101 protein-coding genes, 1 tRNA gene and 1 pseudogene (2 of these 103 running past the window's edge) are annotated in these 115343 nt (G+C 71.4%); 38 read left to right on the top strand and 65 right to left on the bottom strand.

Going from position 1 to position 115343, the window contains the following annotated elements:
- Positions 1 to 2251, bottom strand: partial view of an Eco57I restriction-modification methylase domain-containing protein gene (locus ASD19_RS09810; protein WP_162246664.1) — the 5' portion only. It extends 770 nt beyond the left edge of the window; 2251 of the gene's 3021 nt are visible here — the first part of the coding sequence; it begins with the start codon at positions 2249 to 2251; its stop codon lies off the left edge, out of view.
- A gap of 226 nt (positions 2252 to 2477) precedes the next feature.
- On the opposite strand from ASD19_RS09810, the gene ASD19_RS09805 reads away from it, so the two are divergent.
- Positions 2478 to 3137, top strand: a complete 660-nt coding sequence (locus ASD19_RS09805; RefSeq protein WP_055991891.1) for a hypothetical protein — start codon at positions 2478 to 2480, stop codon at positions 3135 to 3137.
- A 261-nt stretch (positions 3138 to 3398) separates the two neighbouring features.
- Here the strand turns inward: ASD19_RS09805 and ASD19_RS09800 are convergent, their stop codons facing one another.
- A complete protein-coding gene (locus tag ASD19_RS09800; protein WP_200941101.1) occupies positions 3399 to 3656 on the bottom strand; it encodes a hypothetical protein in 258 nt (85 codons plus the stop codon).
- A 109-nt stretch (positions 3657 to 3765) separates the two neighbouring features.
- Here ASD19_RS09800 and ASD19_RS09795 point away from each other — a divergent pair.
- Together ASD19_RS09795 and ASD19_RS09790 are read left to right on the top strand one after the other, a co-directional pair.
- A tRNA-Leu gene (locus ASD19_RS09795) sits at positions 3766 to 3847 on the top strand.
- 40 nt (positions 3848 to 3887) lie between these two features.
- Positions 3888 to 4634, top strand: a complete 747-nt coding sequence (locus ASD19_RS09790) for a DedA family protein (protein WP_055991885.1) — start codon at positions 3888 to 3890, stop codon at positions 4632 to 4634.
- A 12-nt stretch (positions 4635 to 4646) separates the two neighbouring features.
- On the opposite strand, the gene ku is transcribed toward ASD19_RS09790, so the two are convergent.
- Entirely contained in the window at positions 4647 to 5531 is an 885-nt protein-coding gene (gene ku, locus ASD19_RS09785) for a non-homologous end joining protein Ku (RefSeq protein ID WP_055991882.1), read from the bottom strand.
- A 78-nt stretch (positions 5532 to 5609) separates the two neighbouring features.
- Between ku and ASD19_RS09780 the strand changes: the two genes are divergently transcribed.
- Positions 5610 to 8003: an ATP-dependent DNA ligase gene (locus ASD19_RS09780; protein ID WP_055991878.1), complete on the top strand. Its 2394-nt coding sequence runs from the start codon at positions 5610 to 5612 to the stop codon at positions 8001 to 8003.
- 29 nt (positions 8004 to 8032) lie between these two features.
- Here ASD19_RS09780 and ASD19_RS09775 read toward each other — a convergent pair whose 3' ends face one another.
- Positions 8033 to 8944 (bottom strand): cation diffusion facilitator family transporter, encoded by a 912-nt coding sequence (locus ASD19_RS09775; RefSeq protein ID WP_055991875.1) that lies wholly within the window; start codon positions 8942 to 8944, stop codon positions 8033 to 8035.
- A 122-nt stretch (positions 8945 to 9066) separates the two neighbouring features.
- On the opposite strand from ASD19_RS09775, the gene ASD19_RS09770 reads away from it, so the two are divergent.
- Positions 9067 to 9696, top strand: coding sequence for a LysE family transporter (locus ASD19_RS09770; protein WP_055991872.1), 630 nt, complete (start codon positions 9067 to 9069; stop codon positions 9694 to 9696).
- 76 nt (positions 9697 to 9772) lie between these two features.
- Positions 9773 to 10810, top strand: coding sequence for an SGNH/GDSL hydrolase family protein (locus ASD19_RS14100; RefSeq protein WP_327040665.1), 1038 nt, complete (start codon positions 9773 to 9775; stop codon positions 10808 to 10810).
- On the opposite strand, the gene rdgB is transcribed toward ASD19_RS14100, so the two are convergent.
- The 3 genes from rdgB to murI are packed head-to-tail and all read right to left on the bottom strand — an operon-like array spanning position 10731 to position 12911.
- Positions 10731 to 11318 (bottom strand): RdgB/HAM1 family non-canonical purine NTP pyrophosphatase, encoded by a 588-nt coding sequence (gene rdgB, locus ASD19_RS09760; protein WP_055991866.1) that lies wholly within the window; start codon positions 11316 to 11318, stop codon positions 10731 to 10733. The two genes, ASD19_RS14100 and rdgB, sit on opposite strands and share 80 nt — an antisense overlap.
- 2 nt (positions 11319 to 11320) lie before the next feature.
- Positions 11321 to 12055, bottom strand: a complete 735-nt coding sequence (gene rph, locus ASD19_RS09755) for a ribonuclease PH (protein ID WP_055991863.1) — start codon at positions 12053 to 12055, stop codon at positions 11321 to 11323.
- Positions 12056 to 12089: 34 nt separating this feature from the next.
- Positions 12090 to 12911, bottom strand: coding sequence for a glutamate racemase (gene murI / locus ASD19_RS09750; protein WP_055991860.1), 822 nt, complete (start codon positions 12909 to 12911; stop codon positions 12090 to 12092).
- 61 nt (positions 12912 to 12972) lie between these two features.
- On the opposite strand from murI, the gene ASD19_RS09745 reads away from it, so the two are divergent.
- Positions 12973 to 14304, top strand: a complete 1332-nt coding sequence (locus ASD19_RS09745) for a nicotinate phosphoribosyltransferase (RefSeq protein WP_055991857.1) — start codon at positions 12973 to 12975, stop codon at positions 14302 to 14304.
- 4 nt (positions 14305 to 14308) lie between these two features.
- Here ASD19_RS09745 and ASD19_RS09740 read toward each other — a convergent pair whose 3' ends face one another.
- The 3 genes from ASD19_RS09740 to ASD19_RS14095 all read right to left on the bottom strand — a co-directional run bounded on the left by ASD19_RS09740 (position 14309) and on the right by ASD19_RS14095 (position 17660).
- Positions 14309 to 14575, bottom strand: a complete 267-nt coding sequence (locus tag ASD19_RS09740) for a DUF3039 domain-containing protein (RefSeq protein WP_055991854.1) — start codon at positions 14573 to 14575, stop codon at positions 14309 to 14311.
- Positions 14576 to 14649: 74 nt separating this feature from the next.
- Positions 14650 to 16185, bottom strand: a complete 1536-nt coding sequence (locus tag ASD19_RS09735) for a hypothetical protein (protein ID WP_235563018.1) — start codon at positions 16183 to 16185, stop codon at positions 14650 to 14652.
- Positions 16186 to 16196: 11 nt separating this feature from the next.
- Entirely contained in the window at positions 16197 to 17660 is a 1464-nt protein-coding gene (locus ASD19_RS14095) for an ATP-binding cassette domain-containing protein (protein ID WP_235563017.1), read from the bottom strand.
- Positions 17661 to 17853: 193 nt separating this feature from the next.
- Here ASD19_RS14095 and ASD19_RS09725 point away from each other — a divergent pair, with 193 nt between their 5' ends.
- The 5 genes from ASD19_RS09725 (at position 17854) to ASD19_RS09705 (ending at position 21935) form a co-directional block, all read left to right on the top strand.
- Positions 17854 to 18546, top strand: coding sequence for a phosphocholine cytidylyltransferase family protein (locus ASD19_RS09725; protein WP_055991848.1), 693 nt, complete (start codon positions 17854 to 17856; stop codon positions 18544 to 18546).
- A 48-nt stretch (positions 18547 to 18594) separates the two neighbouring features.
- Positions 18595 to 19539 (top strand): hypothetical protein, encoded by a 945-nt coding sequence (locus tag ASD19_RS09720; protein ID WP_055991846.1) that lies wholly within the window; start codon positions 18595 to 18597, stop codon positions 19537 to 19539.
- A gap of 39 nt (positions 19540 to 19578) precedes the next feature.
- Complete coding sequence (locus tag ASD19_RS09715; protein WP_055991843.1) at positions 19579 to 19884, top strand: hypothetical protein; 306 nt, start codon at positions 19579 to 19581, stop codon at positions 19882 to 19884.
- Between the two features lie 99 nt (positions 19885 to 19983).
- A complete protein-coding gene (locus tag ASD19_RS09710; RefSeq protein WP_055991840.1) occupies positions 19984 to 20493 on the top strand; it encodes a VanZ family protein in 510 nt (169 codons plus the stop codon).
- Positions 20494 to 20555: 62 nt separating this feature from the next.
- Complete coding sequence (locus ASD19_RS09705; protein WP_055991837.1) at positions 20556 to 21935, top strand: HNH endonuclease signature motif containing protein; 1380 nt, start codon at positions 20556 to 20558, stop codon at positions 21933 to 21935.
- Here ASD19_RS09705 and ASD19_RS09700 read toward each other — a convergent pair.
- Positions 21932 to 22249, bottom strand: a complete 318-nt coding sequence (locus ASD19_RS09700; protein WP_055991834.1) for a helix-turn-helix domain-containing protein — start codon at positions 22247 to 22249, stop codon at positions 21932 to 21934. The two genes, ASD19_RS09705 and ASD19_RS09700, sit on opposite strands and share 4 nt — an antisense overlap.
- Before the next feature lie 94 nt (positions 22250 to 22343).
- Between ASD19_RS09700 and ASD19_RS09695 the strand changes: the two genes are divergently transcribed.
- The 3 genes from ASD19_RS09695 to ASD19_RS09685 all read left to right on the top strand — a co-directional run bounded on the left by ASD19_RS09695 (position 22344) and on the right by ASD19_RS09685 (position 28662).
- Positions 22344 to 24092, top strand: a complete 1749-nt coding sequence (locus ASD19_RS09695; protein ID WP_055992016.1) for a type I restriction-modification system subunit M — start codon at positions 22344 to 22346, stop codon at positions 24090 to 24092.
- 5 nt (positions 24093 to 24097) lie between these two features.
- Complete coding sequence (locus ASD19_RS09690; protein ID WP_235563020.1) at positions 24098 to 25360, top strand: restriction endonuclease subunit S; 1263 nt, start codon at positions 24098 to 24100, stop codon at positions 25358 to 25360.
- 158 nt (positions 25361 to 25518) lie between these two features.
- Positions 25519 to 28662, top strand: coding sequence for a type I restriction endonuclease subunit R (locus tag ASD19_RS09685; RefSeq protein ID WP_055991831.1), 3144 nt, complete (start codon positions 25519 to 25521; stop codon positions 28660 to 28662).
- Positions 28663 to 28666: 4 nt separating this feature from the next.
- On the opposite strand, the gene ASD19_RS09680 is transcribed toward ASD19_RS09685, so the two are convergent.
- A complete protein-coding gene (locus ASD19_RS09680) occupies positions 28667 to 29020 on the bottom strand; it encodes a helix-turn-helix domain-containing protein (protein WP_162246662.1) in 354 nt (117 codons plus the stop codon).
- A 74-nt stretch (positions 29021 to 29094) separates the two neighbouring features.
- Here ASD19_RS09680 and ASD19_RS09675 point away from each other — a divergent pair, with 74 nt between their 5' ends.
- From ASD19_RS09675 to ASD19_RS09655, 5 genes are all read left to right on the top strand, one after another.
- Entirely contained in the window at positions 29095 to 29313 is a 219-nt protein-coding gene (locus tag ASD19_RS09675; RefSeq protein ID WP_055991824.1) for an SCO4848 family membrane protein, read from the top strand.
- 114 nt (positions 29314 to 29427) lie between these two features.
- A complete protein-coding gene (locus ASD19_RS09670) occupies positions 29428 to 30234 on the top strand; it encodes a hypothetical protein (RefSeq protein ID WP_200941100.1) in 807 nt (268 codons plus the stop codon).
- Entirely contained in the window at positions 30234 to 31859 is a 1626-nt protein-coding gene (locus tag ASD19_RS09665; protein WP_055991821.1) for a DNA polymerase Y family protein, read from the top strand. Before ASD19_RS09670 ends, ASD19_RS09665 begins: the two co-directional genes overlap by 1 nt.
- Before the next feature lie 16 nt (positions 31860 to 31875).
- Positions 31876 to 35292, top strand: coding sequence for an error-prone DNA polymerase (locus ASD19_RS09660; RefSeq protein WP_055991818.1), 3417 nt, complete (start codon positions 31876 to 31878; stop codon positions 35290 to 35292).
- Positions 35293 to 35328: 36 nt separating this feature from the next.
- Entirely contained in the window at positions 35329 to 36246 is a 918-nt protein-coding gene (locus ASD19_RS09655; RefSeq protein WP_134746297.1) for a 5'-3' exonuclease, read from the top strand.
- 21 nt (positions 36247 to 36267) lie between these two features.
- On the opposite strand, the gene ASD19_RS09650 is transcribed toward ASD19_RS09655, so the two are convergent.
- From ASD19_RS09650 to trpD, 3 genes are read right to left on the bottom strand one after another with little or no spacing between them, the layout of a single operon-like run.
- Complete coding sequence (locus ASD19_RS09650) at positions 36268 to 37515, bottom strand: MFS transporter (RefSeq protein WP_055991815.1); 1248 nt, start codon at positions 37513 to 37515, stop codon at positions 36268 to 36270.
- Positions 37512 to 38504 carry a PHP domain-containing protein gene (locus ASD19_RS09645; RefSeq protein WP_055991812.1) on the bottom strand — a complete coding sequence of 331 codons (993 nt, stop codon included), beginning with the start codon at positions 38502 to 38504 and terminating at the stop codon, positions 37512 to 37514. The genes ASD19_RS09650 and ASD19_RS09645 overlap by 4 nt, the downstream gene beginning before the upstream one ends.
- 28 nt (positions 38505 to 38532) lie before the next feature.
- Positions 38533 to 39603, bottom strand: a complete 1071-nt coding sequence (gene trpD, locus ASD19_RS09640; protein WP_055991809.1) for an anthranilate phosphoribosyltransferase — start codon at positions 39601 to 39603, stop codon at positions 38533 to 38535.
- 83 nt (positions 39604 to 39686) lie between these two features.
- On the opposite strand from trpD, the gene ctaE reads away from it, so the two are divergent.
- From ctaE to qcrB, 4 genes are read left to right on the top strand one after another with little or no spacing between them, the layout of a single operon-like run.
- Positions 39687 to 40364, top strand: a complete 678-nt coding sequence (gene ctaE / locus ASD19_RS09635) for an aa3-type cytochrome oxidase subunit III (protein WP_082543121.1) — start codon at positions 39687 to 39689, stop codon at positions 40362 to 40364.
- A 21-nt stretch (positions 40365 to 40385) separates the two neighbouring features.
- On the top strand, positions 40386 to 41189 hold the full coding sequence (qcrC, locus tag ASD19_RS09630; RefSeq protein ID WP_055991805.1) for a cytochrome bc1 complex diheme cytochrome c subunit: 804 nt from the start codon (positions 40386 to 40388) through the stop codon (positions 41187 to 41189).
- Positions 41190 to 41224: 35 nt separating this feature from the next.
- On the top strand, positions 41225 to 42298 hold the full coding sequence (qcrA, locus tag ASD19_RS09625) for a cytochrome bc1 complex Rieske iron-sulfur subunit (protein WP_055991803.1): 1074 nt from the start codon (positions 41225 to 41227) through the stop codon (positions 42296 to 42298).
- The gene (gene qcrB, locus ASD19_RS09620) at positions 42298 to 43974 is read left to right on the top strand and encodes a cytochrome bc1 complex cytochrome b subunit (protein WP_082543120.1); all 1677 of its coding nucleotides are present in this window, start codon (positions 42298 to 42300) and stop codon (positions 43972 to 43974) included. The genes qcrA and qcrB overlap by 1 nt, the downstream gene beginning before the upstream one ends.
- Before the next feature lie 139 nt (positions 43975 to 44113).
- On the opposite strand, the gene ASD19_RS09615 is transcribed toward qcrB, so the two are convergent.
- The 6 genes from ASD19_RS09615 to ASD19_RS09590 all read right to left on the bottom strand — a co-directional run bounded on the left by ASD19_RS09615 (position 44114) and on the right by ASD19_RS09590 (position 50370).
- Positions 44114 to 44908, bottom strand: a complete 795-nt coding sequence (locus ASD19_RS09615; RefSeq protein ID WP_156377169.1) for a hypothetical protein — start codon at positions 44906 to 44908, stop codon at positions 44114 to 44116.
- Positions 44909 to 45256: 348 nt separating this feature from the next.
- Positions 45257 to 45694: an aa3-type cytochrome oxidase subunit IV gene (ctaF, locus tag ASD19_RS09610; RefSeq protein ID WP_055991798.1), complete on the bottom strand. Its 438-nt coding sequence runs from the start codon at positions 45692 to 45694 to the stop codon at positions 45257 to 45259.
- Entirely contained in the window at positions 45694 to 47439 is a 1746-nt protein-coding gene (ctaD, locus tag ASD19_RS09605; RefSeq protein ID WP_055991795.1) for an aa3-type cytochrome oxidase subunit I, read from the bottom strand. Before ctaD ends, ctaF begins: the two co-directional genes overlap by 1 nt.
- A gap of 2 nt (positions 47440 to 47441) precedes the next feature.
- A complete protein-coding gene (gene ctaC / locus ASD19_RS09600) occupies positions 47442 to 48353 on the bottom strand; it encodes an aa3-type cytochrome oxidase subunit II (protein ID WP_055991792.1) in 912 nt (303 codons plus the stop codon).
- Positions 48354 to 48513: 160 nt separating this feature from the next.
- Positions 48514 to 48882 (bottom strand): iron-sulfur cluster insertion protein ErpA, encoded by a 369-nt coding sequence (gene erpA, locus ASD19_RS09595; RefSeq protein ID WP_055991789.1) that lies wholly within the window; start codon positions 48880 to 48882, stop codon positions 48514 to 48516.
- A 78-nt stretch (positions 48883 to 48960) separates the two neighbouring features.
- Positions 48961 to 50370, bottom strand: coding sequence for a dipeptidase (locus ASD19_RS09590; RefSeq protein ID WP_055991786.1), 1410 nt, complete (start codon positions 50368 to 50370; stop codon positions 48961 to 48963).
- 50 nt (positions 50371 to 50420) lie between these two features.
- Between ASD19_RS09590 and ASD19_RS09585 the strand changes: the two genes are divergently transcribed.
- On the top strand, positions 50421 to 51014 hold the full coding sequence (locus ASD19_RS09585; protein WP_082543119.1) for a DUF3043 domain-containing protein: 594 nt from the start codon (positions 50421 to 50423) through the stop codon (positions 51012 to 51014).
- Between the two features lie 60 nt (positions 51015 to 51074).
- Here the strand turns inward: ASD19_RS09585 and ASD19_RS09580 are convergent, their stop codons facing one another.
- The 26 genes and pseudogenes from ASD19_RS09580 to ASD19_RS09455 form a co-directional block, all read right to left on the bottom strand.
- On the bottom strand, positions 51075 to 52103 hold the full coding sequence (locus ASD19_RS09580; RefSeq protein WP_055991783.1) for a quinone-dependent dihydroorotate dehydrogenase: 1029 nt from the start codon (positions 52101 to 52103) through the stop codon (positions 51075 to 51077).
- A gap of 28 nt (positions 52104 to 52131) precedes the next feature.
- Entirely contained in the window at positions 52132 to 52629 is a 498-nt protein-coding gene (gene nrdR / locus ASD19_RS09575) for a transcriptional regulator NrdR (RefSeq protein ID WP_055991779.1), read from the bottom strand.
- A gap of 42 nt (positions 52630 to 52671) precedes the next feature.
- Positions 52672 to 53985 carry a histidinol dehydrogenase gene (hisD, locus tag ASD19_RS09570; protein ID WP_055991776.1) on the bottom strand — a complete coding sequence of 438 codons (1314 nt, stop codon included), beginning with the start codon at positions 53983 to 53985 and terminating at the stop codon, positions 52672 to 52674.
- A gap of 45 nt (positions 53986 to 54030) precedes the next feature.
- The gene (locus tag ASD19_RS14840) at positions 54031 to 55416 is read right to left on the bottom strand and encodes a hypothetical protein (RefSeq protein ID WP_235563016.1); all 1386 of its coding nucleotides are present in this window, start codon (positions 55414 to 55416) and stop codon (positions 54031 to 54033) included.
- Between the two features lie 153 nt (positions 55417 to 55569).
- Positions 55570 to 59082 (bottom strand): DNA polymerase III subunit alpha, encoded by a 3513-nt coding sequence (gene dnaE / locus ASD19_RS09560; protein ID WP_055991771.1) that lies wholly within the window; start codon positions 59080 to 59082, stop codon positions 55570 to 55572.
- Positions 59083 to 59171: 89 nt separating this feature from the next.
- A complete protein-coding gene (locus tag ASD19_RS09555) occupies positions 59172 to 59825 on the bottom strand; it encodes a cyclodeaminase/cyclohydrolase family protein (RefSeq protein WP_055991768.1) in 654 nt (217 codons plus the stop codon).
- Positions 59826 to 59911: 86 nt separating this feature from the next.
- Positions 59912 to 60485, bottom strand: a pseudogene (locus ASD19_RS09550) (GNAT family N-acetyltransferase).
- 38 nt (positions 60486 to 60523) lie between these two features.
- Positions 60524 to 61444, bottom strand: coding sequence for an RluA family pseudouridine synthase (locus tag ASD19_RS09545; RefSeq protein WP_055991765.1), 921 nt, complete (start codon positions 61442 to 61444; stop codon positions 60524 to 60526).
- Positions 61444 to 62025 carry a signal peptidase II gene (locus tag ASD19_RS09540; RefSeq protein WP_055991762.1) on the bottom strand — a complete coding sequence of 194 codons (582 nt, stop codon included), beginning with the start codon at positions 62023 to 62025 and terminating at the stop codon, positions 61444 to 61446. The genes ASD19_RS09545 and ASD19_RS09540 overlap by 1 nt, the downstream gene beginning before the upstream one ends.
- A 7-nt stretch (positions 62026 to 62032) precedes the next feature.
- Positions 62033 to 62659 (bottom strand): DivIVA domain-containing protein, encoded by a 627-nt coding sequence (locus tag ASD19_RS09535; RefSeq protein ID WP_055991759.1) that lies wholly within the window; start codon positions 62657 to 62659, stop codon positions 62033 to 62035.
- A 112-nt stretch (positions 62660 to 62771) separates the two neighbouring features.
- Positions 62772 to 63074 (bottom strand): YggT family protein, encoded by a 303-nt coding sequence (locus ASD19_RS09530; RefSeq protein WP_055992005.1) that lies wholly within the window; start codon positions 63072 to 63074, stop codon positions 62772 to 62774.
- A gap of 42 nt (positions 63075 to 63116) precedes the next feature.
- The gene (locus ASD19_RS09525) at positions 63117 to 63581 is read right to left on the bottom strand and encodes a cell division protein SepF (RefSeq protein ID WP_055991756.1); all 465 of its coding nucleotides are present in this window, start codon (positions 63579 to 63581) and stop codon (positions 63117 to 63119) included.
- 34 nt (positions 63582 to 63615) lie between these two features.
- A complete protein-coding gene (locus tag ASD19_RS09520) occupies positions 63616 to 64302 on the bottom strand; it encodes a YggS family pyridoxal phosphate-dependent enzyme (RefSeq protein WP_055991753.1) in 687 nt (228 codons plus the stop codon).
- A gap of 3 nt (positions 64303 to 64305) precedes the next feature.
- Entirely contained in the window at positions 64306 to 65481 is a 1176-nt protein-coding gene (gene ftsZ, locus ASD19_RS09515; protein ID WP_055991750.1) for a cell division protein FtsZ, read from the bottom strand.
- Positions 65482 to 65679: 198 nt separating this feature from the next.
- Positions 65680 to 66639: an FtsQ-type POTRA domain-containing protein gene (locus ASD19_RS09510; protein WP_055991746.1), complete on the bottom strand. Its 960-nt coding sequence runs from the start codon at positions 66637 to 66639 to the stop codon at positions 65680 to 65682.
- Complete coding sequence (gene murC, locus ASD19_RS09505; protein ID WP_055991743.1) at positions 66636 to 68045, bottom strand: UDP-N-acetylmuramate--L-alanine ligase; 1410 nt, start codon at positions 68043 to 68045, stop codon at positions 66636 to 66638. The genes ASD19_RS09510 and murC overlap by 4 nt, the downstream gene beginning before the upstream one ends.
- A 228-nt stretch (positions 68046 to 68273) precedes the next feature.
- Complete coding sequence (locus tag ASD19_RS09500) at positions 68274 to 69341, bottom strand: UDP-N-acetylglucosamine--N-acetylmuramyl-(pentapeptide) pyrophosphoryl-undecaprenol N-acetylglucosamine transferase (RefSeq protein WP_055991740.1); 1068 nt, start codon at positions 69339 to 69341, stop codon at positions 68274 to 68276.
- The gene (gene ftsW, locus ASD19_RS09495) at positions 69338 to 70648 is read right to left on the bottom strand and encodes a putative lipid II flippase FtsW (protein ID WP_082543118.1); all 1311 of its coding nucleotides are present in this window, start codon (positions 70646 to 70648) and stop codon (positions 69338 to 69340) included. The genes ASD19_RS09500 and ftsW overlap by 4 nt, the downstream gene beginning before the upstream one ends.
- Positions 70608 to 72155: a UDP-N-acetylmuramoyl-L-alanine--D-glutamate ligase gene (murD, locus tag ASD19_RS09490; RefSeq protein ID WP_055991737.1), complete on the bottom strand. Its 1548-nt coding sequence runs from the start codon at positions 72153 to 72155 to the stop codon at positions 70608 to 70610. The genes ftsW and murD overlap by 41 nt, the downstream gene beginning before the upstream one ends.
- Entirely contained in the window at positions 72152 to 73264 is a 1113-nt protein-coding gene (mraY, locus tag ASD19_RS09485; protein ID WP_055991734.1) for a phospho-N-acetylmuramoyl-pentapeptide-transferase, read from the bottom strand. The genes murD and mraY overlap by 4 nt, the downstream gene beginning before the upstream one ends.
- Complete coding sequence (locus tag ASD19_RS09480; protein WP_055991731.1) at positions 73261 to 74673, bottom strand: UDP-N-acetylmuramoyl-tripeptide--D-alanyl-D-alanine ligase; 1413 nt, start codon at positions 74671 to 74673, stop codon at positions 73261 to 73263. The genes mraY and ASD19_RS09480 overlap by 4 nt, the downstream gene beginning before the upstream one ends.
- A 55-nt stretch (positions 74674 to 74728) precedes the next feature.
- Positions 74729 to 76522, bottom strand: coding sequence for a peptidoglycan D,D-transpeptidase FtsI family protein (locus tag ASD19_RS09475; protein WP_055991728.1), 1794 nt, complete (start codon positions 76520 to 76522; stop codon positions 74729 to 74731).
- A 47-nt stretch (positions 76523 to 76569) separates the two neighbouring features.
- Positions 76570 to 77226 carry a hypothetical protein gene (locus tag ASD19_RS09470; RefSeq protein WP_055991725.1) on the bottom strand — a complete coding sequence of 219 codons (657 nt, stop codon included), beginning with the start codon at positions 77224 to 77226 and terminating at the stop codon, positions 76570 to 76572.
- Positions 77223 to 78176: a 16S rRNA (cytosine(1402)-N(4))-methyltransferase RsmH gene (gene rsmH / locus ASD19_RS09465; protein WP_055991722.1), complete on the bottom strand. Its 954-nt coding sequence runs from the start codon at positions 78174 to 78176 to the stop codon at positions 77223 to 77225. The genes ASD19_RS09470 and rsmH overlap by 4 nt, the downstream gene beginning before the upstream one ends.
- A 119-nt stretch (positions 78177 to 78295) precedes the next feature.
- Entirely contained in the window at positions 78296 to 78727 is a 432-nt protein-coding gene (mraZ, locus tag ASD19_RS09460) for a division/cell wall cluster transcriptional repressor MraZ (RefSeq protein ID WP_055991719.1), read from the bottom strand.
- 628 nt (positions 78728 to 79355) lie between these two features.
- Positions 79356 to 79745, bottom strand: a complete 390-nt coding sequence (locus ASD19_RS09455) for a DUF3040 domain-containing protein (RefSeq protein WP_055991716.1) — start codon at positions 79743 to 79745, stop codon at positions 79356 to 79358.
- A gap of 68 nt (positions 79746 to 79813) precedes the next feature.
- Here ASD19_RS09455 and ASD19_RS09450 point away from each other — a divergent pair, with 68 nt between their 5' ends.
- Positions 79814 to 80911 carry a polyprenyl synthetase family protein gene (locus ASD19_RS09450; RefSeq protein WP_055991713.1) on the top strand — a complete coding sequence of 366 codons (1098 nt, stop codon included), beginning with the start codon at positions 79814 to 79816 and terminating at the stop codon, positions 80909 to 80911.
- A 14-nt stretch (positions 80912 to 80925) separates the two neighbouring features.
- On the opposite strand, the gene ASD19_RS09445 is transcribed toward ASD19_RS09450, so the two are convergent.
- A complete protein-coding gene (locus ASD19_RS09445; protein WP_055992003.1) occupies positions 80926 to 81237 on the bottom strand; it encodes an Rv2175c family DNA-binding protein in 312 nt (103 codons plus the stop codon).
- Between the two features lie 251 nt (positions 81238 to 81488).
- Between ASD19_RS09445 and ASD19_RS09440 the strand changes: the two genes are divergently transcribed.
- Together ASD19_RS09440 and pknB are read left to right on the top strand one after the other, a co-directional pair.
- A complete protein-coding gene (locus tag ASD19_RS09440) occupies positions 81489 to 83021 on the top strand; it encodes a LysM peptidoglycan-binding domain-containing protein (RefSeq protein ID WP_134745666.1) in 1533 nt (510 codons plus the stop codon).
- Positions 83022 to 83091: 70 nt separating this feature from the next.
- A complete protein-coding gene (gene pknB, locus ASD19_RS09435) occupies positions 83092 to 85071 on the top strand; it encodes a Stk1 family PASTA domain-containing Ser/Thr kinase (protein WP_055991706.1) in 1980 nt (659 codons plus the stop codon).
- A gap of 61 nt (positions 85072 to 85132) precedes the next feature.
- On the opposite strand, the gene ASD19_RS09430 is transcribed toward pknB, so the two are convergent.
- Both ASD19_RS09430 and ASD19_RS09425 read right to left on the bottom strand, forming a co-directional pair.
- Positions 85133 to 86467, bottom strand: a complete 1335-nt coding sequence (locus tag ASD19_RS09430) for a class II 3-deoxy-7-phosphoheptulonate synthase (protein WP_055991703.1) — start codon at positions 86465 to 86467, stop codon at positions 85133 to 85135.
- Positions 86468 to 86510: 43 nt separating this feature from the next.
- The gene (locus tag ASD19_RS09425; protein ID WP_055992000.1) at positions 86511 to 87266 is read right to left on the bottom strand and encodes a lysophospholipid acyltransferase family protein; all 756 of its coding nucleotides are present in this window, start codon (positions 87264 to 87266) and stop codon (positions 86511 to 86513) included.
- A 164-nt stretch (positions 87267 to 87430) separates the two neighbouring features.
- On the opposite strand from ASD19_RS09425, the gene ASD19_RS09420 reads away from it, so the two are divergent.
- The gene (locus ASD19_RS09420) at positions 87431 to 89257 is read left to right on the top strand and encodes an AMP-dependent synthetase/ligase (protein WP_055991700.1); all 1827 of its coding nucleotides are present in this window, start codon (positions 87431 to 87433) and stop codon (positions 89255 to 89257) included.
- 232 nt (positions 89258 to 89489) lie between these two features.
- Here the strand turns inward: ASD19_RS09420 and ASD19_RS09415 are convergent, their stop codons facing one another.
- The 3 genes from ASD19_RS09415 to ASD19_RS09405 form a co-directional block, all read right to left on the bottom strand.
- Complete coding sequence (locus ASD19_RS09415) at positions 89490 to 89981, bottom strand: peptide deformylase (protein WP_055991697.1); 492 nt, start codon at positions 89979 to 89981, stop codon at positions 89490 to 89492.
- Positions 89978 to 92056 carry a nucleotide-binding protein gene (locus tag ASD19_RS14835; RefSeq protein WP_235563015.1) on the bottom strand — a complete coding sequence of 693 codons (2079 nt, stop codon included), beginning with the start codon at positions 92054 to 92056 and terminating at the stop codon, positions 89978 to 89980. The genes ASD19_RS09415 and ASD19_RS14835 overlap by 4 nt, the downstream gene beginning before the upstream one ends.
- A gap of 89 nt (positions 92057 to 92145) precedes the next feature.
- Positions 92146 to 95553: a pyruvate carboxylase gene (locus ASD19_RS09405; protein WP_055991694.1), complete on the bottom strand. Its 3408-nt coding sequence runs from the start codon at positions 95551 to 95553 to the stop codon at positions 92146 to 92148.
- Positions 95554 to 95702: 149 nt separating this feature from the next.
- Between ASD19_RS09405 and ASD19_RS09400 the strand changes: the two genes are divergently transcribed.
- Entirely contained in the window at positions 95703 to 96512 is an 810-nt protein-coding gene (locus ASD19_RS09400) for a ParA family protein (protein WP_055991692.1), read from the top strand.
- Positions 96513 to 96948: 436 nt separating this feature from the next.
- Here ASD19_RS09400 and ASD19_RS09395 read toward each other — a convergent pair whose 3' ends face one another.
- The 3 genes from ASD19_RS09395 to ASD19_RS09385 all read right to left on the bottom strand — a co-directional run bounded on the left by ASD19_RS09395 (position 96949) and on the right by ASD19_RS09385 (position 98811).
- Positions 96949 to 97488, bottom strand: a complete 540-nt coding sequence (locus ASD19_RS09395) for a MerR family transcriptional regulator (RefSeq protein WP_055991689.1) — start codon at positions 97486 to 97488, stop codon at positions 96949 to 96951.
- A gap of 139 nt (positions 97489 to 97627) precedes the next feature.
- Positions 97628 to 98329: a transcriptional regulator FtsR gene (gene ftsR, locus ASD19_RS09390; RefSeq protein ID WP_055991685.1), complete on the bottom strand. Its 702-nt coding sequence runs from the start codon at positions 98327 to 98329 to the stop codon at positions 97628 to 97630.
- On the bottom strand, positions 98329 to 98811 hold the full coding sequence (locus tag ASD19_RS09385; RefSeq protein WP_055991994.1) for an FHA domain-containing protein: 483 nt from the start codon (positions 98809 to 98811) through the stop codon (positions 98329 to 98331). Before ASD19_RS09385 ends, ftsR begins: the two co-directional genes overlap by 1 nt.
- A 154-nt stretch (positions 98812 to 98965) precedes the next feature.
- On the opposite strand from ASD19_RS09385, the gene ASD19_RS09380 reads away from it, so the two are divergent.
- Both ASD19_RS09380 and lpdA read left to right on the top strand, forming a co-directional pair.
- Positions 98966 to 99658 (top strand): copper resistance CopC family protein, encoded by a 693-nt coding sequence (locus tag ASD19_RS09380; RefSeq protein WP_055991682.1) that lies wholly within the window; start codon positions 98966 to 98968, stop codon positions 99656 to 99658.
- Between the two features lie 9 nt (positions 99659 to 99667).
- Entirely contained in the window at positions 99668 to 101065 is a 1398-nt protein-coding gene (gene lpdA / locus ASD19_RS09375; protein ID WP_055991679.1) for a dihydrolipoyl dehydrogenase, read from the top strand.
- Between the two features lie 145 nt (positions 101066 to 101210).
- Here lpdA and ASD19_RS09370 read toward each other — a convergent pair whose 3' ends face one another.
- The 5 genes from ASD19_RS09370 to smpB all read right to left on the bottom strand — a co-directional run bounded on the left by ASD19_RS09370 (position 101211) and on the right by smpB (position 104197).
- A complete protein-coding gene (locus ASD19_RS09370; protein ID WP_055991676.1) occupies positions 101211 to 101849 on the bottom strand; it encodes a CYTH domain-containing protein in 639 nt (212 codons plus the stop codon).
- A complete protein-coding gene (locus ASD19_RS09365; RefSeq protein ID WP_055991673.1) occupies positions 101846 to 102076 on the bottom strand; it encodes a hypothetical protein in 231 nt (76 codons plus the stop codon). The genes ASD19_RS09370 and ASD19_RS09365 overlap by 4 nt, the downstream gene beginning before the upstream one ends.
- 9 nt (positions 102077 to 102085) lie before the next feature.
- A complete protein-coding gene (locus tag ASD19_RS09360) occupies positions 102086 to 103120 on the bottom strand; it encodes a YihY/virulence factor BrkB family protein (RefSeq protein ID WP_055991670.1) in 1035 nt (344 codons plus the stop codon).
- 54 nt (positions 103121 to 103174) lie between these two features.
- The gene (locus ASD19_RS09355; protein ID WP_055991667.1) at positions 103175 to 103654 is read right to left on the bottom strand and encodes a prepilin peptidase; all 480 of its coding nucleotides are present in this window, start codon (positions 103652 to 103654) and stop codon (positions 103175 to 103177) included.
- A 66-nt stretch (positions 103655 to 103720) separates the two neighbouring features.
- Positions 103721 to 104197: an SsrA-binding protein SmpB gene (smpB, locus tag ASD19_RS09350; protein ID WP_055991664.1), complete on the bottom strand. Its 477-nt coding sequence runs from the start codon at positions 104195 to 104197 to the stop codon at positions 103721 to 103723.
- Between the two features lie 93 nt (positions 104198 to 104290).
- Between smpB and ASD19_RS09345 the strand changes: the two genes are divergently transcribed.
- A complete protein-coding gene (locus tag ASD19_RS09345) occupies positions 104291 to 105169 on the top strand; it encodes a PhzF family phenazine biosynthesis protein (protein ID WP_055991661.1) in 879 nt (292 codons plus the stop codon).
- On the opposite strand, the gene ftsX is transcribed toward ASD19_RS09345, so the two are convergent.
- From ftsX to ASD19_RS09325, 4 genes are all read right to left on the bottom strand, one after another.
- The gene (gene ftsX, locus ASD19_RS09340; RefSeq protein WP_055991658.1) at positions 105166 to 106077 is read right to left on the bottom strand and encodes a permease-like cell division protein FtsX; all 912 of its coding nucleotides are present in this window, start codon (positions 106075 to 106077) and stop codon (positions 105166 to 105168) included. The two genes, ASD19_RS09345 and ftsX, sit on opposite strands and share 4 nt — an antisense overlap.
- Entirely contained in the window at positions 106074 to 107171 is a 1098-nt protein-coding gene (ftsE, locus tag ASD19_RS09335; RefSeq protein ID WP_055991655.1) for a cell division ATP-binding protein FtsE, read from the bottom strand. Before ftsE ends, ftsX begins: the two co-directional genes overlap by 4 nt.
- Positions 107172 to 107253: 82 nt before the next feature.
- Positions 107254 to 108660 carry a sugar porter family MFS transporter gene (locus ASD19_RS09330; protein ID WP_055991653.1) on the bottom strand — a complete coding sequence of 469 codons (1407 nt, stop codon included), beginning with the start codon at positions 108658 to 108660 and terminating at the stop codon, positions 107254 to 107256.
- A 47-nt stretch (positions 108661 to 108707) separates the two neighbouring features.
- Complete coding sequence (locus ASD19_RS09325) at positions 108708 to 110828, bottom strand: RecQ family ATP-dependent DNA helicase (RefSeq protein ID WP_055991651.1); 2121 nt, start codon at positions 110826 to 110828, stop codon at positions 108708 to 108710.
- Positions 110829 to 110906: 78 nt separating this feature from the next.
- Here ASD19_RS09325 and ASD19_RS09320 point away from each other — a divergent pair, with 78 nt between their 5' ends.
- The 5 genes from ASD19_RS09320 to ASD19_RS14395 all read left to right on the top strand — a co-directional run.
- Positions 110907 to 112004, top strand: coding sequence for an LOG family protein (locus ASD19_RS09320; RefSeq protein WP_055991648.1), 1098 nt, complete (start codon positions 110907 to 110909; stop codon positions 112002 to 112004).
- Entirely contained in the window at positions 112001 to 113302 is a 1302-nt protein-coding gene (locus tag ASD19_RS09315; protein ID WP_055991645.1) for an MFS transporter, read from the top strand. The genes ASD19_RS09320 and ASD19_RS09315 overlap by 4 nt, the downstream gene beginning before the upstream one ends.
- An 81-nt stretch (positions 113303 to 113383) precedes the next feature.
- On the top strand, positions 113384 to 114118 hold the full coding sequence (locus tag ASD19_RS09310) for a low temperature requirement protein A (protein WP_055991643.1): 735 nt from the start codon (positions 113384 to 113386) through the stop codon (positions 114116 to 114118).
- Positions 114115 to 115305: a M4 family metallopeptidase gene (locus ASD19_RS09305; RefSeq protein ID WP_082543116.1), complete on the top strand. Its 1191-nt coding sequence runs from the start codon at positions 114115 to 114117 to the stop codon at positions 115303 to 115305. Before ASD19_RS09310 ends, ASD19_RS09305 begins: the two co-directional genes overlap by 4 nt.
- A 10-nt stretch (positions 115306 to 115315) precedes the next feature.
- Positions 115316 to 115343, top strand: partial view of a protealysin inhibitor emfourin gene (locus ASD19_RS14395; protein WP_055991640.1) — the start only. The gene runs 278 nt beyond the window's last position; only the first 28 of its 306 coding nucleotides appear in the window; its start codon is at positions 115316 to 115318; its stop codon lies off the right edge, out of view.

Below are 115343 nucleotides of genomic sequence, written 5' to 3'. Positions count from 1 at the left end.
CCGTTTGCATTCCCTGCCCGATATGCAGCACCTCGCCAACCTTCGTCCCGGCAGCGTCCATTTTTGCGAGGATTCTTTGGACCTCTGCGTCGCCAAAGTTCCAGGCCTCCGAGCCGAGCGCTTTAGTAGGCACTTCCACCGTGGAGAAGTTCTTTGCGTCCCGAAGGTATGCGTCCGTGTACCCAGGGCGCAGACCGGTGTGGCGGAATCGCGCGAACCGCGTGTTCTTTACCGCAGCGCTCTTCGTCAACTGAATGATCGCGGTATTAATGCCAACCTTGGGGAATACCAAGGCATGCCTGAAGTCCGTCACTGACCGAACTTTCGAATTCTTGGCGACCCAGCCTCTCAGCTTGCGAGCTTTGTCGCCCTCAAGGAACGATCTTGAGACGATAAAAGCCGACTCGCCGCGGCAAATGTCAGCAGCCTTCTTCAAGAAGTAAAAGAGAAGGTCGGTCTTATCCGTGTATACCTCGGAGTACGCAGTGCGCAAGTATGCGAGCCTCGGGTCGTGGCGCCCCCAGGTCGAATCGACGTTGAGATAGGGCGGGTTGCCGATCACCGCATCGAATCCGCCACGTTTAAACACCGCCGGAAAGCTATCGCGCCATGAGAACGGGTTGTACGCCAGCACCTCCTCGGCGCTCGCCCCGAGAGGCACCGGGAAGTCGTGGTCGACGAGACTATTTCCGCACAGAATGTTGCGGTCGAGGTCCGGGAGGATTCGGCCAATTTCGAACTCCAGTTGCGCTTGCCCCTCAATCACCATTAGTAGCAAGGATAGCTTCGTAACCTCAACCGCCTGCGGGTCAATGTCGACACCGAAGATGTAGTCGAGAAGGATTCGCTTCCGCTCTCGGGAGTTCACCCGAGGCTTACCGTCCAGCCCTACTTCAAGAAACTTCTTGCTGTTAGCGGTCTGCGCGGCCCAGTGGTCGCGGTGCCAGTCGAGGAGGAACCGGTACGCGGCGATCAGGAACGACCCGCTCCCGGACGCGGGATCCACCACGGCGAATCCTGTCTTTCGTAGGCTCGCCGGCGTCTTGCCCTCTAGCAACCGCCCAAGTGTCTCCTTGACTATAAACTCTACGACTGGTGACGGCGTGTAATAGACGCCGGATGATTTTCGATACTCTGGCTTTAGTTCGACTCGGACGGACCGATCATCGCCGACGACGATCCGCTCGCCAAGAAACTGCTCATAGATTCGTCCGAGGATGTCGGCGGGCATGACGGAGAACTCATACGGTTCCGGGAAGTAGAGCCTTCCTATGATCGTGCGCAGAACAGTGTCCGCGACTTCGATACTGAGGCCTATTGCGTCTCGTCGCGGGTCATCCTCGCCGCCGTTCAGGTGAAATAGCCCGGAATTGTAACGGTCGTCAGCGCGCTTGAAGATCGTGAGTAGGCGGCCATACACGTTTGGTTCTTCCAGCGCGCGCTGAAGAGTGCCTTCGACCTCCAAGCCGCGGGCCTCCGCGACTCTGAGGAAAACGATGCGGTCAATGAGCGTTTGCGTCGCGGAGCTAACCTCGAGGTTTGTCAGGGCTGGATTTCGTGTCGCAATGTCAGTCGCGAGCGTTCGGCGCCAGCCTCGAATTTCGTCAAGGAACGCCGAATCGATCGTCCGAGTTCCCTTGGGGGCCGGTGCTTCCGCTGCCAGCAGCTCCAGGACACCATCGCCCACGTTTGTGCGACCAAACATGCCGTGCAGTAGCGGCCAGTTGTCTTCAAGCTCATCGATTGTGAAGTAGGCGATCCGCCCTACCAGTGCACTGTCCGCCGGCTCGGGCGGCCTCCGACAGTCATAGATGGCGTACTCTTCAAAGTCCGTCACGAGCCCATAGGGCAGATCCGCTGTCCAGCAGTACCGGCGGAGCTGGTAGGCGGGGGCGCGGTCAGTCTCGATATTGACGGACGGTCGCTTGGCTTCCATGAAGAACCGCGGACGACCATCGGTGTAGAACCCGTAGTCGGGTGCCTTCGTTCGGCCGTCGACGGTGACGCTTGCCTCCTGAATCACCTCGCGATCGATAAACGATGATCTGAGACTGTTGACGGGGTCCCAACCAAGCTCCTCCAGTAGGGGATTGAGGAACTCGGAACGAAGGGCCATCTCCTTGTAGTCGGCCGACCGATAGCTCCGCGCGCTCTCGCGAAAGCTGTCTACGAGTGCCCGCAGGCGGTCAGGGAACGGCGGGGTGTCTACCAGCCCTGCAACGAGTTCGCGTACATCTGCCGCTCTTGCCAAGTCCATCTCCCAGGAGTCATCGAAAGTCGATCCGCGGCCTTGTGGCGCCGCCCCACAGGGCTGGTCGGAACGACCCTTCAAGTGAGCGTAGTGAACCCTCGCAGGCTAACGGTGCGACACGGACCTGCAGCGGTGATCGATCTCGCCGCGGTCCAGTCGCGCTGCGGTCGCGATCTACATTCGCAAACGACACGTCGCGACCGAGGAGCGGACTAGTTTGGGAGACATGTCCTATTCCCGGAGCAGCTTCCACGACGACGAGTTTCATGATGTCGTCGAGGGACTCGCCGAGGCAGACGCATTGGCTGTGCTCCTTCGCGGCCACCTCTGGATCGAAGTGCTTCTGGAGCAGGTGGCACGCACAAGGCTGGCTCGCCCAGACGCGATCGATTGGTCGCGGGCTCGCTTCGAGCACAAGTTGTCGATTGCAGAAGCTGTCGACGGGATCACTCCCGATCTCAGCGCCGCAGTTCGGGACCTGAACCGCCTACGGAACCGGCTGGCGCACGATCTTCGCTATAGCGTGAGCGAAGATGACCTCAAGATGTTGATCGGACGGGTAAAGGATGACCGCATCCGGTCCGCGATTGACCAGCTCGCAGAACCGCAGCTGGAGATCGCTCGCACGCTTGCGGCAGCGCGGCTGCGCGGCGACGAGATCGAGTTCTCACACGGCGCCGAGTGGATGGACCGGGCACTGACTCCGGCACGGGCCTATCTGTTCTCTTTCGTCGTGGCGACAGTTCGAGAGCTTGGTATCACCTACGCCCTGGACTCCCTTCCCGGCCGTGCGCCCGACGACGCAACCTTCGTCGACCTCCTGGATCAAACCCTTCGACGAGTCACAGGTGGACTGTTCGGTCTCAACGTACCGTTCTCGCGTTGAGCGCGACAGGCGTATCACGGCTGCGCGGATGCCCCGAAGACGACCCGCGCCACCGCACGCCGATACACCACTGCGTGTGCCTCACGCAGGCGGTGCCCCACTCGACTCCTCGGGCCGACCATCCCAGCACGCCATAACCGCGGTCCGCTCAGAGGGCGATAGCGCTTGCGGCTCGAACGTCCCACCACACGCGCCCTGAGGCGGTCCGGTGCTAGTAAACCGACCCACTCGGATCAGCAGATTGGGAGCTTGGCGTATCGTTCACAGATTCTCCACGCCCGGGTCGTCGAGGTACGGCTGCAGCGGCCCGTAGCCGGTGACGGCGGCCAGCACCTCTCGCACCCGCGCGGCCTCGTCGTCGATCGGCGCGGTGCCGCGCGCGAGCGCGACGTCGTTGTGCCGACGCACCTCGGCCTGCGCGATCCGCGCCACCAGCTCAGGGGAGCGCGCCGGATCCGCCTGCTCGGCCCGGAGCCGGTCGCGCACCCTCTCCACGAGGGCTGACGTGCTGGGGGTCACACGGCCATGATGGCCGCGTGACGCGGATCGGCCGGGAAGTTATCCACAGCGAACCCGAGGGCTGTCCCCCACCGGACCGGACGGGGCCGTCAGTAGACTGGACGGGCTCGCGGGAGTGGTGAAACTGGCAGACACGCAGGATTTAGGTTCCTGTGCCTCCGGGCGTGTGGGTTCAAGTCCCACCTTCCGCACGAACGTCGTTCACAGCACGCTCTTCGAGACAGGACAACGGTGCATCCTCTCGCTCTCATCCCCTGGCTGGATCCGCAGACGATCATCGACGCGGCCGGCCCCTGGGCCCTGCTGGTCGTGTGCCTCATCGTGTTCTCCGAGACGGGCCTGCTCGTGGGCTTCCTGCTGCCCGGAGACACGCTCCTGATCATCTCGGGCCTGCTTACGCACACGGTCGACGTGTTCGGCGTGAACATCTGGATCACGAGCGGCCTGATCGCTCTCGCCGCCTTCGCGGGCGGAGAGGTCGGCTACCTCATCGGCCACAAGGGCGGCCCGGCGGTGTTCGAGCGCAAGCAGTCGGGCCTGTTCAGCGTCAAGAACGTCGAGCGCACGAACGCGTTCTTCGAGCGGTTCGGCGGCATCACGATCATCCTCGCCCGCTTCGTCCCCATCGTGCGCACGTTCGCGCCGGTGGCCGCCGGCGTCGGGCACATGCCGTGGAAGCGGTACTCGCTCTACAACCTGATCGGCGCGGTGCTGTGGGGCTTCGGCCTCACGATGCTCGGCTACCTGATCGCGTTCATCCCGTTCGTGGGCGAGTTCGTGACCGAGTACATCGACCTGATCCTGATCGTCGCCGTGCTCGGCACCGTGATCGTCACGGCCTGGCACTACTTCGCCGAGCGCCGCAAGGCCCGTCTGGTCGAGTCGGCGCCGCCGGTCGAGGAGCTCGTGCTCGAGCCCGAGGTGTTCCAGCGCGGCGCCGACATCGACGGCGACGGCACGCCGGACATCAAGCTGTAGGCGGCCCGCCCGCTACGACGCCTTCTTCGCGCGCTTGCGCTTGGGCTTCTCCTCGGCGGGCTCGTCGGCCTCGTCCTTCGCCGCGGGCTTCTTCTCGTCGCCCTTTCCTCCGCGCGACGCCCGGGAGCGCTCGACGCTCGCGCGCAGAGCCTCCATCAGGTCGATGACCTCGCCGCCCTCCTCCTCGGACTCGCCGAAGGTCGCGTCGGTGTCGATCGCGTCGCCCTTCTCGAGCTTGGCCTGGATGAGGGTGCGCAGCTCCTTCTGGTACTCGTCGACGTACTCGTCCGGATCGAAGTCGCTCGAGAAGCTCTCGACGAGGCTCGACGACAGCTCGAGCTCCTTGTCGGAGATCCGCACCGACTCCTCGAGCGACGGGAACGACACCTCGCGCACCTCGTCGGACCACAGCAGCGTCTGCAGCATGAGCACGTCTCCGCGCACCCGCAGCGCCGCGAGGCGCGTCTTCTGGCGCAGCGAGAACCGCACGATCGCGGTGCGGTCGGTCTGCTCGAGCGTGCGCCGCAGCAGCACGTACGCCTTGGGCGACGCGGAGTCGGGCTCGAGGTAGTACGACTTGTCGTACGTGATCGGGTCGACCTGCTCGCTCGGCACGAACTCCACCACGTCGATCTCGCGGCTGCGCTCGGCCGGCAGCGACTTGAGGTCCTCCTCGGTCAGCACCACGGTGCGGTCGCCGTCGTCGTACGCCCGGTCGATGTCGGCGTACGCCACCACCTGGCCGCACACCTCGCACTTGCGCTGATACCGGATGCGCCCGCCGTCGGCGTTGTGCACCTGGTGCAGGCTCACGTCATGGTCCTCGGTCGCGGCGTACACCTTGACCGGCACGTTGACGAGCCCGAACGTGAGCGCGCCCTTCCAGATCGATCGCATGACACCAGTGAACACCCGTCACACGCGTCACGGCCAGGGGCTTGATATCCGCCCGGATCGCGCACCTACGCTGAGTCCATGGCAGGCGAGCAGACGGTCCGGATCGGCGGCCGCCGCCTGCGCGTCACCAACCTGGACAAGGTGCTGTACCCCGAGACCGGCACCACGAAGGGCGAGGTGATCGAGTACGTCACGCGCATCGCGCCCGTGCTCCTCCCCCACGTCGCGGGGCGTCCCGTCACGCGCAAGCGCTGGGTGGAGGGCGTGGGCACGGCAGAGGACCCGCTGCCGTCGTTCTTCGCGAAGGACCTCGAGCGCGGCGCGCCGGACTGGGTCCCACGTCAGGCGATCGAGCACTCCACGGGCGCGAAGCACTACCCGCTGATCGATGAGGTCGCCACGCTCGTGTACCTCGCGCAGGTCGCGAGCCTGGAGCTGCACGTGCCGCAGTGGCGCTTCGCGGCCGACGGCTCGCCCGGCCTGCCCGACCGGCTCGTGCTCGACCTGGACCCCGGGCCCGGCGTCGGGCTGGCCGAGTGCGCCGAGGTCGCGCGGCTCGCGCGCGCCATCCTGACCGGCATGGGCCTGGATCCGCTGCCCGTCACGAGCGGCAGCAAGGGCATCCACCTGTACGCGCGACTTCCGGGGACGCAGACGAGCGCCCAGGTCTCGGCGGTCGCGAAGTCGCTCGCGCAGGCGCTGGAGGCGGATCATCCGGATCTCGTCGTCAGCTCGATGAGCAAGGCGGTGCGCCCCGGACGCGTGCTGGTCGACTGGAGCCAGAACAACGGCAAGAAGACGACGATCGCCCCGTACTCGCTGCGCGGGCGCGCCCGCCCCTGGGTGGCGGCACCCCGCACGTGGGAGGAGCTCGACGACCCGGGCCTGCGCCATCTGCTCTTCGACGAGGTCCTCGAGCGGGTCGAGCGGATGGGCGACCCGCTCGCGCCGCTCGATGCGCCGGATCCGCAGGGTGCGCTCGCGCGCTACGTCGCCAAGCGAGACGCGTCGCGCACTCCCGAGCCCATGCCGGATGACGTCGCGCCGACGACGGCGGGCCTGCCGCGGTTCGTGATCCAGCGGCACGAGGCGCGCCGCCTCCACTTCGACCTGCGGCTCGAGCGCGACGGCGTGCTGGCGAGCTGGGCCGTGCCGAAGGGCGTCCCCGAGAGCACCCAGGGCAACCACCTCGCGGTGCAGACCGAGGACCACCCGCTCGCGTACGCGACCTTCGAGGGCGACATCCCGAAGGGCGAGTACGGCGCCGGGCACATGGACATCTGGGACACCGGGACGTACGAGCTCGAGAAGTGGCGCGACGACGAGGTGATCTTCACGCTCCACGGCCGCCGCGAGTCCGTGCGCCTGGCGCTGATCCGCACGAGCGGCCAGGGCGAGAAGTCCCAGTGGCTGCTGCACCGGATGAAGGACCAGCATCACCCCGTGCTGGTTGAGCGAGCCGAAGGCGAGTCGAAACCCTCCAAGCCTCCCGTGGCGCCACCCCCCACGACCTCTCCCCCCAAGCCGATGCTCGCCGTCAACGGCACGGCGGCGCTCGCGCACGACATGGGCGCGGGCGGATGGGCCGAGATGAAGTGGGACGGCGTCCGCGCGCTGGGCGTGTGGGACGGCGGCCGGCTGCGCCTGTTCGCGCGCAGCGGCGCCGACATCACCGACCGCTACCCCGAGCTGACCGCACCGGGCGCCGCCTCCCTCCACGCGGCGAGCGCCGTGGTCGACGGCGAGATCGTGGCCCTGGACGCGGGTGGCCGCCCGAGCTTCTCCCTGCTGCAGAACCGGATGCATCTCACGAAGGCCGCGGACATCCAGGCCGAGATGCGGCGGACGCCCGCGCGCCTCTACCTGTTCGACGTGCTCGCCGCCGACGGCGAGGACGTCACGCCGCGCCCGCTGCGCGAGCGCCGTCCGGTGCTCGAGCGCATCGCGGCCGGATCGGGCGCGGCGATCGACGTGCCGCCCGTCTTCGACGACCTCGACGAGGCCCTCGCGATCGCCCGCGAGCACGACCTCGAGGGCGTCGTCGCGAAGGACCCGCGCTCGCCGTACCGGCCCGGCCGGTCCGAGCGCTGGGTCAAGCTCAAGCTGACCCGCACCCAGGAGGTCGTGATCGCCGGCATCCGCCCCGGGAAGGGCGGCCGCGCGGGCGGGATCGGCTCGCTGCTGCTGGGCGTGCCGGATGGCGACGGCCTGCGCTACGTCGGGAAGGTCGGCACGGGCTTCAGCGAGCGCGCCCTCCGCCAGCTCGGCGCCGCGCTCGAGCCGCTGCGCACCGACGAGAACCCGCTGCACGGCGTCCCCGCCCCCGACGCCCGGGACGCGCTGTGGGTGCGGCCGGAGCTGGTCGGCGAGGTCGAGTTCGGCGAGTGGACCCCCGGCGGCAGCATGCGCCACCCGCGCTGGCGCGGCCTGCGCGCCGACAAGGCCCCGTCGGACGTCGTCCTCGAGTCCTGAGACCGCATCCCCGCGGCGGCCCGGCGGGCTCAGTGGTGGGCGCCGTCGCGGTCCTCGTGGCCGACGGCCTCGAGCTGGAAGGTCGAGTGCGCGACGTCGAAGTGGTCCGCGAGGCACCCCTGCAGCGAGGTCAGCAGCGCCGCGGATCCGCCGCGCTCGAGCACCTCCTGCTCGACGACGACATGAGCCGTGAACACGGGAGCGCCGCGCGTGAGCTGCCACACGTGGACGTCGTGCACGTCGCGGACTCCCGGCGCGCGCAGCAGGTGCGCGCGGATCTCGGCGACCTTCGTGCCCTTGGGCGCCGATTCCGCCAGCACCGAGAACACCTCGCGCAGCAGCCCGATCGCGCGCGGCACGATGAACGCCGCGATCAGCAGAGACGCGATCGCGTCGGCGCGCGTCCATCCGGTGAGGAGGACGACCAGGGCCGCCGCGATCACCGCGACCGAGCCCGCCATGTCCCCCAGCACCTCGAGGTACGCGCCGCGCACGTTGATGCTGCGCCGCTGCGCGCGGTGCAGCAGCCACGCGGCCGCCGCGTTGGCCGCGAGGCCCACGAGGGCGACCGCGAGCATCCATCCGCCGGCCACGACGGGCTCCTCGGGCGCGAGCAGCCGCTGCACCGCCTCCACGGCGATCCACACGCACAGGGCGATCAGCACGACTCCGTTGAGCAGCGCGCCGAGCACCTCGGCGCGCTGGTAGCCGTAGGTGCGCCGATCGTCCGCGGGGCGCGCGGCGACGACGCTCGCGAGCAGCGCGATCAGCAGCGCGCCCGCGTCGGCGAGCATGTGCGCGGCGTCCGCGAACAGCGCGAGCGACCCGCTGATCCACGCGCCGGCCACCTGCACGACGAAGACGCTCGCGGTGATCCCCAGCGACACGGCGAGCAGCCGCCGGCTGTCGCCGCCGCGGATGCCGTGGTCGTGGTCGTGCACGACTCCAGGCTACGGCGGCGGGTCCGCGTCACGGCGGCGCGGGCCCTACTCGGGAATGATGCCGATTCTCATGCTCGACGGCCTGCGCACGGCGGGCCTGTGGCGTCCTAGGATCGGGAGTCGTGTCGCTCTCGCTCTGGTTCACGCTGCTCGGCGCGGGCGTGATCATCTCGCTCACCCCCGGCGCGGGCGCGGTGAACACCATGGCCAATGCGATCGCGTCGGGATGGCGCCGGGCCATCTGGGGCATCCTCGGGCAGCAGGCGGCACTGGTCATCCACGTCGCGATCGTCGCCGCGGGCCTGGGGGCGATCGTCGCCGCGTCCCCGGTGGTGTTCGAGGTGATCCGCTACACGGGAGCGGCCTATCTCATCTACCTCGGCGTGCGGCAGATCCTCGCGCGGCCCACGGTGGTCGAGGTGGACGGCGTGGTCGCGGTGCCGATGCGCGAGGGCGCGTGGTCCATGTTCCGCCGCGGGCTGCTGGTGAACCTCACGAACCCGAAGGCGATCGTGTTCTTCGTGGCGTTCGTGCCCTCGTTCATCCGTCCCGAGCAGCCGCTGCTGCCGCAGTACGCGGTGCTCACCGCCACGGTGGTCGCCATCGACATCGTCGTGATGTGGGGCTTCTTCGCGACCGCCGCGCGCGGTCTCGCCCGTCTCACGGCGCGCCCCTCGGGGCAGCGCCTGCTGAACCGCATCTTCGGCGTGCTGTTCATCGGCGTGGGGGTGCTGCTCGCCGTCGTGCACTGACCGGGCACGGACGACTCCGGCTCCCTTCACGCGCGCGACAGCGGATGTTCACCCGCATGCGGTCGGATGCGGTCCTGTGACACGTGTGAGGGCGGCGATCATCGGCGCGACGGCCGTCGGCGCCGGCGCCGTGTTCGGCACCGGGGCGCTGCTGCGCCGCCAGGCGGCGATCGCGCGCCGGCGGATCGGCAAGCCGCTCGGCGAGATCGCGCCCGACGCCGACCGGGTCTGGCGCCGGCGATTCGACGCGCCGCCGCTGGACCTGCTGATGCTCGGCGACTCGATCGCCGCGGGGCTCGGCGCCCACCGGCGCAAGGACACGCTCGGCGCGCGCGTCGCGAAGGGGCTCGCGTCCCGCCTGGAGCGCCCCGTGCGGCTGCGCACGGCGGCGGTCGTCGGATCGGAGTCGTCGGCGCTCGCGCGGCAGCTCGACGGGCTGGATCCGGACTACCGCGCCGACGTCGCCGTGATCGTCGTCGGCGGCAACGACGTGACGCACCGCGTGCCGCATCAGGTCGCGGTCGCGCACCTCACCGACGCGATCCGCCGCCTGCGGGCCCGCGGGACGGCGGTCGTCGTGGGGACGTGCCCCGACCTCGGCGCGCTGCGCCCCGTCCCGCAGCCGCTGCGGAGCCTGAGCTCGCGGATCTCGCGCCGGCTCGCGCGCGCACAGGCCGCGGCCGCCGCGGCGGCGGGCGCGCGCCCGGTGTCGCTGCGGCGCGCGGTCGGCGCCGAGTTCCTCGCGGACCCGCAGGGCTGTTCAGCCTCGACCGGTTCCACCCGAGCGCGCTGGGCTACCGGCGCACGGCCGCGGCGCTCGTCCCGGCGATCCTCGCCCAGCTCGAGGCCGACGCCGCCGCAGTGGAACCGGAGACGACCGACCCCGGACACGAGTAGGTCCGACCCCGTGCGAGCGCGGCGAGCGTGGAGCGAAGCGACTCATCCAGCGCGAAGCGCTGCCGATGGGAGCGTCAGCGACCATCCTCGCTCGCCGAGGGCCCCCGAAGGGGCGCCCGAGAGCGTGCGAGACGCTTCTAGAGAGAACTCAGCAGCGGCTGCAGCGCAACGAAGGCGCGCGCGCGGTGGGAGGCTGCGTTCTTCTCCTCGGCCGTGAGCTCGGCGGCGGTGCGCCCGTCCTGGTCGTCCGGGAGGAACACGGGGTCGTAGCCGAAGCCGCCCTGTCCGCGCGGGACGTCCGCGAGGCGGCCGGGCCAGATCCCCTCGACCGTGTGCTCCTCGCCCGCCGGCGTCACCAGCGCGATCGTGGAGTTGTAGTGCGCGCCGCGGTGCGGATCCCGGATGTCGGAGAGCTGATCGAGCAGCAGGCGCAGGTTCGCCCCGTCGTCCTTCGCGTGCCCGGCCCAGTACGCGGAGAACACGCCCGGCGATCCCCCCAGCACGTCGACGCAGATGCCGGAGTCGTCGGCGAGCGCGGGCAGCCCCGTGTGCGCGGCCGCGGTGCGGGCCTTGATCAGCGCGTTCTCGGCGAACGTCGTGCCGTCCTCGACGGGCTCGGGGCCGTCGTACGCGATGACCTCGAGATCGGGTCGCACGCGCGCCACGATCGACTGGAATTCCGCGACCTTGTGCGCGTTGTGGGTGGCCAGCACGATCTGCGGCACGTTCAGGACTCCCGGCCCAGCGCGGCGAGCTGGTGGGTGCGCAGCTCGGCGCAGCCGTTCACGCCCAGCTCGAGCAGGAGGTCGAGCTCGGCCTTGTCGAACGGCGCGCCCTCGGCCGTGCCCTGCACCTCGACGAACAGGCCCCTGCCCGTGACCACGACGTTCATGTCGGTCTCGGCGCGCACGTCCTCGACGTAGGCGAGGTCCAGCATGGGCTCGCCGTCGATGATCCCGACCGAGACGGCCGCGACCGAGTCGCTCAGCACCTGCGCCTTCTGCGCGATGAACTTGCGCTCGCGGCCCCACTCGATCGCGTCGGCGAGCGCGACGTACGCGCCCGTGATCGCGGCCGTGCGCGTGCCGCCGTCGGCCTGCAGCACGTCGCAGTCGATCACGATCGTGTTCTCGCCGAGCGCCTTGGTGTCGACCACCGCGCGCAGCGCGCGGCCGATCAGGCGCGAGATCTCGTGCGTGCGCCCGCCGATGCGGCCCTTGACGCTCTCGCGGTCGCTGCGGTCGTGCGTGGCGCGGGGCAGCATGGCGTACTCCGCCGTGACCCAGCCCTTGCCCTTGCCGGTCAGCCAGCGCGGCACGCCGTTGGTGAAGGACGCCGTGCACAGCACCTTCGTGCCGCCGAAGCTGATGAGGGCCGAGCCCTCGGCGTGGCCGCTCCAGCCGCGCTCGATCGTGATGGGTCGCAGCTGGTCGGGGGTGCGACCGTCGGCACGCGTGGTCATGGGGCTCCTCGTTCGGTGTCGGATGTCGCGCGGATCAGAGCGCGGAGAGATCGATCGCGCCCGTGCGGACGAGGCGCACATCGCGCACCTCGCGCCCGAGCAGGCGGTTGGCGAGCGCGATGAAGTCCTGGGTCGCGGCTCCCGTCGCCTCGTACTCGTGGCGGGGCGTCGCGTCGGGGCCGGCGAGCAGGTCGCGGCTGACGAGCTGCCGGTACACGTCCTTCGCGGTCTCGGTGTCGCTCGAGACGAGCGAGACGTCCGCGCCCATGACGTAGCTGATCGCGCCCTTCAGGAAGGGGTAGTGCGTGCAGCCGAGCACGACCGTGTCGACCCCGGCCTCGCGCAGCGGCGCCAGGTACTCCTCGGCGGCCGCGAGCACCTCGGGCGAGTCGGTGTCGCCCGCCTCCACGAACTCCACGAACCGGGGGCACGCGGCGGTCGACACCTGGACGCCGGGATTGACCTCGAGCATGTCCTGGTACGCGCCCGACCCGATCGTGCCCACGGTGCCGATCACGCCGATCCGGCCGTTGCGCGTGGTGGACAGCGCGGTCCGCACGGCGGGCCCGATCACCTCGACGACCGGCACCGCGTAGCGCTCTCGCGCATCGCGCAGCATGGCGGCCGACGCGGTGTTGCACGCGATCACGAGCATCTTCACGCCCTGATCGACCAGCGTGTCCAGCACCTCGAGCGCGTACCGGCGCACGTCCGCGATGGGCTTCGGACCGTACGGCGAGTGCGCCGTGTCGCCGATGTAGAGCATGGACTCGCGCGGCAGCTGGTCGCCGATCGCCCGCGCCACCGTGAGCCCGCCGACGCCGGAGTCGAAGATGCCGATGGGCGCGTCGTTCATGATGTCCCAGCGTACCCGGGGCACCCGGACGGCCGGATCGGGCGCCGCTAAGGTTGCTGACATGAGCGCCTCCACGGCCCTGATGACCGACCGCTACGAGCTCACGATGCTCGACGCCGCCCTGCGGGACGGCACCGCACAGCGACGCTGCGTGTTCGAGCTGTTCGCCCGCCGCCTCTCGGGCGGCCGCCGCTTCGGCGTCGTGGGCGGCACCGGGCGCCTGCTCGCGCTGCTGCGCGACTTCCGCTTCGGCGACGACGAGCTGCGCTTCCTGCGCGACGAGCACGTGGTCAGCCCGGAGGCCGTCGCCTACCTCGAGAGCTACCGGTTCTCGGGATCCATCACGGGCTACCGCGAGGGCGAGCTGTACTTCCCCGGCTCCCCCATCCTGACGGTCGAGGGCAGCTTCGCCGACGCCGTGATCCTCGAGACGATCGCGCTCAGCGTCCTGAACCACGACTCGGCCGTCGCGACCGCCGCCTCCCGCATGAGCGTCGCCGCGGGCGACCGTCCCCTCGCCGAGATGGGATCCCGTCGCGCCGGCGAGGCGTCCGCGATCGCCGCCGCGCGCGCCGCGTACATCGCCGGCTTCGGCTCGACGAGCAATCTGGAGGCCGGGCGGCGCTGGGGCATCCCCACCATGGGCACGGCCGCGCACTCCTGGACGCTGCTGCACGACAGCGAGGAGGACGCCTTCCGCGCCCAGGTCGAGGCGCTCGGCACCGGGACGACGCTGCTCGTCGACACGTACGACATCGAGAAGGGCGTCGAGACCGCCATCCGCGTCGCGGGCACCGGGCTGGGCGGCGTGCGCCTCGACTCGGGCGACCTGCCCACCGTCGCGGCCACGGTGCGCGCGCAGCTCGACGCGCTCGGCGCGACCGGCACGCGGATCACCGTCACGAGCGACCTCGACGAGTACGCGATCGCCGCGCTGGCCGCCTCGCCCGTCGACGCGTACGGCGTGGGCACGTCGGTCGTGACGGGTTCCGGCCACCCGACCGCGGGCATGGTCTACAAGCTGGTCGCGCGACAGGCGACGGACGGCAGCTGGGTGTCGGTGGCCAAGACCGCCGAGGGCAAGGGCTCGCAGGGCGGCCGCAAGACCGCGTTCCGGGTGCTGGAGAACGGCGTGGCGACGCAGGAGCTGGTCGAGGTCGCCGACGGATTCGAGCGCCTGGCCGAGGCGTCGGAGCACCCGGATGCGCGTCCGCTGCAGGTCGACCTCGTGATCGACGGCGAGCCCGTCGCGGAGTTCGAGGGTCCCGCCGGCGTGGAGGCCGCGCGCGAGCACCACCTCCGGGTGCGCGAGGAGCTGCCGATCCGCGCGCTCGCGCTCAGCCGCTCGGATCCGGCGATCCCGACCGTCTACCTCGACGCGGGCGACGCCTGAGCGGTCACGAGTTCAGCGACTCGTAGATCTCCTTGCAGGTGGGGCACACCGGGAACTTCTCGGGGTCGCGGCCCGGGGTCCACTTCTTGCCGCACAGCGCGCGCACGGGCTTGCCCGTGAGCGCCGACTCGAGGATCTTCTCCTTCTTGACGTAGTGCGAGAAGCGCTCGTGGTCGCCCGGCTCGATGTTCTCCTCTTCGAGGAGCTTCTCGAGCTCGCGATCGAGGAGGGCCGTGCCGCCGTCGCCCGGCGTATCGAGGGGGGTGCTCATAGCGGCCCAGTGTAGTCGCGGGCGTGCCGGAGCGCTCCGGTCCGGGCGCCCCGACGGGCCGTCCGAGGGGCGCCTCAGGTCGTGCCCGCGAACTCCATGATCCGCGCCCCGCGGCGCTCGAAGAGCCACGAGCCGAGGCCGAGCCCGAGCACCAGCACCGCGAACCCGATGCCCAGCCCGGTCCACATGGCGGGCACGGCGTTCTCGACGTCCTGGGTGATCGTGAGCCAGCCGAGCCAGAGGGTGGGAGCGCTGAGGACGATCGCCCCCATCATCACGACGGCCTGCGCCGTGACGCCGCTCGAGTCGGAGCGCTGCGGCTGCTGGAACGGGCTGTCGCCGGGCCGGGACACCGCATACGGGCCGACCACCGACGAGATGCTCGACAGGCCGAGCCCGGTCAGTAGCAGGCTCGCGGCGACGCCGGTGATCGCGGGCAGGACGGCCCACCGCCCGTAGGTCGCCGTCGCGATCGGGATGGCGATCGCGAGCACCGGCACGGCGATGAGCAGCACCGGGACGAGCCGGCCGACGCGGTCCGAGATGCCGCGCACCGCGCTCGTGATGTGCATCCAGACCGCGCTGGAGTCGTACGCGACGTCGTTGTGCGGAAGCCAGCCGAAGAAGAGCGCCATGATCGGGACGGGCACGAGGGCGACGATCTCGGGGGGCACGCCGGCGATCAGGAGCGGCACGCACGGCAGCAGGCCGGCGACCGGGATGATCACGACGTTCACCAGGTAGCGGCTGTCGCGCAGCCAGTACACGAGCCCGCGCGCGGCGATGACTCCGGCCGGGGTGCCGGGCACCAGCGCGAACCAGCCCAGTCCCCCGCGGCCGCGCGCCTCGACCGGGTTGTCGATCGTGGTCAGGATGCGCTCGACCGCGAACAGCCAGGCCGCCGCCGTGAGCGCGAGCGTCGCCACGGCGACGGCGGCCGCGAGCCACGCGCCGCGGCCGTCGTCGAGCGCGAGGGCTCCCGGCAGCGCCGAGGCCGCGCCGATCGGGGTGGCGCCGAGGATCTCGGCCGCGGTCGCGAGGGCGCTGGGCACCCGGCCGCGCCATTCCAGCGACGAGAGGAACACGATCACAGGCACCAGCACCACGACGATCCCGAGCACGAACAGGCCCGAGAGCTCGCGCGTGCGCCGCGGACGCAGCACGGCCGATCCGAAGGCCATGCTCAGCCGCGCCAGGAGGACGCAGGTCGCGACATGCAGGATCGCGGTGAGCGCGCTGACGAGACCGGGCACGCCCTGCGCGGTCCAGACGATCGCGGCGCAGACGTCGAACGCGAGCACAGCGAGGATCGGCACGCTCACGAAGCCGACGGCGGCGAGCACGCCGGCGAGCGGACGCGGCGCGAGGCCGAGCACCGCGAACCGGCGGGGGTCGAGCGGGTCGACCGCGCCGGCCACGATCGGCCCGACGGCGAACGACAGCGCGATGGCGGACCCGGCCAGCACGAGCAGCGCGAACGCGACCGGCGCCGGCGCGTCGACGAGCGACAGCGTGCCCTGGCAGACGAGGACGACGACCACCGCGAGGATCGCGAGTCCGATCAGGCGCCACACCGTGCGCGTCGCGGGCCCGCGCAGCGCGCCGGCCATCAGGGCGAGCCTCAGTCGGAGAACGTGTGCAGCCACTCCAGGCCCTCCATGCTGCTGACCTCGCCGGAGAGCTCCACGAAGCGCTGCTCGAGCGTGAGCTCGCCCTTGACCTCGTCGACCGTGCCCTCGGCGAGCAGCTGGCCGGCGACGATCACCGCGACCCGCGTGCACACGCGCTCGATGAGGTCCATGCCGTGGCTCGACAGCAGGACGGTGCCGCCGTGCGACACGTACGTCGTGAGGATGTCGAGGATGCTCGCCGACGACACCGGGTCGACCGCCTCGAACGGCTCGTCCAGGACGAGCAGGCGCGGCGAGTGGATCATCGCACCCGCGAGCATCACCTTCTTGGTCATGCCCGCCGAGTAGTCCGACACGACGCGTCCGAGCGCGTCGGTGAGGTCGAACGCGCGTGCCAGGTCGGCCGTGCGCTTGGCGACGACGTCGGGCTTGAGGCCCCGCAGCACGCCGAAGTAGTAGAGCAGCTGACGCCCCGTGAGCCGATCGAACGTGCGCAGGCGGTCCGGCAGCACGCCCATGAGCGCCTTGGCGGCGCGGGGGTTCTTCGCCAGGTCGATGCCCGCGACCTCGATGTGGCCCCGGTCCGGGCGCAGCAGGCCCGCGATCATCGACAGGGTCGTGGTCTTGCCGGCGCCGTTCGGGCCGACGAGCCCGTAGAACGACCCCGCGGGGACCGTCAGGTCGATGCCCGCGACGGCGGTCGTGCCGCCATACGAGCGCGACACCCCGCGCAGCTTCAGCGCCGCCGGCGGGGCGGGGCGCGGCGGGATCACGAGGTTCGGAGGCATGACCGGCTCGGGCAGCGGCGGCCTGCCGTCTCGGGGCTCCGCGGCGGCCAGGACCTCGGTCGCCTCGTCCGCGGCGGGCTCGGCGGCGGGCTCGGTGTCGGGCTCCGCAGGCTCCGCGACCTGGGACTCTACCGCGGCCTCGGGCTCGGCGGGCGCGGGCTCGACCGGGGCCTCGGGCTCGTCCGCCGGCTCGGATTCGGCGGGCCCAGACTCAACCGACACAGGATCGACGGGCGCCGGCTCGAGGGCCGCCTCGGGCTCGGCGACCGGTACCGGCTCCACGACCTCGACCGGCGCCGACTCGGCTGTCACCGGCTCGGGAACCGCCGTGCGCCCGGCCGCGTTCCGCGCGGCGGAGGTCTTGGTGCCCGCGCGCGGCGCCCCCTGCGCGGGTCGCTTCGCCGCGGGCTTGCGCGGAGCGGCGGGCTTGCGCGGGGCCGCGGGCTTCCGCGGCGCCGGGCGCGCGGGGCCCGCGTCATCCTGCGACGCGCCGGCGTCGATCGCGTCGGCGGAGCTCGTCGCACGGGGCGCCGGACGCTTCGCGGCGGGCCGCTTGGCCGCCGGACGCTTCGCCGCGGGACGCTTCGGGCTTTCGGCCCCCTGGGCCGCCGGGCTCCCCTGCGAGGCGGGGGTCCCGGGGTCTTCTTCCAGAGGCGAGGAGGTCACCGCTTCACCGTAGCAACCGCTTCCGACGTGAGCCTGGGTCCGTCGCGCCTTGTTCCGGATCCGTGACTCTCCCGCACAGAAATGCCGGTCAGGTGGCATCTCTGCCGGTTCCCAGGGGCGCCCCGGTAACATGGGGGTGCACATCCTGTGTCCGTTCCGTGAACGGCGCGGGAACAAGGCTCAAGGGGGCAACATGTCTTTCCGGATCGTCATCCTCGCCGCGGGCATGGGCTCGCGTCTCGGCCGCGCGCTGCCCAAGCCGCTCACCGAGCTCAACGACGGCCGCTCGATCATGCAGCAGCAGCGTGACAACATCCACGCCGCGTTCGGCCCCGACGCACGCATCACGACGGTGGTCGGCTACCGCGCCGAGACCATCGTCGACGCGTTCCCCGACTCGAAGTACGTCTACAACGAGCGCTACGACCAGACCAACACGTCCAAGAGCCTGCTGCGCGCCCTCCAGGCGACCGGCAAGAAGGGCGTGCTCTGGATGAACGGCGACGTCGTCTTCGACCCGCGCGTGCTCGGCCGCGCCATCTCGCTGATCGAGGCCGATCAGTCGTTCGTCACGGTCAACACCGCCAAGGTCAGCGACGAGGAGGTCAAGTACACCCTCGACGCGAACGGGCACATCGCCGAGCTGTCGAAGACCGTCGTGGGCGGCATCGGCGAGGCCGTGGGCATCAACTACATCTCGCGCGCCGACAAGCCCGCGTTCATGCGCCACCTCGCGCGCGTGGACGACCAGGACTACTTCGAGCGCGGTCTCGAGCTGGCCATCCAGCACGACGGGGTGAAGCTCGTGCCGATGGACATCTCCGACCTGTACGCGGTCGAGATCGACACGGCGTCGGACCTCGAGCACGCGAACGAGTACGTCTGACCGGGAGCCCTCAGGCTCTCGTCGCGTCGACGACCTAGGATCACGCGCGTGTCCGCCAAGGTCCACCGCATCCACTCGCTGCCGCCCGACGCGCCGTGGCAGGGCGGCCTCCCGCCCGCCGGCCACGAGGAGCATCCGTTCCTCGTGCGCGTGCTCGACCGGGTCATCCGCGTGCAGCGCCCCGTCGTGGTCGCGCACCTCCGTTCTATCCGGCTGCGCCATCCCGACGCGACTCCCGAGGAGCTCGTGCGGATCCTCGAGAACCGCTACCTCGCGGCCGTCACGACCGGCGGCGCGGCCGTCGGCGCCACCGCCGTGGTGCCCGGGTTCGGCACCGCGGTCACGCTCGGCCTCTCGGGCGCCGAGACGGTCGGCTTCCTGGAGGCGACCGCGCTGTTCGCGCAGTCGCTCGCCGAGGTGCACGGCATCGCGATCGAGTCGCCGGACCGCGCCCGCGCGCTCGTCCTGACGCTCATGCTCGGCGACGAGGGCATCAACCTCGTGCGCCAGCTCGCCGCCCAGGCCGCGGGCAAGAGCACCCGTTCGGGGTACTGGGGCGAGGTCGTCACCAAGACGCTCCCCCGCGCCGCCGTGGGTCCGCTGCTCGACCGGCTCAAGACGTCGTTCATCCACCACTTCGCCACTCGCGGCGGCGCATCGCTGCTCGGCAAGGCCCTGCCGTTCGGCGTCGGCGCGGCGATCGGCGGCGCGGGCAACCACATCCTCGGGCGCAAGGTCGTCAAGGCGTCCCGCAAGGCGTTCGGAATCGCGCCCGCGGTGCTTCCCGCCGAGCTCGAGCCCCAGCCGGGCGCCGAGCGCCTCGAGCGCAGCGCGATGCGCGGGGTCAAGCGCCTCGGCTCGGCCGTGGCGTCGGGAGCGGGCGCCGTGGGACGCAGGGCCGGCGAGATCGCGGGGCGTGCGGTGCCGCGGCGGTCGTCCACAGGGGCCGGATCGATCGAGTCGTCCACAGAGACGGATCACGGGGCCTCCTGAGACCCTCGCGGGTCGCCGCCCGCTCGTAGCGTCACGGGCATGCTGCGAGCCCTCGATCCCGCCGAGTCCCCCGCCTCCGACGCCTATCGCGTGCCCTGGCACGTCGACCGCGACGATCCCGCGCACCCGCTGATCGTCAACGAGAGCCCGGATGCCCTCACGTACGTGCGCATCCACGTCGCCGACGGCGACCACGCCCCGGATCGCGAGAGCTGGGGGCGGATGGGGCCCGGCGAGTCCCGCGAGCTGTGCCTGTGCGGATGCGACCTCGACGACACCACGGTCACGATCACCTGGTTCCGCGCGGACGGGGAACTGGAGTGGGCGTGGGCGTTCGTGCTGTGACGCCCCGGTGCGATGGGCTCAGCCGACTCTGGGAGACGCCTCGGCCCAGCCATAGCACGCCGTCAGCCCGAGCGCGGCTCGGGTCTGCAGGATGCGCCCATGCGCACCCCCGCCCTGCTCCTTCTCGCCATGATCGCCGGAGCGCTGCTCGTCGTGCTCATCGTCCTCGCCCTCGTCGACTCGGCCGCGGCGAGGCGCGCGACGCGCGTGACCCTCGCGGCGACCATCGGCGTCGTGCTGCTCCTGACGCTGATGAGCGGCTCCCCGGGATCGGGCGTGCCGCAGCTGATTCCGGGATTCACGATCCTGGATCAGCTCACGGATCCCTACGAGCCCCTCGGCCTCGTGAACGTCGTGGGCAACATCGCGGTCTTCCTGCCGATCGGGTGGCTCGTGGCGCTGCTCGCCGACCGCCATCCGGTGGCGACCGCGACCCTCGCGGGCGTCGGGCTGTCGATCGCGATCGAGGTGGCGCAGTACTTCATCGGCCGCGTCGTCGACATCGACGACGTGATCCTCAACGGCGTCGGCGCGACGCTCGGAGCGTGCGCCGCGGTGGCCGTCATGGCCGCGCGCGCCACGCCGCACCGGGTGCCGGCGGCCGGCTGAAGACCTCTCCACATCGCGACCTGATTCGAACGAATGTCCGAAGGTCGCAGTAGAATGGGGGCATGGTCAGGCAGTCGTTCGGCACCCGGTGGGATCTGGATCCCGCACGCCGTGACGCGGTGGCGACCCTCATCGAGGCGGTCGCGACCGCGGACCGGATGATCGCGGAGATCGAGGCGGTGAAGGCGGGGCTGCTGGCGGCGGCCCAGGGCATCGCGGTGGAGGTGATGGCGGAGCTCGACGCGCCGTCGACCTACCAGCTGCCGGTGCGGGCGATCGCGGCCGACATCGCCGCGGCGACGAACGTCGCGGACGGCACGATCCGGGCGCGGATGGATGACGCGGTCCGGCTGATCGAGAAGTTCCCCGCGACGTACGCGGCGCTGTGCGAGGGGCGGCTGTCACGCGCACACGCGTCGGTGATCGCGGCGGAGGGCGCGCGCCTGGAGGACGAGGAGACCCGGTCCCGGTACGAGCGGGTGGTGCTGAAGCGGGCGATGGAGACGACCGCGGGCCGGCTGCGGCCGATCGCGCAGGCGGTCGCGGAGCGGCTCGAGCCGACGACGTTCGCGGAGCGGCATGCGACGGCGCGCGAGGCGCGGCGCACCTGGGTGGATGACCTGGGCGACGGGATGAGCGCGTTCCACGCCGTGGTCGAGACCGTGGTGGCGCACGCGGCGCAGGATCGGCTCACGCAGATGGCGATGTCGGTGCGGGATTCGGCCCGCCGGGAGGGTCGCGCCGTGTTCGGCGCGATGATCGACGAGCTCGACCCGACCGATCCGCTGCCCACCGACGAGCGCACGATGGCGCAGGTCCGGGCGGACGTATTCGCCGACCTGGTCCTCACCGGCCACCCCACAGTGCTGACGGCGAACGCCGACGGCGACACCGCAGCGGCGATCCGGGCGCGCGTGCAGATCACGATCCCCGCCGAGACCCTGGCGGGCCTGGGCGATGAGCCGGCGTTCCTCGCCGGGCACGGCCCGGTCGACCCGGACACCGCACGCCGCCTCGCGGGCGGGGTGCACACCTGGACGCGGCTGTTCGTCGACCCGGGAACCGGATGCCTGCGCACGGTCGACGCGTACACGCCCACGGCGGATCAGAAGCGGTTCCTCGCCGCGCGCGACGAGCACTGCCGGTTCCCCGGCTGCCGCCAGCCCGTCCACCGCTGCGACCTCGACCACACGGTCGCGCACAGCGAGGGCGGCCAGACCGCGGTCTGCAACCTCGCGGCGCTCTGTCGGACGCACCACGTCCTCAAACACAACTCCCCCTGGGGCGTGGAGCACGGGCCGGACGGCACGATGACCTGGATCAGCCCCACCGGCCGCCGCATCACCGACACTCCCGCCCCGACGGTCCGGTTCGTCGCGGCGCTCGAGGCCGCCGACCTCGATCCCCCACCGTCCGATCCGGACGACCCGGCGCCGTTCTAGTCGGCGTCGCCGGTGCCGCGCCGCGGCTGGCGTCGGCGATAGAGATGGTGCTGCGAATACGGGTACGGCCGGCGCGTGTCCGGCAGGCTCTCAGGCCCGAGTCCCTTGATGAGCTCGCCCGGGTCGACCTCGAACGCGATCGCGAGCTGGATCAGCATCTGGGCCGTGGGATTGCCCGTGCCGTTCTCGATGCGCGAGTAGTGCGAGATGTCCATGTCGGCGGCTTCGGCCATCGCCTTCTTGGACTGCCCGGTCTTGTGCCGCAGCGCCGAGATCCGGCGCCCGATCTCCTCGGCGGCCGGGTTCGAAGTCATTCCCCAAGGCTTCAATGCCGACGCGTTCGTGAGGTATGCATTCGTGCATTAGCATTCATGCCATGCTCAATTGCGCCTCCACTTCGTCGCGCGCATGAGCAGCCTCGGAACATTCGTCTGGGGCATCGCGGATCAGCTCCGCGGCGTCTACAAGCCGCATCAGTACGGCGACGTCATCCTGCCGATGACGATCCTGCGGCGGCTCGACTGCCTGCTCGACGAGACCCGCGACGTCGTGCGCGAGATCGTCGAGAGCACCGACAGCGACGAGCTGCGCGAGGCGCTGATCCGCAAGCGCGCGGGGCTGAGCTTCTACAACGCCAGCCCCTGGACCTTCGCGCGCCTGGTCGGAGACCCCGAAGGGCTCGAGTCCAACCTGATCGACTTCATCGCGGGCTTCTCCAAGAACATCGACGTGTTCGACCGGTTCCGGTTCGAGAACGAGATCCACGCGATGGCCGAGAAGAACAGACTGCTGCTCGTCGTGCAGCAGTTCGCGGCGATCGACCTGCACCCCGACACGCTCGACAACGCGGCGATGGGCGACCTGTTCGAGGAACTCATCCGCAAGTTCGCGGAGGCCTCCAACGAGACCGCCGGTGAGCACTTCACGCCGCGCGATGCCATCCGCCTCATGGTCGATCTGCTGTTCGCGACCGACGGCGAGGCGCTCAGCGAGCCCGGCGTCGTGCGCACGGTCTACGACCCCACGGCGGGCACCGGCGGCATGCTCTCGGTCGCCGAGGAGCATCTGAAGACCCGCAACCCCGACGCCCGCCTGGTGCTGTTCGGTCAGGAGATCAACGATCAGTCCTACGCGATCTGCAAGTCCGACATGATCGCCAAGGCGCAGGACGCCACCAACATCCAGCTCGGAGACACCCTCGCCGACGACCGCTTCGCGGGGCGCACGTTCGACTACGTGCTGTCGAACCCGCCGTACGGCGTCGACTGGAAGGCGTCGCAGGAGGCGATCAAGCGCCACGTCCAGGACGCCGGCGAGCGCAGCCGGTTCCCCGGCGGCCTGCCGCCGATCAGCGACGGCCAGATGCTGTTCCTGCAGCACGTGGCGACGAAGATGCGTTCCGAAGGCAAGGATGCGACGGGCGGCCGCGCCGCGATCGTCCTCAACGGCTCGCCCCTGTTCACCGGCGCCGCCGAGTCGGGGCCGTCGAACATCCGCCGCTGGCTGCTCGAGAAAGATCTCGTCGACGCGATCGTCGCGCTGCCGACGAACATGTTCTACAACACGGGCATCGCGACCTATGTGTGGCTGCTCGACAACGCCAAGCCCGCCGACCGGATCGGCACCGTGCAGCTGATCGACGGGTCGGGCTTCTTCACGAAGATGCGCAAGAACCTCGGGCAGAAGAGCCGGGAGCTCTCGGCCGCCGATCGCGACCGGATCCTCGAGCTCTACGGCGCGCATGAGACCAATGCGCACTCGAAGGTGCTCCCGACGGCCGAGTTCGGCTACTGGACCGTCACGGTCGAGCGCCCGCTGCGCGATGAGAACGGCGAGATCGTCACCGACCGCAAGGGCCACCCGAAGCCCGACAGCAAGCTGCGCGACACCGAGAACGTACCCTTCACGTACGGCGGCAACGACCGCGGCGCCGAGGCCCGCGACGCGGTGATCGAGGCCTACTTCGAGGCCGAGGTCAAGCCGCACGTCCCGGATGCCTGGGTCGACAAGGCGAAGACGAAGGTCGGCTACGAGATCCCCTTCACGCGCCACTTCTACGTCTACGAGCCACCCCGCCCGCTCGAGGAGATCGACCGCGACCTCGAGCAGCTGGTGGCCGAGATCATGGACCTGCTCCGCGAGGTGGAGCGGTCGTGACGCGGATGGGCTCCGTCTTGGAACGAACCGACGTGCGGATTCCCGGGATCGATATACCGCTGATGTCCGTCTCCCAGACCCGCGGCGTGGTGCGGCGCTCGGAGCTCACTGATAAGCCGCCGCGTGCGGAGTCCTTGGACGCATACAAGGTGTGTCGTCATGGCGACATCGTCTTCAACAAGATGAGTGTGCGTGCCGGCGCCCTCGGCCTCGCACCTGAAGACGGACTGGTGACGTACCACTACGAAGTGATGCGGATACGCGATCCGAGGCAAGCCGACGGCCGCTTCCTCGTTTACCTCATGAAATCGGATTGGTTCATCGGCGAGTTGATCGCTCGGGAGCGGGGAATTGGGGCTGGCGACAGCACCGCTTCAGTCCGTACCACCGAGGTCCCCTTCAAGGTGCTCCGCACCATCGACGCGTACTTGCCGGATGCTCAAAACCAGCGCCTGATCGCCGACTACCTCGACCGCGAAACCGCGCAGATCGACACGCTCATCGCGAAGCAGACGCATTTGGTCAGTGCACTGCGCGATCGGCGTCGTGAGGGAATCCGGAGCCTGGTCACGCGGGGTCTCGATCCCTCAGCCGAGTTCCGGGCGAACCCCCTCCCCTGGGCCGACGCGATCCCCGCGCACTGGCATGCGCTCAACATCCGCCGTGTGGCCGCGATGAAGACCGGGCACACACCGAGCAGGTCGAACCCCGAGTACTGGGAGAACACGATCATCCCGTGGTTCACCCTGGCGGACGTCTGGCAGCTCCGCGATGAGTCTCAGACCTATCTCGGCGACACAGCGAACACGATCAGCGAACTCGGGCTCGCGAACTCCGCGGCCGAGCTGCTGCCGGCCGGCACGGTCGTCCTGTCTCGCACAGCTTCTGTCGGCTTCACAGGAGTGATGCCGCAGCCGATGGCCACGAGCCAGGACTTTTGGAACTGGGTCTGCGGCCCTCGCCTGTTGCCGGAGTACCTGATGTATGTCTTCCGTGCGATGCGGCCGCACCTGCTGTCGCTGATGATCGGGTCGACTCACAAGACGATCTATCAGCCGATCGCCGCGGCAATACGCATCCCGCTCCCGCCGGTTGACGAGCAGAAGACGATCGTCGCGGAGATCGAGCGGCAGACCGCGAAGATCGACGCTCTGATCGCCAAGGCACAGCAGTTCATCGCGCTCGCGAAGGAGCGGCGGGCGGCGCTCATCACCGCCGCTGTGACGGGTCGGATCGACGTGACCACGGGCAAGACTCGCGCTGCATAACCCTCCCCTCTCGAAAGGACACACCAAATGGGCAAGACGAAGAAGTACGGGCTCGGAAGCTTCATCCTCGATGTCGTACTGACCTGCCTCACCGCAGGCTTCTGGCTGATCTGGATCTTCGTGCGCGAGATGCGCAAGCGCTAGAACGTCCCGGGATCATGGGCATCGAGCACGAGCGGGCTTTCGAGGACGAGATCTGCGCGCACCTCGAGGCGAACGGGTGGCGGTACGACGAGAAGAATGGCCCGCACTACGACCGCGACCGAGCGCTCATCCCAGATGACGTGTTCGCGTGGCTCGAGCTGACCCAGCCTGACGAGTGGGCGAAGGTCGTCAAGCCGTCGATGACCGAGGCCGAGCAGGCCAAGGCGAAGCAGCAGCTGCTCGATCGCCTCGTGAAGGCGCTCGACCTCCCTCTCGACGCGGGCGGCGGCACGCTCAACGTGCTCCGCAAGGGGTTCAAGAAGACCCCGGCCTCGTTCAAGATGTGCGAATTCAAGCCCGCCACCTCGCTCAACGCCGCGGCGAGCGCGCGCTACGAGGCCGTGCGCCTGCGGGTGATGCGTCAGGTGTACTACTCGTCGAAGAACACGCAGTCGATCGACCTCGTGCTGTTCGTGAACGGACTGCCGGTCGCGACGATCGAACTCAAGACCGACAACACCCAGTCGATCGAGGACGCGAAGCAGCAGTATCGCGCCCACCGCGATCCGAAGGGCGAGCCGCTGCTCGGGTTCGCCAATCGCTGCCTCGTCCACTTCGCCGTGTCGAACGACGAGGTCGCCATGACGACCCGCCTCGCCGGGCCGAAGACGCACTTCCTGCCGTTCAACCTGGGCGACGCCGGAGCGGCCGGCAACCCGGTGAACCCGGAGGGAGCGGCGTCCTCGTACCTGTGGGAGCAGGTCCTGCAGCGTGACGCGTGGCTGCACATCCTGGGTCGCCTGCTGCACCTCGAGAAGCGCACGTCCACCGATCCGATCACCGGCGAGGTCACCACGTCGACCACCCTGCTCTTCCCGCGCCTCCACCAGTGGCAGCTCGTCACGTCCCTGCTCGACACGGTCCGCACCGAGGGCACCGGCAAGCGCTACCTGGTGCAGCACTCCGCCGGATCGGGTAAGACCAACTCGATCGCGTGGCTCGCACACGGGCTCTCCAACCTGCACGACACCGAGGACCGCAAGATCTTCGACACGGTCATCGTCGTCACCGACCGCACGGTGCTCGACGACCAGCTGCAGAAGGCCATCAAGCAGATCGAGGGCGTCGACGGCACGGTCGCGATGATCAACGCCGACGAGGTGCGCAGGTCCGGATCCGACGACGTCACGTCGAAGTCGAGCCTGCTCGCGAAGGAGCTGCTCGCGGGCCGCCTGATCGTGATCGTGACCATGCAGACGTTCCCGTTCGCCCTGCAGGCGATCCGCGAGAACAAGGGCCTGGCCGAGCGCCGCTTCGCGATCATCGCCGACGAGGCCCACTCGTCGCAGACCGGGCGCGTGTCGCAGAAGCTGCGCGAGGTGCTCACGGCCGAGGAGCAGAGCGAACTCGAGGACGGGGGCGAGATCGACACCGAGGCCATCCTCGCGGCCGAGATGGCTGCCCGCGCGGACTCCCCGAACCTGTCGTTCTTCGCGTTCACGGCGACGCCCAAGGCGAAGACGCTCGAGCTGTTCGGCCGCACGGACGGCGACGGCAAGCCGCGGCCGTTCCACGTGTACACGATGCAGCAGGCGATCGAGGAGGGCTACATCCTCGACGTCCTGAAGAACTACACGACGTACAAGACCGCGTTCCAGATCGCCAAGAAGTCGCAACGGCACCTCAAGGCGGTCGAGCAGGTGGACGAGGCCGAGGCCACCAAAGGCCTGATGCGCTGGGTGTCGCTGCACCCGACGAACATCGCCCAGAAGGTGCAGATCATCGTCGAGCATTACCGCACCAACGTGCGGCATCTGCTCGACGGACACGCGAAGGCCATGGTCGTTACCGCGTCGCGCGAGCACGCCGTGCGGTACAAGGAGGCCATCGACGCGTACATCGCGAAGAAGGGCTACGGCCTCGCCACACTCGTCGCGTTCTCGGGAACCCTCACGGATGAGCAGGTGCCCGGCGTCGGATTCGCCGGCGTCGAACCTCCCTACAGCGAGGCGAACCTCAACAAGGGGCTGCGCGGGCGCACGCTGCCGAACGCGTTCGCGACCGACGACTTCCAGGTCCTGATCGTCGCCAACAAGTACCAGACGGGCTTCGACCAGCCGCTGCTGTGCGCGATGTACGTCGACAAGCGGCTGTCCGGCGTCACCGCCGTGCAGACGCTGTCGCGCCTCAACCGCACCTACCCGTCGGCGGGCAAGGACGTCACCTACGTGCTCGACTTCGTGAACGACCCGGAGGAGATCCTCGACTCTTTCAAGCCGTACTACCGCGACGCGCAGCTGACTGACACGACGGATCCCGATGTCGTGCACGACCTGCAGTCCAAGCTCGACGCCGCCGGCATCTACACCGACGCCGAGGTCGAGGCGTTCACCTCTGCGTACCTGGCGGGCTCGCTCGGCACGGGCGCCAAGCACAGTGCACACACGGCGCCCCTGAAGTCGGCCGCCGACCGGTTCAACGGCCGGTACACCGCGGCGCTGTCGGGCGACGACCGCACTGAGATCGAGGAGCTCGATCTGTTCCGCAAGGACGTGGGCACCTTCATCCGGCTCTACGACTTCCTGTCGCAGATCATCGACTACGGCGACACCGACCTCGAGAAGCGCTCGCTCTATCTGCGCCTGCTGCTGCCCCGGCTCACCGGACGCGCGACCACCGAGACGATCGACTTCTCCGCCGTCGAGCTCACGCACATCAAACACGCGCGCTCGGGTGATCATCACCTCGTCCTCGGCGAGCGGGCCGAGCTGAGGCCGCTCGGTGCGGGAGGAAGCGGCGCCGCGCGGGACCCTCGCATGGTGCTGCTGACCGAGGTGCTGCAGCGCATCAACGAGATGTTCGAGGGCGAGGACTTCACCGTGCCCGAGGAGCAGTCCTGGGTCGAGGGGTTGGTGACGGTGATGGTCGCCGACCAGAAGCTGCGCACGCAGGCCATCGCGAACTCGCGCTCCCAGTTCGTCGAATCCCCCGATCTGGACGCCGCGCTCGTCGACGCGATGCTGGGCATGCAGTCGAGCCACAACCGGATGGTCGAGGTGTTCTTCTCACGCGCGGATCAGCGCCCCAAGCTGCTCAAGGCCATCGGCGAGCTCGTGCACGAGACCGTGCGGTCCGAGCTCGCGGATCCGGCGACCTGACGCGTCAGTACTCCAGCGCGCCGTTGCCGGCGTAGTAGCGGCGGCGGGTCTGGGTGTCGCGTGTGCTGTGCCCGTAGGGACGGCGGGTCTCGGGGAGGTCCTCCGGCTCCACGCCCTCGACGAGATGCGACAGCGGCACCTCGAGCGCGACCGCGATCTGCATGAGGCTCAGCAGCGTGGGATTGCCGTGTCCGCGCTCGATGCGCTGCAGGTGCCGCACATCGAGGTCGGCGCAGTCGGCCAGCGTGGGGCGGCTCAGCTGTGCGCGGCGCCGGAGTTCGCCGATGCGCTCTCCCACCTTCGCGGCGACGGCGGAATGGGGATCGACGAGACGCGCCGCGGGGATCGGTTCGTCCATGCGCTTCATGGTGCGCGATATCCCAGATGACGGCGTGGGGAGATCTGCCCACTGACCGGGATTAGGCTCGACGGATGACCGTGCTCCTGGCGACCCTGCTGCTCGCGAACGCCGTCTTCAACGTGCTGGTCTGGCCCACGTTCCTGCGCCGCGTCGCACGCGATCCGCGCGCTCGCGACACCGCGGGCCGCCCGACGCGCTTCCTCAAGGTGCACGTCGTGCTGATCGGGATCGCGCTGCTGCTGGCGGCGGCCTCGGCGGTCGCGGGGATCGTCGCGCTCGTCCAGAGCTGACCGCGCGCCGCCCTTCTCCCACCCTCCGGCGCTCCCGACGGTGATGTCGGAGGTGCGAACTAGTGTTCGATGACGAAGCTCGACTTCTTCGAACATCGGTTCTAGTCTTGAGGGATGGGGATGGCACGCTACGAGACCGCCTCCCGCTGGGAGGCGACGACTCCCGGGCCGACGAGCCCGGTCGGCGCCGCGGCACCGCAGACCGCGGCCGAGATCCAGCGCCTGCGCGCGCAGATCACCCGGATGCAGCGCCGCAGCGCCCAGGTCGACGCCATCCCGGTGCATCCCGAGCTCGCCCCGCTCTTCCCCGAGGGCGGCCTGCGCCCCGGCGCGGTCTACAGCCTCGACGCGGCCACGAGCCTGCTGCTCGCCCTGATGTCGGCGCCCTCGCGCGCCGGATCCTGGTGCGCCGCCATCGGCATGCCGGAACTCGCCGCCGAGGCGGCCGAGGGATACGGCGTGGACCTCGAGCGGTTCGCCCTCGTCCCCGACCCCGGTGACCGCTGGCTCGCCGTCACATCGGCCGTCGCCGAGGTCTTCCCCGTGGTCACGGTGCGTCCGCCGCGTGCCGCGCGCGACGGCGACACCGCCCGCATCGGGGCGAAGCTGCGCGACCGCGGCGGCGTGCTGCTCGTGCAGGGCCCCTGGCCGCAGGCGGAGGCGGCGCTCCGGCTGCACGACCCCGAATGGACGGGGCTCGGGCAGGGACACGGCCTCCTCGCCGCGCGCGAGGTCACGATCAGCGCGACGGGCCGTCGCTTCCCCGTGCCGCGCTCGGTGCGCGTGCAGCTGCCCGGCCCGCTCGGGGCGCCGGCGGCCGCGGCGGGCACCGCGCGGCGCCCGTCCTGGCGCACGGTCCACCGGATCGAGGCGGGCCACGGGAGCGACGCCGGGTCCGCCCGCCTCGAGGCGGTGGGGTGATGGGCTCCGCCGGTCCGGCTCCGACCCGCGCGCCCGCGCCGACCCGGGTCATCGTCCTGTGGCTGCCCGACTGGCCGGTCACGGCCCTGCTGCGCAGCGAGGCGCGGGCGGCCGCCCGTGCGGGCGGCGACACGGCGCCCCCGACCGAGGACGAGCCGATCGCGATCATGCACGCCAACCGGGTCGTGGCGTGCTCGGCCGCCGCTCGCCGCCACGGCGTGCGACGGGGTCAGCGCCGTCGCGACGCGCAGGGCGCGTGCCCGCGGCTGCGCCTCGTGCCCGCCGATCCCGCGCGCGACGAGCGGGCGTTCCTGCCCGTCCTGTCGCGCATCGAGGAGCTGACCCCCGGTGTGCAGCCCCTGCGCCCCGGGCTGTGCGCCGTGCGGGCCCGCGGGCCCGCCCGGTTCTACGGCGGCGAGGAGCAGGCGGCGAGCGCGCTGCTCGACGAGCTCGCGGCGTGCGGCATCCCCGACGCCCGCGCGGGCGTCGCCGACGGCCTGTTCACGGCGGAGCAGGCCGCGCGCCTGATGAGCCCGGCCTCCATCCACGTCGTGCCGCGCGGGGCGTCCGCCGCGTTCCTCTCCCCGCTCACGATCGCCGCCCTCTCCCCCGCGGGCGGCGAGGACGAGCTCGTGGCGCTGCTCGCCCGCCTGGGCGTGCAGACCCTCGGCGACTTCGCCGCACTCGACATCTCGCCCGTGCGCGACCGGCTCGGCGAGCACGGCGCCCGCCTGCACGCCCTGGCCGGCGGGTCCGACTCGCGCCCCGTCGCGCCGCGCGTCCCCCCGCCCGAGCTGGCGCGCGAGGTCGAGTTCGAGCCGCCGCTCGCGCTGGCCGACCAGGTCGCGTTCGCCGTGCGCACCACGGCCGACGCGGTCGTCACCGGGCTCGACGAGGCGAACCTGGTCTGCACCGAGGTGCGCATCACGCTGCTCGACGACCGGGGAGGGCGCAGCGAGCGCGTGTGGCTGCACCCCACGTGCTTCGATGCCCCCGCCCTCGTGGACCGGGTGCGCTGGCAGCTGCAGACGAGCCTCGGCGGCGAGAACGGGGCGCCGACCCTGGGCGGCGAGAACGGCGGCGTCACGCTCGTGCGCATCGAGCCCGAGGCGGTCGACGACGCCTCGCACCACCAGCCGGCGCTGCTCGGCCAGGGTCCCGACGAGCGCCTGCACCATGCGATGTCGCGCGTGCAGGCCCTGCTCGGCCACCGCGGCGTCGTCACGCCGATGCTGGCGGGCGGGCGCTGGCTCAGCGAGCGGGAGCGGCGCGTGCCATGGGGCGACGCCGAGCGCCCCGCGCATCCGCGCGACCTGCCGTGGCCGGGAAGCCTTCCCGCGCCGCTGCCCAGCGAAGTGTACCGCAGCCGGCGCCCGGTCGCGGTCGCCGCGGCCGACGGCGCCCCCGTCGCGGTCGACGAGCGGGGCGCGGTGTCGGCTCCTCCGGCGCTGCTCGACGGGCGCCGCATCGCGGCGTGGGCGGGGCCGTGGCCGGTGATCGAACGGCAGTGGGATGCCGACCGCGCCCGGCGGGCCCACCGCTTCCAGGTGGTCGACGCGGATCAGATCGCATGGCTCCTGGTGCTCGAGGACGGCCGCTGGTGGGCCGAGGGGCGGTACACATGAGCGCCGGGGGCCGCTGATGGGCTGGCAGAACCCGCCGATCTCGTGGTCGGAGCTGGAGCGGGCCCTGAGCGGCCGCCGCCCCGACGCGCGCCCGGCCGGCGCCGACGGCGGCGACAGCCCCGCGTGGAGCCGCAAGCGCGGCGCATACGAGGCGCCGCCCATCCGGCGCCCCGAGGACACCGTGCCGTACGCCGAGCTGCACGCGCACTCCTCCTTCTCGTTCCTCGACGGCGCGTCCTCGCCCGAGGAGATGGTCGAGGAGGCCGAGCGGCTCGGCCTGCACGCCCTCGCCCTCACCGACCACGACGGCTTCTACGGCCTGGTGCGCTTCGCCGAGGCGGCCGAGGAGACCGCGGTGAAGACCGTGTTCGGCGCCGAGCTGTCGCTGGGCCTGCCCACCCCGCAGAACGGCGTCCCCGACCCCGCGGGCGACCACCTGCTCGTGCTGGCCCGCGGCGAGGAGGGCTACCACCGCCTCGCCGGCGCGATCACGCACGGCCAACTGCGCGGCGCCGAGAAGGGCCGCCCCTTCTACGTGCTCGACGAGCTGGCCCAGCAGGCCGACGGGCACTGGGTGATCCTGACCGGGTGCCGCAAGGGGCTCGTGCGCCGCGCCCTGGCCGAGGCCGCAGGGGCGGAGGCGGCGAGCGCGCCCGTGGCCGCCGCCGCGGCCCTCGACCGGCTCGTCGACCTGTTCGGGCCCGGCAGCGTGCAGGTCGAGCTGACCGATCACGGCGATCCGCTCGACACGCGCCGCAACGACGTCCTGGCGGCGCTGGCCGCCGAGCGCGGCCTGCCTGTGGTCGCCACCAACAACGCGCACTACGCGTCGCCCGAGAACGCGCGCCTGGCCGCCGCGGTCGCCGCCGTGCGCGCCAACCGCAGCATGGCCGACCTCGACGGCTGGCTCCCGTCGCACGCCGCCGCCCACCTGCGCTCGGGCGCCGAGATGGCCGCGCGCTTCGCGCGCTACCCGGGCGCCGTCGCCCGCACCGTGACGCTGGCCGACGAACTGGCCTTCCCGCTGCGGCGGATGCGCCCCGCGCTGCCGAAGCAGGAGGTGCCCGAGGGCCACACCCCCATGTCGTACCTGCGGCAGCTGGTGTGGGACGCCGTGCCCCGCCTCTACCCCGACCTGTCTTCCAAGGACCGCGACCGCATCGAGCGCGAGCTCGCGGTCATCGAGCAGAAGGACTTCCCGGGCTACTTCCTGATCGTGCACGACATCGTGGCCGAGGCGCGGCGCCGGGGCATCCTGTGCCAGGGGCGAGGATCCGCGGCCAACAGCGCGGTCTGCTACCTGCTCGGGATCACGGCGGTCGACGCGATCGCCTACGACCTGCCGTTCGAGCGATTCCTTTCCACCCTGCGCGACGAGGAGCCCGACATCGACGTCGACTTCGACTCCGATCGCCGCGAGGAGATCATCCAGTGGGTCTACGAGCGCTACGGCCGAGAGCGCGCGGCCCAGGTGGCGAACGTCATCCAGTACCGCCCCAAGAACGCCGTGCGCGACATGGCCCGCGCCCTGGGCTTCTCGCCCGGCCAGCAGGACGCCTGGTCGAAGCAGGTCGAGGGCTGGGGCGCGGGGCTCGAGACCGGGCCCGATCACGACATCCCGGATCAGGTGATCGAGTACGCGACCGAGCTGCTGAAGGCGCCGCGCCACCTGGGCATCCACTCGGGCGGCATGGTGCTCACCGAGCGCCCCGTGGGCGAGGTCGTGCCGATCGAGCACGCCCGCATGCCCGGGCGCACCGTGATCCAGTGGGACAAGGACGACGCCGCTTGGATGGGCCTGGTCAAGTTCGACCTGCTGGGCCTGGGCATGCTCGCCGCGCTGCAGCACTGCTTCGACCTGATCCGCGAGTCCACGGGCGAGGAGTGGACGCTCGCGACGCTGCCGAAGGAGGAGGCCGCGGTCTACGACATGCTGTGCCGGGCCGACTCCATCGGGGTGTTCCAGGTCGAGTCGCGCGTGCAGATGGGGCTGCTGCCGCGCCTGCAGCCGCGCCGCTTCTACGACCTGGTGATCCAGATCGCGCTCATCCGCCCCGGCCCCATCCAGGGCGGCGCCGTGCATCCGTTCGTGCGCCGCAAGATGGGCATCGAGAAGGTGACGTACGACCATCCGAAGCTCGAGCTGGTGCTGAAGCGCACGCTGGGCATCCCGGTGTTCCAGGAGCAGCTCATGCAGATGGCGATGGCCGTCGGCGAGTGCTCGGGCGAGGACGCGGACCTGCTGCGGCGGGCGATGGGATCCAAGCGCGGCAAGGAGAAGATCGAGAAGCTGCGCGACAAGCTGTACGCCGGGATGGCGTCGAACGGGATCACCGGGGAACTGGCCGACGGCATCTACGCGCGCATCCAGGCCTTCGCGAACTTCGGCTTCGCGGAGTCGCACTCGCTGTCGTTCGCCCTGCTGGTCTACGCGTCGTCGTGGATCAAGCTCCACTACCCCGCCGCGTTCCTCGCGGGGCTGCTGCGGTCGCAGCCCATGGGCTTCTACTCCCCCGCATCGCTCACGGGCGACGCCCGCCGCCACGGCGTCGAGGTGCGCCGCCCCGACCTGAACCGCTCGGGGGCGACCGAGGTGCTCGAGCCGCTGCGCGAGGGATCCGGCGGGACGACCGGCCTCGAGTCGTGCCTGACCCGCGTGCATCCCGCGCCGGGCGCCTTCGACCGGGACGCGCCGGACGAGTCGGCAGCCCATCGCCGGGACGGCGCGTTCGCGGTGCGGCTCGGGCTCGCGGGCGTGACCGGCATCGGGCTCGACACCGCGAAGCGGATCGTCGCGGAGCGCGAGCGCGGCGGCCCGTACCGCGAGCTGCCCGAGCTGGTGCGCCGCACCGGCATCACGCAGACCCACCTCGAGGCCCTCGCCACCGCCGGCGCGTTCGAGTGCCTGGGCCTGTCGCGCCGCGAGGCGATCTGGCTCGCGGGCTCCGCCGCGCAGGATCGCCCCGAGTACCTGCCGCACACCGTGACGGCCGTTCAGCCGCCGCTGTTCGCCGATCCGACCAGCTACGAGCAGCTCGCGGCCGACCTGTGGGCGACCGGCGTCTCGACGACGGATCATCCGCTCGCCCACTACCGCGAGGCGCTGGACGCGCGCGGCGTGGTGCCGTCCGCCCGCCTGCGCACGCACGAGACGGGCCGCCGCATCGAGGTCGCTGGCCTGGTCACCCACCGCCAGCGCCCGGCCACCGCGTCGGGCGTGACGTTCCTCAACCTCGAGGACGAGCACGGCCTGGTCAACGTGATCTGCTCGGTCGGAGTCTGGAACCGCTATCGCCGCATCGTGCGCGACAGTCCGGCGCTCATCGCGCGCGGCATCCTGGAGCGCTCACCTGAGGGCGTCACGAACCTGCTCGCCGACGCGTTCGAGGATCTGCGCGTCGGCGTCCGCCACGCCTCCCGGGACTTCCACTGAGCCGCCCGCGTCGCCGTCGTCTGGAACACTGAACCCGTGACCTCGCGCCTGATGCTGCTCGACACCGCCTCGCTCTACTTCCGCGCCTTCTACGGCGTGCCCGACACGGTGCGCTCGCCCGACGGCACGCCGGTCAACGCCGTGCGCGGGCTGCTCGACATGATCGCGAAGCTCGTCACGACCTACCGCCCCACCCACCTCGTCGCATGCTGGGACGACGACTGGCGCCCGCAGTGGCGGGTCGACCTGATCCCGTCGTACAAGGCTCACCGCGTGGTCGAGGTGGTGGCGTCCGGTCCGGATGTCGAGGAGGTGCCGGATCCGCTCGAGGTGCAGGTCCCGGTGATCCGCGAGGCGCTCGCGACGCTCGGCATCACGGTCGTCGGCGCCGCGCAGCACGAGGCCGACGACGTGATCGGCACGCTCGCCACGCGGTCGGCGGTGCCGGTCGACATCGTGACCGGCGACCGCGACCTGTTCCAGCTGGTGGACGACGCCCGCGACGTGCGCGTGATCTACACGGCGCGCGGCATGAGCAACCTCGAGATCGTGACCGACGCGGTCGTGGTCGCCAAGTACGGGGTGCACGCCGCCCAGTACGCGGACTACGCGACCATGCGCGGCGACGCGTCGGACGGCCTGCCCGGCGTCAAGGGCGTCGGCGAGAAGACCGCCGCGACCCTCCTGGCCGCCCACGGCGACCTCGCGGGCATCCGCGCCGCGGCCGCCGCGGGCGAGGGGATGTCGGCCGGAATGCGCGCCAAGTTCGCCGCCGCGGCCGACTACCTCGACGTCGCGCCTCGCGTGGTGGCGGTCGCGACCGACCTCGACCTCGGCGACGTGCCGGCGATCCTCCCCGTGCCGGATGAGGCCGCGGCACAGCGGGCGCGCGAGTTCGCGGGCCGCTGGAACCTCGGCTCCTCGATGGACCGGGTGCTCACGGCCCTGGCCTGACCAGTGCGGGGCCGGTGAGCCTCAGGAGCGCCGCACGCGGGCGACCGCGGTCAGGATGCAGACCGAGAAGCCGCTCACGAGCGCCAGCGTGAGAAGAAGCGGCAGCGTCCAGCCGCTCGTCAGGTCGTGCACACCGCCGAGGAGGGGTCCGCCCGCCGCGCCTGCCACGTACGCGAGCCCCTGCACGAGCGCCGACATCGCCGCCGCCTCGCGGCTGCTGCGGGCGATGCCGACGAGCACCGTGAACACCACCACGAAGCCGCCCGCGTGCGCGACCCCGCCGAGGGACACCCAGAGCGGGTAGAGCTCAGGGACGACCAGCAGCCCTCCCACCATGGCGACCCAGCACGCCGCGACGAGGGCGGCCGGCACCGCGAGCGGCAGGTAGCGCGCGAGCGTCGGCACGACGAACGCCCCCGCGATCGCGACGCCCTGGAACAGGGACGCGAGCGCCCCCGCGACGGCGGCTCCCGTGCCCGTCATGTCGGAGAGCATCGCCGGCAGCCAGGTCGACAGGCCGTAGTAGGCGGAGGACTGGCAGCCGAGAGCTGCGACCAGCAGCCAGACGACCGGGTTCCGCAGGACGTCGCCGCGCCCGGGCACCGGGACCGGTCCGGTCATCGACACCGCGTCCGCCGGCGTCCCTCCTCCTCCGGAGCGCTCGTCCCACGGCACGCCCGGCATCCGGTCACGCCACAGGTGCAGGCCCCACAGCACGAGCCCCAGGGCGGTGAGCACGATCCACAGCAGCAGCGCGAGCGGCCATCCGGTGAGCTCCGCGATCGACGCGGTGGTGAGCGTCGTCAGCAGCGACCCCGCGTTCAGAGCGGCCGTGTAGGCGGCGGTCACCGTCGCGACTCGCTCGGGCGGCACCTCGCGGCGGATGATCACCGGGATCACGATGTTGCCCACCGTGATCCCCGCACCGATCACGACCATGCCGACGAGCATCCATCCGAATCCGGGGAGGGTCCGGATGAGCGTGCCCACCGCGACCGCGGCCAGGCAGGCGAGCAGCGCCAGGTCGGCTCCCGCGCGCCGGATCACGACCGCGGCGACGGGCGTCAGCGCGGCGAACATCAGCACCGGGAACGTGGTCAGCAGAGACGCCGTCGCGGCATCGAGCGCGTAGTCGTGCTCGATGTCCCGCAGCACGGGCGTGACCGACAGGATGGGCCCGCGCAGGCTGAACGCGGCGACGAGCACCCCCGCGATCACGAGCCACGGGAACGCCCGCCGCGCGGCCTGCGCCCCGCCCGCCCGGCTCACGCGCCCCAGGCCCAGGCCCGCAGCCTGCCGAGCGGCCAGGTCGTGATGATGCGCTCCGCCGGCACGCCGAGTCGCTCGGCGCGCTCCGCGCCGTGGTCGAGCAGCGACAGCTGCCCCGGGGCGTGCGCGTCGGAGTCGATCGAGAACAGGCAGCCGATCTCGAGCGCGAGGGAGATCAGGTCGTCCGGCGGGTCCTCCCGCTCGGGCCGCGAGTTGATCTCGACGGCCACGCCGTGCTCGGCGCACGCCTCGAACACCGCTCGCGGATCGAACGTGGACGGCGGGCGCGTTCCGCGCGATCCGGTCACGAGCCGGCCGGTGACGTGGCCGAGGACCGTGACGCGCGGGTTGGACACGGCCGCGACCAGCCGTCGGGTCATGGCCGTGGACTCCTTGCGCAGCTCGGAATGCGCCGACGCGACGACGACGTCCAGCTCGTCGAGCAGCTCGGGCTCCTGGTCCAGCGCGCCGTCGCTCAGGATGTCCACCTCGATGCCGCTCAGCAGCGTGAAGTCGTCGTACTGGAACCCGGCGACCACCTCGAGCTGGCGTCGCAGCCGCTCGGGCGACAGTCCGCGCGCGACCTTGAGCCGCGGCGAGTGGTCGGTGAGCGCGAGGTACTCATGCCCCAGCCCGCGCGCGGCGGCGACCATGTCCTCGATCGGCGTCGTGCCGTCCGACCAGTCGCTGTGCGAGTGCAGGTCGCCGCGGAGCAGACCCCGCAGCTCGGACGGCTTCACGTCCCCCAGCCGCTCGCGCAGGTCGGTCAGGTAGTCCGGCACACGTCCGACGAGCGCCTGCTCGATCACCGCGAAGGTCGACGCGCCGATGCCCTTGGTCCGGCGCAGCCGCTCGGGGTCCCGGCGCGCCGCCTCGTCCAGGCCGGCGACCGCCGCGGCGGCCGTACGGAACGCCTTCGCCTTGAACTTCGACGCGCGCTCGCGCTCCAGGAGGTACGCGATCTCGTTCAGCGCCTCGATCGGATCCATCCGTCGCCTCCCTCGGCCTGCGGCGGGCTCACGCCGGCGCCGACCCGCCCAGCTCCTGCGAGGCCGAGATCCACTGCTCGAGCTTCGCCGTGGCGCGACCGTCGTCGATCGCCGCGGCCGCCTCCTCGAGCGCCTCGACGAGACGCTCGACCATGCCCCGCTGCATCTGGGCGGGGTCCTGGGAGAGCCGGAACGCCACGATGCCCGCCGCCGCGTTGAGCAGCACGATGTCGCGCACCGCGCCCTTCTCGCCCGCGAGCGTGCGCCGCAGCACCTCGGCGTTGTGCTCGGGGCTGCCGCCGAGGAGGTCGTCGATGGTCGCGGTCGCCAGGCCCACGTCGCGCGGGTGGATGTCGAACTCGTGCACGTCGCCGCGCGAGACCTCCCAGATGCGGGAGTACCCCGTGGTCGTCAGCTCGTCGAGGCCGTCCTCGCCCCGGAAGACGAGCGCGGTGGCGCCGCGCGTGCGGAACACGCCGGTGATCAGCGGGACCACGTCGAGGTTGGCCACGCCGACGGCGTTCGCCTCCGCGCGGGCGGGGTTCACGAGCGGGCCGAGGAAGTTGAACACGGTCGGCACGCCGAGCTCCGCGCGCACCTGACCCGCGTGGCGGAAGCCCGGGTGGAACGCCGCCGCCCACGCGAACGTGATGCCGGCGCGGTCGAGGACCCCGGCCACGGCCTCCGGGGGCAGGCGCAGGTCGATGCCGAGCGCGCTGAGCACATCCGAGGAGCCCGACTTCGAGCTCGCCGCCTTGTTCCCGTGCTTGACCACCGGGACGCCCGTCGCGGCGATCACGATCGAGGCCGTCGACGAGATGTTGACGGTGCCGAAGCGGTCACCGCCCGTGCCGACGATGTCGAGCACGTTGGGGTCGACATCCAGCGGGACGGCGGCCTCGAGGATCGCGTCGCGGAAGCCGATGATCTCCTCGACCGTCTCGCCCTTCGCCCGCAGCGCGAGCAGGAATCCGGCGAGCTGGGCGGGCGTCGCCGCGCCCTGCATCACCTGCCGCATGGCCCAAGTGGCCTCCGACACGCTGAGGTCGGTGCGCGAGAGCACGGTGGTCAGGACGTCGGGCCAGGTGGGTTCCGCCATGCTCCGATCCTAGCCAGGGCGTATAGACAGGGATCTCGCGCCGGACTCCCAGACGGCATTCGGGTCCCACATACTTCGACGCGATGTCGAAGTTGCCCAAACCAGGCCGGAGGATCGGCAATAATGGTTCCGTGACGACCTCAGCGACGTATGCCCCGGCACCGAGAACCGTGAAGCGACCCGATCCCGTCGCCGTCGGCACGATTGTCTGGCTCGGCAGCGAAGTCATGTTCTTCGCCGGCCTCTTTGCGATCTACTTCACCCTCCGCAGCACCTCGCCGGAGCTGTGGGCTGAGCGCACCGAGCTTCTCAACGTGCCGTTCGCGCTCGTGAACACGATCATCCTGGTGCTCTCCAGTGTGACCTGCCAGCTCGGCGTGTTCTCGGCCGAGGGCCTGACGTTCAAGAACCCGCTCCTGCAGCGGCTCGTGGGCTGGGGCGTCGTCCCGTGGTTCTGGGTGTCGTTCGCGCTGGGCGCGGTCTTCGTCTCGGGCCAGGTGTGGGAGTACGCCACGCTCGTGCTCGAGGGCATGCCGATCAGCGCCGACTCCTACGCGTCGGCCTTCTACCTCACGACGGGCTTCCACGCCCTGCACGTGACCGGCGGCCTCGTCGCGTTCCTGCTCACCATCGGCCGCTTCTACGCGGTCAAGCGCCCCCGTCACAAGGAGGCCGTCACCGCGATCGTCGTGTCCTACTACTGGCACTTCGTCGACGTCGTGTGGATCGCGCTCTTCCTGGTCATCTACTTCCTCAAGTAAGAGCGGAGCTACATCAGACTTATGGCACGAGAGAAGAAGCGCCGCTCGAACGGCCGTCGCAGCCCGCTGGCCGCCGCCGCCCTCATCGGCATCGGCCTGCTCATCACGGGAGGCGCCTACGCCGGCGCGTCCGCCGCGGTCGCCGCATCGACCGAGACCACCGCCGCCAGCACGACGCTCACGGTCGAGGACGGCGAGAAGCTGTTCCAGGCCAACTGCGCCACCTGCCACGGCCTCGACCTGCAGGGCACCGACAACGGCCCGTCGCTGTACGGCGTCGGCGCGCTCGCCGTCGAGTTCCAGGTGTCCACCGGCCGCATGCCGATGCAGCGCCAGGACGTCCAGGCCCCGCAGAAGGAGGCCCAGTTCACCGAGGAGCAGATCCTCGCGATGGCCGAGTTCGTGCAGTCGGTCGCCCCGGGCCCCGACTTCCCGGACGAGCACTACCTCGACGGCGAGGGCGACGTCGCGCGCGGCGCCGAGCTGTTCCGCATCAACTGCGCGATGTGCCACAACGTGGCCGCCGCCGGCGGTGCGCTGACGGAGGGCAAGTACGCCCCGGACATCATGGACACCAGCGCGCAGCACATCTACGCCGCGATGGTGACCGGCCCCCAGAACATGCCCGTGTTCAACGACATGAACCTCACGCCGGAGGACAAGCGCGACATCATCTCCGCGCTCCTCTACCAGCAGGAGCAGCCCGCTCCCGGCGGCTTCACGATCGGCTCGCTCGGCCCCGTGTCCGAGGGTCTGTTCGTGTGGATCTTCGGCATCGGTGGGCTCATCGCGATCACCGTGTGGATCACCGCGAAGTCCAACTGAGCATGGCGAACGAAGAAGACGTGACGAGGAGCACCATGGCGCACGACAGCGAACCGCAGGCGGTGGAGGTCTACCGGCCCTCCCCCGGCCTCGCCGTTTCGATTGCCGACCCCGTGCAGAACCCCGGCCTGCCGCCGCACCGTGCGCGCATGACCGACAAGGACCCGAAGGCGGAGCGCGCGGCTGACCGCACGGTCTACACGCTGTTCTACGTGTCGGTCGCGGCCAGCATCTGGGCGGTCGCCGCCTACATGCTGTTCCCGATCGAGGACGGGTCGATGCTCTCGATCCGCAACAACAACCTCTGGATCGGCCTGGGCATCGCGTTCGCGCTGCTCGCGATCGGCGTGGGCGCCATCCACTGGTCCAAGGCGCTCATGAGCGACAAGGAATACGTCGAGGAGCGCCACTCGACCCGCGGCAGCGAGGCCACCCGCGCCGCGGCCGTCGAGGCGTTCGCGATCGCCAACGAGGAGTCGGGCTTCGGTCGTCGCAAGATGATCCGCAACTCGCTGATCGCCGCCGTCGCCGCCTCGATCCTCCCGGGTCTCGCGCTGTTCCGCGGCCTGGCCCCGCACTCGACGGCCGAGAACCCCACCGCGGGCGACCCGGTCGCGCTGCTCAACCACACCATGTGGAAGGAGGGCGAGCGCCTGGCGCTCGACCCCGAGGGCACCCCGATCAAGGCGTCGTCGGTCACGCTCGGCTCGGCGTTCCACGTCATCCCCGAGTCGCTCAAGAGCCTCAGCCACCACGACGGCTACCTCGAGGAGAAGGCGAAGGCCATCGTCCTGCTCATGCGTCTGCTCCCCGAGCAGCTCAAGGAGGACGAGGACCGCAAGTCCTGGTCGTACGACGGCATCGTGGCCTACTCGAAGGTCTGCACCCACGTCGGCTGCCCCGTGGCGCTGTACGAGCAGCAGACCCACCACCTGCTGTGCCCCTGCCACCAGTCGCAGTTCGACGTCACCGAGCACGCCAAGGTCATCTTCGGCCCGGCCGCGCGCCCGCTGCCGCAGCTGCCCATCGCCGTCGACGATGAGGGCTACCTCATCGCGCAGAGCGACTTCACCGAGCCCGTCGGCCCGAGCTTCTGGGAGCGTCACTGATGAGCACCACCACCGCACCTGAGAAGCCCCAGGCGCCGCTCGGCGGCAGGTTCGTCGGCGCGGCCGCGAACTACATCGACGAGCGCACCAGCATGTCGGGCCTCGTCAAGGCCCTCGGCCGCAAGGTCTTCCCCGACCACTGGTCGTTCATGCTCGGCGAGATCGCGCTGTGGTCGTTCGTCGTCGTGCTGCTGTCGGGCACGTTCCTGACGTTCTTCTTCCAGGCCTCCATGGTCGAGACGCACTACACCGGCGCGTACGAGCCCATGCGCGGCATCGCGATGTCGTCGGCGCTCGAGTCGACCCTGCGGATCTCGTTCGACCTGCGCGGCGGCCTGCTGGTCCGCCAGATCCACCACTGGGCCGCGCTGGTCTTCGTGGCCGGCATCGGCGTGCACATGCTGCGCGTGTTCTTCACGGGCGCGTTCCGCAAGCCGCGCGAGCTGAACTGGGTGATCGGCTTCGTGCTGTTCATCCTGGTGATGGCCGAGGGCTTCACCGGCTACTCGCTCCCCGACGACCTGCTCTCGGGCAACGGTCTCCGCATCATCGACGGCATGATCAAGGGTCTGCCGATCATCGGCACCTGGACGTCGTTCCTGCTGTTCGGCGGCGAGTTCCCCGGCACCGACATCGTCGGCCGCCTCTACACGCTGCACATCCTGATCCTGCCGCTGCTGGTGATCGCGCTCGTCGCGCTCCACCTGCTGCTCATGATCGTGAACAAGCACACGCAGTTCGCGGCCCCGGGTCGCACGAACGGCAACGTCGTCGGCTACCCGATGATGCCGGTCTACATGGCCAAGATGGGCGGGTTCTTCTTCATCGTCTTCGGCGCCATCGTGCTGATCGCGTCACTGGTGCAGATCAACCCCATCTGGAACTACGGCCCGTACGACCCGTCCCCCGTGTCGGCCGGCACGCAGCCCGACTGGTACATCGGCTTCGCGGACGGCGCCCTGCGTCTCGCCCCGTCGAACTGGGACATCGTCATCGGCAACTTCACGCTGTCGCTCGGCATCCTGGTGCCCGTCGCGGTGCTCGGCATCTTCATCGTGCTCGTCGCGATCTACCCCTTCCTCGAGGCGTGGATCACGGGCGACAAGCGCGAGCACCACATCGCGCAGCGTCCGCGCAACGCCGCGACGCGCACCGCGATCGGCGCCGCCGGCGTGGTCTTCTACGCGATCCTCTGGGCCGCCGCGTCGTCGGACATCATCGCGACGCACTTCTGGCTCACCATGGAGGGCGTGATCCGCTTCCTGCAGATCTCGCTGATCCTGGCCCCGATCGTCGTGTACTTCATCACCAAGCGCGTCTGCCTGGCGCTGCAGAAGAAGGACCGCGAGATCGCGCTGCACGGCTACGAGTCGGGCCGCATCGTCCGGATGCCCGGCGGCGAGTACCGCGAGGTGCACCGCCCGGTCGACGAGTACGAGCGCTGGAAGCTCGTGGACGTCGAGACGTACGCTCCCCTCGTGCTGCGCCCGAACGACCAGGGCCGGATCCCCTTCAGCGAGAAGCTGCGCGCCGGTCTGTCGCGCTGGTTCTTCGAGGACCGTCTCGCCCCGCTCACGCAGAGCGAGCTTGATGCCGCGGTCGCGCACCAGAAACACGCGCTGCACGAGTACGGCCCCAGCCCGCGCGAGCTCGAGGCCGGTCACGACCAGCACTGAGCCCCGCTCCACCGAAGCCCCCGGTCCTTCTGGACCGGGGGCTTCGTCGTGTCGGCGCCGGGCCGCCGGCCGTTGCCGCTCCTCTGCCGTTCCGAAAACCGGATCGATGGGACGTGCGTGACCGGAGTGATCGCATCCGTCACGCGCGCACCATCCGTCCGGTCTTCGGCACGCGCGGCGTAAGCTCGCGCAGGCCGCGCAGCGCATCTTCGACCGTCTCGGGATGGAACAGGATGTCCTCCGCGATCGGTCGGTAGCGCACGTAACCCCGCGCGGCCGCGACCTGGTCCCGGCGGTGGTCGCGGCGCTGCGCCTCCCAGTCCTCATGGAACGCCTTGCTGTCGCACTCCACGATGATCCAGCCGTCGAGCAGCAGATCCACCCGCCCTACCCCGGGGATGAGGACCTGCGACTCGACGCAGAACCCGAGTGCCACTGCCATCAGCCGCACGAGTGTCTCCGGCCCCGCCTCCGCCCTCGCGTCGACCAGGCGCCGTGCACGCTTGAGTCGGGCCGGCAGCACGCGGAACAACTCGTCGACGTCCGTGTGGCTCACGAGGCGCCCCTGCAGCGCCGAATCCAGCGAGGCGACCGCATCGGGCAGGTCCTGGCACAGCATCGCGTGGTGCAGCGCATCGAGGATGCTGACCTCGCTCGCCCGCGGGTGGACCGGCCGAAGCAGCCGCTGGCGATGCACGGCGTCCTCCGGATCGACGGCGGGCTGCGTCGCGGTCCGCGCGAGATGGGTGTGCAGTCCGCCCGCACGGGCGACGAAGACGCCCTTCAGCCGCAGCAGCGAGACGCAGGTCAGGCGTCCCCCGCGCGCGACCGCTCGCACGTTCTCATCCGGCGCACCGCGCGCCAGATAAGCACCCTGGCAGGCCTTCTGGATCAGGCCCCCGTCGACCGCGGACCTGATCTCCCGCGTCGACATCCCCGATGCGCGCAGATCCCGCGTCCGCCACACGCGATGATCCCCACCCTCATCGTCCCGGACATGCACGTCTCCCATCCGGCCAGCGTGGGCCCCCGCACCGGGTCTCCGGCGGCCCGATCCACCCAGATGGGGGCGGCCAGCGGCTCCCGTTCGCTGTGGACGAGCCTCCGCGGGCCAGCCGGTTCCGGAAACCGGACCGATGTGGCGAGTGGGATGGATGGGGTCACGCTCGCCTCAGAAACACCGTCCGTCCGGTTTTCGGCACCGCCGGCGGCCCCACGCCCCGACCCAACGCGAAACGGCCCCGGTCGGACCGAAGTCCGCCGGGGCCGCCTCAGAGCTGGATCAGCGGGCGAAGTAGCCGCGGTAGTACTCGTACACCCAGCCGACGATCGCGACCGCGAAGAGGCCGAGGGCCAGCGGCAGCAGGAACTGCGCCACCGCGAGCGAGATGATCGCGATCGCCGCGGAGCCCGCGAGCACGAGCGGCCACCAGGACCACGGGCTGAACTCGCCGAGCTCGGCGTCGCCGTCGTCGATGTCCGCGTCGTCACGGTCCTCGGGGAGCGCCACGCCGTGCTGGCCCTTGTGCACCAGCTGGATGTAGAACGCCACCATCGCCGACATGAAGACGGCGAACGCGAAGGCCGTCGAGCCCGCCCACTCGACCGCCTGGTACCAGGGCAGGTCGGGCTGGGCGATGATGCTCCACGCGGTGTAGACGACCGCCATGAGGCCGAAGAAGCCGGCGAGCAGCCACCAGAGGCCGATGTTGGACCGCATTACTTGACCTTTCCGTCCGCCGCGTCGATCACCGGCGCGTCAGGGGCGTCCTTGGCCGGACCGATGCCGACGGGGATGCCGGCCTCGGGGTGGTTCAGGTCGAACGCCGGACGCTCGCTGCGGATGCGCGGGATCGACGTGAAGTTGTGGCGCGGCGGCGGGCACGACGTCGCCCACTCGAGCGAGCCGCCGTAGCCCCACGGGTCGTTGACCGTGATCTTCGGCGCGGTGCGCGCGGTCACCCACACGTTCAGGAAGAAGGGCAGCAGCGAGGCGCCGAGGATGATGGCGCCCACCGTCGAGAGCTGGTTCTCCCACGTCCAGCCGTCCGCCGCCGAGTAGTCGGCGTAGCGGCGCACCATGCCGTCCACGCCCAGCCAGTGCTGGATGAGGAAGGTCATGTGGAAGCCGATGAACAGCATCCAGAAGTGCACGTAGCCGAGGCGCTCGTTGAGCATGCGGCCCGTCCACTTCGGCCACCAGAAGTAGAAGCCGGCGAACATGGCGAACACGACCGTTCCGAACACCACGTAGTGGAAGTGCGCGACGACGAAGTACGAGTCCGACAGGTGGAAGTCGAGCGGGGGCGACGACAGGATGACGCCCGTCAGACCGCCGAACACGAACGACACGAGGAAGCCGAGGGCGAACACCATCGGGGTCTCGTACGTGATCGAGCCGCGCCACATGGTGCCGATCCAGTTGAAGATCTTCACGCCGGTGGGAACCGCGATGAGCATCGTCATCAGGGCGAAGAACGGCAGCAGCACGGCGCCCGTGACGTACATGTGGTGGGCCCACACGGCCACCGACAGGGCGGCGATCGCGATGGTCGCGTACACGAGCGTCTTGTAGCCGAAGATCGGCTTGCGGCTGAAGACCGGGAAGATCTCCGACACGATGCCGAAGAACGGCAGCGCGATGATGTACACCTCGGGGTGGCCGAAGAACCAGAACAGGTGCTGCCACAGCAGGACGCCGCCGTTGGCAGGGTCGTAGATGTGCGCGCCGAGCACGCGGTCGGCACCGGCGGCGAAGATCGCGGCGGCGAGCACCGGGAAGGCGATCAGCACGAGGAGGCTCGTGATGAGCGTGTTCCAGGTGAAGATCGGCATGCGCCACATGGTCAGGCCGGGGGCGCGCATCGTGATGATCGTGGTGATGAAGTTCACCGCGCCGAGGATGGTGCCGAAGCCCGAGAGGCCGAGGCCCAGCATCCAGAGGTTTCCGCCGACGCCCGGCGAGAACGTCGCGTTGGCGAGCGGCTGATACGCGAACCAGCCGAACGACGCCGCACCCGACGGGGTCAGGAAGCCGGCGACCGCGATGGTCGAGCCGAACAAAAACAGCCAGAAGGCGAATGCGTTCAGACGCGGGAAGGCCACATCCGGCGCGCCCAGCTGCAGCGGCAGGATCGCGTTCGCGAAGCCCGCGAACAGCGGCGTCGCGAACATCAGCAGCATGATCGTGCCGTGCATCGTGAACAGCTGGTTGTACTGCTCCTTGGTGGGCAGGATCTGCATGCCGGGAGCGAACAGCTCGGCGCGGATGATCAGCGCCATGACGCCGCCGATCGCGAAGAACATGACCGAGGCGATCAGGTACATGTAGCCGATGGTCTTGTGGTCGGTGGAGGTCATCCACTTGACCACGATGTTGCCCTTCTGCTCCGTGCGCGATGCGCTGAGCAGGGCTGCCTGGCGGGGCGGGAGCGTGGTGCGGTGCTCCTGCAGGGTCGTCGCCATGATCAGTGCCCCTCTTCCTCGGTGGCTTCGGCGTTGCCGGTCGTGCCGGGGAAGTTCCCCAGACGGTCGTACGCGTCGTTGATGTCGCCGGTGTTGCCCTGGGCCTCGAGCTCGGCGAGGTAGTCCTCGTACTCGGCCTGGCTCACGACCTCGACGTTGAAGAGCATCATCGAGTGGTACTCGCCGCACAGCTCGGCGCACTTGCCGGCGTACGTGCCCTCACGCGTCGGGATGAACGACCACGAGTTGTCGCGGCCGATGTACATGTCCTTCTTGTAGAGGAAGTCGATGATCCAGAACGAGTGGATCACGTCGCGCGACTCAAGGTGGATGGTCACCTTCTGGTCGACCGGCAGCACCAGCGTCGGCAGCTGCGACTGGTCGATGTTCCCCTCGGCGTCCGGCTGCGCCTGGATGCCCATGGTCCACACGGCGTCCGAGTTGTCCTCGGCCTCGCCGTCGTACTGGAAGTCCCACGCCCACTGCTTGGCGATCGCGGTGATCTCGACGTCGACCTCGTCCTCGGTCCACTGCGTCTCGATCGCCGACTGGTCGCGCGCCGTGAAGGCGAACAGGCCCAGCACCAGGATGAGCGGCACCGTCGTGAAGAAGATCTCGATCGGCATGTTGTAGCGCAGCTGGACCGGAAGGCCGGTCTGGCCCTTGCGGCGGCGGTACACGACCATCGCCCAGAGCATGAGGCCCCACGTGATCACGCCGACGGCCAGCAGCACGATCCACGAGCTGGTCCACAGCGTGGCGACGCGCTCGGCCTGGTTGGTCGTCGCCGTGCCGTCCTCCTGGAAACCGGGGAGGTATCCGTGCAGCTCCGTGGGAGTGCATCCGGCAAGGGCCACGGCTGCGGCAGCTGCGACGGGAATCGCGGCCCAGCGGAGACGGCGTTTCGATGGCACGAATTCACCTTTCGAACGTGGATGGGGCTCCTGTCAGTCTAGGGCAACCTCTCACCCGGTTCAGGACAACCGCCCAGCCTGGGGCGTGTCCATCCGGCCCGTCCGGACACGCCGAAGAGCCCCGCACCGACGGGGTGCGAGGCTCTTCGGACGAGGCGGATCAGTGGAAGCTGTCGCCGCAGGCGCAGCTGCCCGAGGCGTTGGGGTTGTCGATCGTGAACCCCTGCTCCGAGATGGTGTCCTTGAAGTCGATCGTCGCGCCGTCCAGGTACGGGACGGACATGTTGTCGACGATGACCTCGACGCCGTCGAAGTCGACGGTCTCGTCGCCCTCGAGGTAGCGCTCGTCGAAGTAGAGCTGGTAGATCAGGCCCGAGCAGCCGCCGGGCTGGACGGCCACGCGCAGACGCAGGTCGTCGCGGCCCTCCTGCTCGAGGAGGCTCTTCACCTTGGCGGCGGCGGCGTCCGTGAGGCTCACGCCGTGCGCGCGCGTGTCGGCGGGGGTGCCGGCGAGGGTCGTGTCGGTCATGACGCTCCTTACGGGGTGGGCCGCATGCGCGGCGACTCGTTCGATTCTACCGCCGCGCGCGGCGTGCGGATCCGGGGCTCACAGGGAGCGGGAGTTCATCCGCCCCAGGAGCAGCGTCTCGGCCCGCACGGCGTTGCGGAACGTCTGCAGGTGCAGCGACTCGTTGGGGCTGTGCGCGCGCGAGTGCGGGTCCTCCACGCCGGTGACGAGGATCTGCGCGCCCGGGAACTCGCGCACCAGGTCGGCGATGAACGGGATGGAGCCGCCGACGCCGAGGTCTACGGGGTCCTTGCCGTAGCCGTCGCGCATCGCGTCGCGCGCCTCGGCCACCGCCCATCCGGTCGTGTCGACGAGGAACCCGTCGCCGAGGTCGACGTCGCTGAACGTCAGCTCCGCGCCGAACGGCGCGTGCGCGCGCAGATGGGCCTCGATCGCCGCGTACGCCTCGCGGGCGTCCTGGCCCGGCGCCACGCGGGCGCTGACCACGACAGTGACCTCGGGCGAGAGCGTGTTCGACGCGGCGGCGACGCTCGTGAAGTCGATGCCCGTGACGGTGATCGACGGCTTGTTCCAGATGCGCGACAGGATGGTGCCGTCGCCGATCGGCTGCACGCTGTCGGGCAGTCCGGCCTCGTCGCGCAGCGTCTCCTCGCTGTAGTCGGGCGTCTCGGCGTCCCGCGCGCGGAGCCCCTCGACCGCGACCGACCCGCGGTCGTCCCACAGGGTCGACAGCAGCTTGATGGTGGCGAGCATCGCGTCGGGCACCGCTCCCCCGAACATGCCGGAGTGCGAGGCGTGCTCGAGCGTGCGCACGGTGAGGTGGAACTTCGCGTTGCCGCGCAGGGAGACCGTGACGGCGGGCGTCTCGGAATCCCAGTTACCCGAGTCCGCGACCACGATCACATCGCTGCGCATCGCGTCGGCGTTGTCCGACAGGAACCGCGCGAACGAGCGGGAGCCGTACTCCTCCTCGCCCTCGATGAACAGCACGATGCCGAGATCGAGGTCGTCGCCCACCACCTCGCGCAGCGCGCGCAGCGAGGCGATGTGCGCCATCACGCCGGCCTTGTCGTCGGCGGCTCCGCGGCCGTACAGGCGGCCGTCGCGGACCGTCGGCTCGAACGGCGGCGTCTCCCACAGGGCCTCGTCGCCCGGCGGCTGCACGTCGTGGTGCGCGTAGAGCATGACCGTGGGGCGGCCGTTCCGCGCGGCCCGGGTGGCGAGCACCGCGGGCTGACCGTGCTCGGACATGCCGGGGATCTCGGCGGTGAGCACGCGCACCTCGTCGAAGACCCCGGTGTCGCGCGCGAGCTCGGCGATGGTCGCGGCGCTGCGCTGCAGCTGCTCCTGATCGAACGCAGGCCACGCGATGCCCGGGATGCGCACCAGCCGGCCCAGATCGCCCAGAGCGGCGGAGATCCCTCCCTCTGCGGTCTCGAGCAGCGCTGCGTCGATCGTTCCAGCTTCCACAGAAGGCTCCGAAGTCATGCGGGTAATCTTAGGTCGATCCCCTCTCCACCGATCCGAGGTGCACACCCGTGAGCAAGACCCCCGCCGTGAACGACGGCGCTTCGAACGGCACGACCCTGAACGGCCAGCCGGTCGGCGACGACGCCGCGGCCGGCAAGGGCCGCCCCACCCCCACGCGCGCCGAGCGCGAGGCCGCCCGCAAGCGCCCGCTCGTCGCGAACACCAAGGAGGCCAAGGCCCGCGCCCGCGCCGAGCTGCGCGAGCGCCAGGACCGGGCGCGGATCGGCATGGCGAACGGCGAGGAGCGCTACCTCCCGCTGCGCGACAAGGGCCCGCAGAAGCGCTTCGCCCGCGACTACACCGACGCCGGCTGGCACCTGGGCGAGCTGCTGATGCCCGCCATGATCGTCGTGATCATCGCGACGTTCATCCCGCTCGACTTCTTCCAGTACTGGTCCTTCGTGGCGCTGTGGATCTTCATCTTCTTCGTGATCGGCGACATGATCATCCTGTCCGCCACGGTCAAGAAGAAGGCGGCCGCGAAGTTCGGCAAGGAGAAGCTCGAGAAGGGCCTCGGCTGGTACTCGGCCATGCGCTCGGTCCAGATGCGCTTCATGCGTCTGCCGAAGCCGCAGGTCAAGCGCGGCGAGTTCCCCGTCTGATCCCCACGCGACACGACGACGCCCCCGGCCGTCACGGCCGGGGGCGTCGTTCTCGGTCGGTCAGCGTGCCGCGCGGATCGCGGACAGGCCCGCGTTGATCTCGCAGGCCCACAGCGGGCCGCGGTAGAGGAACGCCGTGTAGCCCTGCACGAGGGTCGCGCCGGCGTCCAGGCGCTCCTGGACCTCCTCGGCGGTCTCGACCCCGCCCACGGAGACGACGCAGAAGTCGTCGGGCACGGCGGCACGCACCGTGCGCAGAACCTCGAGCGAACGGGCCTTGAGGGGCGCGCCCGACAGGCCGCCCGCTCCGGCCGCCTCGACCGTCGCGGCGTCGGTGGCGAGGCCCTCGCGGGAGATCGTGGTGTTGGTGGCGATGATGCCGGCGAGGCCCTCGTCGACGGCGAGGCGCGCGATCGCCTGGATCTCGTCGTCCGGCAGATCCGGCGCGATCTTCACCAGCAGCGGCGTGGCGCCCGCCGCCTCGCGCACCGCGCGCAGCAGCGGGGCGAGGGTCTCGACCGCCTGCAGGCCGCGCAGTCCCGGGGTGTTCGGCGACGACACGTTGACCGCGAGGTAGTCGGCGAGCGGGGCGAGCATCCGGGCGCTCTTGACGTAGTCGGCCGTCGCGTCGGCGACGTCGACCACGCGGCTCTTGCCGATGTTCGCCCCCACGACCGCACCGGTGCGGCGCAGCCGCGCGAGCCGCCGGGCGGCGGCCTCGGCGCCGCGGTTGTTGAACCCCATGCGGTTGACGACCGCGCGGTCCTGGATCAGGCGGAACAGGCGCGGCTTGGGGTTGCCGTCCTGCGGGACGGCCGTGACCGTGCCGATCTCGACGTGCCCGAAGCCGAGCGCCTCGAGCCCGCGGACGCCGACCGCGTTCTTGTCGAAGCCGGCCGCGACGCCGAACGGCGACGGGAAGACCTGGCCGAGCGCCTCGACGGCGAGCTCAGGCGCCGGACGCGTGAAGCGGTGGACCAGCGGCCGGACCGGCCAGGTGCCCGCCACGCGGATCACGGCCATGCCGAGGTGGTGCGCGAACTCGGGGTCGAAGCGCGCGAGGACATGGCGGAAGACGAGGGGATACATCCCTGTCAGGCTATCGCGCGGCCGTGCGTCAGTCGGACTCGTCGTCCACGTCGGCCGGGGCGTCGGCCCGCGAGGCGCGCGCGTGGTCGGCGCGGAGCTCCGCGATCGACGCCTCGAAGTCCTCGAGCGACTCGAACGCCTGGTAGACGCTCGCGAAGCGCAGGTACGCGACCTCGTCGAGCTCGCGCAGCGGGCCCAGGATGGCCAGCCCGATCTCGTTCGCGTCGATCTGGCTGAGGCCGGTCTGGCGCACGGCCTCCTCGACCCGCTGGGCGAGGATCGCGAGGTCCGCGTCCGTCACCGGGCGCCCCTGGCACGCCTTGCGCACGCCCGAGATCACCTTGTCGCGGCTGAACGGCTCGACCGCGCCGGAGCGCTTGATGACGTTGAGGCTCGCGGTCTCGATCGTCGAGAAGCGGCCGCCGCACTTGGGGCACTGCCGGCGCCGCCGGATGGACAGCCCGTCGTCGCTCGTGCGGGAGTCGATCACTCGGGAGTCGCCGTGGCGGCAGAAGGGGCAGTGCATGACCCGAAAGCCTACGCGTGACGCCTGGGAGTCGGGCGCCGCTCAGCCGCGCACGTCGCCGAAGCGCGCCGCGACCGCCTCGCCGTGCGCGGGCAGCGCCTCGGCCTCGGCGAGCGCCAGGATCGCGTCGCGGACGTCGGCCAGCGCGTCGCGGTCGTACTCGATCACCTGCTGCGGACGCAGGAACGTGTGCGATCCCAGACCCGCCGCGTAGCGCGCCTGGCCGCCCGTGGGCAGCACGTGGTTCGATCCGGCGAGGTAGTCCCCGAGGCTCACGGGCGTGTACGACCCGACGAACACGGCCCCCGCGCTGGTATAGCGCGGCGCGGCGCCCGCCGCATCCGCGATGTGCAGCTCGAGGTGCTCGGGCGCGTAGGCGTTGCTGAACGCCTCGGCCGCGGCGGCGTCGTCGACGAGCACGATGGCGGACTGCTCCCCCGCCAGTGCCGTCGCCACGCGCTCGCTGTGGCGCGTGGCGGCCGCGACGCTCTCGACCTCGGCGGCGACGGCCTCCGCCAGCGCGGCGGACGGCGTGACGAGCACGGCCGACGCCTGCTCGTCGTGCTCGGCCTGGCTCACGAGGTCGTAGGCGATCAGGCGCGCGTCGGCCGTGTCGTCCGCGACGATCAGGATCTCCGTGGCGCCCGCCTCCGAGTCCGTCCCCACCACGCCGGCGACCGCGCGCTTCGCGGCCGCGACGAAGTTGTTGCCGGGGCCGGTGACGACGTCGACGGGCTCCAGCCCGATGGCGTCCACGCCGTGGGCGAGCGCTCCGATCGCGCCCGCGCCGCCCATCGCGTAGACCTCGTCGACGCCGAGCAGGCCGGCGGCGGCGAGGATCGTGGGGTGCACGCGGCCGTCCTGGTCGCGCTGCGCGGGCGAGGCGAGCGCGACGCTCTGCACGCCGGCGACCTGCGCGGGCACGACGTTCATGACGACGCTCGACGGGTACACGGCCTTGCCGCCCGGCACGTAGACGCCGACGCGCGAGACCGGCTGCCAGCGCTGCGTGACGCGCGCGCCGGCGCCGAGATCGGTCGTGCGCGGTGCGGGGACCTGAGCGGCCGACGCCTCGCGGACACGCCGGATGGCCTCCTCGAGCGCGGCGCGCACCTGCGGGTCGAGGGCGTCGACGGCCTCCGCGATGTGCTGTGCGGGAACGCGCACCGAGTGCCCGGTCACGCCGTCGAACCGCTCGGCCTGCTCGCGGAGCGCGACCTCGCCGCGCACGCGGACGTCCTCGACGATCTCGGCCGCGACATGCAGCGCGGTCGCCCTGGCCTCTGCGGCCCGAGGGACGATCGCGAGCAGTTCCGCGGTGGTCAGCGTGCGGCCGCGGAGATCGATGGTGCGCATCCCCCTATTCTGTCAGCCGCCGAGAGGGGGGGGGATCCGCCGTCGTCAGCCGCGCGTGATGCCCGAGGTGTCGTGCAGGTAGCCGATCCGGCCGTCGTCGTGGCGCACGACGTACGTGTCGCCGCGGTCCTCGACCACGAGCGCCCATGCGGTGGGCCCGATGCGGAACAGCGGAGCACCGTAGGCGTCCACGACGTCGCGCTCCTCCGGCACGAGCGCCCAGAACGCCTGCTGCACGGGCGCCTGCTGCGCCGCCGCGGGCTCGGGCTCCGGCTCGGGCGCGGACTCCGGCTCGGGGGCGGGCTCGGCGGCCGGGTAGGCCTCGGTCGGGCCGGTGGGCTCGTCCTGGGCAGGAAGCACCGACGTCGCGTCGTCATCCGTCGCGGGCGCGCCCACCGGCTCCGGCTGAGCCTGAGGCGCCTCGGCGGGCTCCGGCGAGGCGGGACGCTGGTGCGTCGCGTCGGCGTCTGCCGCGGCGGCCGGGGCGGGCGCCTGCAGCGGATACTGCTGGCCGTACGCGGGCGCGCCGACCGGGAACCGGCCCGCCGACGGAGCGTAGGCCGGCTGCCCGTACGGCTGGCTGGGCTGACCGTAGGGCTGCTGGCCGTAGGGCTGACCGTACGGAGCCTGGCCGTACGGCTGCGGGGCATACGGGGGCTGACCGGGCTGCGGCGCACCGTAGGCCGGCTGTCCGTAGCCGGGCGCACCGTACGGCTGGCCCTGCTGGGGCGCGCCGTACGGCGGCGCGGGCTGCGCCCACTGCTGCGGGGCGACCGGCTGGGGCTTGGGTCGCACGACCACGCCGCGGGGGTCGCGGGCGGTCGGATGCGCCGGCGTCTCGGCACGGCGCTCGAAGTCCTCCTTGAACGGAGCGACGTGCGGCGCGACGACCGTGAGGAACACGCCGCCGAGCGTCGCGAGCAGCTGGAGCCACACGACCCACGTGGTGATCACTCCGGGGCCGTCCACCGCGAGGCCGTACCCGAGGGTGCTGAGCCACATCACGGCGGCGACGGAGAAGGACACCGACGCGAACTGGTCCACGGACAGGGAGCCGACGCGCGCGATCCGGCCGGGCTGGGTGCGACGCAGCACCAGGAGCACGCCCGCGGCCACCGGGAGGCCCACGGCGAGCACCCAGTCGAGCGACGCGCCCCAGATGGGCGTGTAGCCGAAGTCGTAGATCGAGAAGAACGACAGCAGCAGGACGAGGCCCGACAGGCCGACCAGGATCGCCTCACGGCGCGTGAACGGACCGACGCCCGGTAGCGCGTCGGGGTCCTGCGGCGCGGCCGGCTCGGACGCCGCCGGCTCCGGCTGCGGCGCGGCCGGCTCCGGGGCTCCGGACGGCGGCTGCGCCGCCTGCGGTGCCGCGGCGGCCTGGCCGTCGGGCTGCTCGGGGGCGGGAGAACCGGGGTTCTGGTCGGTCACGCTGATCCTCTCCGGTGCCGTCGTCGTCACGGCCCTCGATCCACCCGGTCACCCGGGCGCGGTTGCGGTCGATCCTACCGGCGGGACCTGCGGCCTCTCGCGGGGCACCTCTCCCCCCGCGGCCGTCACGCCGGGCGCGTCATCGCGGGCCGGTCACCCCAGGCACTGGGGCCCGAGCAGCGACTTGAGGTCGCCGAACAGGTCGGCGGTGATCCGGACCGGCATCGGCACCTCGAACACCTTCGCGGTGCGGCCGCGGTGCATCCGGAGGCGCACCTCGGTGTCGCCCGCGTGGCGTCGCAGCACGTCAGCGAGGTCCTGCACCACCTGCTCGGTGGCGCGCTGCTCCGGCAGCACCAGGGTGAGCGGGCCCGCCTCGTCGAACGAGCCGACATCCGGGGTGAACGCCGACTGGGCGTGGAGGTTCATCCCGTCGTCGCGGCGCGAGACGCGGCCGCGCACGACCAGGATGGCGTCCTGCTGCAGGATCGGCTGGAACTCGGTGTAGGTCTTGCCCATGAACATGACCGTGACCTCGCCCTCGAAGTCCTCGACCGTGATCATGCCGTAGGGGTTTCCGCTCGACTTGGCCACGCGGTGCTGGGCGCTCGTCACCAGCCCCGCCACCGTGACCTGGTCGCCGTCCTGCAGATCCTCCGACGCCAGCAGCGCGCTGATCGTGATCGTGCGGTGCTTCGCGAGCGGCACCTCCAGGCCCGCCAGCGGATGATCCGACACGTAGAGGCCGAGCATCTCGCGCTCGAAGCCGAGCTTGTCCTTCTTGGTCCACTCGGGGCGGTCCGGCACCTTCTGCACCGACTGGGGCTCGTCCCACAGGCTGTCGAAGTCGAAGCCGATCGCGCCGCCGGCGGCGTTGCGCTTGTCGGTCACGGCGACCTCGACCGCGCTCTCGTGGATCTCCACGAGGGCGCGTCGCGTCGCCCCCATGGAGTCGAACGCGCCCGCCTTGATCAGCGACTCGACCGTGCGCTTGTTGGCCACGTGGAGCGGCACGCGGGCCAGGAAGTCGTGGAACGACGTGTACGGCCCGTCCTCGCGCGCGGCGATGATGCCGTCGACGACGTTCGAGCCGACGTTGCGGATCGCGCCGAGGCCGAAGCGGATGTCCTCGCCGACGGCAGCGAAGAAGCCGATCGACTCCGAGACGTCCGGCGGGAGCACCCGGATGCCCATCCGGCGGCACTCGTTGAGGTACAGCGCCAGCTTGTCCTTCGCGTCGCCGACGCTGGTCAGCAGCGCGGCCATGTACTCGGCCGGATAGTGCGCCTTCAGGTACGCGGTCCAGTACGACACGAGGCCGTAGGCGGCCGAGTGGGCCTTGTTGAACGCGTAGTCCGAGAAGGGCAGCAGGATGTCCCACAGCGCCTTGATGGCGCCGTCGCCGAAGCCGCGCTCCTTCATGCCGGCCTCGAAGCCCTCGTACTGCTTGTCCAGCTCGGACTTCTTCTTCTTGCCCATCGCGCGGCGCAGGATGTCGGCCTGGCCGAGGCTGAAGCCGGCCACCTTCTGCGCGATCGCCATGACCTGCTCCTGATAGATGATCAGGCCGTAGGTCGTGTCGAGGATGTCGCGCAGCGGCTCCTCGAGCTCCGGATGGATCGGGGTGATGGGCTGCAGCCCGTTCTTGCGCAGCGCGTAGTTGGTGTGCGAGTTCGCGCCCATGGGACCCGGGCGGTACAGCGCGATGACGGCCGAGATGTCCTCGAAGTTGTCGGGCTTCATCAGTCGCAGCAGCGACCGCATGGGCCCGCCGTCGAGCTGGAACACGCCCAGCGTGTCGCCGCGGGACAGCAGGTCGTACGCCGCGCGGTCGTCGAGCTGGAGGTGCTCGAGGTCGAGCTCCTCGCCCCGGTTCATCCGGATGTTGTCCAGCGCGTCCGAGATGATCGTGAGGTTGCGCAGGCCCAGGAAGTCCATCTTGATGAGGCCGAGGGACTCGCACGCCGGATAGTCGAACTGCGTGACGATCTGGCCGTCCTGCTCGCGGCGCATGATCGGGATGATGTCGAGCAGCGGCTCGCTCGACATGATGACGCCGGCCGCGTGCACGCCCCACTGGCGCTTCAGGCCCTCGAGGCCCACCGCGCGGTCGTAGACGGTCTTGGCCTCGGGGTCGGTGTCGATCAGCGAGCGGAACTCGCCGGCCTCCTTGTAACGCGGGTGCTCGGGGTCGAACATGCCGTCGAGCGGCATGTCCTTGCCCATGACCGCGGGCGGCATGGCCTTGGTGAGCTTCTCGCCCATGCTGAACGGGAAGCCGAGCACGCGGCCGGCGTCCTTGAGCGCCTGCTTCGACTTGATGGTGCCGTACGTGACGATCTGCGCGACGCGCTCCGAGCCGTACTTCTGCGTGACGTACTCGATGACCTCGCCGCGACGGCGGTCGTCGAAGTCGACGTCGAAGTCGGGCATCGAGACGCGGTCGGGGTTGAGGAAGCGCTCGAAGATGAGGCCGTGCTCGAGCGGGTCGAGGTCGGTGATGCGCATGGCGTAGGCGACCATGGAGCCTGCTCCCGAGCCGCGGCCGGGGCCCACGCGGATCCCGTTGTCCTTGGCCCAGTTGATGAAGTCGGCGACGACCAGGAAGTAACCCGGGAAGCCCATCTGCAGGATGATCCCGGTCTCGTACTCGGCCTGCTTGCGGACCTTGTCGGGGATGCCCTCGGGGTACCGGTAGTGGAGGCCCTTCTCGACCTCCTTGATGAGCCAGCTGTCCTCGGTCTCGCCGTCCGGCACCGGGAAGCGGGGCATGTAGTTGGCCGAGGTGTTGAACTCGACCTCGCAGCGCTCGGCGATCAGCAGCGTGTTGTCGCACGCCTCCGGGTGGTCGCGGAACAGGTGGCGCATCTCCTGCGCGGTCTTGACGTAGTACCCGTCGCCGTCGAACTTGAAGCGGTTCGGGTCGTCCAGCGTCGATCCGGACTGCACGCACAGGAGGGCCGCGTGCGCATCGGCCTCGTGCTGGTGCGTGTAGTGCGAGTCGTTGGTGGCGACCAGCGGGATCCCGAGGTCCTTCGAGATCCGGAGCAGGTCGGTCATGACGCGGCGCTCGATCGAGAGGCCGTGGTCCATGATCTCGGCGAAGTAGTTCTCCTTGCCGAAGATGTCCTGGAACTCCGCGGCTGCCGCGCGCGCGGCCTCGTACTGCCCGAGGCGCAGCCTGGTCTGGATCTCGCCCGACGGGCATCCCGTCGTGGCGATGAGGCCCTTGCTGTAGGTCTGCAGCAGCTCGCGGTCCATGCGCGGTTTGAAGTAATACCCCTCCATGCTCGACAGGGAGCTCAGCCGGAAGAGATTGTGCATGCCCTCCGTGGTCTGGCTCCACATCGTCATGTGGGTGTACGCGCCGCCCCCGGACACGTCGTCGCTCTTCTGGTCCGGTGACCCCCACGCGACGCGCGACTTGTCGCTGCGATGCGTGCCGGGCGTGACATAGGCCTCGAGACCGATGATCGGCTTGACGCCGGAGGCCTGCGCGGCCTTGTAGAACTCGAACGCCGCGAACGTGTTGCCGTGGTCCGTGACCGCGATCGCCGGCATGCCGTACTCGGCCGCGGCCTGGGTCATCGCCCCGATCTTGGCTGCCCCGTCCAGCATCGAGTACTCGCTGTGCACATGCAGGTGGACGAAGGAGTCGGAGGCCATGGATCGAGTCTAGGTCGGACCCCCGACACGACCGCCCGACGGCCCCGGGTGTCAGGACGCCGGGCGGGGCGGACCCGGCCGACGACCCCTCAGTCCGCGCCGGAGGCGCGCGTGTCGATGCGGCGGGTGAGGTCGTCGAGGCGGGCGATCACGTCGTCGCACGCGCTCGCGGCCGTCGAGAGATCCGGGTGCGTCCGCCGCAGCGCGCCGGACCCGCCGTGGCGCGACAGCGCGCCGAGGTCGCTGCGGAGGTTCGCCCGCGCGCAGGACAGTGCCGCGCGCAGGGCCGCGGCGGCCGACACGACGTCGGCGAGCAGGGTCGGCTCGACGCGGCGGGCGATGCGCTCCAGGTCGCCGATCGCGTCGCGCGCGAGCGCGGCCAGGGCCGCGGACGAGCGCGCGGCGGCCAGCGCCGCCTCGTCCCGTGCCCGGTCGTCGCCCGCCCGGAGCGCCGCTCCGAACGCCGCCGCGTCGGCGTCCGCGCGGTCCAGCGCGGCCTGCGCGAGCGCGCGGGCCCGCCGCTCCACGCCGGACTCCTCCGCGTACGAGGCCACCATCGCGACGAGCGCGGCGGCCGACGCCAGCATCACGCCCGCGGCGGCGCCTCCCCCGGGGTCCCCGCCGCGCTGCGACAGCCGGTCGATCCACTCGCCGATCGTGGTCTCGCGCGCCGGACGCCGGCCGCTCGGGGCGTACGTCCGATCCGTCGCGGTGCCGGGCTTCGCACGGAGATCCATCGTCATCACGCCATCGTCCTCGCCCGGCCGGATCCTCGCCACGGGCTTGCCGAACGATGCTGAGGCCGCTAAGGAGCACGGATCCTCGGGCCTCAGCCCCGGAGGTCGAGGCGCATCAGCACCCGCGGAAAGCCGCCCGAGACCGAGTCGGTGTCCGCGACCTTCGTGAACCCCTCGCGCTCGAACAGTGAGCGGAAGCCGACGAACGCCATCGTCTGGTCGACCTTCTCGCCCCGGTTGTCCACCGGATATCCCTCGACGGCGGGCGCGCCGCGCTCTCGCGCGAACTCGACCGCGCCGTGGAGCAGCCGCGGCAGGACGCCCCTGCCCCTGTGCCCGGGCCGCACCCGCAGGCACCACACGCTCCACACCGGCAGGTCGTCGCGTGCGGGATCTTGGTGCTGCGCGCGAACTGGGTCTCGGAGCGCGGCGCGACGCCCGCCCATCCGACCGGTTCGCCGTCGTCGTACGCGAGCACGCCCGGCGGCAGGTCGGACTCGCACATCCGGCGCACGTACTCGGCCCGCTCGGGCCCGCGCAGCGACGAGTTGAGCTTCGACGGGATCCGATGGCTCAGGCACCAGCACACGTTCGCATCGGGGTTCTTGGGCCCCACGAGCGCGCGCACGCCCTCGAAGCGGTCGCCGGACGCACCTCGATCGCCATGCGGCCAGCGTGGCACCGGCCTGCGACATCCGCGAGACCTACTCCCCGCGCAGCACCGCCAGCGCGTGCGCCAGGTCGGCGGGATAGTCCGACGTGAACGTCACCCAGTCGCCCGTGGCCGGATGCGCGAACGACAGCTCGTGCGCGTGCAGCCACTGGCGCGTCAGGCCGAGGCGCGCCGACAGCGTCGGGTCGGCGCCGTAGAGCGGATCGCCGACGCACGGGTGGCGGTGGGCGGCCATGTGCACGCGGATCTGGTGCGTGCGCCCGGTCTCGAGGTGGATCTCGAGCAGCGACGCGCCGGGGAACGCCTCGATCGTCTCGTAGTGCGTGATCGAGTCCTTGCCGTCGGGCGTGACGGCGAACTTCCACGAGTGGCTGGGGTGCCTCCCGATGGGCGCGTCGATCGTGCCGACCAGCGGATCCGGATGCCCCTGCACCACCGCGTGGTAGATCTTGTCGACCGTGCGCTCCTTGAACGCGCGCTTCAGCACGGTGTAGGCGTGCTCGGTCTTGGCCACGACCATGAGGCCGCTCGTGCCGACGTCGAGGCGGTGCACCACGCCCTGCCGCTCGGACGCGCCGCTCGTCGCGACGCGCACGCCTGCCGCAGCGAGGGCCCCGAGCACGGTCGGCCCCTCCCACCCGATCGAGGGGTGGGCGGCGACGCCGGCCGGCTTGTCGACCACGACCATGTGGTCGTCCTGGTACGCGATGCCGAGGTCCGGCACCGCCACGGGCACGACGCGGGGCTCCTCCTTGGGGCGCCACTCGACGTCGAGCCAGGCCCCGCCGTGCACGCGGTCGGACTTGCCGACCGCGACGCCGTCCAGCTGCACGCCGCCGGCCTCGGCCACCTCGGCCGCGAACGTGCGCGAGAAGCCGAGCATCTTGGCCAGGGCCGCGTCGACGCGCGAGCCGTCGAGCCCGTCGGGGACGGGAAGGCGACGCGACTCCATCAGTCCTCCCGGGGCGCGTCGGCGGCCGCGGCGCCGGGCGACGGATCGGCCGCCGCGGCGTCGGCCTTGGGTGCGCGGCGACCGTCGAGCCCGACGCCGAACAGGGTGAGCGCGGCCACCGCGATCATGCTGCCCACGATGAACACGTCGGCCACGTTGTAGATCGCGGGCATCATCCACGGCGTCGAGATGAAGTCGACCACGTGACCCACGGCGAACCCGGGATCGCGGAACAGGCGGTCGGTGAGGTTGCCGAGCACGCCGCCGAGCAGCAGGCCCAGGACGACGGCCCAGACGCGCGAGTGCACGCGCGTGAACGCGAGCCACACGATGCCGCACGCGACGACCGCGAGCGCGATCGTGAAGATCCACGTGACGCCCTCCCCGATGGAGAAGGCGGCTCCGGGATTGAGCACGAGGTACCACTGGAGCACCTCGCCCAGGACGGGCACGGGCGTCTGCCACTCGAGCGACGTCAGGGCGAGATGCTTGGCGAACTGGTCGGCGGCCAGCACCAGGACCGCGAGGATCGCGATCGTGATGCTGGCCGCCGCCGTACGCAGGGGTGCGCGGTCCGTCAAGACCGGCTCAGAGGCCGATCGCCGAGACCGGCGTCTCGCCCGAGGCCGAGCCCGAGGCGTCGAGGTCCTTCAGCTTCGCCTCGAAGTAGCTGCGCAGCTGCTGGCGGTAGTCGCGCTCGAACTGACGCAGCTCGCTGATGCGGCCCTCGAGGGTCGTGCGGTCCTTCTCGTACTTCTCGTTGAGCTCGCGCTGGCGGCTCTCGGCCTCGCTGACGAGGCGCTCGGCCTCCGCCTTGGCGTCGGCGATGAGCTGCTCGGCGGTCTGCTTGCCCTCCGCGACGTGCTCGTCGTGGAGGCGCTGCGCGCGCTCGATGATGCTCGCGGCGCTCGACGCCGTGGTCGACACGGGCTCGGCGGAGGGAGCGGCCTCGGCGGCCGGCTCCTCGGCGGCGGGCTCCTCGGCCGGCTGCTCCTCGATGGGAGCGGCGGCGGCGACCGGAGCGGCGGAGGGAGCGAGCTCGCCCGACTCGTACTTGGCGAGCTTGGCCTTCAGCTCGTTGTTCTCCTCGATCGTCTTGCGCCACTCGACGACGATCTCGTCCAGGAAGTCGTCGACCTCGTCCGGGTCGAAGCCCTCCTTGAACCGGACGTGCTGGAACTGCTTGGTGACGACGTCATCCGGCGTCAATGCCATGGGTGGCTCCTCTTCCGTGGGGTGTCTGTGGCCGTGGGCCGAGCCCGGGCACTTCTCCGTGAGCAAGCATAGCCGCCGCACCGGATGCCGCCGAGGGACGATCGTGCGCGGCTCAGAGCATGGTGAGCGACCGCGTGACCGACAGCAGCACGAAGCAGAGCAGCATGGTCAGCGCGAACGCGAAGTCGATCGCGATGCCGCCGATCCGCAGGGGCGGGATGAACCGCCGGAAGAAGCGGATGGGCGGATCCGTGAGGGTGTACACCACCTCGGCGACCACGAGCAGCGCCCCCTTGGGGCGCCACTCGCGATTGAACATCGGGATGTACTCGAAGATCAGTCTCGCGAACAGCACGAGGATGTAGATGAGCAGCAGGAAGTTGACGATCGAGGCGATCAGCCCGATGACGGTCACCATCGCAGACGAGACGACGAGCAGACGCGGCGGGGCCGCGGATCAGGCCTGCGCGAAGGGCGCGGACTCGGGGTCAGCGTGCGCGATGCCGCCGTCGCCCGAGACCGCGATGTTCTCGGGCGAGAGCAGGAACACCTTGCTGGTGACGCGCTCGATGCGGCCGTACAGGCCGAGCGACAGGCCGCTCGCGAAGTCGATGAGTCGGCGCGCGTCGGCGTCGCTCATCTGCGAGAGGTTGATGATGACCGGGATGCCGTCGCGGAAGTGCTCGGCGATCATCTGCGCGTCGCGGTACTGCTTGGGGTGCACCGTCACGATCTCGTTCACGGCAGCCGCCGCGGGCTGACGGACGACAGCGGGGCGGCGCAGCGGCGTGACAGGGGCCGGCTTGGCCTCGTCGTGCTGCGGCTGCTCGTGCGTGCGCTGGGGCTGCTCGGCAACGTCCTCGTATCCTTCCTCGTCGGCAAGTCCGAGGTAGACCATCGTCTTCTTGAGCGGGTTCGCCATGGCGTCCTCCGTAGTCTGCTCTGCTTTTTCGAGGCTACGCCCGGGCGGGGCGAGGGCCGGTGATTGCGGACCCGATCCGCAGGTGTGTCGCGCCGCAGGCGATCGCCTCGGCGAAGTCGGCGGTCATGCCCGCCGAGATCCAGGTGGCCTCGGGGACCACCGCGCGCACGCGCTCGGCGTATCCCGCGAGGCGCTCGAAGGCGGCCGCGGGGGCTTCGTCCAGCGGAGCCACGGCCATGACGCCCCGCAGTCGCAGCGTCTCGGCGGCGGCGACCCGCTCGGCGAGCGCCTCGAGGTCGTCGGGCGCGACGCCGCCGCGCCCCGGATCGTCCGTGAGGTTGATCTGGACGAGCACGTCGAGCGCACCCTCCCCCGGCTCGGCCGCCGCATCGAGCGCCGTGACGAGGCGCTCGCGATCCACGGAGTGCACGACGCGGGCGGCGCGGCGGATCTGCCGCGCCTTGTTGGTCTGCGCCTGGCCGATGAAGTGCCAGGTCAGCCCGGCGAGGTCCGCCGTCTCCGCGGACTTGGAGCTGAGCTCCTGCTGCCGGTTCTCGCCGACGTCCCGCGCGCCGAGGGCGTGGAGCTCGCGCACCAGCGACGCCGGATGGAACTTCGTCACCACGATCCGGGTCAGCTCGCCCGGGTCGCGGCCCGCCGCGCGCGCGGCCTCGCCGATGCGGAGATCCACATCGGCGAGGCGCGACGCGACGTCGGTCATGAGTTACTTCAGGAAGTCCGGGATGTCGAGGTCGTCGTCGCCGAACGCCGAGTCGAAGCCCGCGTCGGGCAGCACGGGAGCCGCGGCGGCGACCGAGACGGTCTCGCGCGCCGGCTCCTCCTTCTTCTCGACCGGAGCCGGCGCGGGCGCCGACGAGCCGAACGTGGCGCCCGGCAGGGTCGGCATGGGGGCGCGCCCCGCCATCGAAGGCACCTCGAGCCGCGCCTGCGGCTCSCCGCCGTCGAAGCCCGCCGCGATCACCGTGACGCGCACCTCATCGCCGAGCGTGTCGTCGATCACGGTGCCGAAGATGATGTTGGCCTCAGGGTGCGCGGCCTCCTTGACGAGCTGCGCCGCGTCGTTGATCTCGAAGATGCCGAGGTTCGAGCCGCCCTGGATCGACAGCAGCACGCCGTGCGCGCCCTCGATCGACGCCTCGAGCAGCGGCGATTCGACCGCGAGCTCGGCCGCCTTGATGGCGCGGTCGGCGCCCCGCGCCGATCCGATGCCCATGAGGGCCGATCCGGCGCCCTGCATGACGGACTTGACGTCGGCGAAGTCGAGGTTGATGAGGCCCGGCGTGGTGATCAGGTCGGTGATGCCCTGCACACCGGCGAGGAGAACCTGGTCGGCGGTCGCGAACGCCTCGACCATCGAGATGCCGCGGTCGCTGATCTCGAGCAGGCGGTCGTTCGGCACGACGATGAGCGTGTCGACCTCTTCCTTCAGCGTGGCGACGCCCGCCTCCGCCTGGCTCTGGCGGCGGCGGCCCTCGAACGAGAAGGGCTTGGTCACGACGCCGATGGTCAGGGCGCCGATCGACTTCGCGATGCGCGCGACCACCGGCGCGCCGCCGGTGCCGGTGCCGCCGCCCTCGCCCGCCGTGACGAAGACCATGTCGGCGCCCGCGAGCGCCTGCTCGATCTCCTCGGCGTGGTCCTCGGCCGCGCGGCGACCCACCTCGGGGTCGGCGCCGGCACCGAGGCCGCGCGTGAGCTCGCGGCCCACGTCGAGCTTGACGTCGGCGTCGCTCATCAGCAGCGCCTGCGCGTCGGTGTTGACCGCGATGAACTCGACTCCACGGAGACCGAGCTCGATCATGCGGTTGACGGCGTTGACGCCACCGCCGCCGACGCCGACGACCTTGATCACGGCGAGGTAGTTCTGGTTCTGGCTCATGCCGGCCTCCGATTGCTGTCGAACCCTGGTCTCATCCCGGAACCTTCACCCTCTACATGAGAGTTAAAGTATTGCCCGGTATGCAATTCCTTCCATGAAGGTATGCGCGCCGCGCGCTCGAATCCGGATTGGCCGTGGGCGTGTCGCGAGTCGTGTCGCGAAATGGCGTGACGAGCCGTCTGCGCGGTTCGCGAGAGGTCAGCCGACGCTGATCGAGCCGGGCGACGAGACGTCGTAGTAGGAGTAGCCGTCGGGCGCGGCGAGGAGCGCGATGGCCTTCTTGACGGAGTCGTCCGCGCTCCCCCACAGCACCTCGGTGCCGTCGTGAAGCACGAGCGTGACGTCGTCGGGCGTCGTGGCGCGGGCTTCGGCGACGAGCCCGTGCACGTCGTCGGGGAGCGTGCGCAGCACCTGGCCGATCGCCTCGAACGCGGGCGACGCGAGCCCGTCGCGGGCGTCGATCAGCGGCTGATCCTCGGGCCGCGCGCCGCCCGAGGCGAGCACCACCCCGGCCGCGTCGACGGTCGTGAAGCCGGCGTCCGAGCGCACTACGCCGATCGGCGTGCGCTCCCGGATCCGCACGATCAGATCGTGCGGCGGTCGGGCCTCGAGCGTGTAGGTCTCGATCAGGGGGAACGTCACGAGCGCCGCCTTGACCTCGGCGTGGTCCACGAGCGGGAGCGGCCGGCCGACCTGATCGGCCAGCGCCTCCTGCAGAGCGGCCTGGTCGATCGCGACGGTACCCTCGATCGTGATCCGCTGCACCGCGAACAGTGGGCTGTAGGCGGCGCCGACGCTCCCGATCACGAGCAGCAGCAGCGCCGACAGCGACGCGATCCAGATCATCCGGCGGCGGCGCGAGCGCGCCGTGAAGCGCCGGATCTCGGAGCGCAGCGCACGGCGGCGCGCGCGGGTCGCGCGCCAGACGTCGCGCCATCCGGTCGGCTGCGCCCCGGCGTCCTCGTGCGACGCCCCGGTCTCGGACGGCTCGCCGCCGCCCGGCGCGGCGTCGGTCGTGTCGGCGCGACCGCGGCGGAACGGCAGCACGGGCGCGCGACGACGCGGCTCGTCGTCGAGGGCGACGAGGCCCTCGGGATCGGCGTGCGGATCCCGCGCGTCCCGCCGCTCGGGCGGGGGCAGCGGGCCGGGGCGCCTCATGCTCCCGCGTTCTCGCTTCCGCGCAGCGACTCCAGCACCTGCGGGATGATCTGGTAGACGTTGCCGCAGCCGAGCGTGATCACGTAGTCGCCCTCGCGCGCGACCGACGCGGTGTAGTCGGCGGCCTCCTGCCAGTCGGCGATGAAGTGCACGCGCTCGGGGTCCTCGAACTTCGAGCTGACGAGCTCGCCGGTGACGCCCGGGATGGGATCCTCGCGCGCGCCGTACACGTCGAGCACGACCGTGTGGTCGGCCAGCTCCTCGAGCACATGCGCGAACTCACCCGCCATGAGCTGGGTGCGCGAGTAGGTGTGCGGCTGGTGCACCGCGATGATGCGCCCGTCGCCGACCACGGTCCGCGCGGCGCTCAGGGCGGCGGCGACCTCGGTCGGATGGTGCGCGTAGTCGTCGTAGACGCGCACGCCGCGCTCGGCGCCGTGCAGCTCGAAGCGGCGGACCGTGCCGGCGAACCCGGCGGTGACCGCCTCGAGGGCGGCGTCGAGCTCGTGGCCGAGCGCGATCAGCACGGCGACGGCTCCGGCGGCGTTGATCGCGTTGTGTGCGCCGGGCACCGCGAGGCGCCCCGTGGCGCTGCGTCCGCCGTGCGTGAGGGTGAACGCGACGGGCCCCTCGGTGACGATGTCGGTGATCCGGACGTCGGCGTCCTGGGCCTGCCCGAACGTGATGACGTTGCGGTGGCTCAGCCCCGAGCGCACGCGCTGGGCGCCCGCGTCGTCCGACGAGATCACGACGGCCTCGCGCGCCGCGTCGGCGAAGCGCACGAACGCCGCATCGAACGCGTCGTGCGAGCCGTAGTGGTCGAGGTGGTCGGCGTCGACGTTCGTGATCAGCACGATCGACGTGTCGTACAGCAGGAACGAGCCGTCGGACTCGTCGGCCTCGATCACGAACAGCTCATCCGATCCGGAGTCGCTCGAGACGCCGAGCCCCGCGATCACGCCGCCGTTGACGAAGCTCGGATCGGCGCCGAGGCCGCGCAGGCCCGTCACGATCATGCCGGTCGACGTGGTCTTGCCGTGAGCGCCCGCGACGGCGACCAGGCGGCGCCCGCCGATCAGCCAGTGCAGGGCCTGCGAGCGGTGGATGATCGGCAGCCCGCGCTCCTTGGCGAGCAGGTACTCGGGGTTCTCGGGCCAGATCGCGCCCGTGAAGATCACCGTGTCGGCGTCGCCGAGGTTCGCCGCGTCGTGGCCGACGTGCACGGTGGCGCCCAGCGCCTCGAGGTCGCGCAGGTTCTGGCTGTCGGAGCGGTCGGAGCCGGAGACCTTCACGCCGCGCGCGAGGAACATGCGGGCCAGGCCCGACATGCCGGAACCGCCGATCCCGATGAAGTGGGCGGCGCCGACGTGCTCGGGGATCGGGGTGCTGAGGTCGGGTCTGATCATGGCCCCTCGAGTCTAAGTCGGCGCGGCCCTGCCCCGGTCCCGGCGCGCGGCGCTCCGTCTCTCCAAGGGTGCAGCTTGCAGCCTGGGCGCGGGATCGGATCAACCGATGTGCGAGCGAAGCGAGCGTGCCCCGGATGGGGCCACCAGGCGCGAAGCGCCGGACCGCTGGAGCGAAGCGGAAGCGGTGTCGCCCGCGGAGTGGCCCGCCAGGGCCCGACGCGTGCGACGCTAAAGAACTCTGTCGATCATCGCGATGACGTTCTCGGTGCCGTGACGCGTGCCGGCGGTCTCGGCCGCGGCGGCCATGGCGGCCAGCCGCTCCTCGTCGCCGAGGAGCGGCACGATCTCGGAGCGCACCCGGTCGGCGGTGAACTGGGCGTCCTCGATCAGGATGGCGGCCCCGGCCGCGAGCGATGCGCTCGCGTTGAGCCGCTGCTCGCCGTTGCCGACCGCGTACGGCACGTACACCGCGGGGATGCCGAGCGCGGCGATCTCGCTCACGGTCGACGCGCCGGAGCGCGACACAACGAGGTCCGCCAGGGCGAACGCCAGGTCCATCCGGTCCACGTAGCGGCGCAGCGCGTAGCCCTCGGCCTGCGGGTCGGGCAGGTCCGACCGCTCCCCCGTGATGTGCAGCAGCTGCCATCCGGTGTTGAGGATGTCGCGCCACGACTCGGCGAGGGCCGTGTTGATCCGCAGCGCCCCGAGTGAGCCGCCGAACGCCAGGAGGGTCTTCTTGTCGGGGTCGAGCCCGAAGTGCTCCGCGGCCTCCGCGCGGAGCGCCGCGCGGTCGAGCCCGACGATCTCCGGGCGCAGCGGCATCCCGACGACCTCGGCGCGGCGCAGGGGCGTGCCGGCGAACGCCACGCCCACGCCGGCGGCGCGGCGCGCGCCGAGCACGTTGGCCAGGCCGGGGCGGGCGTTCGCCTCATGCACCACGAAGGGCACGCGCTCGCGGCGCGCGGCGACGTAGGCGGGTGCCGCCGCGTAGCCTCCGAAGCCGACAACCACGTCGACGCCCCGATCCCGGATGTACCCGCGCACCCGACCGACGGCCCGCTGGAAGCGCACCGGGAAGGCCGCCGCGTCCGAGTTCGGGCGGCGCGGGAACGGCACCTTCTCGACGATCAGCAGCTCGTATCCGCGCTCGGGCACCAGGCGCGCCTCGAGCCCCTCGCGCGTGCCGAGCACGAGCACCTCCGCCTCGGGATCGCGGCGGCGCAGACCGTCCGCGACGGCGAGCAGGGGGTTCACGTGGCCGGCGGTGCCGCCGCCGGCGAGCAGGTAGGTCGTCACCTCTTCAGTCTTGCAGGCCGCGCGGAGCGCCCCGTTCCGGCCACCCGCTCGGAGCCCGCTCCCCGGCCCGTGCCCGCGCCCCGCGCCGCGGCGCGCGCGGCGCCGCCCGGCGCGGCGACGTGCGGCGCCGGAAGGGTGCGCGCGAACGCGAGGAGCACGCCGCACGCCGCGAGCACCGCGACGAGCGAGCTGCCGCCCGCCGACATGAACGGCAGCGGGACGCCGAGCACCGGGAACACGCGCAGCACGACGCCGATGTTGATGAGCGCCTGCCCCAGGATCCACACCGTGATGCCGCCCGCCGCGATCTTGACGAACGGGTCGTCGCTGTTGCGGATGATCCGGAAGGCGCCGACCGCGAAGGTCGCGAACAGGGCCAGCACCACCACGCAGCCGATCAGGCCGAGCTCCTCGCCCACGATCGCGAAGATGTAGTCGTCGCCGATCGCCGGCAGCCAGCTGTACTTCTCGACCGAGTTGCCGAGGCCGACGCCGAAGACGCCGCCGCTCGCGAGGCCCCAGATGCCGTGCAGCGGCTGGTAGCAGTCGTCGAGGTAGTCGCAGTTCGGGTCGAGGAAGCTCATGATCCGGGCCATGCGGTTGGGGCTCGTCACGGCGAGCGCCGTCACCGCGACCACGCCGAGCAGCACGGGGAGCGCGAAGATGCGCAGCCGCACGCCGGAGAAGAACAGGCACGCCAGCACGATCAGGACGAGCACCATCGACGTGCCGAGGTCGCGCCCCGCGAGCACCGTCCCGATCGCCAGCAGTGCGACCGGCACGAGCGGGATGAAGACGTGCTGCCACTTCGTGAGCAGCGTCCGCTTGCGGTAGAGGATCATGGCGGCCCACAGCGCCAGCGCGAGCTTGAGGAGCTCGGACGGCTGGACCGAGAACCCCGCGATGTCGAGCCAGTTGCGGTTGCCGTAGACCTCGACGCCGAGCGGCGTGAAGACCAGCAGCTGCACCGCGATCGCCACGCCGAGCGCGATCCACGCGATCCGGCGGAAGAACAGCACGGGCAGCCGGCTGACCACGAACATCGCCGCGATCCCGAGCATCGCGAATGCCCCCTGCTGCAGGCCGTCGTTGTAGGGGCTCTGGCCCGCACTCAGGGACGTTGCCGTCGTGGCCGACGTGACCATCACGACTCCGAAGCCGGTCAGCAGCAGCGCGGTCGACACCACCAGCAGGAACTCCAGCGGCACCGGCGCGAAGACGCGGCCCAGCGTGACGCGCGCGGTCAGCGCGCCCGAGCGGTCGGGGTCAGGCGTCGCCGGGGGTCGCGTCGTCGTCGTGCTGCTCACGCTGCGCTCCCCCTTCGATCCAATCCCTCACCGCGGCCGCGAAACGGGCCCCGCGGTCGTCGTAGCCGGTGAACTGGTCGAACGACGCGGCGGCCGGTGCCAGCAGCACCACGTCGCCCTCGCCCGCCACCCGCGCCGCCAGCTCGACGGCCCGCGCCATGACGTTCTCAGTCTCGGTGTGGTCGACCTCGAACACGGGCACCGCGGGCGCGTGTCGCGCGAACGCCGCGAGCACCTCCGAGCGCTCGACGCCGATCACGATCGCGGCCCGGGCTCCGGCTCCCCGCTGGGCCACGAGCTCGCCGATGTCGACGCCCTTGAGCTGCCCGCCGACGATCCACACGGCGCCGGGATACGCGGCGAGCGACGAGGCGGCCGCGTGCGGGTTGGTGGCCTTGGAGTCGTCGACCCAGGTCACGCCGCCGTCGCGTCCGACCACCTCGATGCGGTGCGGATCCAGGCGGAAGCCCTCGAGCGCCGACCGGATGGCCGCGGGCTCGACGTCGAGCGAGCGCGCGAGCGCCGACGCGGCCAGGATGTTCGCCACGATGTGCGGCGCCGACAGGCCCCGCTCGGCGAGCGCCTCGACCGTGGTGAGCTCGAGGGCCGACGTGCGCCGCTCCTCGAGGAACGCGCGGTCGACCAGGATGCCCTCGATCACGCCGAGCTCGCTCGGGCCGGGCACGCCGAGGTCGAAGCCGATCGCTCGAGCGCCCTCGACGACGTCGGCGTCCTCCACCATCCGCAGCGTGGCGTCGTCGGCCTTGTTGTACACGGCCGCGATCTGCGCGTGCCGGTAGACGACGGCCTTGGCGTCGCGGTAGGCGTCGAACGAGCCGTGCCAGAGCAGGTGGTCGTCGGCCAGGTTCAGGCACACGGCCGCGTGCGGCGACGGCGAACCGGCGTCGTCGTTCAGCCCGAGGTACCAGAGCTGGTGGCTGGAGAGCTCGACGACGAGCACGTCGAAACCGGCCGGGTCGCGCACGGCGTCGAGGATCGGGACGCCGATGTTGCCGCAGGGCGCGGCGCGCAGCCCGCCCTCGACCAGCATCGTGGCGGTCAGACGCGTCGTGGTGGTCTTGCCGTTCGTTCCGGTGATGAACACCCAGTCGGCGGGCGTGCCGTCGGCGCGCACGACCTTGTCGCGCACGCGCCACGCGAGCTCGATGTCGCCCCAGAGCGGCACCCCGGTCTCGCGCGCCCACGCCACGACCGGGTGCGACGGCGGGAAGCCGGGCGAGGCGACGACGACCTCGGGGGCGAAGTCGACCAGCTCCGCGGGCACCTCGGACAGGTCCCCCTGCCACAGCCGCGCGCCGACCACGGGGACCAGTCGCGCGTACTCCTCCGCGGCGGTCTCCGTCACGACGAGCACGTCCGCGCCGAGCTCGGTGAGCGTGTCCGCGACCGAGAAGCCCGTCGACGCGAGGCCGAGCACGGCGACGCGCAGGCCCTTCCAGTCCGCGTTCCAGCTGGTGAGCGACGCGAGGCGATCCGAGGAGGTCATGTGCGAGAGAGCCATTCGACGTAGAACAGGCCGATGCCGCTCACGGCGAGCAGGCCCGCGATGATCCAGAACCGGGCGACGATCGTGACCTCTGGCCAGCCGCGCATCTCGAAGTGGTGGTGGATCGGGCTCATCAGGAACAGGCGCTTGCCGCGCGTGGCCTTGAAGTACAGGCGCTGCAGGATGACCGAGCCCGACGAGATCACGAACAGGCCGGCGATCAGCAGGCCCAGCAGCTCGGTGCGGGTCAGGACCGCCATCGCGGTCACGACGCCGCCGATCGCCATCGAGCCCACGTCGCCCATGAACACCTGCGCCTTGGGCGCGTTCCACCACAGGAAGCCGACCAGGCCGCCCACGAGCGCGGCGGACACGATCGCGAGGTCCAGCGGATCGCGCGTGCTGTAGCAGGCGGGCATCAGGTCCGGCTCGAGGATCAGGCGCGTGCAGGCCTGGTTGAACTGCCAGAAGGCGATGAGGCTGTACGCGCCGACCACGAAGACGCCGGCGCCCGCCGCGAGGCCGTCCAGGCCGTCGGTCAGGTTGACGCTGTTGGAGAAGCCCGTGCCGAGCAGCGACAGCCACGCCAGGTACAGCAGCCAGCCCAGGATGGGTCCGAGCGCCATGAACGACAGGACGGGGATATCGCGGAAGAAGGAGATGAACCCGGAGCCGGGCGTCTGGCCGAACGAGTTCGGGAAGTTGAGCGCGGCGATCGCGAACGGGACGATCGCGAGGACCTGGCCGGCGATCTTGCGCCAGCCACTGAGCCCGTCGTAGTGGTTCTGCTTGACCTTCAGGTAGTCGTCGATGAACCCGACGGCGCCGAACGACACCATGAGCCAGATCACGAGCCAGCCGGAGGGCGTCGGCGGGTTGCCGCCCGCGAAGCATCCGATCAGATAGCCGAGCACGGTGCCGACGATGAAGATCGTGCCGCCCATGGTGGGCGTGCCGCGCTTGACCTCGTGGTCGGGGGCGAGCATCTTCGCGCTCGCGACGCGGATCGGCTGGGCCCAGCCCCACTGGCGGAACAGCCGCAGGAAGACCGGGGTGAGGAAGAGCGAGAACGCCAGGGAGATCGCCGCCGCCGTCAGGAGTGATCTCACGAGAACGATTCTCCCAGACGATCGCCGAGGAGCCGGAGCCCCGCGGAGTTGGACGACTTCACGAGCACGCGGTCGCCGTCGCGCAGCTCGCCGCGGAGGTATTCGTAGGCGGCGTCCGCGTCCTCGAAGAACACCGCCTCGTCGTTCCAGGAGCCCTCGGCGACGGCCGCGAGGTAGAGGCTGCGCGCCTCCTGCCCGACCACGACGATCCGGGGGATGCGCAGGCGCACGGCGAGCAGGCCGATCTTGGCGTGCTCCTCGTGGGCGTACTCGCCGAGCTCGCTCATGGCGCCCAGGACGGCGACCATCCGCTCGTCCGGGCCGGTGATCTGCGCGAGCGTGCGCAGGGCCGCGGCCATGGAGTCCGGGCTGGCGTTGTAGGCGTCGTTGATGATGCGCACGCGGTCGCCGCCCATGACCTGCATGCGCCAGCGCTCCGCGAGCTCGACCGTGCCGATCCGCTCGACGGCCGCCTCGGGCGCCACGCCCATCGCGACGGCCGCCGTGATGGCAGCGAGCGCGTTCTTGACGTGGTGCGCGCCGAGCACGCGGAGGTGGAGCGGGAACGAGCGGCCGTCGACCGTGATCGTCGCGTGCGTGCCGTCGGCCGTCACCTTCAGGTCGGACGCGCGCACGTCGGCGGTCTCGGCCTCGCCGAACCACCGGATCCCGAGCCCGCGCTCCTCGGCGATGGAGGACATGCCGGCCACGCGGGGGTCGTCGGCGTTCAGGACGGCGGTGCCGCCGTCGCGGACGGCCGAGACGAGCTCGGACTTCGCGCGCACGGTCGCCTCGATGCCGCCGAAGCCGCCGGCATGCGCCATGCCGACCATGAGCACGACGCCCACGTCGGGCGTGACGAGGCCCGCGAGCCGCGCGATCTGGCCCTTGTCGTCCGCGCCGAACTCGCACACCAGGTAGCGGGTGTCCTCGGTGACGCGGAGCATCGTGAGCGGCGCGCCCACCGCGTTGTTGTACGACCCGACCGGCGCGACGGTCTCGCCCTCGGGGCGCAGCACGGTCGCGAGCATGTTCTTGGTGGTCGTCTTGCCGTTGGATCCGGTGATGCCGACGATCCGCAGGTCCCCGCGGGCGCGCACGCGCCCGACGACCTCGCGCGCGAGCGCGGCGATGGCCGCGACCACGTCGGGCACGACGATCTGGGTCACGGGCTCGTCGACGACGCGCTCCACGAGCGCCAGCACGGCGCCCTTCTCGACGGCCGCGCCGACGAACAGGTGGCCGTCGGTCGTCTCGCCGGGCTTGGCGACGAAGACGCCCCCGGGCGCCATGGCGCGCGAGTCGGTGTCGACCGCGCCGGAGACGACCGTCTCGGCGGTGTCGGCGCCGTGCAGGCGCAGCTCTCCGTCGACCGCGGCGGCGATCTCCGACAGGGACAGGGCGATCATGCGGTCACTACCTCCGTGAGGCGCTCATGCCCTGCGGCGGGGAGCGGGGCGCGCATCACTTGAACTTGGGGAGCTTGGTCTCGGGCTCGGAGGCCCCCGGCAGGACGCGCTGGTCCTTCAGGACGTACTCCATGGCCTTCTGCAGGGCGGGCGCCGTGGCCGCAGAAGAGGTTACCCGCTTCGGTTCGTCGAGCGTAATCATGACCACGTACTGGGGGTCGTCGGCGGGCGCGAAGCCCACGATGCTCGTGAAGTAGATGCCCGACTTGTAGCGCCCGTTGCCGTCGGTCTTCTGGGCCGTTCCGGTCTTGGCGGCGATGCTGTAGCCCGGCACCTTGATCTGCTCGGCCACGGGGCCCTGGAAGCCGACGTTCTCGAGCATCAGGCGCACGTCCTCGGCCGTGTCCTCGCTCAGGATGCGCTCCGGCTCGCCGGGGTCCATCGTGGTCAACTCGCCGTCGGGCGAGGTGCACGACTCGATGAGGCTGAGCGGCACGCGGACGCCGCCGTTCGCGATGGTCTGGTACGCGCTGACGACCTGCGGGATGGTCGCCGTGAAGGCCTGTCCGAACGTCGTGGCGTAGTGCGTCTGGTTGTCCCACTCGGACGCCGGGCGGATCCAGCCGTTCTCCTCGCCGGGGAAGCCCACGACAGCGCCCCCGCCGATGCCGAACCGCTTGAGCCACTCGTAGCGCTTCTCGTCGGGAAGCAGCTCGCCGAACTTCGACAGGGCGACGTTCGACGAGTCGATCAGCGCGCCGGCGAGCGTGTAGGTGTAGGTCGGGTGCTGGAACGAGTCCCCGACGCGCGCGCCGTTGGGGAACTGCTCCCAGCCGGCGGCCGTGGTGGTGCTCAGGGGCGTCGCGACGCCCTCCTCGAGCAGCATCGCGGCAGTGATCGGCTTGAAGGTCGATCCCGGCTCGAAGACGGTGCCGAAGATCAGCGAGCCGCGGTACGTGGGGTCGGACGCCAGCACATCGTTGGGGTCCATGGAGGGGTACTGCGCGGCCGCGCGGATCTGGCCGGTCTGCACGTCGACGACCGTCACGGTGCCCGCGACGGCGCGCTGGTTCTGCGTCTCCTCGGCGATCATCTGCTCCATGTACCACTGCAGATCCGAGTCGAGCGTGAGCTGCACCTGCCCGCCGTCGACCGCGGGCGTCACCTGCTCGGAGCCCGGGATGCGGATGCCGTCGGCCCCGCCCTTCGCGAACGTGACCTCGCCGTCCTTGGCCTCGAGGCACGAGTCCTGCGCGAGCTCGATGCCGGCGAGCGGGTCGCCGTCGTTGGACTCGAAGCCGATGAGGTTCCCCGCCACTGCGCCGTTGGGGTAGGTCCGCGATGGCTTGGGGTCGTACACCAGGTACGGCAGCTCGAGCTCGCGGAGCGCCTGGTACTGCGCGGTCGACAGGTTCTTCGCGAGCTGCGCCCAGCGTGCGTCCGGATCTGCCTCGAGCGTGTCGGCGACGATCCGCTTGATCTCGTCGGCCGACGTGCCGGAGACCTGCGCGATGAGGTCCGCCTGCTCGTCCCACGTCTGCGTGTACTCCGTGCCGTCCTCGCGCGTGCGCTCGATGTCGCCCACGAGGGCGGGGTCGATCGCGAGGTCGTACCGCATGGTGCTGCTGGCCAGCACGACGCCGTCCGCGTCGACGATCGTGCCGCGGGTGCCCCACAGCTTCTCGCTGCCGGTCATGTTGCCGGTGCGCTGCGAGTCCGCGATGTGGTCGTCGGCGTGCACGACCTGGATGTCGATCAGCCGCACGACGAAGCCCGCCAGCACGATCAGGACCAGAGCCGCGGCGACCATCGTGCGACGGCGGGCCGAGCGCTTGGCGATCGGATTCATCGGGCTCCCCTGCTGTGCGGCGCGGTGGGTCTGGGTGGATCGTATGGTCAGCGGGTGGTCGGGCTCGGGAGACCCTCCGTGAGGGGAGGCGGAAGCTCCGCTGCGGCCTTCTCGGCTGCGGCCTTCTCGGCTGCGGCCTTCTCGGTCTCGGCCTTCTGAGCGCCCTGGTCGGCGGCCGCCGCCTTCTTCCCGGCCTCCGCCGAACCCCCGGCGACGGGCGTCGCGACCGGCTTGCGCTCGAGCAGGGCGTTGCCGACCGCGGCGCGCTTGCCGGCATCCACGGTCGAGACGGTGCCCGCGGCCTCGCCCTCGCCCACGATCGCGCCGTCGCTCAGCCGCAGGTAGCTGGGCGAGGCGTCGATCACCATGCCGAGCGACGCGGCCTTGGACGCGAGGTGCTGCGGCGAGCTCAGGCCCGCGACCTCGTCGCGCAGCTCCTGGGCCTGCAGCGTCGCCGTGCGGCGCTCCTGGTTCAGCGCCGCGAGCTCGTACGTCGACTGGGTCGTGAGCACGGACAGTCCCATCTGGGCGACCGCGATCGCCACGGCGCCGCCGAACGCGACGACCGCGTACCCCAGCTTGGGGCGGCGGCGCGGCGCGGGCGCCGGAACGGCGTGGAGCCGGCGGCCGGGCGCGCGCTCGGGGGCCGGACGGGGCTGCGGTGCCGCCGCGCGCAGCACGGCGGCCGTGTTCGCGGCGCTCATGCCGCCTCCCTCACTCGTTCGATGGCGCGCAGCCGCACGGGCTTGGCGCGGGGGTTGCGGGCCGCCTCCTCGTCGCCGGCGAGCTCGGCGCCCTTGACGATCAGCCGGAACTGCGGCGCGTGCTCCGGCAGCTCCATGGGCAGGCCCTTCGGCGCGGTCGACGCGGTCGCCTCCGCGAACAGCCGCTTCACGAAGCGGTCCTCGAGCGACTGGTACGACAGCACCACGAGACGCCCGCCGACCGACAGCGTCCGCAGCGCCGCCGGGATGGCGCGCTCGAGCGCGGCGAGCTCGCCGTTCACCTCGATGCGCAGCGCCTGGAACACGCGCTTGGCCGGGTGCCCGGCGTTCTTCAGAGCCGCCGGAGTGGCGGCCTGCAGGATGTCCACCAGCCGGCCCGAGCGCACGATGGGCGCCTCCTGCCGCGCGGAGATGATCGCGCGCGCGTAGCGCCCGGCGAGCTTCTCCTCGCCGTAGCGCTCGAAGATCCGCCGCAGGTCGCCCTCGCCGTACGTCGCGAGCACATCGGCGGCGGTGATGCCCTGGGTCGGGTCCATCCGCATGTCGAGCGGGGCGTCCTGCGCGTACGCGAAGCCGCGGTCCGCCTCGTCCAGCTGCAGGGAGGACACGCCCAGGTCGTACAGGATGCCGTCGGCGTGGTCGTACCCGGCCGACGCGAGAGCATCGGCGATGCCGTCGTAGACGGTGTGGACGAGCGTGATCCGGTCGGCGAAGGGCGCGAGCCGCTCGCCCGCGATGCGCAGCGCGGCCGGGTCGCGGTCGAGGCCGACCTGCCGGATGTGCGGGAAGCGCTCCAGGAACGCCTCGGAGTGCCCGCCCATGCCGAGCGTGCCGTCGACGTAGACCGCGCCGTCGCGCTGGAGCGCGGGGCCGAGCAGCTCGACGCAGCGCTCGAGCATGACGGGGATGTGGATGTCGCGGAGGTTCATGATGCGTCGGGGCTGGTGTCGATCCGAGGGGCTCCCCCGGCTCTGATCCCCATCCGCTCGACCTGGCGCCGGGGAAGTGCGTCAGGGCTGCGGGTGGGAGTCACAACCGGGGGTGCGTCTCAGAACAGTCCCGGGATCACCTCCTGCTCCATCTCCGAATAGCTCTCTTCGTTGCTCTCGAGGTACGCGTTCCACGCGGCCGCGTCCCAGATCTCCGCGTGCGCGCCGACGCCCGTCACGACGAGCTCCTTCTCGAGCCCGGCGTACGTGCGCAGGTGCTGCGGGATCGTGATCCGGTTCTGGCCGTCGGGGGTCTCGGCGCTCGCTCCGGACAGGAACATGCGCAGGAAGTCGCGCGCCTGCTTGTTGCTCAGGGGGGCCTGACGCACGCGCTCGTGGACCTGCTCGAACTCGGCCGTGCTGAACACGTACAGGCAGCGTTCCTGTCCGCGCGTCACGACGACGCCTCCGGCCAGCTCCTCGCGGAACTTCGCGGGGAGGATGACGCGGCCTTTGTCGTCGAGCTTGGGGGTGTGGGTACCCAACAGCATCGGCCTTCACCCCCCTTCGTCCGGCCGGTCCCGAGGATGCCCCCACTTTACTCCACTTCCCCCCACTGTCTAGAGAGGACGGCGATATTCTTCCCGGCGCGCCGCCGCGGCTTCCTTGGAATTCCGCAGTGGAGCGCCGGTGGAGCGCGGTGGAGGGATTTCGGCGGGTCCAGTCGCTCGACCAGCGTGGGCGGATGCCGGCTTCGACTCGCTTCGCTCGCTCAGCCCGTTTCGACTCCGGCGCTGGCGCGCCTCCGCTCAACGACCGAGGGGATGCCCGTTTCGTCTCCGGCGCCGGCGCGCCTCCGCTCAACGACCGGGGGGATGCCCGTCTCGTCTCCGGCGCCGGCGCGCCTCCGCTCAACGACCGGGGGGGAATGCCCGTTTCGACTGCGGCGCCGGCGCGCCTCAACAACGACCGAACCTGAAGTCCGAGATCTACCGTCGTGCGAGCGAAGCGAGCGTGCCGCGGATGCGGCCCCCGCAGCGCGAAGCGCTGCCGAACGGAGCGTCAGCGACGTTCTCGCTCGCGAAGGGCCCCCGAAGGGGCGCCCGCACGCGTGCGACCGCTTCTCAAAAAGAAAGCGCCGACCCGGAGGTCGGCGCTCAGGTGGAGCGAGAGGGAGGGTCAGCCGTCGCCGTTGTGACGGCGGTCCCACCGCTCGTTCATGCGGTCCATGAACGATCCGCCGCGGTTGCCGCGCGCGGCGGTGGTGCGGCCGGCGCGCGTGGTCGGGGTGCTGCCGCGGACCGGGGTGACGCCGAAGATCACGCCGCCGAGCATGGCGGCGAATCCCGCGACGCCGAGCACGAGTCCCGCGGCGAGGCTCGTGCCCCACAGGGCGATACCGGCGACGATCGCGCCGAGGCCGACGAGCACGAGGATCGCGCCGACGACCAGGTTGCGGTAGCTCAGGACCGGCGCGCCCACGGGCGCGCTGACGACATCTGCATCGTTCTGCATGAGATGGCGCTCCATCTCATCCAGCAGACGCTGCTCCTGCTCGGAGAGTGGCATCGGGTCCCCCTCGGGTGGGTGTGGCTGACCATCATTCTAGTCGCCGGGCGGAGAACTAGGCTAGACCCGTGGCCGCCCCTCTCCCCCTTGTCGAAGCGATCTCCCAGCGGCTCGATAGCTTCGCGTCCGGACGCCGCGACGAGGCCCGCGAACTGGGCCCGGAAGCGGTCGATTTCACCGAGCACGCGATCGCCGCGCTGGACGGCGGGAAGCGCCTTCGCGGGCGGTTCTGCTGGTGGGGCTGGCGCGGCGTGGCGGGTTCGGACGCGGGGTCCGGCGTCGACGGCGACGCCGTCGTGGGCGTGTGCGCGGCGCTCGAGGTGTTCCAGGCGGCCGCACTCGTGCACGACGACCTGATCGACAACTCCGACACCCGCCGAGGCCGCCCGTCGGCGCACCGCGCGCTGGAGTCGGGTCATCGCGACGCGGGCTGGAGCGGCGACGCGGCCGCGTACGGTCGCGCGGGTTCGGTGCTGCTGGGGGACCTGCTGGTCGCGTGGAGCGACGACCTGCTCGAGGAGTCTCTCGCGCGGCTGTCGGATCCGGCCGCGGCGGCAGTGGCGCGCGGCGAGTACGCGCGCATGCGGCGGGATGTCACCGTCGGGCAGTTCCTCGACATCGCGGAGGAGTCCGCGTGGAGCACGGCCCCGGATGACGCGCACGCGGAGCGCGCGCTGCGCGTGGCGTCCTACAAGTCGGCGCGCTACAGCGTGCAGCAGCCGCTCGTGATCGGCGCCGCCCTGGCGGGTGCCGATGCCGTGCAGCGCGAGGCGCTGCGCGCGTTCGGCCATCCCCTGGGCATGGCGTTCCAGCTGCGGGACGACGTGCTGGGCGTCTTCGGCGAGCCGGCCGAGACCGGCAAGCCCGCCGGCGACGACCTCCGCGAGGGGAAGCGCACGGCGCTCGTCGCCTTCGCGCGCGCCGCCGCTTCGGCGGCGGACCGGGCCCGGATCGACGCGCTCCTGGGGGACCCGGCGCTGTCTGACGACGACGTCGCGGCCCTGCGCGGCGCGATCCAGAGCTCGGGCGCGCTGGACCGGGTCGAGCAGCTGATCGTCGACTTCGCCGCCGAGGCCGACGCGGCCCTCGCGGCGGCGCCGCTGGATCCCGAGGCGGCCGGTGAGCTCCGCCGACTGGCCCGCGCGGCGACGCACCGCCGCGCCTGACGCGCGGCGCTCGCTCAGGCCAGGGTCTGGGCGACGCGGCGCACCTCGGCCTTGCGGCCGGCGCGCAGCGCCTCGATCGGCGCGACGCCGATGGAGTCCTCGGGGGTCAGCAGCCAGTCGATCGACTCGTCGTCGCTGAAGCCCACGTCGTGCAGCACGATCAGCGTGCCGCGCAGGGACGACAGGAGCGCGCCGTCGAGGAAGAACACGGCCGGGACCTTGAGCGGGCCCTCGCGTCGGGAGCCGACGATGGCCTTCTCGTCGAGCAGGCGGCGCACGCGCCCCGGCGTCTCGCCCAGGAGCTCGGCGACGTCGGGCAGCGTCAGCCACTCGGTGGCGACCCGCCCGTCCGGGTCGGGCGTGGGGCCGTTCTGATCGTGGGAGGTGTTGTCCGCGGTCACGGAGCAACTATCTCACCCCTCCGCACCAGCGGGCGCGGGTCGCCGACGAGCTAGTCACATCAGTCACATCCGTCACTCGGACCCCGTACATAACACAGACCACGGCAGTTATCACAGGTTGACACGCCATCACTTCCGTGTCACGGTGTTCGGAGTCGATCCGAGGGGGACCCATCGTGCACCGTCGTCTGCCCGCGCGCGCCAGCCACGCTCGCGCCAGCCAGCCCATGCGCTCGCTCTTCACCACCGTCCCGGTGGCCATTGCGGGCTCCATCGCGCTCTCGCTGGGCGCAACGCCCGCATCCGCGGTCGAGATCAAGATGCGCGACGGCGTGCGCGAGGGCCAGTCCCCGACGGGCGCCTTCGGCCAGATCTCCGGCGCGAATGCGATCGCCGCGGCCCCGGCTCCCCGCATCGAGACGTCCGTGCGCACGGCGGCCCGCCCGGCCACCCACGTCGTGCAGCCCGGGGACACGGTCACGCGCATCGCCATCCGCGCCGGCCTCCGCACGATCGACGTGCTCACCTGGAACGGCCTGAGCTGGTCCAGCACGATCTACCCCGGCCAGGTCCTGCGCCTCACGCCGGGCGGCTCCGCCGCTCCGGCCGCCAAGCCCGCCGCGGCGAAGCCCGCCGCCGCCCCCGCCTCGTCCGGCGCGACGTACACGGTGAAGGCCGGCGACACCGTCTGGGGCATCGCGTACAACCACAAGACCACGGTCGCGGCGATCCTGCGGGCGAACGGCCTGAGCGAGTCGGCCGTGATCTACCCGGGCCAGAAGCTGAAGGTTTCGGGTTCCGCGCCCGCCGCGGCGAAGCCCGCCGCCCCCGCCTCCGCCTCGCGCGGGGTGGCGACCTCGAAGCCGGTGGCCGCCTCGGGCGCCACCTACACGGTCAAGGCCGGCGACACGGTGTGGGGCATCGCCCACAACCACGGCACCACGGTCGCCGCCCTCATCAAGCTGAACGGCCTGGGCTCCTCGGCGACGATCTTCCCCGGCCAGAAGCTCAAGGTCTCGGGCTCGTCCGCGGCCCCCGCGGCCGTCCCCGCGGCCGCGACCTCCCCCGCCCCCGCCGCCGCGCCCGCGGGCGCCAAGACGCACGAGGTCAAGGCCGGCGACACGCTCTGGGCGATCGCCGCCAAGCACGGCGCGAGCGTCGCGACGATCCTCAAGGCCAACGGCCTGTCCGAGGGCGCGATCATCTACCCCGGCCAGAAGCTCAAGCTCTCGGCGCCCACGCCGAAGCCCGCCGCGGCGACCGCGGCGGCGCAGGAGGACCCGCGCATCCAGCGCTCGGCCGTCCTCGACGCCGAGCAGGCCGAGAACGCCCGCCTCATCATCGCGGTCGGCCGTCAGCTCGGCGTGCCGGACCGCGGCATCGCGATCGCCCTGGCGACCGCGATGGTCGAGTCGAACATCCGCAACCTCGACTACGGCGACCGCGACTCGCTGGGCCTGTTCCAGCAGCGCCCGAGCGCCGGATGGGGCACGCCCGCGCAGATCCTCGACCGCGAGCGCTCGACGCGCGTCTTCTACGGCGGCCCGAGCAACCCGAACAAGGGGAACACGCGCGGTCTGCTCGACATCCGCGGCTGGCAGAGCATGGAGTTCACGGACGCGGCGCAGGCCGTGCAGATCTCGGCGTTCCCGAACCGCTACGGCCAGTGGGAGACCGCCGCGTACGGCTGGCTCGCCCAGCTCGGCTGATCCGCTCTCGAGAGGCCCGTGGGGTGCGCCGTTCCCGGCTCCCCACGGGCCTCGAACGTAGAATCCAACCGTGAGCACGAGTCAGCAGGTCGATCCCCTCATCGGGCGACTTGTCGACGGCCGGTACCGGGTCCGGGCGCGCATCGCGCGCGGCGGGATGGCCACCGTGTACGTCGCGACCGACCTGCGCCTCGAGCGTCGTGTCGCGCTCAAGGTGATGCACGGGCACCTGAGCGACGACAGCGTCTTCCAGAGCCGCTTCATCCAGGAGGCGCGCTCGGCCGCGAGGCTGTCGGACCCGCACGTCGTGAACGTGTACGACCAGGGCCAGGACGGCGAGCTCGCCTACCTGGTCATGGAGTACCTCCCGGGCATCACGCTGCGCGAGCTGCTCAAGGAGCAGCGCCGGCTCACCGTGACGCAGACCATCACGATCATGGACGCCGTGCTGTCGGGCCTGGCGGCCGCGCACCACGCGGGTCTGATCCACCGCGACGTGAAGCCCGAGAACGTGCTGCTGGCCGAGGACGGCCGCATCAAGATCGGCGACTTCGGCCTCGCGCGCGCGACATCCGCCAACACCGCGACAGGCCAGCAGCTGCTCGGCACGATCGCGTACCTGGCTCCGGAGCTCGTCACGCGCGGCACGGCCGACGCCCGCAGCGACATCTACGCGCTCGGCATCCTGCTCTACGAGATGCTCGCGGGCGAGCAGCCGTACAAGGGCGAGCAGCCCATGCAGATCGCCTTCCAGCACGCGACCGACTCCGTTCCGCGCCCCAGCGTCAAGAACCCCGGCGTGCCGGAGCAGCTCGACGAGCTGGTGCTGTGGGCGACCGAGAAGGACCCGGATGAGCGCCCGTCCGACGCGCAGGAGATGCTCGAGCGGCTCCGCGAGATCGAGCGCGAGCTCGGCATCGCCCCGCTGACGACCCGCAGCTCCTCCCCCGCCGCGTTCGAGACGCGTGTGCTCCCCGCCGAGGGCCTGACCTCCGGGGCCACCCGGATTCTGCCCGGCGGCCTGTCCGGCACGGGCGAGGTCACGGGAGAGCTGCCCGGCACGGGCGCGGTCGACGACCGCGACAACGCCGCACGCCTGCGCCACCGCATGGAGAAGCGCCGCCGCCGCGGGGGTCTGCTGGTCGCGCTCGTGCTGCTGCTCGCGGCCGCCGCGGGCGGCGCCGGCTGGTGGTTCGGCTCGGGCCCCGGTTCCCAGGTCGCGGTGCCATCGGTCGCCGGTCTCTCGTTCGCCGAGGCGGTCGCCGCCCTCGAGGAGCTCGAGCTGGAGGGCGTCGAGCGGGCCGAGCCCGCACTCGACGTGCCGGTCGGCGAGGCGATGTACACCGAGCCCGGTGCGGGCGAGCGGGTGGACAAGGGCGAGACGATCACGGTCGTGACCTCCTCCGGCCCCGCGCCCGTCGAGCTCGGCTCGTTCGAGGGCCTGTCGCTGGCGGACGCGCAGCGGGTGCTCGGCGAGCAGCACATCTCGTACGACGACGCCGAGAACCTCGAGCTCTACTCCGACGCCCCGGACGACCAGGTCATCGGCCTGGAGATCATCCCGGCCGGCACGGAGGAGCGCGTGCCGTGCTTCGAGGGCTGCGCGGCGCACCAGGGCGACGCCGCCGACTTCGTCGTGTCGCTCGGGCCGCTGCCCGACGTGACCGGACGCCCGATCGGCGAGGCGCAGAAGACCCTCGAGGACGCCGGGCTCACCGTGACCGTGGCCGAGGAGTACAGCGAGACCGTCGCCGCCGACACCGTCATCCGCGTCGAGCCGCGCGCGGAGGAGGGCAACTGGCGCCCCGGGGATGCGATCACGATCGTCAACTCGCTCGGGCCGCAGCTGTTCGAGGTGCCCAACGTCGTGGGCCTGACCCGTGACGAGGCCGTGAACGCGCTCTCCGCGAACTTCGAAGTCGCCGGTGTGGTCTTCCCCTGGAACATCGCGATGAACGAACACACCGAGGTCAAGTCCCAGTCGGTGGAGGCGGGCAGCTGGCACCGCGCGGGCACGACCGTCGAGATCTCGATCGACCTGCGCGACTGACGACCGGAAAGCCGAACGCCCCGGATCTCGCGAGGAGATCCGGGGCGTTCCGCGTACGCGCTCAGCGCTTCTCGAGCTCCTCCGCCACGAGGAAGGCCAGCTCGAGCGACTGCATGTGGTTCAGGCGCGGGTCGCACAGCGACTCGTAGCGGGTCGCGAGCGTTGCCTCGTCGATCTGCTCGGATCCGCCCAGGCACTCCGTGACGTCGTCGCCCGTGAGCTCGACGTGGATGCCGCCCGGGTACGTCCCGACGGCGCGGTGCGCCTCGAAGAAGCCGCGGACCTCGTCCACGACGTCGTCGAAGCGGCGCGTCTTGTAGCCGGTCGGCGTCGTGATGCCGTTGCCGTGCATGGGGTCGGTGACCCACAGCGGCAGGGCGCCCGAGTCCTTGACGGCCTCGAGCAGCGGCGGCAGCGCGTCGCGGATCTTCCCGGCGCCCATGCGCGTGATGAACGTCAGGCGCCCCGGCTCGCGCTCGGGGTCGAGCTTGTCGATCAGCGCCAGCGCCGTCTCCGGCGTGGTGGTCGGGCCGAGCTTGACTCCGATGGGGTTGCGGATGCGCGAGAAGTAGTCGACGTGCGCGCCGTCGAGGTCGCGCGTGCGCTCGCCGATCCACAGGAAGTGCGCCGACGTGTTGTACGGCGTGCCGGTGCGCGAGTCGATACGCGTCAGCGGGCGCTCGTAGTCCATCAGCAGGCCCTCGTGGCCCGTGTAGAACTCGACGCGGCGCAGCTCGTCGAAGTCCGCCCCGGCGGCCTCCATGAACTTGACGGCGCGGTCGATCTCGCGCGCCAGGCCCTCGTAACGCTGGTTCGCCGGGTTCTCGGCGAAGCCCTTGTTCCACGAGTGCACCTCGCGCAGGTCGGCGAAGCCGCCCTGCGTGAACGCACGGATGAGGTTCAGCGTCGAGGCCGAGGTGTGGTACGCCTTCAGCAGCCGCTGGGGGTCAGGCGTGCGCGAGACGGCCGTGAAGTCATACCCGTTCGCGATGTCGCCGCGGTAGGCCGGCAGGGTCACGTCGCCGCGCGTCTCGAGGTCGCTCGAGCGCGGCTTGGCGAACTGGCCCGCCATGCGGCCCATCTTGATGACCGGCATGGATGCGCCGTACGTCAGCACCACGGCCATCTGCAGCAGCGTCTTGACGCGGTTGCGGATCTTGTCGGCCGTCGCGCCCGCGAAGGTCTCGGCGCAGTCGCCGCCCTGCAGCAGGAACGACCGGCCCGCCGCGGCCTCGCCGAGGCGGTGCTTCAGGCTGTCGACCTCGCCCGCGAAGACGAGCGGCGGCTGCTGGGCGAGCTCGGCCGAGACGCGCTCGACCTCCGAATAGTCCGGCCACTCCGGCTGCTGCTTGATCGGAAGGGATCGCCAGATGTCCAGAGGGTCGGTGTTTCGCACCCCACGATGCTACCGGCGTCTCGGGGCCTCCGAGCACCGCGTGTCAGTCGGCGGGCGACGCGGCTCCGGCTGTCGGCGCCTCGGCCAGCGCCTCGTCTGCAGGCGCGGCCGACCGGGCCTGCGCGGCGAGCTGGTTCTTGACCGACGACGCGTAGACGTCGCGGTACCTCTGCTGCCCCAGCCGCTGGATCGCCACCATGATCTCGTCGGTCACCGAGCGGAGGATGTAGCGGTCGTTCTCCATGCCCTCGTAGCGGCTGAAGTCGAGCGGCTCGCCGATCACGACGCCCACCCGCACGACGCGCGGAATGGTCGTGCCGATCGGCATCATCGTGTCGGTGTCGACCATGACGACGGGGATGACCGGCACCTTCGCCTCCAGGGCCATGCGGGCGATGCCCGTCCGGCCGCGGTACAGGATGCCGTCGGGGCTGCGGGTGCCCTCCGGGTAGATGCCGAGCAGGTCACCGCGGCCGAGCACCTGCAGCGCCGTGTTGAGCGCGGCCTCCGACGCGGATCCGCCCGAGCGGTCGATCGGGATCTGGCCCGTTCCCTTCATGAACCACTTCGTCGCCCAGCCCTTGAGGCCGCGGCCCGTGAAGTACTCGGCCTTCGCGAGGAACGTCATGGGCCGCTCGATCATGAGCGGCAGGAAGATCGAGTCCGACACCGACAGGTGGTTGCTGGCGAGGATCGCCGCGCCGGTCGGCGGGATGTGCTCGGCGCCGACGATCCACGGCCGGAAGATCGCCTTCACGATCGGCCCGACGACGATGTACTTCATCAGCCAGTAGAACACCGCGAGCACATCCCTTCGAGCCGCCGCGGCCGCCCTCGCGGCGGCGCGCACTGAAGTCTAGCGGGCGGGCGCGCGGCCCCTTCGGATCGCGTCGCGCATGGGCGCGATGCTCCCGCGTGACTAGACTCGAGCCAGCCTGCCCATCCGGTACCGAAGGAGCTGCCGTGAGCGAGTTCTCGACCCCCGCGATCGTCCCCGCCGACCCCGAGGCGAACGTCGCCGACCTGCTCGTCGAGCGAGCCCGCACCACGCCCGACAAGGTGATCTTCGGGATCCCCGAGGGCGACGGCTGGCGCGACGTCACCGCGGCCGAGTTCGAGCGGCAGGTCATCGCTCTCGCGAAGGGCTTCGTCGCGGCCGGCGTGCAGCCGGGAGACAAGATCGGCTTCCTCGCCAAGACCACGTACGACTGGACGCTCGTCGACTTCGCGCTGTTCTACGCGGGCGCCGTCATGGTCCCGGTCTACGAGACCAGCTCGCCCGCGCAGGTGCAGTGGATCCTGTCCGACTCGGGCGCGGTGGGCCTGATCGTCGAGACGGCCGCGCACCACGACACGTTCCAGCAGGTCAAGGCGGAGCTGCCGCTCGTCGGGTCGGTATGGCGCATGGACGAGGGCATGATCGCCGACCTGAGCGCGCGCGGTGCCGACGTGCCCGACGCGGAGATCGAGCGCCGCCGCAGCCTGGCGAAGGGCTCCGACATCGCGACGCTGATCTACACGTCCGGTTCGACCGGCCGCCCGAAGGGGTGCGTGCTCACGCACAGCAACTTCGTCGAGACGGCCCGCAACGCGGCCGAGGCGCTGAGCGAGGTCGTCCACCAGCCGGGCGCCTCCACCGTCCTGTTCATCACGACCGCGCACGTGTTCGCCCGGTTCATGTCGGTCCTCTACATCCACGCCGGCGTCAAGACCGGCCACGAGCCCAACACCAAGAACCTCGTCAAGACGCTCGGATCCTTCCAGCCGACGCTCCTGCTCGCGGTCCCCCGCGTGTTCGAGAAGGTCTACAACTCGGCCGAGCAGAAGTCCGAGGCCGGCGGCAAGGGGAAGATCTTCCGTGCGGCTGCCGCGACCGCCGTGGAGCACTCGCGTCGCCTGCAGGACGGCGAGCGGATCGGCCTGGGCCTGAAGGTCAAGTTCGCGCTGTTCGACAAGCTCGTCTACTCCAAGCTGCGCGCGCTCATGGGCGGCCGGGTCACGTACGCCGTCTCGGGCTCCGCTCCCCTGGGCCCGCGCCTGGGCCACTTCTACCACAGCCTCGGGATCACGATCCTGGAGGGCTACGGCCTCACCGAGACCACGGCTCCCGCGACGGTCAACCTGCCGGGCCTCAGCAAGGTCGGCACGGTCGGCCCCGCGCTTCCCGGCGTGGCGGTGCGCGCGGCCGAGGACGGCGAGATCCAGGTCAAGGGCGTCAACGTGTTCAAGGAGTACTGGAAGAACCCCGAGGCCACCGCCGAGGCGTTCGACGGCGAGTGGTTCCGCACGGGCGACATCGGGTCGTTCGACGCCGACGGGTACCTCACGATCACGGGCCGCAAGAAGGAGATCATCGTCACGGCCGGCGGCAAGAACGTCGCCCCCGCCGCGCTCGAGGACCCCATCCGCGCGAACCCGATCGTCGCCCAGGTGGTCGTGGTCGGCGACCAGAAGCCCTTCATCTCGGCGCTCGTGACGCTCGACCCCGAGATGCTTCCGGCCTGGCTGGCCACGCACGGCGAGAGCTCCGACCTGACGCTGGAGCAGGCCGCGCAGAACCCGACCGTCCGGGCCGAGGTGCAGCGGGCGATCGACGAGGCCAACACGAAGGTGTCGCGCGCCGAGTCGATCCGCAAGTTCGCCATCCTCGGGACCGAGTGGACCGAGGCCACCGGCCACCTGACGCCCAAGATGTCGATCAAGCGCGCCGAGATCGTCAAGGACTTCGCGCGCGAGATCGATGAGCTCTACTCCACGCCGACCTCGACCAGCAACGTCTCGCTCGGCTGAGATTCTTTATTTCCCGCTTCGCGGGGTAGTGCATGGTGCGTGCGCGATCGCTCGCCCGGCGCTGGCGCGCCGGGACTCTCGATCGCGGGCTGTCGCTGGCGCTCCATCCCGGGCGGGAAGATCGCGTTCTCGAGGTGGTCGGCAGTCACTTCGCTCCACGCTCGCTTCGCTCGCACAGGGGAACAGGTGATCCCCCTCCCGAACTGAGCGGGGGATCACCGAGCAGAGAAAATCAAAACCAGTCGGACTCGCGGACGGCTTTCATGGCCTTGGCGCGCTCCTCCTTGGTGAGGCGCTGCAGGTAGACGACGCCGTCGAGGTGGTCGGTCTCGTGCTGGAGCATCTGGGCCATCAGCCCCTCGCCCTCGAGCACGACGGGGCGGCCGTCCAGGTCGATGCCCTCGGCGCGCGCGTAGGGATGGCGCAGCGCGTCGTGCCACAGGCCGGGCACCGACAGGCACCCCTCCCCCGTGGGCTCCGGCTCGCCGCGGACCTCGACCAGGCGCGGGTTGAGGATGTATCCGATGTCGCCGTCGATGTTGTAGCTGAAGGCGCGCAGGGCGACGCCGATCTGGGGTGCCGCGACGCCGGCGCGGCCGGGCAGCGCCACCGAGTCCAGCAGGTCCTGCACGAGCGCGCGCACGCCCTCGTCGATCGTCTCGATCTCGGCGCACGGCGTGCGCAGCACGGGGTCGCCGTACAGGCGGATCTCGCGCGCGGTCACGCCGTGCGGCCCTCGGCGCGCAGGCCGTCGATCACGCGGGCGGCGAGCTCGCGCGCGGCCTGACGGGTCTGCGGCTGCAGCTCGCGGTACACGATCGCGCTGCCCGTGGCGAGGGCCGGGTCGTAGGGCAGGTGGACGACCGTGCGCACCCGGCTGCCGAAGTGCACCTCGAGCTCGCTCAGGCGCACCATCGGCGCACCGGCGGACTGCTGGTTGAGCACCACGATGCTGTTGCGCGCGAGGTCCTCGTAGCCGTTCGACTCGAGCCACGTCAGGGTCTCGGACGCCAGGCGCACCTCGTCGAGGCTCAGGCCGGTCACGATCACCAGCTGGTCGGCGTGCTTCAGCGTCGCGCTCATCACCGAGTGGATGATGCCGGTCCCGGTGTCGGTCAGCACGAGCGAGTAGAAGTGCTCGGCCACGTCCGCGACCGTGCGGTAGTCCTCCTCGCCGAAGGCCTGCGAGATGCGCGGGTCGGTGTCCGACGCGAGCACGTCCAGGCGCGTCTCGTCGCGCGCGACGAACCGGGACATGTCGCTGAAGCCGCGGATGTCGCCGGCCGTGTGGACCAGGTCGCGCACGGTCTTGTCGACGCGCTTGCCGATGCGGTCGGCGAGCGTGCCGCGGTCGGGGTTCGCGTCGATCGCGATCACGCGGTCATCGCGGCCGTCGGCGAGCGCCATCCCGAGCAGCGTCGTGACGGTGGTCTTGCCGACTCCGCCCTTGCGGCTGAGCACCGGCACGAACCGCGTCTCCCCGGCCAGCGGGGCCGCGACACGCGCCTCCAGCGCCTTGCGCGCACGCGCCTTGCGGCTGTCGCCGAGGTTCACGCGGCCGCCGGTGAGGCCGTACACGAGCTCGCTCCACACGCCCTCCGGCGCCGCCTTCGGCGCGCGCTGCGGGTTGAGCACGCGGTCGGGCGTGAGCAGATCGCTGGACTCGCGATCCGCGTTCCTGCCGAGATCCTCCAGGCGTCGCGCGGTCATCTCGAGTGCTCCTGTCGTCTGCGTCTTCGTGAGGGGCGCCGGCTCGAGGCTCGTGGACGCGGCGCGCGCTGCGGCCGTCTCCTCCGCCCACAGCCGGGCGAACGTCTGGGGGCGCTGCGCGGGCGTCGCCGGCGCGGGATCCTCGGCGAGCGGCGCCTCGGGGGTCACGTCGTCCGCGTCCTCCGCGCCGTGCGCGTCCTCCGCGTGGTCCGAGTCCTCCGCCTCGTCCGCGTCGTCGGGCTCGTCCTCGTCGTCGAACAGGTGCGCGAACGCGTCCTCTCCCTCTTCCGGGGATTCGTCGTCGTCGGAGCCCTCGGCCTCGGCGGGATCGGGCACCGCGTGCGCGGCGGCGTGCTCGGCCGCGAGCGCGGCCGCGGCGGCACGCCAGGCGTCGACCTGCGCCGCGACGGCGTCCGGCTCCTCCGGGATCTCGTCGGCGTCTGCGGCCGCCTCGATCCCCTCGGCGTCTTCGGGCTCGCTCTCCTCGAGCTCGTCCTGGGACCCGTTCTCGGGCTCTTCGGACTCCGGCTCGTCGAAGCCCGAGGCCTCGGCCTCGAGCTCCTCGGCGTCGGACTCCTCGGACTCGGACTCCTCCGACTCGGACTGCTCGGATCCGGACGCGCCGGGCTCGGCGTCCTCGGTCCGATCGACGCCGTCCTCGGGCTCATCTGCGGCATCCGCGGCATCCGACACGACGACCACGTCGATCACCTCGTGCTCGACGTCCGGACCGAGGTCCTCCGCGGCGTCGTGCTCCTCGGCGTCGCCGGGCTCCTCGATGATCTCGCCCGTGAGGGTCGTCTCGTCCCCCGCGGTCTCCGCGGCCTCGGCAGCGGCCTCGATCTCGTCGACCTCGTCGGCGGGCAGCTCGATCACGATGCCCCCGCTGCGCAGATCGCCGGGCTCGATCTCGTCGTCGACGACCTCGTCGTCGGGCTCCTCGAGCACCTGCGGCAGCACGACGCGCACCTGGGCCGTCTGCGGGCTCAGGATGCCGATCGCCGTGGTGTCGAGGCCGGCGGCGGCGAGGACGCCGTGGTCCTCGCCGCCCGCCTCGAAGTCATCGGGATCGGTCGTGATCTTCTTCACCACTGCGGCTTCACTCCAACGGGGTGCTGTCCCCACACGGGCGAGCCCCTCCCGCCCCGGCGCCCGGGCGAGGCCGGGCGCCCCCCAGATTACTGTCCGGTGGCGATGACGACCAAAAGGTCGCCGCCGTCCACCTGCTGGGTGGGGCCGACCGCGAGCCGCTCGACGATTCCGCCGTGCGTGGTGGTGATCGCCGCCTCCATCTTCATGGCCTCGATCGACGCGACCGCCTGGCCGGCCTCGACGCGGTCGCCGACCGCCACCTTGAGGGTGACCACGCCGGAGAACGGCGCGGCGACCTGGCCGGGCTTGGACGTGTCCGCCTTCTCGGCGGCGTGCGTCTCGACCTCGATGCTTCGGTCGCGCGCGGCGACGGGTCGCAGCTGGCCGTTGAGCGTCGTCATGACCGAGCGGTAGCCCTTGTCGTCCGGCTCGCCGATCGCCTCGAGGCCGACGAACAGCTGCACGCCGCGCTCGATCTCGACGACGTGCTCGCCGCCCTGCTCGAGCCCGTACAGGTAGTCAGCGGTGTCGAGCACCGAGAGGTCGCCGTACGTCTCGCGCGCGGTCTCGAACGCCTTGGTCGGCTGCGGGAACAGCAGACGGTTCAGCGTCGAGCGGCGCTGCGCCGACTCGCCCTCGAGGGCCTCGGCGTCGGCCGGCTCCAGCGGCGTGATGCTCGGCTTGATGTCGCGGCCCGCAAGCACCTTCGAGCGGAAGGGCTCGGGCCATCCGCCGGGCAGGTCGCCCAGCTCGCCCGCCATGAACGCCACGACGGAGTCCGGCACGTCGTACTTGTGCGGGTTCTGCTCGAAGTCGGCGGGGTCGGCCTTGACGGCGGCGAGGTGCAGCGCGAGGTCGCCCACGACCTTCGAAGAGGGCGTGACCTTGGGTACGCGCCCGAGGATGTCGTTGGCGGCCGCGTACATGTCCTCGATCAGCTCGAAGTCGTCGGCCAGGCCCAGCGCGATCGCCTGCTGGCGCAGGTTCGAGAGCTGGCCGCCCGGGATCTCGTGCTTGTACACGCGGCCCGTGGGCCCGGCCAGGCCCGACTCGAACGGCTTGTACAGGTGGCGCACGGCCTCCCAGTACGGCTCGAGGTCGGAGACCGCCTGCAGGTCGATGCCCGTGTCGCGCTCGGTGTGCGCGAGCGCGGCGACCAGCGCCGACAGCGACGGCTGGCTCGTGGTGCCGGCCATCGGGGCGGCGGCCGCGTCGACCGCGTCGGCGCCCGCGGCGCTGGCCGCGAGCAGGGTGGCGAGCTGGCCGCCCGGGGTGTCGTGCGTGTGCACGTGGACGGGCAGGTCGAAGCGCTCGCGGAACGCCGAGACGAGCTTGGCGGCCGCGGCCGGGCGCAGCAGGCCCGCCATGTCCTTGATGGCCAGGATGTGCGCGCCGGCGTCGACGATCTGCTCCGCGAGGCGCAGGTAGTAGTCGAGCGTGTACAGGGTCTCGCCGGGGTTCAGCAGGTCGCCGGTGTAGCAGACCGCGACCTCCGCGACCGAGGTGCCGGTCGCGCGCACCGCGTCGATCGCCGGGCGCATCTGCGAGACGTCGTTGAGCGCGTCGAAGATGCGGAAGATGTCGATGCCGCTCGCCGCCGCCTCGCGCACGAACGCGTCCGTCACCTCCGTCGGGTACGGCGTGTAGCCGACCGTGTTGCGGCCGCGCAGGAGCATCTGGATCGCGACGTTCGGCAGGGCCTCGCGCAGCTTGTCGAGGCGCTCCCACGGGTCCTCGGCGAGGAAGCGCAGCGCGACGTCGTACGTGGCGCCACCCCAGGCCTCGACCGACAGCAGCTGCGGCGTGAGGCGGGCGACGTGGGGCGCGACCGCCACGAGGTCCCTGGTGCGCACGCGGGTCGCGAGGAGCGACTGGTGCGCGTCGCGGAACGTCGTCTCGGTGACGGCCAGGGCGGTCTGCTCGCGCAGCGCGCGGGCGAAGCCCTCGGGGCCGAACTCCTGCAGGCGCTGGCGCGATCCGGCGGGCGCCGGGGTCGCCAGGTCGATCGCGGGCAGCTTGACCGCGGGCGCGATGCCGAGCGGGTTCTCGCCGTTGGGCTTGTTGACGGTGACGTCGACGAGCCAGTTCAGGACCTTCGATCCGCGGTCCTTCGACACGCGGCCCGCGAGCAGCTCGGGACGCTCGTCGATGAACGACGTCGAGACGTCGCCCTTCACGAACTGCGGGTCGTCGAGGACGGCCTGCAGGAACGGGATGTTGGTCGCGACGCCGCGGATGCGGAACTCGGCCAGGGCGCGACGGGCGCGCGCGACGGCAGCGCCGAAGTCGCGGCCGCGGCACGTGAGCTTGGCGAGCATCGAGTCGAAGTGCGGGCTCACCTGCGCGCCGGCGGCCGTGGTGCCGCCGTCGAGGCGGATGCCCGCGCCGCCCGGCGAGCGGTAGGTCGTGATCTTGCCCGTGTCAGGGCGGAAGCCCTGCGCCGGGTCCTCGGTCGTGATGCGGCACTGCAGGGCCGCGCCGCGCAGGTGGATCGACTCCTGCTCGAGCCCGAGGTCGGCGAGCGTCTCGCCCGCGGCGATCCGCATCTGCGACTGCACGAGGTCGACGTCCGTGACCTCCTCGGTCACGGTGTGCTCGACCTGGATGCGCGGGTTCATCTCGATGAAGACGACCTGGCCGGCGCGCTCGCCCGCGGTCTCGAGGAGGAACTCGACGGTGCCGGCGTTCTCGTAGCCGATCGACTTCGCGAAGGCCACGGCGTAGCGGTGCAGGTCGGCGCGGATGGAGTCGTCCAGGTTCGGCGCCGGGGCGATCTCGATGACCTTCTGGTGGCGGCGCTGCAGCGAGCAGTCGCGCTCGAACAGGTGCACCGTGGCGCCCGACTTGTCGGCGAGGATCTGCACCTCGATGTGGCGCGGGCGCACGACGGCCTGCTCCAGGAACATCCGCGGGTCGCCGAACGCGCTGTTCGCCTCGCGCATGGCCTCGGCCAGCGCGGGCGCCAGCTCGGCCTTGGTCTCGACGCGGCGCATGCCGCGGCCGCCGCCGCCGGCGACCGCCTTCGCGAACAGCGGGAAGCCGATCTCGTCCGACTGCGCCACGAGCGTGTCGACGTCGTCCGACGCCTCGGTGGAGCGCAGCACGGGAACGCCGGCCTTGATGGCGTGCTCCTTGGCCGTGACCTTGTTGCCGGCCATCTCGAGCACCGTCGAGGACGGGCCGATGAACGTGATGCCGGCCGCGGCGGCCTTGGCGGCGAGGTCGGGGTTCTCCGAGAGGAAGCCGTATCCGGGGTAGATGGCGTCGGCACCCGACTCGACGGCGACGCGCACGATCTCGTCGACATCCAGGTAGGCGCGGACCGGGTGGCCCTCCTCGCCGATCCGGTACGCCTCGTCGGCCTTCAGGCGGTGCAGGGAGTTGCGGTCTTCGTACGGGTAGACCGCGACGGTCCGCGCTCCCAGCTCATAGGCGGCCCGGAAAGCCCGGATCGCGATCTCACCACGGTTCGCCACGAGGATCTTGCTGAACATGCGGGCCCTTCTGCTGTCCCGGCGGGTGGGGATGCGCCGGGGCGGACAAGAGTCATCTGACGGGGAGGGCCGTCCGCCGTCCCCGCGCGGTCCGCGACCCTGGGTCGCAGACGTGGTTCTCAGCATAGGGCGTTGTAACGTTGGGGATTGTGCACGTACTCAGCGTCAGTTCCCTCAAGGGAGGCGTGGGCAAGACGACCGTGACTCTCGGTCTCGCGTCCGCCGCCTTCGCACGCTCGCTGCGCACGCTGGTGGTCGATCTCGACCCCCAGGCGGACGTCTCGACCGGCCTGGATGTGCAGATCGCGGGACGCCTGAACGTCTCGGACGTGCTCACCAGCCCGAAGGAGAAGATCGTCCGTCAGGCGATCACGTCGAGCGGCTGGACGCGCGTGCACGACGGCACGATCGACGTCATGCTCGGCAGCCCGTCGGCCATCAACTTCGACGGCCCGCACCCCACGGTGGCGGACGTCTGGAAGCTCGAGGAGGCCCTCGCCTCGATCGAGTCGGAGTACGACCTCGTCCTGATCGACTGCCCGCCGTCCCTCAACGCCCTCACGCGCACGGCGTGGGCGGCCAGCGACCGCGTCATGGTCGTCACGGAGCCCGGCCTGTTCTCGGTCGCCGCCGCGGACCGCGCCCTGCGCGCGATCGAGGAGATCCGCCGCGGCCTCTCCCCCCGCCTGCAGCCGCTCGGCATCGTCGTGAACCGGGTCCGCCCGCAGTCGGTCGAGCACCAGTTCCGCATCAAGGAGCTGCGCGACATGTTCGGCCCGCTCGTGCTCGAGCCGCAGCTGCCGGAACGCACGTCGCTGCAGCAGGCGCAGGGCGCCGCGAAGCCGCTGCACGTGTGGCCCGGCGAGTCCGCCCAGGAGCTGGCCGCCGACTTCGACGCGCTCCTCGACCGCATCATGCGCGCGGGCCGCATCGAGGACCCCCAGGACAGCGCTTCTTAAACCAGAGGAAGCTCCCACTCGTCGGGCCCCCGCTTCGCGGATGCCGCTCCTCGAGGGATGGACGTCGCTCCGCTCCACGCTCGCTTCGCTCGCACGATGCTCGCTGATCGCGTGGTCGTCGAGCCGAGGCGAGGAACGAGCCGGAGTCAGAACGTGGCCGGACCAACCCGGCCGGCCGGGTCGCTTCGACCCGTTTCGACTCCTCGCTAGCGCTCGTCGCTCAACGACCACAGGGGTGGCGCCGACCTCGACTCGCTTCGCTCCGCTCAACGACCGACAGCAACCCCGGACATCTAAAGGCGTGCGAGCGAAGCGAGCGTGCCGCGGAGCGGCCAATCGCAGCGCGAAGCGCTGCCGAACGGAGCGTCAGCGACGTTCTCGCTCGCGAGTGTCCGGCGCGGAGCGTCGGCGCGAGCGTACGGGACGCTCCTGGAAATCAAGCCGTTCGCTTCGCGCGGCGCGCGGCGAGCTCGTCGACCGGGTCGGGGGTCGTGGCCTCGAAGTCGACGAGCGTGGCCTCGACCTCATGCAGCACCTTGCCGACCGCGATGCCGAACACGCCCTGGCCGCGGCTGACGAGGTCGATGACCTCGTCGTTCGACGTGCACAGGTAGACCGAGGCGCCGTCGCTCATCAGCGTGGTTCCCGCGAGGTCGCGGATGCCGGCGGCGCGGAGCTGCTCGACCGCGGTGCGGATCTGCTGGAGGGAGATGCCCGTGTCGAGCAGGCGCTTGACGAGCTTGAGGACCAGGATGTCGCGGAAGCCGTAGAGGCGCTGCGAGCCCGAGCCGGTGGCGTTGCGCACCGTGGGCTCGACGAGCTCCGTGCGCGCCCAGTAGTCGAGCTGGCGGTAGGTGATGCCGGCGGCGCGGGCGGCGACCGCGCCGCGGTAGCCCTGCTCGGGGTCGAGGTCGGGAAGACCGTCCGTGAAGAGGAGATCGGTCATGCCGCGATCCGGGTGATCGTCAGCGCTCATCAGGTCCTCCTCGTTTCGATGACAGTTCCACGGTATGGGAGGCCCGGGGCACCGGCAATGACATCCGTGCGATGCCGGGGGCGTGTCGCGCGGCCGTTACACAAGGGTGACCTTCAACCTGAGCTTCAACCGCTCGCCGCTAGCCCAGCAGGCGGGCCAGCGCGCCCTTGACGAGCAGCGAGCGCACCTCATCGAGGCGCGCGGCGAGCTCCGGCGCGAGCTCGCTGGCCTTGGCGCGCGAGGCCGCGTCGGTGCGCCGCAGCAGCGCCGACAGGGCCGACTCGACCAGCGCCACCTCGCGCTCCGCGCTCTGGCGCATGCCGCGCACGTGCCGCGGCTCGATGCCGTGGCGGTCGAGCGCCACCAGCGCGCGCAGCAGCGCGAGCGCCTGGTCGTCGTAGCTGTCGGCGGCCTTCAGCAGCCCGGTGCTGACCGCGTCGTTGAGCAGCTGCGGCGACGCCCCCGCCGCCGAGAGCAGCTCCTGGCGGGTGTGCCGGCGCACCGCGGGGTGGATCGACGGCGGCGGCACCTGCGGCGTGGCCGGCGAGCGCCCCGCGTCCACGTCGTCCAGGTACTCGCGGATCACCATCAGCGGCAGGTAGTGGTCGCGCTGCAGGGTGAGCGCGAGCCGCAGCCGGTCGAGGTCCGCGGGCGAGAACTTGCGGTAGCCCGAGGCGGTGCGCTGCGGCGTGACGATGCCCTGCACCTCGAGGAAGCGCAGCTTGCTGGAGGTGAGGGCGGGGAACTCGGGCGTCAGCTTGGCCAGCACCTGGCCGATGCTCAGAAGGCCCGCGGGCGCCTTCCGTGCGGAAGCCGGCTCGCGGGCGGCGGCAGCCGCCATCAGGCGCCCTGCCCCGTTCCGTCCTCGCCGACGAGGTCCAGGGGCGAGGCGAAGAAGTTGAGGCGGAACTTGCCGATGCGCACCTCGGCGCCGTTGCGCAGCTCCGCACGGTCGACGCGCTCGCCGTTGACGTAGGTGCCGTTCAGCGAACGCTGGTCGACGATCTCGAACGACGTGCGGTGGCGCGTGATCTCGGCGTGACGGCGCGACACCGTGACGTCGTCGAGGAAGATGTCGGCCTCGGGGTGGCGGCCCGCCGTCGTGACGTCCGTGTCGAGCAGGTAGCGCGCGCCCGCCGTGGGGCCCGAGCGCACCAGCAGCAGGGCCGAGCCCGAGGGCAGCGCCGCGATCGCGTCGCGCTCCGTGGCGTTCAGCTCCCCGTGGAAAGGCACGAAGGACAGGTCGGAGTCGTGCCCGAACGTCTGCGTGGAGTCGCCCGAGCCGTCGTAGCCGTACCGCGAGCTGTCGCTGTCGCGATGGATCGGCGAGCCGGCGTCCTCGTTGAATGACACGTCATCCCCTCCTTTCGGATCAGCCTAACGGATCGACAGGGCCCGTTCGAATGACCAGATCTCCCAAGTCTCCCGGATGTCTCTCGCGAGCCGGCGCTCAGGATGACGCGGGTACCGTGACGGCATGCCCTCCGCATCGCATCACGTCCGTCGTCTCTCCTGCACCGCGACTGCGATCGCGGTCGCTCTTCTCAGCTCCCTCTCCTTCGCGTCCCCCGCGGCCGCGCACGGTGGGCTCATCGCCACGAATCCTGCCGATGGGTCGACGATCGCGGAGCTGCCCGACGTGGTGAGCCTCGAGTTCTCGGAGGCCATGCAGGAGGGCACGGCCCAGATCGATGTCGTCGCTCCTTCCGGCACGATCCTCTCCGAAGGTGACGCGGTGGTCGAGGGGGCGATCATCCGGCAGGAGGTGTCCGAGCCCGCCGAGCCCGGCCTGTACACGGTGAACTGGCGAGCGGCAGGCGTCGACGGACACGTACCGGACGGCACCTTCACGTTCACGGTCGAGAGCGCATCGGCGACCGAGCCGAGCGACCCGGCCGCCGTGCCGCCGGCGGACGGCGAGGGCGAGACGGCCCAGCCCTCCAAGAAGCCCGTCACGACCCCCGCTCCGACCGACCTCGAGCAGGAGGAGACGCCCGTCCCCGCCGACGAGGACCGCGGCTTCGGCGACATCCTGCCGTGGATCCTGCTCGGCGCGAGCGCGGCCGCGATCGGCGGCGCGCTGATCGCTCTGCTCGTGTCCCGCACGCGGCGCGATCCCGGTAGTCCCACGGCCGGCGACGGCGGCTCGGGCACCCCCTCCGGGCGATAGGCTGAAGCCATGGCTCATTACGACGTCGTCATCCTCGGCGCGGGTCCCGGCGGTTACGTCGCGGCCGTGCGCAGCGCGCAGCTCGGACTCAATGTCGCGATCATCGAAGAGAAGTACTGGGGCGGCGTCTGCCTCAACGTCGGGTGCATCCCGTCGAAGGCACTGCTGAAGAACGCGGAGATCGCCCACACCTTCACCCACAAGGCCGACCTGTTCGGCATCTCGGGTGACGTGCACTTCGACTTCGGCGCGGCGTTCGACCGCAGCCGCAAGGTCGCGGAGACGCACGTCAAGGGCATCCACTTCCTGATGAAGAAGAACAAGGTCACCGAGTACGAGGGCCGCGGCACGTTCACGGGCCCGAAGGCCATCTCGGTCGCCAAGTCGGACGGGACGACCGAGGAGATCACGTTCGACAACGTGATCATCGCGACCGGCTCGAAGGTGCGCCTGCTGCCGGGCGTGCAGCTGAGCGACAACGTCGTGACCTACGAGGAGCAGATCCTCACGCGCGAGCTGCCCGAGTCGATCGTCATCGTCGGCGCCGGCGCCATCGGCATGGAGTTCGCCTACGTGCTGTCGAACTACGGCGTCAAGGTCACCATCATCGAGTTCCTCGATCGCGCGCTCCCCAACGAGGACGCCGAGGTCTCGAAGGAGATCCAGAAGCAGTACAAGAAGTACGGCATCGACATCCTCACGTCGACCGCCGTCAAGACCATCACCGACAACGGCTCGTCGGTGCACGTCGCGTACGAGACCCGCGACGGCCAGCCCGGCGAGATCACCGCGGGCAAGGTCCTCATGTCGGTCGGCTTCGCGCCGAACATCGAGGGCTTCGGCCTCGAGAACACGGGTGTGAAGCTCACCGATCGCGGCGCGATCGAGATCGACGACTTCATGCGCACCAACGTCGAGGGCATCTACGCGATCGGCGACGTCACCGCCAAGCTGCAGCTCGCCCACGTGGCCGAGGCGCAGGCCGTGGTCGCCGCCGAGACGATCGGCAAGGCCGAGACCATGCCGCTGGGCGACTACCGGATGATGCCGCGCGCGACGTTCTGCTCGCCGCAGGTCGCGAGCTTCGGCCTCACCGAGGAGCAGGCGCGCGCCGAGGGTCGCGAGATCAAGGTCGCCAAGTTCCCGTTCAGCGCCAACGGCAAGGCCAACGGCCTGGGCGAGCCGGTCGGCTTCGTGAAGCTGATCGCCGACGCCGAGCACCTCGAGCTCATCGGCGCCCACCTCATCGGCCCGGATGTGTCGGAGCTGCTGCCCGAGCTCACGCTCGCGCAGAAGTGGGACCTCACGGCGCTGGAGGCGGCCCGCAACGTCCACACGCACCCGACCCTGTCGGAGACGCTGCAGGAGGGCTTCCACGGCCTCCTGGGTCACTTCATCAACATGTGAGTCGACGCGGATCAATGCGCGAAGCGCGTTGATGCGCGGCGACTCAGGTTGAGCGAGCGAAGCGAGCCGAAACCTCACCAGCCCGTTCACGACCGACGGCCCCCGGATCATCCGGGGGCCGTCTTCGTGTGGTGCGGGCGCTGCGTCAGTGGCCGAGGGCGCGGGCGAGCTTGGACGCCGAGGTGGCCGTGCGCGCCCCCGCGGCGAAGGCGACCTCGGTCACGGCCGCGAAGAACGCCTCGCGCGCGGCCCGCTCGGCGGGCGCGGCGGGGCCGAGCTCGACCTCCCACTCGTGCCAGGCGCGGTTCTCGCCCGTGCGCAGGTCGATCGTGCGCACCGCGTCGTCCACGAACTCCGCCAGCACGCCGCCGTCCGCGTCCAGGAGCTGGTACGCGGTGCGGTCGTTCACGATGCGCGCGAGCGGATACAGCGGCGAGGGGGTGTACTCGGCCACCTCGGTCGCGACCGCTGCGGGCAGCGTGTCGCCATCGCCGAGGGGCCACTGCAGCTCCGTGCGCCCGCCGTCCACGAGGGGTCCCTTCAGGTGCCACCCCTCGTCGGGGCCGCCCGTCCGGCGACGCAGCGCGACGCCGGCACGCGCGAGGGCGAGGTCGTCGGTGTCGAGGTAGAGGGCGTCGAGGTGGCGCGGCTCGCCCTCGGTCACGGACGCGACGCCGGGCACCGCGGTCCAGTCCGGCACGGGCGTGCCGGCGTCGACGTCGAACTTGCGCTCGACCTCGACCGAGCGCGACGGCCCGGACTCCTCGGAGCGGTCGACGCTCACGCGCCCGGGTGGTGGTCGTCGCCGGGGGTGATCTCCTGCTCCTCCTCGCCGAAGCGGAACGGGATCTCGGTGGGGCCGTCGCCGTTTCCCGTGTGCGCCGGCTCGCCGGCGCGCTTGTAGACCACCTGCCCCTCCGAGTACGGCAGGATCAGCTGGTTGAGCTCGGGCGATTCGAGGGGCAGGACCTGACCGTCGAGGGGTCCGCCGTGCAGTCGTGCGATGGCCATGCCCTCACCCTAGTCCCGGTGCTCCCGCAGACGTCGGAGATCCTGCTCTTGCTCCGTGCGCTCCGCCGCGCGCGCCGCCTCCAGCTCGCCGACCGCGGCCTGCACCGAGCGCTCGGCGCGCCGCACCCGCCGCTGCGCGAACGTGGTCGCGGCGAACCGCTCCCCCACGCGGTCGCGCTGCTCATCGACGCCGACAAGGATGTACGCCGACGCGATCAGCAGCACCTGCGCGGACAGGTTGACCCACAGCAGCAGCGCGATGAGCGACGCGAACGCTCCGAGCAGCGGATTGGACGTCGCGCCGCCGACGAAGAGGCCGGACAGCTGTTGGAGAACCAGCAGGCCCACACCGCCGATCAGGGCGCCGCTCCACACGGCGCGCGGCGACGCCCGCACGCCCGAGAGCATCCAGAACATCAGCGCGACGAGCACCGTGTCCAGCGCGAGCGTCACCAGCGCCGCGACCGCGCGGGTCATCCCTTCGGCGAGCCCGGACTGCCCGAGGCCCAGCCAGTCGAGCACGAGCGACACGAAAGCGGAGCCGAGGAACGTCGTGAGTGCCGCAGCCACCAGCAGCGCGCCGAACACGACCGCGAACAGCAGGTCCCGCAGCATCAGGATGACGCCGGGAACCTCGCTGCGGCTGGTCCCGGCCAGCATCCGGATCGCCTCGCGCAGCGCGCCGACGGCGCCGATCGCGGCCACGAGGAGGCCGACCAGCGCGATGATGCCCGTCAGGGTGAAGCTCGCGGGCTCGAGAAGGTCGTCGGGGTCGATCAGCCCCTCCTCGCCGATCAGGCCCGGGATGACGTTGTCGACGGCGGAGATCAGCGCCTGCCACAGGTCGGGGCGACCCGCGAGCCAGATGGCCGCGATCGAGAAGCCCAGCAGGACCCCCGCGAAGATCGAGAACAGCGCGCGGTATGTGACCGCCGACGCGAGCAGCGCGCCCTTCCCCTCGGAATAGAGCAGGAACGCCCGGACCGGCTTGCGGGCGAGCGCCCATGCGATCAGCAGCTTCAGCCGTTCCATGATCCCCGCCATGCCGTCGACCCTACCGACGCCCCGGGCGCCCCGCAGGCGGTTGACACCGCCGCGTCAGGCGACCAGCGGGCCGGTCCATGCCCCGATCAGCATCCACGGCCCGAACGCGATGTGCGTGTCGCGGCTCGCGCGCCCGGTGGCGAGGAGGGCCAGCGCGGCGACCGCGCCGAGCACGAATCCCGCCGCTGCGCCGACCGCGAGCGGCAGCCAGCCGTGCCAGCCGAGGAACACGCCCACGGCCGCGGCGAGCTTGACGTCGCCGCCGCCGAGCCCGCCCGGCGCCGCGGCCCGCAGCGCGACGTACAGCCCGAGCAGCACCAGGCCGCCCGCCGCCGCGCGCCCCGCGGGCGCGAGGTCGCCGTCGAGCGCTGCAGCGAGCGCCAGCAGCGCGGCCAGTCCCGCGGTCGTGGGAAGCACGATGACATCCGGCAGCCGATGCTCGAACACGTCGATCCGGATGAGCATCAGGCTCACGGCCAGGAACGCGACGTGCGCGGAGGCGGTCAGCGCCTGCGACGCATCGGCTGCGGCCATCCGGTCCCTCCTTGAGACGAGGCTAGGGACCGCGCGGGCGCGACGGGCGCGCCCTGTGGATAACCGCTACTCGCCCATGCGGTTGCGGGTGCGCATCGCGCGCTCCGCCTCGCGCTTGTCCTGGCGCTCGCGCAGCGTCTGGCGCTTGTCGTACTCCTTCTTGCCCTTCGCGACGCCGATCTCGACCTTCGCGCGGCCGTTCAGGAAGTAGAGCTTCAAGGGCACAAGCGTGTACCCGCCCGCCGACACGGCGTGGCTGAGCTTGATGATCTCGTCCTTGTTCAGCAGCAGCTTGCGGATGCGCTTGGACGAGTGGTTCGTCCAGCTGCCTTGCGAGTACTCGGGGATGTGCACCGCATCGAGGAAGGCCTCGCCGCCGTTGATGTATGCGTAGCCGTCGCTGAGGTTCGCGCGCCCCTGGCGGAGCGACTTCACCTCGGTGCCGGTGAGCACGAGTCCCGCCTCGTACGTCTTCTCGATCGTGTACTCGTGGCGCGCGCGACGGTTGGTCGCGACGATCTTCTCGCCCTGTTCCTTCGCCATGTGCTCACCTCCCCGGTGCCGCCTGCCCGGCCGATCCGGGCACAGCCTTACATCCTATCCCCCGCCTGGACCGGGGCGTCGTAGGCTCGGGGCGTGACCGGCTTCGAGCACCACGACGCGGATGTCGATGTCCAGCGCTGGGCCGCGTTCGCGGCGGTCGAGGGCGGCGGCAACCCGGCGGGCGTCGTGCTGGACGCGGCGGGCCTGGACGACGCCGGGATGCTGCGCATCGCGGCGGAGGTGGGATACTCCGAGACCGCGTTCGTGACGCACGCCGACGCCGCGGGGCGCCGCGCGCGGATCCGGTACTTCTCCCCCGGCGCCGAGGTGCCGTTCTGCGGCCATGCGACGATCGCGACCGCGGTGTCACTCGCGGGCCGGTGGGGCGAAGGGCCGCTGCTGTTCGACACGCCGGTCGGGCCGGTGGAGATCGCGACGAGCGCGACCGCCGGCGCTGTCGAAGCGGCCTTCACGAGCGTCGAGCCGACGGTCGAGCCGCTCGAGCCGGATGTGCTCGCCGAGCTGCTCGGTCTGCTGGGGCTCGAGACCCGCGACCTCGACCCGGCGCTGCCGCCGCGCGTCGCGTTCGCGGGCAACCGGCATCCGGTCCTCGTGCTCGCCGACCGCGCCCGATTCGACGGGTTCCGGTTCGATCCTGCGGCGGTCCGGAGTCTCATGGACCGCGAGGGCTGGGCCGGGACCGTCACCGTGCTGTGGCGCCAGAGCGCGGAGCGCCTGACCGCGCGGAACCTCTTCCCGGTCGGCGACATCCGGGAGGACCCAGCCACCGGATCCGCGGCGGCCTCGACCGGCGCCTACCTGCGCGCGACCGGCGGCGTGGAGCCGCCCGCCACAGTCACGATCGACCAGGGCGCCCACGTCGGACGGCCGAGTGTGCTGACGGTCGACATCCCGACTTCGGGCGGGATCACCGTCCGAGGATCGGCCGCGCCGATCTCCGTCGGCTCCTAGGCGCGCAGCCAGCGGCGGATCGCGAAGCCCGCCGAGAGGGCGGCCAGCACCACGCCGATCAGGATGACCACCGGCACCACCAGCATCGCGTCGCCCATGCCGACCCACGGGATCGTGCCCATGCGCGAGGTCAGGTATCCCTCGACGCCGAACTTCACTCCCGCCAGCACGGCGCCGCTCGCGAGCAGCGAGCCGATCAGCGCGGCGACGACGCCCTCGAGCACGAACGGCGTCTGGATGAACCGGTTGGAGGCCCCGACGAGGCGCATGATGCCCACCTCGCGGCGGCGGGCGTAGGCCGACAGACGGATTGTCGTGGCGATCAGCAGCACGGCCGAGATCAGCATCAGGGCCGCGATGCCGACCGCGATGTAGGTGGCGATGGTGAGGGCGGCGAAGAGCGGCTCGAGGTACTCGAGCTGATCCGAGATCTGCTCGACGCCCTCCACGCCCGTGAACGCCTCGACGATGACATCGGAGCGCGTCGGATCCAGCAGGTTGATGTGGAACACGGCGCTGGTCTGCTCGGGCGTCAGCAGGTTGGCGTAGTCCTCGCCCAGGTTCTCGAGCAGGGACTGGTACGCCTCCTCGGGGTTCTGGTACGTGAACTCCTGGATGAGCGGCGACAGCGTCTGTCCCTCCAGCTCGGCCTGGACGGCCGCGATCTGCTCCTCGCTCGCGACGCCGCCGGTGCAGGTCTCGGTGGTCGAGATCGCCGAGCACATGTACACGTCGACCTGCGCCCGATCCTGGAAGTAGTCGCGCATCGTGCCGATCTGCGCCTGCATCAGGATCGCCGCGCCCACGAACGTGAGCGACACGAAGGTCACGAGGACGACCGACACGACCATCGACGCGTTGCGCCGCAGGCCGGTGAGCACCTCGGAGAGGATCAGTCCCAGCCTCATGTCGTCGGTCCCACCTCGTCGTCGTCGCTCGGCCGCAGGCCGAGGCGGTCGGCCATGCCGAGCTCCTCCACGTCGATGTCCGGGATCGGGACGATGCCCGTGCGCGGCGCCGGCGCCTCCGGCTCCTGCGGCGTCTCGGCCGGCTCCTCTGCCGCCTCGGCGGGTGCGGCGACCGGCGGCGCGGCCGGGGCCTCGTCCGCGGGCGGCTCCTCCGTGAGCAGGTCGGCGAACATCTCCTCGCGCGCCTCGGCGACGGCATCGGTCATGGGCGCCTCGGGCTCCGCCGGCGCGACCGGGACGGCGCCCGTCGGGTCGCCCGCGACCTCGCGCTGGAGCTCGAGCACCGCGGTCAGCGCCGCGACCGCGGCCGCGCCGCGCTCGACCTGAGGCTCGAGCTTCTTGATGCCGGACCGGTCGCCGTAGCCGCCGTGACGCTCGTCGCGGACCAGGGCGCCGTCCTTCAGCTCGATCACGCGGCGCTGCATCTGGTCGACGAAGGTGGCCTCGTGCGTGGCGCACAGGATGGTCGTGCCCGACGCATTGATCCGCTCGAGCAGCATCATGATGTCGACCGACGTCCCTGGGTCGAGGTTTCCCGTGGGCTCGTCGGCGAGCAGGACCTGCGGGCGGTTCACCAGGGCGCGCGCGATCGCGACGCGCTGCTGCTCGCCACCCGAGAGCTCGTGCGGGAAGCGCTTCGCCTTGTCGGCGAGGCCGACCAGCTCGAGAGCCTCCGGCACCGCCTGCTTGATGAACGCGCGCGACGATCCGATCACCTGGAGCGTGAACGCCACGTTCTGGAAGACGGTCTTGGACGGCAGCAGCCGGAAGTCCTGGAACACCGAGCCGATGTGGCGCCGGAAGTACGGCGTGCGCCGGTTGGACAGGGTCTTGGTGTCCCGCCCCAGCACCACCACGCGGCCCTCGCTCGGGAGGTCCTCACGCAGGATGAGCCGCAGGCAGGAGGATTTGCCGGATCCCGAGGCGCCCACCAGGAAGACGAACTCCCCGCGCTGGACCTCGAAGTCGACATCGTCGAGGGCCGGCCTGGCGGTCCCCCGGTATCGCTTGGTGACGTGTTCGAACCGGATCATGGCGTACCGAGCCTAAGCGCCGGTCCGCGAGCGGCCCCGAGCGACACCCCCGCCGGGCCGGGTCGGCGGGGGCGGCGCCGGGTCAGCGCATGTCCTCCAGCTCCATGCCCTTGGTCTCGGGCACCTTGGCGCGCACGAAGAAGTACGACGCGGCGGCGCACACCGCGTAGAACCCGTAGGCGAGCGACAGCCCCATCTCGCTGAGCACGGGGAAGGTCGTCGAGATCGCGAAGTTCGCGACCCACTGGGCGGCCGCGGCCACGGCAAGCGCGCTGGCGCGAAGCCGGTTCGGGAACATCTCACCGAGGAGCACCCACACGATCGGGCCCCACGTCGCGCCGAAGCCGACCACGAACGCGTTGGCTGCGATCAGCGCGATGATCGACCACGGCGCGTCGAGCTGCGCCGTCGTGACGCCGTCGACCGTGACCAGGCGCGCGAACGAGAACGCCGCCGCCATCGCCCCGAGCGACACGGCCATCAGCGCGGACCCCGCCAGCAGCAGACGACGGCGCCCCACGCGGTCCACCAGCAGCACCGCGACGATCGTGACCGCGATGTTCGTGACCGAGGTGATCACCGAGGTCGCGAGGGCGCTCGACTCGTCGAACCCGACCGAGCGCCACAGCGTCGTCGAGTAGTAGAAGATCACGTTGATGCCCACGAACTGCTGGAAGACCGACAGCAGGACGCCCACCCACACGATCGGCTTGAGCCCGAGCACGGGGCCCACGAGGTCGCGCAGCGACTCGCGCCGCTCCGTGTCCAGCGAAGCGCGGATCTGCTGGATCTTGAGGTTGACGTCCGGCTCGCCCGTGAAGTCCAGCAGGACCTGCGACGCGCGGTCGTTGTCGCCGCGGAGCACGAGATACCGGGGCGACTCCGGCAGGCGCAGCGACATGAGGCCGTAGACCACGGCCGGCACCGCCTCGACCATGAACATCCAGCGCCACGCGGGCAGGCCCATCCAGAGCACCTCGGCCGCGCCGCCCGACACGGCGGCGAGCACGGCGTTGGACAGCAGCGCCACGAAGATGCCGCTCACGATCGCGAGCTGCTGCAGCGATCCAAGCCGGCCCCGGATGTGCGCCGGTGACACCTCGGCGATGTATGCCGGCGCGATCACGGAGGCGGCTCCCACGCCGAGGCCGCCGATCACCCGCCACAGGATGAGGTCGGCCACGCCGGTCGCGAGGCCGGACCCGACCGCCGAGACCAGGAACAGGACCGCGGCGGCGAGCATGACGGGCACGCGACCCCAGCGGTTGGCCATCGACCCGGCGAACCACGCGCCGACCGCGCATCCGAGCAGCGCGCTCGACACCGCGAAGCCCTTGAGGGCGGCGTCCAGGGCGAACTCCCCGGCCAGCGCGTCGACCGCGCCGTTGATCACGGCCGTGTCGAAGCCGAAGAGGAATCCGCCGAGCGCCGCCGCGAGGGCGATGCCGGTCACACGGGCGTTCACGCGTCTATATGCCGTCACGGTCATGCATTCGAGCGTACGTGCCGGTCACGGCCCGCCGGCCCGGGAGCCTCTCAGGCGCGCAGCGCGAGCGCGAAGGGCAGCACCGACTCCGCTCCGGCGCGGCGCAGCTCGCGCGCCGCCAGGGTGAGCGTCCAGCGGCTGTCGGCCAGGTCGTCCACCAGCAGGACGGGGCCGTCGGGCAGCGCGAGCCCGGAGGCGTCGAACCGCCCGTGCACGTCGGCCACCCGGAAGGCGCTGTTGCCGTCGGGTCGGCCGGCCGGCGCCGCCGGATCGGCGGCCAGGTCGCCGAGGTACGGCAGCCGGCCGATCTGCGCGAGCCCGTGCGCGAGCGACGTCACCAGCCGCGGTCGCGTGCGCGACGGCACGGAGACGACCGCCGCGGGGCGCCGCTCCCAGCCCCACTCCGCCAGCACCCGCACGCACGCGTCGAGGAGCCGGGGCGGTACGTCCTGGTCGGGGGCGCCGGCCGCGAACAGCTCCCGCAGGGCGCCGCCCCAGCCGAGGTCGGTGAGGCGCGCGAGCGCGCGTCCCTCGAGCGCCTGCTCGCCCGGGGCGATCCGCCCGGTCAGCGGCACCCCGAGGCGGTCGAGGCCGGACGGCCACTGCCGGCGCACCTCGATCGGCACCCCGACGCGGTCGAGCGCGGAGGCGGCCTGTGCCGTCACGTCGCGTTCGATGCGGGCGGAGAGCCACGGACCCGCGCAGTTGTCGCACCGTCCGCACGGGACGGCCGTGTCGTCGTCGAGGCGGCACTGCAGGAACTCCATGCGGCACCCGGTGGTGCTCTCGTACGCGAGCATGTCGTCCTGCTCGGCGCGGCGCGCGGCGGCGATCCGCTGATACCGCTCGGCGTCGTAGTCCCACGGCGCCCCGGTCGCGACCCACCCGCCGCGCTCCCGCCGGACCGCGCCGTCGACATCGAGCACCTTGAGCAGCAGCTCGAGCGGGGTGCGCCGGATGTCCACGATCGCCTCCAGCGCGGGCGTCGACAGCGGAGCGGCCGCCGCGCCGAGCGCGGCGAGCACGCGCTCGGCGCGCTCCTGATCCGGCATGGAGGCGGTCGCGAAGTAGTGCCAGATGTCCCGGTCCTCGGGGCCCGGCAGCAGCACGACGTCGGCCGAGTCCGTCGCGCGGCCCGCGCGGCCGACCTGCTGGTAGTACGCCACGGGCGACGACGGCGCCCCGAGGTGCAGCACGAAGCCGAGGTCGGGCTTGTCGAAGCCCATCCCGAGCGCGCTCGTCGCCACGAGCGCCTTGACCTCGTTGCGCTTGAGCATGGCCTCGGACTCCGCGCGCTCGTCGGCGTCGGTCTGGCCCGTGTAGGCCCGCACCGCGTGCCCGTGCTCGCGCAGCAGCCGCGCGGTGTCGACCGCGGCGGCCACCGTGAGCGTGTAGATGATCCCGGAGCCGGGGAGCTCGTCGAGGTGGCTCAGCAGCCATGCGAGCCGGGCTGTGGCGTCGGGCAGGCGCAGCACGCCCAGGCGCAGCGACGACCGCGCCAGCGGACCGCGGATCGTGGTCACGTCCTGCGATCCGAGCTGCTCGACGACGTCCGCGACGACGCGGCTGTTCGCGGTCGCGGTCGTCGCCAGCACGGGCACGCCCGCGGGCATCTGCGCGATGAGATCGCGGAGCCGGCGGTAGTCGGGCCGGAAGTCGTGGCCCCAGTCGCTGATGCAGTGCGCCTCGTCGACCACGAGCATGCCGATGCGGCGCACCAGCGCGGGCAGCTGCTCGTCGCGGAACGACGGGTTGTTCAGGCGCTCGGGCGACACCAGCAGCACGTCGACCTCGTCGGCGTCCAGCCGCGCGAGCACCTCGGCCCACTCGTGCGCGTTCGTCGAGTTGATCGCGACCGCGCGCACGCCTGCCCGCGCGGCCGCCTCGATCTGATCCCGCATGAGGGCGATCAGGGGCGACACGAGCACGGTCGGCCCGGCCCCGCGATCCCGCAGCAGCCGCGTGGCCACGAAGTACACGGCGGACTTGCCCCATCCGGTGCGCTGCACCACGAGCGCGCGGCGCCGGCGCCCGACCAGCGCCTCGATCGCCTCGTACTGCCCCTCGTGGAACACCGCCTCGTCCCGCCCCACGAGGCGGCGCAGCGCGGCGAGCGCCTCATCCCGGAGCGCATCGGAGGGCACGTCGGCGGGCGAGGGATCGTGGAACATGCGTCCAGCCTCGCAGGCCCCGCCGACATCGGACGACCGCCCGCGCACCGTGGGGCAGACTGGATCCGAGGAGGCAGGATGAAGCACCGCGCGGGACGGATCGTCACGGTCGAGTCGCTGGCGGAGCTCGACCGGCGTCTGGCGGAAGGCGCGCGGCACCTCACGGGCTGGCGCCTGATCGGGCTGGATCTGCGGGACCGCTCGCGGGAGCTCGCGGACCGGGACACGTCCCGCACGACGTTCGCGGGCTGCACGTTCGCCCCCGGCGACGAGCTGCTGCACGCCGCACGCGGCGCGCTCATCCTGCCGGACGTGAGCGCCGCGCCGGCCGATCCGCACCGCGCGACGCTGTACACGGCCGACGAGCTCTACGACACCCCGGACTATCGCGGCAGCCTCGACGGGCGCGCGTACGCGTGGTCGCAGGGGCACGATGCGCCCGACGCGCTGCTCGGGCGCGTGCTCCACGACGACGGAATCGACCGCGCCCTGGCCGGATGGGTCGCCGGACGGCGCCTCGTCGGCGTCATGGGCGGGCACGCCATGCGCCGCGGCGAGCGCGACTACGCCGGCGCGGCGCGCCTCGGTCGCCTGCTCGGCCGGGCCGGCTTCACGGTGGCGACCGGCGGCGGGCCGGGGGCGATGGAGGCGGCCAATCTCGGCGCGCGCCTGAGCGCCGCCGACGAGATGGTCCTCGACGAGGCGCTCGTCACGCTCGCGACCGCACCCTCCTACCACCCGTCGGTCGACGCGTGGCTCGCGGCGGCGCGCGTGGTGCTGACGCAGGCGGCGGACGTGCCGGCGACGGACACGCTGGGCGTGCCGACCTGGCATTACGGGCACGAGCCTCCCAACCTGTTCGCGACCGCGATCGCGAAGTACTTCCGCAACGCGCAGCGCGAGGCGATCCTGCTGCAGGTGTGCGCGAGCGGGATCGTGTTCCTGCCGGGCGCGGGCGGCACGGTGCAGGAGATCTTCCAGGACGCGTGCGAGAACTACTACGCGAGCGAGGACGCGATCGCGCCCATGGTGCTCGTGGGCCGGGAGCACTGGACCGAGACCCTGCCGGCGTGGGCGCTGCTGCGGGCGCTCGCGAAGGGGCGGCCCATGGAGCCGCACGTCCACCTGGTCGAGACGGTCGACGAGGCCGCCGAGATCGTGACGCGCGGCGCATGAGCACCGCGTACGCGCCCGCGCCGTCCTGGCGCATGTGGCTGATGTGGGGCATCGGCGTGCTCGGGTACGTGCTCGCCATCACCAACCGCACCTCGCTGTCGGGCGTCGGCGTCGACGCCGCGCACCGGTTCGAGGCCGACGCCTCGACCCTGTCGATGTTCGCGGTGCTCCAGCTCGCCGTCTACGGGTTCATGCAGCTGCCGGTGGGCGTGTGGCTCGACCGGTGGGGCGCGCGCCCCATCATGGCGCTCGGGATGGTGCTCATGGCGGCCGGCCAGGTCGTCATGGCCCTGTCCCCGGACGTGGGCGTGGCCATCGCGGCGCGCATGCTGCTCGGCGCCGGCGACGCCGCCATCTTCCCGGGCGTGCTGCGCCTGATCGCCACGTGGTTCCCGGCCCAGCGCGGCTCGCTCATGATGCAGCTCACGGGCATCCTGGGCCAGCTCGGCCAGGTCGTGGCCCTCGTGCCGCTCCCCCTGCTGCTGCACGCGACGAGCTGGCAGGTCGCGTTCGGGGCGCTCGCGGGCTCCGCGCTCGTGTTCGCGGTGCTGATCGCGCTCATCGTCCGGAACCATCCGCCGCAGCTGCCCGCCGACCTCTCGGTCGACACCGACACCGGCGCGATCACGGTCGTGACGTCGTCGATCGACACGCGGCAGGGCATCCGGGCGGCGTGGTCCCACCCCGGCACGCGGCTCGCCTTCTGGACGCACTTCACCACGCCGTTCGCCGGGTCGGCGTTCGTGATGCTGTGGGGCGTGCCCTTCCTCACGGCGGGCGAGGGCCTCAGCACCGCGCAGGCCGCGACCGTGACCAGCATCTACGTCGTCGCGGGCATCGTGCTCGGTCCCGTGGTCGGGGCGCTCTCGGCGCGGCACCCGCACCGGCGCTCCCGGCTCCTGGTGCTCCCGGCCGTGTGGGTGCAGCTGCTGGTGTGGAGCGTCGTCCTGCTGCGGCCCTCGCCCGCGCCCGTGTGGCTCCTCGTCGTGCTCGTGGTCGCGCTCGCGGCGGGCGGACCGGCGTCCATGGTCGCGTTCGACTTCGCCCGCGCGCACAATCCGGCGCACCGGCTGAGCACGGCGACCGGCGTCACGAACGTCGGCGGCTTCCTGGCGGGGCTCCTGGCCATCCTGTTCATCGGCATCGCGATGGACGTGCAGGGCGCCGGCTCGCCCGAGCTCTACTCGGCCGACGCGTTCCGCTGGGCGTTCGCGACGCAGATCCCGCTCTGGCTGCTCGGGATCGCCATGATCCTCCGCGAGCGCGCCCGCACCCGCGCCTACCTGCTCGACCGGTGATGCCCGCCCGCGGCCGTGACACGATGTGGGCATGACGTCGCCTCACGCGCCCGGTCCGCTCCACCACCGGCGCCGCCGCATGTGGGCCGCGACCCCCGCGAGACGCACCGCTCGGCCACACCGCTCGAGCTGCTGTACGACCTGACGTTCGTCGTGGCGTTCAGCCAGGCGGGAACGCAGGCCGCCCATCTCCTGGAGCTCGGGCACATCGCCGCCGCCGCCGTCGGATTCGTCCTGGCGGTGTTCGCGGTGACGTGGGCGTGGATCAACTACACGTGGCTCGCGTCGGCGTCCGACAACGACGACGTGGTGTTCCGGGTCGCGACCATGGTCCAGATGGTGGGCGTGATCATCCTCGCCCTGGGCCTGCCGGATCTGTTCCACTCGATCGACGAGGGCCACCACCTGGACAACGCCGTCGTGGTGGCCGGGTACGTCGTGATGCGCGCGAGCGGCATCTGGCTCTGGCTGCGCGCGGCGCGGCACAGCGCCGAGCACCGCGCGACCGCCCTCCGCTACGCCGGGATGGTCGGGGCGCTGCAGATCGGATGGATCGTCCAGATCTTCGTCGACCCGCCGCTGCCCGTCGCGCTCGCCCTGTTCGCGGTGTTCGCGGCGCTGGAGATGCTCGTGCCGGTGCTCGCCGAGCGCGGCCGTGGCACGCCCTGGCACCCGCACCACATCGCGGAGCGGTACGGGCTTCGGGCACCGCCATCAGGCCGCGGCGCTCGAGGAGCTCGGCGCGCGCGGCTGATCCGCGGCGCGCCCGCGCGGGCCGTGCGGATGTCCGCGGGTGCTGACAGCATCGGGGTATGACTCCCCCGGCACCCGAGAACCCCCAGGCCCCGGCCGGCGCCCGCCCGCCCGTCGCGCACGGGCCGGTCCATCGCGGCATCGTGCCGCCGTTCCTGCTGCGGCGGATCGCCCGGTTGGATGACGGCGAGGGCGTCGAGCTCGAGCACGCCCCCGAGGCCGCCCGCCGCACGCTCGGGATCGACGGACCGTTCCGGGCCGAGCGCCGCAACGGCGAGCCGGGACTGCCGGGCCTGGTCCGGCCGTCGACGCGGCCGGGGCTGCAGCAGCCGGTCACCGGCTCGACGCCCCCGGGGCAGCCCGATCGGCTGATCTTCGACGCCAAGGGCACCGAGGACCTGCCGGGCGAGCAGGTGCGCGCCGAGGGCGAACCCGACACGGGCGACCTCGCGGTGGCCCAGGCCTACGACGGGCTCGGCGACACCTACGCGCTGTTCTGGGAGGCCTTCGGGCGCGACTCCATCGACGGGGCCGGGATGCGGCTCGACGCGACCGTGCACTTCGGCGACCGCTACGACAACGCGTTCTGGGACGGCGCCCGCATGGTCTTCGGCGACGGGGACGGGGAGATCTTCCGCGGCTTCACCGGCTCGCTCAGCATCATCGGCCACGAGCTCGCGCACGGGGTCACCGAGCGCACCGCCAACCTCGTGTACCAGGGGCAGTCGGGCGCGCTCAACGAGCACGTGTCCGACGTGTTCGGCGCGCTGGTCGAGCAGCGACTGCAGAGCCACACGGCCGATCAGGCGACCTGGCTGGTGGGCGCGGGCATCTTCACGGAGCGGGTGCGCGGCGTGGCGATCCGCTCGATGCGCGCGCCCGGCACGGCGTACGACGACCCGGTGCTCGGCAAGGACCCGCAGCCGGCGCACATGCGCGACTTCGTCGAGACGACCGACGACAACGGCGGCGTGCACATCAACTCGGGCATCCCGAACCGGGCCTTCGTGGTGCTCGCCGAGACGCTGGGCGGCCACGCGTGGGAGCGGGCCGGCCGCATCTGGTACGAGGCGCTCACGGGCGACCGGCTCACCGCGACCGCCACGTTCGCGCAGTTCGCCGCCACGACGATCGCGGTCGGCCGCGAGCTCTACGGCGAAGGATCGGCGGAGGCCGACGCCGTGGCCGCCGCGTGGGACGCGGTCGGCGTCGCGCCCGGACGCCTGCGGCAGGCGATGTCGCGGGACTAGCCTTGCCCGCATGAGGGTGACCGTCTCGAGGACCGGCG

Origin of the sequence: Microbacterium sp. Root53, assembly GCF_001426925.1 — a bacterium.
In the GTDB taxonomy this organism is placed as follows: domain Bacteria; phylum Actinomycetota; class Actinomycetes; order Actinomycetales; family Microbacteriaceae; genus Microbacterium.
This window is presented reverse-complemented; position numbering and strand designations above follow the sequence as displayed.

Bases quoted from the DNA above. Each gene is read 5' to 3' on its own strand.
- ASD19_RS09805 (WP_055991891.1), top strand. From the start codon at position 2,478: ATGTCCTATTCCCGGAGCAGCTTCCACGACGACGAGTTTCATGATGTC.
- ku (WP_055991882.1), bottom strand. From the start codon at position 5,531: ATGCGATCGATCTGGAAGGGCGCGCTCACGTTCGGGCTCGTCAACGTG.
- ASD19_RS09780 (WP_055991878.1), top strand. From the start codon at position 5,610: ATGGCAGGCGAGCAGACGGTCCGGATCGGCGGCCGCCGCCTGCGCGTC.
- rph (WP_055991863.1), bottom strand. From the start codon at position 12,055: ATGACCACGCGTGCCGACGGTCGCACCCCCGACCAGCTGCGACCCATC.
- murI (WP_055991860.1), bottom strand. From the start codon at position 12,911: ATGAACGACGCGCCCATCGGCATCTTCGACTCCGGCGTCGGCGGGCTC.
- ASD19_RS09745 (WP_055991857.1), top strand. From the start codon at position 12,973: ATGAGCGCCTCCACGGCCCTGATGACCGACCGCTACGAGCTCACGATG.
- ASD19_RS09740 (WP_055991854.1), bottom strand. From the start codon at position 14,575: ATGAGCACCCCCCTCGATACGCCGGGCGACGGCGGCACGGCCCTCCTC.
- ASD19_RS09735 (WP_235563018.1), bottom strand. From the start codon at position 16,185: ATGGCCGGCGCGCTGCGCGGGCCCGCGACGCGCACGGTGTGGCGCCTG.
- ASD19_RS09725 (WP_055991848.1), top strand. From the start codon at position 17,854: ATGTCTTTCCGGATCGTCATCCTCGCCGCGGGCATGGGCTCGCGTCTC.
- ASD19_RS09715 (WP_055991843.1), top strand. From the start codon at position 19,579: ATGCTGCGAGCCCTCGATCCCGCCGAGTCCCCCGCCTCCGACGCCTAT.
- ASD19_RS09710 (WP_055991840.1), top strand. From the start codon at position 19,984: ATGCGCACCCCCGCCCTGCTCCTTCTCGCCATGATCGCCGGAGCGCTG.
- ASD19_RS09705 (WP_055991837.1), top strand. From the start codon at position 20,556: ATGGTCAGGCAGTCGTTCGGCACCCGGTGGGATCTGGATCCCGCACGC.
- ASD19_RS09700 (WP_055991834.1), bottom strand. From the start codon at position 22,249: ATGACTTCGAACCCGGCCGCCGAGGAGATCGGGCGCCGGATCTCGGCG.
- ASD19_RS09695 (WP_055992016.1), top strand. From the start codon at position 22,344: ATGAGCAGCCTCGGAACATTCGTCTGGGGCATCGCGGATCAGCTCCGC.
- ASD19_RS09690 (WP_235563020.1), top strand. From the start codon at position 24,098: ATGGGCTCCGTCTTGGAACGAACCGACGTGCGGATTCCCGGGATCGAT.
- ASD19_RS09685 (WP_055991831.1), top strand. From the start codon at position 25,519: ATGGGCATCGAGCACGAGCGGGCTTTCGAGGACGAGATCTGCGCGCAC.
- ASD19_RS09680 (WP_162246662.1), bottom strand. From the start codon at position 29,020: ATGGACGAACCGATCCCCGCGGCGCGTCTCGTCGATCCCCATTCCGCC.
- ASD19_RS09675 (WP_055991824.1), top strand. From the start codon at position 29,095: ATGACCGTGCTCCTGGCGACCCTGCTGCTCGCGAACGCCGTCTTCAAC.
- ASD19_RS09670 (WP_200941100.1), top strand. From the start codon at position 29,428: ATGGGGATGGCACGCTACGAGACCGCCTCCCGCTGGGAGGCGACGACT.
- ASD19_RS09665 (WP_055991821.1), top strand. From the start codon at position 30,234: ATGGGCTCCGCCGGTCCGGCTCCGACCCGCGCGCCCGCGCCGACCCGG.
- ASD19_RS09660 (WP_055991818.1), top strand. From the start codon at position 31,876: ATGGGCTGGCAGAACCCGCCGATCTCGTGGTCGGAGCTGGAGCGGGCC.
- ASD19_RS09645 (WP_055991812.1), bottom strand. From the start codon at position 38,504: ATGGATCCGATCGAGGCGCTGAACGAGATCGCGTACCTCCTGGAGCGC.
- trpD (WP_055991809.1), bottom strand. From the start codon at position 39,603: ATGGCGGAACCCACCTGGCCCGACGTCCTGACCACCGTGCTCTCGCGC.
- ctaE (WP_082543121.1), top strand. From the start codon at position 39,687: ATGTCGAAGTTGCCCAAACCAGGCCGGAGGATCGGCAATAATGGTTCC.
- qcrC (WP_055991805.1), top strand. From the start codon at position 40,386: ATGGCACGAGAGAAGAAGCGCCGCTCGAACGGCCGTCGCAGCCCGCTG.
- qcrA (WP_055991803.1), top strand. From the start codon at position 41,225: ATGGCGCACGACAGCGAACCGCAGGCGGTGGAGGTCTACCGGCCCTCC.
- qcrB (WP_082543120.1), top strand. From the start codon at position 42,298: ATGAGCACCACCACCGCACCTGAGAAGCCCCAGGCGCCGCTCGGCGGC.
- ASD19_RS09615 (WP_156377169.1), bottom strand. From the start codon at position 44,908: ATGTCGACGCGGGAGATCAGGTCCGCGGTCGACGGGGGCCTGATCCAG.
- ctaF (WP_055991798.1), bottom strand. From the start codon at position 45,694: ATGCGGTCCAACATCGGCCTCTGGTGGCTGCTCGCCGGCTTCTTCGGC.
- ctaD (WP_055991795.1), bottom strand. From the start codon at position 47,439: ATGGCGACGACCCTGCAGGAGCACCGCACCACGCTCCCGCCCCGCCAG.
- erpA (WP_055991789.1), bottom strand. From the start codon at position 48,882: ATGACCGACACGACCCTCGCCGGCACCCCCGCCGACACGCGCGCGCAC.
- ASD19_RS09590 (WP_055991786.1), bottom strand. From the start codon at position 50,370: ATGACTTCGGAGCCTTCTGTGGAAGCTGGAACGATCGACGCAGCGCTG.
- ASD19_RS09580 (WP_055991783.1), bottom strand. From the start codon at position 52,103: ATGTATCCCCTCGTCTTCCGCCATGTCCTCGCGCGCTTCGACCCCGAG.
- nrdR (WP_055991779.1), bottom strand. From the start codon at position 52,629: ATGCACTGCCCCTTCTGCCGCCACGGCGACTCCCGAGTGATCGACTCC.
- hisD (WP_055991776.1), bottom strand. From the start codon at position 53,985: ATGCGCACCATCGATCTCCGCGGCCGCACGCTGACCACCGCGGAACTG.
- dnaE (WP_055991771.1), bottom strand. From the start codon at position 59,082: ATGGCCTCCGACTCCTTCGTCCACCTGCATGTGCACAGCGAGTACTCG.
- ASD19_RS09555 (WP_055991768.1), bottom strand. From the start codon at position 59,825: ATGACGATGGATCTCCGTGCGAAGCCCGGCACCGCGACGGATCGGACG.
- ASD19_RS09545 (WP_055991765.1), bottom strand. From the start codon at position 61,444: ATGGAGTCGCGTCGCCTTCCCGTCCCCGACGGGCTCGACGGCTCGCGC.
- ASD19_RS09535 (WP_055991759.1), bottom strand. From the start codon at position 62,659: ATGGCATTGACGCCGGATGACGTCGTCACCAAGCAGTTCCAGCACGTC.
- ASD19_RS09525 (WP_055991756.1), bottom strand. From the start codon at position 63,581: ATGGCGAACCCGCTCAAGAAGACGATGGTCTACCTCGGACTTGCCGAC.
- ASD19_RS09520 (WP_055991753.1), bottom strand. From the start codon at position 64,302: ATGACCGACGTCGCGTCGCGCCTCGCCGATGTGGATCTCCGCATCGGC.
- ASD19_RS09510 (WP_055991746.1), bottom strand. From the start codon at position 66,639: ATGAGGCGCCCCGGCCCGCTGCCCCCGCCCGAGCGGCGGGACGCGCGG.
- murC (WP_055991743.1), bottom strand. From the start codon at position 68,045: ATGATCAGACCCGACCTCAGCACCCCGATCCCCGAGCACGTCGGCGCC.
- murD (WP_055991737.1), bottom strand. From the start codon at position 72,155: ATGACCTCCTCGGATCGCCTCGCGTCGCTCACCAGCTGGAACGCGGAC.
- ASD19_RS09480 (WP_055991731.1), bottom strand. From the start codon at position 74,673: ATGATCGCCCTGTCCCTGTCGGAGATCGCCGCCGCGGTCGACGGAGAG.
- ASD19_RS09475 (WP_055991728.1), bottom strand. From the start codon at position 76,522: ATGAATCCGATCGCCAAGCGCTCGGCCCGCCGTCGCACGATGGTCGCC.
- ASD19_RS09470 (WP_055991725.1), bottom strand. From the start codon at position 77,226: ATGAGCGCCGCGAACACGGCCGCCGTGCTGCGCGCGGCGGCACCGCAG.
- rsmH (WP_055991722.1), bottom strand. From the start codon at position 78,176: ATGAACCTCCGCGACATCCACATCCCCGTCATGCTCGAGCGCTGCGTC.
- mraZ (WP_055991719.1), bottom strand. From the start codon at position 78,727: ATGCTGTTGGGTACCCACACCCCCAAGCTCGACGACAAAGGCCGCGTC.
- ASD19_RS09455 (WP_055991716.1), bottom strand. From the start codon at position 79,745: ATGCCACTCTCCGAGCAGGAGCAGCGTCTGCTGGATGAGATGGAGCGC.
- ASD19_RS09405 (WP_055991694.1), bottom strand. From the start codon at position 95,553: ATGTTCAGCAAGATCCTCGTGGCGAACCGTGGTGAGATCGCGATCCGG.
- ASD19_RS09395 (WP_055991689.1), bottom strand. From the start codon at position 97,488: ATGAGCGCTGACGATCACCCGGATCGCGGCATGACCGATCTCCTCTTC.
- ftsR (WP_055991685.1), bottom strand. From the start codon at position 98,329: ATGGCGGCTGCCGCCGCCCGCGAGCCGGCTTCCGCACGGAAGGCGCCC.
- ASD19_RS09380 (WP_055991682.1), top strand. From the start codon at position 98,966: ATGCCCTCCGCATCGCATCACGTCCGTCGTCTCTCCTGCACCGCGACT.
- lpdA (WP_055991679.1), top strand. From the start codon at position 99,668: ATGGCTCATTACGACGTCGTCATCCTCGGCGCGGGTCCCGGCGGTTAC.
- ASD19_RS09365 (WP_055991673.1), bottom strand. From the start codon at position 102,076: ATGGCCATCGCACGACTGCACGGCGGACCCCTCGACGGTCAGGTCCTG.
- ASD19_RS09360 (WP_055991670.1), bottom strand. From the start codon at position 103,120: ATGGCGGGGATCATGGAACGGCTGAAGCTGCTGATCGCATGGGCGCTC.
- ASD19_RS09355 (WP_055991667.1), bottom strand. From the start codon at position 103,654: ATGGCCGCAGCCGATGCGTCGCAGGCGCTGACCGCCTCCGCGCACGTC.
- smpB (WP_055991664.1), bottom strand. From the start codon at position 104,197: ATGGCGAAGGAACAGGGCGAGAAGATCGTCGCGACCAACCGTCGCGCG.
- ftsX (WP_055991658.1), bottom strand. From the start codon at position 106,077: ATGAGGCTGGGACTGATCCTCTCCGAGGTGCTCACCGGCCTGCGGCGC.
- ftsE (WP_055991655.1), bottom strand. From the start codon at position 107,171: ATGATCCGGTTCGAACACGTCACCAAGCGATACCGGGGGACCGCCAGG.
- ASD19_RS09330 (WP_055991653.1), bottom strand. From the start codon at position 108,660: ATGACCGTGACGGCATATAGACGCGTGAACGCCCGTGTGACCGGCATC.
- ASD19_RS09325 (WP_055991651.1), bottom strand. From the start codon at position 110,828: ATGTTCCACGATCCCTCGCCCGCCGACGTGCCCTCCGATGCGCTCCGG.
- ASD19_RS09320 (WP_055991648.1), top strand. From the start codon at position 110,907: ATGAAGCACCGCGCGGGACGGATCGTCACGGTCGAGTCGCTGGCGGAG.
- ASD19_RS09315 (WP_055991645.1), top strand. From the start codon at position 112,001: ATGAGCACCGCGTACGCGCCCGCGCCGTCCTGGCGCATGTGGCTGATG.
- ASD19_RS09305 (WP_082543116.1), top strand. From the start codon at position 114,115: ATGACTCCCCCGGCACCCGAGAACCCCCAGGCCCCGGCCGGCGCCCGC.